Below are 113,769 nucleotides of genomic sequence, written 5' to 3' on the forward strand. Positions count from 1 at the left end.
CGCTCACTTCCACTACGGCGCGGTAACCCTTGCCGTTGACGCTTAGTCTGCCGGGAGCCACGGCGATCAGGCGGTCGACGCTCTTGCCGTTGACAGACACGCCGCTATAGGATCTTTTCACCTCAAGGGGCATTTCCAGGTCGAGAGGCTCGCCGCGGCCGTCGGTCAGGAGGACGCCGGAGCCGTCGATCCTGACGCCATCCACACCCTTGAAGAGGGCGACCCTGACCGTCTCCGGACGCATCGCCGCCACGCTGCCGCCGGCCGCGAGGCAAATTACCAGTATGATCAACGCCCTAAAGAGACTCATATTTTCCGTATACAACAGCTGTTTACCCCACCGTGAAAAGCCTTAGATATAAACCATGGAACTGGCGGCAAAGTCAATAATTTTATCGTTCTAACGAAACGCCCCGGCGCGCGGATTGGCAAGTGAATTGCTTAATTTCTCATTAGAGCGCCGCGGGCGACCCGCCCCGTCAGTTCCACCGTCGTGCCAGGGGCGGCTAAAGCTTCGGACTGGCCCCTCTTTTCGCCCTCCCAGCGGGGCCCCGGAGAGGGAAATAACTGTTGCCAGAATCGCAAAAACAGGCTATATCGCTGAGGAGACAGGTCATTTCGCGTTCAACCAAGAAGTCCGGATATATATGTTCAACTCCTTAAAGATGAAGATCCTTACCTTGGTGGCCCTGATACTGGTGCTTATCATCTCGTCAGTCGCCTATCTCAATTTCCAGCAGCAAAAAGAAATGCTGCACGAGATCGCCAACAGGAACACCTCGGTACTGATCGAAACCATAAAAAGCAGCGTGGCGAACGCGATGCTCTCCGGCCGCTCCGACGAAGTGGGGAGCATCTTCGAGCGGATCAAGTCCAGGGAGTTCGTCAAATCCATCAGGATTGTGGACGCAGAGGGAAAGATCCTCATCTCGGCTGACCGCGCCGAGGTCGGGAGCAAGATCCCCGAGCTGGGCGAGAAGCAATCGCAGTCGCGCAACATGAGCCTTTTCCCTTCTCAAGGGGTCTTCGTCTCCTACGCCCGTATCTTCAACGCCCCCCAGTGCTTCAAATGCCACCCGGCCGGCAAGGAAAGCCTGGGGCTTCTGGAAATCAAGCTCTCCCTCGATTACATGAACGGCTTCATCTCCCGCGAAAGGGACCTGGCCGTCTTCTCCAGCCTGCTCCTGGTCCTTTTGATCGTGGCCACCATCTTCATCTTCCTGGTCATTTACGTCGAGAAGCCGATCCGCAGGCTGATCCGCTGCATGCAGCAGGTGGAGGGGGGCGACTTCCGCCAGGAGATCAACCTCACCTCAAGCCTTGAGATGCAGACTCTCGCCAAGAGCTTCAACCACATGGTAAGGACCATCGCCTCCTTGATGGAATCCACCGTGGCGCATGAACGGGAGCTGGCCCGGGCCCAGGAGAAGCTGGCCTTCCACCGCGAGACCCACCAGTTGAACGGCAGGCTCGAGGAGCAGATCCGCGAAATCGAGAACCTGAACGTGAACCTGGAGGAGCGGATCGAGGAGATCGAGGAGGCAAACTACAAGATCGCGGACCTGGCGGGGGAGCTGGAGGACAAGAACACCAACCTGGAGAAGGCGGTGGCGAAACTCTCCACACTGTACCGGCTCGGGCTCGCCATCAACTCCACCATCGAGGTCGAGGACCTGTACCAGCTGGTGGTGAAGACCACCATGGACACCCTGCAGGCCCAGGTGGGATACATCATCCTTTACGACGCGCTCCACGGCGACCTGAAGGTGATCAACCTGGTCGGGCACAGAAACCCCAACGTCCAGGCGATGCGCGTGCAGATGAAGCCCTCCAGCGTCTCCAGCTGGGTGATCCAGAACTGCAAGCCTTTGCTCATCACCGACATCGCGCAGATGCCCGAATTCGATCCGGTCAGCCCCTTGGGCTTCGAGCGCAAGACCCTGATCTGCGCGCCGCTCATGGTGAAGGACGAGATGATCGGCACCCTCGCCGTGGTCAACAAGCTGAACAACACGGTCTACAACCACGAGGAACTGGAGCTTTTGTCCACCATCGCAGCGCAGGCCTCGATCGCCATCAAAAACGCCATGCTCTACGACGAGCAGCAAAAGACCTACCTGAACACCATCCAGGCGCTGGTTTCCGCCATCGAGGCAAGCGACAGCTACACCCGCGGCCACTCCGAGCGGGTCACCCGCTTCTCGCTCGCCCTGGCGCGCAAGCTCGAACTGCCGCAGAACCGGCTCAAGGTGATCGAGCGTGCCGCCATCCTGCACGACATCGGCAAGATCGGGATCGACCTCTCCCTTTTGCACAAGGAGGCGCTCCTGACCAGCGAGGATGTAGCCGAGCTGCAGCAGCACCCCACTATCGGGATGAAGATCCTGGAACCTATCGAGTTTCTCTACGACGTAAGGCTCTGCATCGGCCAGCACCACGAGCGCTACGACGGCACCGGCTATCCGAACCGGCTGCGCGCCGAGGAGCTCCTTTTGGAGTCGCGCATTCTCGCCATCGCCGACGCCTTCGACGCCATGACCTCCGACCGCCCCTACCGCAAGGCGCTGAAGCTGGAGGTCGCCATTGCGGAGCTGGCGGAAAACAGCGGGTCCCAGTTCGACCCCGCCCTGGTCCCTATCTTCATCAAGCTCCTGAAGACGCCCAACTTCCTGCCCCAGCGCGAAGAAACCCCGGGGTTGAACGTGGTTCCTTTCCCTGGCAAGCCTGCCGGCGGCCCCCTGACCTCCGTTGCCCCTTGACGGCAAGTGGTAGAAAGTTTACTTTTGCCGATGCCGGTTCCCGCGACGCCTGACGGGAAAGCCTGGCTAAGGGAGTGCCTTTGTCGCCATTACTTGAAATAGAAGGGCTCTGCACCGAGTTTGCGCAGAAGTCCGGGGTCCTCAGGGCCGTGCGGGGGGTCGACCTCTCCATGGAACCGGGGGAGACCCTCGCCCTGGTCGGGGAATCCGGCTGCGGCAAGAGCATCACGGCGGCCTCGGTGCTGCGCCTGGTCCCCCCTCCGGGTAGGATCACGGCAGGCTCGATCCGCTTCAAGGGGATCGAGCTTCTGAGTCTTTCCGAAGACCGGATGCGGGAGATCAGAGGAAACCGGATCGCCATGGTGTTCCAGGATCCCATGACCTCGCTGAACCCGGTCTTCACCATCGGCTACCAGGTGGCTGAGGGGCTCCGGGTACACCGCGGGCTGGACAAGAAGCAGGCCGAGCGCGAGGCGGCGGCCATCCTCTCCGAGGTAGGCATTCCCGCCCCAATGGAGCGGATGAAGGACTACCCGCACCAGCTAAGCGGCGGCATGCGGCAACGGGTCATGATCGCCATGGCGCTCGCTTTGAGGCCGGAACTGGTGATCGCCGACGAACCGACCACCGCGCTCGACGTCACCATCCAGGCACAGATCCTCGAGCTTTTGGACCGGCTCATGGCGGAGCACCGGATGGGCATGATCCTCATCACGCACAACCTCGGTATCGTCGCCGAGCGCGCCGACCGGACCGCCATCATGTACGCCGGCGAGATCGTCGAGAGCGCCCCCACCGCTGAGCTCTTCGCCAACCCGCTGCACCCCTACACCCAGGGGCTCTTGGCCTCTCTCCCGGAGTCCGGAAAGCCCGGCGAAAAGCTCGCCACCTTCGCCGGAAGCGTCCCGGACCTAAAGGGCGAGTTCACCGGCTGCCCCTTCAGGGAACGCTGCCCCATCGGCGAGGAGCGCTGCACGAAACACATGATCGAGATGAAGGAGGCAGGCCCGGGCCACTTGGTCCGCTGCCTGAAAGCGCCATGACCGCGCCCCTGTTGCAGGCCGAAAAACTGGTCAAGCGCTTTCCGGTGCGCGGCGGCTTCCTGGCTGAGAAAAGGGAGTTGACCGCAGTAGCCGGCGTCGACCTGGAGATCTTCCCGGGCGAGACGCTCGGGGTCGCCGGCGAATCGGGTTGCGGCAAGTCCACCGTGGCGAGGCTTCTGACCGGGCTCATCCCCCCTAGCGAGGGGTCGGTCCGCTACGGCGGCCGCGAGCTCTTTGCCATGAACGGGGAGGAGCTCGCCCAGTACCGCCGCGAAGTGCAGATGATCTTCCAGGACCCCTTCTCCTCGCTGAACCCCAGGATGCGCGTGGCACAGATCATCGGGGAGCCGCTCGACATCCACGGCATCGGGACCCCTTCCGAACGGCGCGAGCGGGTGGCGCGCCTTATGGAACGGGTGGGGCTTCCCCCGGAGGCGCTGTCGCGCTTCCCGCACCAGTTCTCCGGCGGGCAGCGCCAGCGCATCGGGATAGCGCGCTCGCTCGCGGTTTCGCCCCGGCTCATCATCGCCGACGAGCCCGTTTCTGCGCTCGACCTCTCGATCCAGGCCCAGATCATCAACCTGCTCCAGGAAGTGAAAAAAGACCTGGGGCTGTCGTTTCTCTTCATCACCCACGATCTCTCGGTGTTGAGGCACCTAAGCGATCGAATCGCCATCATGTACCTGGGACGGATCGTGGAGTCCGGGAGCAGGGACGACGTACTGTCGAAGCAGCTGCACCCCTACACGGAGGCGCTGTTAAGCGCCATACCGAGCATCGACCCGCAGAAAAAGAGCAGGCACGTCGTAGCGCGCGGGGAACTCCCCTCCCCGCTCTCCCCCCCCTCAGGGTGCCCCTTCCATACCCGCTGCCCCTATGCGGAGGCGATCTGCAGCGAGGAGCGCCCCGAGCTTTTGGAGAAGGAGCCCGGCCACCGGGCCGCCTGCCACTTCAGCAACAGGATCTACCGCTCCTAGAAGCTTTCCTTGACAAGGCCCATCAGTATATATAGATTAACCCCAGAAGAATCTACCGGAGGATACACGTGGCATTCGACAAGACGAAGGATTATGGCAAGGAAGCGGAAATGCTGAAGGTGCTCGGGCACCCTATCCGCCTCAAAATAGTGGCTGGACTCTGCACGCAGGAGTGCAACGTCAAACACATCTGGGAGTGCCTGGGGCTGCCGCAGGCGACGGTCTCCCAGCATCTGGCGCTTTTGAAGAACAAGGGGATCATAGAGGGTACCCGCGACGGCGTCGAGGTCCGTTACGCCGTAGTGAGCCCGTTCGTGCGCAGGTTGATCGAGATACTGCACCAAGAGCCCTAAGCTTCCCGGCGATTGAAGTAAAAGAAAAGGCCGCACCCTTTACAGGTGCGGCCTTTTCGTGCGTCTTAGCTGCCGCTGATCTCCAGCTCGGCGATCCTGAGCGACGGCGACCCCGCGCCGCCGAAGAAGCGGAGATCGCTTCCCACCTGGTCCACCCCCTTGAACAGATGCATCAGGTTCCCCGCCAGGGCCATACCCTTCACCGGATAGAGAATCTCTCCGCGCTCCAGATAGAAACCCGAGGCCCCCACAGAAAAGTCCCCCGAGATGGTGTTGGCCGTGTGCATCCCCATCACCTCGGTGATCAGCACCCCGCGCTCGACACCGGCCAGAAGCGTTTCCAGGCTCGCCTCACCAGGATCTATCATCAGGTTGTTGGCGCCGCTGCGGGGCGCCCCTTTGATGCCTCCGCGCTGGGCGTTGCCGGTAGAGGATTTTCCAGCCTTTTTCCCCCAGTAGCTGTCGTACAAAAACCCTTGCAGCACCCCGCCCGTCACAAGCGGCGTATCCTGCTGCGGCACACCCTCACCGTCACAGGGGGCGGTTCCCATCCCGTCGAGCAGAAGGCCGTCGTCGTGCAGCGTGACCAGTTCGGAGAATACCTGCTCACCTTCTTTACCCATGAAGAGCGATTTCCCCTTGTGGACCGCCTCCCCGAGGAAGGAAGGGGCCAAGAGTTCGACGATGCCTGCGGCCACGTGGTTGTCGAGGACGACCGGACAGCGCATGCCGGGGATGTTGCGCGCCCCGAGTAAGGCCGTCGCCTTGCTTCCCGCCCCTTTGGCCACCGCCTCGATGTCGATGCCGGAGAAGGAGGGGGAGAAAGCGAAATCCCAGCCGCTTTGCGCATCGTCCCGCTCCTCTGCCACGGCCGAGGCGGAGCAGGTCACGTAGCTGCCGCGGTACCCCTTCTCAAGACCCAGGGAGTTCCTGATGAAGCTGGAGTAGACCGATTCGCCGTAGCTGCACTTTCTCACCCTTTTTACCCGCGGGTCCGCGGCCAGCACCAGCCGCTCCAATTCCAACACGCGCGCCACCTTGAGTTCCTCGTCCACGACGGGAAGTTCCGGGTCGTAAAGCCAGGGGAGTTCAGGGTAGCTGGTCGCCGGCGCGGCAAGGGTGTAGCCGGGATCCTGCGTCTGCATGCGGGCCGCCACCAGGGCGCCGTAGATCATCATGGCGAGAGCAGCAGGCTCCATGCTGGTGGAATAGGAGAAACCGAGCCCGTTGCCGACCTTCAACCGGACCGCCACCCCGAAAGGCTCAGCGGCGCGGAAGGCGTCCACCTGCCCCTGTCTGGCCTCGATAGAAAGGTCCCGCGACTGCGACACGAATATCTCGTACCCGTCCAGGTTGCGCCCCGTGAGGAGCCGTTCGACTGCGTCTGCGTGCTTGGCTAGTTCCATGTTTAACCTCTGAAGGCGGGGCTGGTGGCTAGGGGGGGCTAGCCCCTGCCCCCTAGCCCCTAGCCCCGCCGTTGCCTTTAAAGATCCAGCACCATGGCTATTTCGTCGCAGTCGGGGAACTTGACGCACTTGATGCAGTCCCCCCACACCTTGTGCGGCAGCTCGGACTTGTCGGCGATCTTGAAGCCGAACTTGGCGAAGAAATCGGGCTTGTAGGTGAGGCAGAAGAGCCTTTTGAGGCCGAGCGCGCGCGCCTCGTCGATGCAGGCGCCGACCACCTGGCTGCCGATGCCGCGCCTTCCGGCGCTCTCGGCGACGGCGACGGAACGGACCTCGGCCAGGTCTTCCCATACTATATGCAGGGCGGAGGTTCCCAAAAGCGTCCCCTCCTCCTCGAAGACGTAAAAATCGCGCAACGCCTCGTACAATTCGGAGAGGGAGCGCGAGAGCATTTCGCCGCGGCTGGCGAAGCTGGTAAGAAGCTTCTGGATCTCTTTTACATCGCTTATCTTTGCCTTTCTGATCATCTAACTGCCTCCTGAATCATCTCCCTGGCGTGCTCCAGGGTCTTCTCGGTGACCCGCGCACCCGCCAGCATGCGTGCTATTTCCGCCACCCGCGCCTCGGGGTCGAGGTACTCGACACTGGTGGCGGTCCGCCCCGCGCTCACCTGCTTCTCCACCTTAAGGTGCATATCGGCGAAGGCTGCTACCTGCGGCAGGTGGGTTATGGCCAGCACCTGCTGTGACTGCGCTACCCGCTTCAGCTTCTCGCCTATGAGCGCCGAGGTGGCCCCGCCGATCCCGGTATCGACCTCGTCGAAGATGAGCGTCGGTACCTCGGAGTCGGGGTGAAGCTGCTTCAAGGCGAGCATGAGCCGGGAAAGTTCTCCTCCCGAGGCGATCTTCGCCAGCGACTTCGGGGGCTCGCCGGGGTTGGGGGAGAAGAGGAACTCGCAGCGCTCGAAGCCGTAGTTCCTCGCCTCGGCGCTGCGCTCGAAGGAGGTCTCGAAGAGGGCATTCTTCATGGCGAGCTCCGAGAGCTCCCGTTCCATCCCCGTCTTCAGTCCGGCAGCCCCCTTCTCGCGCGCCTTGGAGAGCTTGCCCCCCAAAAGTTCGAGCTCTCGTTCAAGGACGGCGATCCTCTCCTGCAGCTCGCCTTTGGCCTGCTCCCGGTTCCCCAGGGTCTCAAGCTCGGCGTCCACGCCGCGCTGGTAGACGAGGATCTCGTCGATGGAAGCCCCGTATTTTCGCTGCAAACGGTTGATGGCGTCAAGCCTGTCTTCCAACTGCTCCAGCCTCCCCGGCTCCGCCTCGACCGAAGCGGCGTAGTCGCGCAGGGTGAGCGCCGCGTCTTCCAGCTGGGCGTAAGCCCCCTCCAGCGTCTCGGCAACCGGCGCCAGGGCGTGGTCCAGGGATCCCGCCTCGGCGACGGTCCCGATGATGCGGCGCAGCCCCCCCAGCAGGGCCGCGTCGCCGCCGTAAAGCGTCTCGAACGCCTGCTGGCTCACCGAGAGGAGCTTCCCGCTGTGCGAAAGCCTCAGCCGCTCCTCGGCAAGCTCTTCCTCCTCTCCGGGGTGGAGCTTCGCGTCGCCGATCTCGGCGCTTTGAAAGGTCAGGAGGTCCAGCCGCCGCTCGGCCTCGCGCTCCCCTTCTTCCAGCGCCGCCAGTTCGTTCTTCGCCGCCTGGTAGGCCTCGAAACGGGAGGCGAACTCCTCACGCAGAGAAAGCGACCCGGCGAAGCCGTCCAGAAGGCGCAGGTGGTTCTCTGTCTTCAGCAGGGTCTGCGCGTCATGCTGTCCGTAGATGTTGATCAGGTTGCGGCAGAGGTCCGAGAGGACCGAGGTGGTGGCGAGGCCGCCGCCGATGAAGACGCGGTTCTTCCCCCCCTGCTGCACCACGCGCCGCACCAGGAGCTCGCCGTCGCAATCGATCCCCGCCTCGGAAAGCGTGGCCAGCAAAGCCTCGCGCCCGGCGAGGTCGAAGACCGCCTCGACCGAGGCCTCCCTGGCGCCGGAGCGTATCAGATCGGAGCTGGCGCGCCCGCCGAGGATCAGGTTAACCGCGTCGATGATGATCGATTTGCCCGCGCCGGTCTCGCCGGTGAGGATGTTTAGCCCCGGGGCGAACTCGACGTGCAGCTTCTCGATGATGGCCAGGTTCGTTATCTGCAGTTCTCTCAGCAACGCCTCACCTCTCGCCCCATTTGAGCTTGGTCCTCAGGACCTCGAAGTAGTCCTTGCTGCGGGACTGGATCAGGCGGGTCACATGCGCCGCCTTGGTGATCTGCACCACGTCGCCGGAGAGGAGCTTCATCCCCACCTGCCCGTCGAGGGTGAGAAAGACGGATTCGTCCGGTGCGTACTTGAGCTTGATGGCGATGTGCGCGTCCGCGGCCATCACCAGCGGACGGTTGGTGAGGGTATGCGGGCAGATGGGGGTGAGCGAGATGCACTCGAGTTCCGGGTGCAGGATGGGGCCGTTTGCCGAGAGCGAATAACCGGTGGAGCCGGTCGGGGTGGAGACGATCAGGCCGTCCGCCTTGAAGGTGGTCAGGTAGCGGCCGTTAACCGAGGTCTCCATGTCGATGATCCTCGCCAAGGCCCCCTTGTTGATCACCACGTCGTTCAGCACCCGGTGCAGTTCCACAACCTCCCCGGAGCGCTCCACGCTCGCCATCAGCATCATCCGCTCGCTCACCTCGAAGTCGCCCGCCAGGCAGCGCTCCACCGAGGGGTAGAGTTCGTTCAGGGTGATCTCGGTGAGAAAACCGAGGCTCCCGAGGTTAACCGCCAGGATCGGGACGTCCCGCTCGCCGACCAGCCTCGCCGCGGCGATGAGGGTGCCGTCGCCGCCCAAAACCACCACCAGATCGGCGTCGGCCGCGATTTCCGTGCTCTCGGAACTCTCGGCCAGGGTGGTGCGCCTGAGCCTTTTGGAAAGATGCTCCTCGACGTGCGCGGTCACGCCGCGTGCCGCCAGCCACTCGATCAGCTCCTCCGCAACAGCCAGCGCTCGCGGGTCGTGGACTTTGGCAAAAATGGCGATTTTTTTCATCAGGAGGCCTTTACTTGTAATGTAATTTAGGATTTACTAGCACAGATGTAGTATCATGTCCAACGGAAACTGGCACGGAAAGACACAGCTACAAACACCATTCCCACAGCAAACTACAGGCAAAAGCAGGGTGACTCATGACTGAAGATCAAATGGGCTTGAACGAAACCCTTGACCAGAAGATGCTCATTATCAAATCCTTTCTTGAGCACCTGGAATACACCTTGGGTAAGGACAAGTACTCCGCTACGAAGTACGACAGATTCAATGCTTTGGCCTATGCCGTGCGCGACAAGCTGGTTGAGCGCTGGCTTGACACCCAGCAGGCATATTACAACTCCGACCACAAGCGAGTCTACTATATCTCGATGGAATTCCTGATGGGGAGAACCCTGGGAAACAGTCTCATCAACCTGGGAATGTGGGACGATTTCCAGGAAGCGCTCGACTCGCTGGGCGAGAACTACTTCGAGGAGACCCTCGACGAGGAACAGGACGCGGGGCTCGGCAACGGCGGTCTGGGAAGGCTCGCCGCCTGTTTCCTCGATTCCATGGCCACCATGTCCATACCCGCCTACGGCTACGGCATCCGCTACGAGTACGGCATTTTCCGCCAGCACATAGCGGACGGCGCCCAGATGGAGATCCCCGACAACTGGCTGCGCTACAGAAACCCCTGGGAGCTGGACCGCCAGGAGCACCTGCACACGGTTAAATTCTACGGGCGCGTCATCACCACCTTCGATAAAAACGGCAGGCTCCTGCGCGAATGGGTCGACACCGAAGACGTCATGGCCATGGCCTTCGACACCCCCATCCCCGGCTACCAGACCCACAGCGTCAATACGCTGAGGCTTTGGACCGCCAAGTCCAGCCGTGAGTTCGACCTGAAGTTCTTCAACGAGGGGAACTATATCCGCGCCGTGGAAAAGAAGATGCAGTCGGAGACCATCTCCAAGGTCCTCTACCCTGCGGACAACGTCATCGAGGGAAAAGAACTCCGCTTCAAGCAGGAATACTTCCTCGCCTCGGCCACGGTGCACGACGTGATCTACCGCTTCAAGAAGAAGCACTCGGACATGAAGAAGCTCCCGGAAAAGGTGGCCATCCAGTTGAACGACACCCACCCCACCCTCGCCATTCCCGAGCTGATGCGGGTCCTGATCGACCTGCACAACTTGGAATGGGAGGACGCCTGGGAGATCACCAGGAAAACCTTCGCCTATACCAACCACACCATCCTTCCCGAGGCGCTGGAGCAGTGGCCGGTCTGGTTCTTCGAGCAGATACTCCCCCGGCACCTGCAGATCGTCTACGAGATCAACGAGCATTTCCTGAAGGAGATCCGGGAGCGCTTCCCCGGCGACGCGGAGAGGCTCTCCCGCATGTCCATCGTAGAAGAGCACTGGGAAAGGAAGATCCGCATGGCGCACCTGGCCATCGTCGGGAGCCACTCGGTGAACGGCGTCGCGGCGCTGCACACCGAGATCCTGAAAAACGAACTCTTCCGCGACTTCTACGAGATGTACCCGGAGCGGTTCAACAACAAGACCAACGGGATCACGCAGAGGCGCTGGCTCAAGATGAGCAACCCGCTGCTCTCCTCGCTGATCGACGACTACATCGGCTCCGGGTGGACCAGAAACCTCTACGAGCTGGAGAAGCTGCGCGCCATCGCCTCCGATCCGGAGTTCCTGGAGCGCTGGCAGCAGACGAAGCGGCGCAACAAGGAGAGCCTTTGCCGCTACATCCTGCAGCACAACCAGATCGAGGTGGATCCTGAGTCGCTCTTCGACGTGCAGGTGAAGCGGATCCACGAGTACAAGCGCCAGCTTTTGAACGTGCTGCACATCATCACCCTGTTCAACCGGATCAAGGACAACCCGAAGGCCGACGTGGTGCCGCGCACCTTCATCTTCGCCGGCAAGGCCGCACCGGCCTACGCCACCGCCAAGCTGATCATCCGGCTCATCAACGCGGTCGCCGCCGTGGTGAACCGCGACCCGGACGTGGCGGGAAGGATCAAGGTGGTGTTCCTCGCCAACTACGGCGTCACCCTGGCGGAGAAGATCTTCCCCGCCTCCGACCTCTCCGAGCAGATCTCCACCGCCGGCACCGAGGCGTCCGGGACCGGCAACATGAAGTTCGCCCTGAACGGCGCGCTCACCATCGGGACCCTGGACGGCGCCAACATCGAGATCATGGAGGAGGTGGGGAGGGAGAACATCTTCATCTTCGGCATGACCGCAGCGGAAGTGGCTGAGCTGCGCGCCCGCGGCTACAACCCGCGCGAGTACTACAACAACAACCGCGAACTGCGCCGCGTCTTGGACATGATCGCCTCGGGGTACTTCTCCCCCTGGGCTACCGAACTCTTCACCCCGCTCACCGAGTCGCTTTTGAACCTGGGGGACCACTACATGCTGTTGGCCGACTACGCAGCCTACGTCGCCTGCCAGCAGGAGGTGGGAGAGCTGTTCCGGCGCAAGGACGAGTGGGCCCGGCAGGCCATCCTCAACTGCGCCGGCATGGGCAAGTTCTCCAGCGACCGGACCATAGACCAGTACGCCCGCGAGATCTGGGGGATCAAGCCCGTGGACATCCTTCCCGGTGCCGTAGAGCTGCAGAGGCATTGATGGAGGATCTCTTCAACGGCAACAGGGAAGAGTTCAAGCCTTTGGCAGAGCGGATGCGGCCGCGCAGCATGGCGGAGTACCTGGGGCAGGGGCATCTCGTGGGCGAAGGAAAGATGCTGCGCCGGCTGATCGAGAGCGACCGCCTCACCTCGCTCATCTTCTGGGGCCCGCCCGGCAGCGGCAAGACCACGCTGGCCCGCATCATAGCCAACGCCACCAGCTCCCACTTCATCTTCTTCTCCGCCATCATGAGCGGCATCAAGGAGATCCGCGAGGTGGTCAAGGAGGCCGAGGAAACCCTGAAGTACCAGGGAAAGCGGACCATCCTCTTCGTGGACGAGATCCACCGCTTCAACAAAAGCCAGCAGGACGCCTTTCTCCCCCACGTCGAGCGCGGCACCTTCACCATCATCGGCGCCACCACGGAAAACCCCTCCTTCGAGGTAATCGCACCGCTACTCTCCCGCTGCAAGGTCCTGGTGCTGCAGCCGCTATCCGACGAGGACCTGCTGAAGATCCTGGAAAACGCAGTCGCCGACCGCGAGCGGGGACTGGGGGAGCTGGAGCTATCCGCCACCGCCGAGGCGCTCGCCTTCATGGCGGAGCAGGCCGCAGGAGACGCCCGTGTGGCGCTGAACACGCTGGAGACGGCCTCGCGCCTGGCGCACCAGGGGGAGATTACCCTGGAGAGCGCGCGCGAGGCCGTGCAGAAGAAGCCTCTCCTTTACGACAAGGGTGGGGAGGAGCACTACAACGTCATCTCCGCCTTCATCAAGTCGATGCGCGGCTCCGACCCGGACGCGGCGCTCTATTGGCTCGCCCGCATGCTGGAGGCGGGGGAGGACCCCATCTTCATACTGCGGCGCATGGTGATCTTCGCCTCGGAAGACGTGGGAAACGCCGATCCACGCGGGCTGCAGCTGGCCGTCTCCGCGCTGCAGGCATTCCAACTGGTGGGAATGCCTGAGGGAAGGATCATCCTCGGGCAGGCGGTCACCTACCTCGCCACCGCACCCAAGTCCAACGCCAGTTACAACGGCATCAACGAGGCGCTCGCCGAGGTGAGAAAGAGCGGGGCGCAGCCGGTCCCGATGGAGATCAGGAACGCCCCGACCAAGCTCATGAAGGGCTTGGGCTACGGCAGGGGGTACCTCTACCCCCACGACCACCAGGGGGTGGTCCGGCAGAACTACCTCCCGGAGGCGCTCGCCGGGCGGCGCTTCTACACCCCCAAAGAAAGCGGCTACGAGAAGAGCATCAAGGAGCGGATGGAGTGGATCCGCGGCGCTCGGGAGAAGGGGTGACCCCTCTTCTGGCGGCCTCTGAGTTATTCATTAAAGTCCCGTCCGCTGTTGTAATCGTTTTCCCCCATGATATATTCAACCAGGCTTTCTCTGCGGATAATGAAGAAGCAGAGGTTGGCCCATTAATTCCGAGCGGAGTCACGGATGAAAAAGATAGGGATACTCACCAGCGGCGGGGACTGTTCCGGCATGAACGCGGCCATCAGGGCCGCGACCAGGACCGCCCTGGGGCACGGGGTACAGGTGCTCGGCTTCCGCAAGGGGTACGCGGGGCTGCTGAAGGGGGACTTCCTCGAGATGCAGACCAAAGACGTCGCGGGTATCCTGCACCGCGGGGGTACCTTCCTGCAATCGGCCAGAAGCGAGGAATTCCGGACCGTCCTGGGAAGGGAGAAGGCGGTCCGCCACCTGGAGGAGTTCGGGGTCGAGGGGCTGATCGTCATCGGGGGGGACGGCTCCTTGAACGGCGCGCTGGCGCTGCACCGCATGGGGGTGCCGGTAATCGGCATACCGGCCAGCATCGACAACGATATCCCCTTCACCGACATGGCGCTCGGCGTGGACACGGCGCTCAACAACATCATCTACGCGGTCGACTGCATCAAGGACACGGCGAGCTCGCACGACCGTGCCTTCGTCATCGAGGTGATGGGAAGAAATTCCGGGTATCTCGCCAGCATGGCGGCCATCGCCACCGGCGCCGAGTACGCCATAGTCCCCGAAGTCGAGTGCGACGTAGCCGATCTCTGCAACCAGCTCAGGCACCGCTGGGAGGAAGGGCGCAGCAACGCCATCATCATCCTGGCCGAAGGGGCCGGGCGCGCCCAGAACATAGCCGACAACATCAAGGACGCCATCGGCTTCGAGACCCGGGTCACCGTACTCGGCCACTACCAGAGAGGGGGCGCACCTTCGGTCTTCGACCGGCTCTTGGGAAGCAGGTTCGGGCACGCGGCGGTGGAAAACCTCTTGGCCGGGCAGATGGGAAAGATGGTGGGGCTTTGCTGCAACGCGATCGTGCCGACCCTCTTGGAGACGGTGGTGGTAAGCGAGAAGAGGCAGCAAGACGAGCTGCACGAGATGTCGCTGATCCTCGGCATCTAGCTGCGGTTCGGGAGAGACACAAACGAAAGGGGAGTGCCGGCTGCAAGCGGCGCTCCCCTTTTTCTTTCAGATTCCCCTAGGCTGGCTAGGGGCGGCGGTAGGTGATGGCGGTGATCACCGCCCCCTGCGGATCCTGTATCACGCAAAAGCGCCCCACCCTGGGGATCTCCGTGGGAGGGACCAGCACCTTGCCCCCCAGCTCCTCCGCCTTGGCGGCGGTCGCGTCCACGTCGGTTACCGTCACGTAGGCACCCCAGCCTGCAGGCTTGCGCTGACCGGGGCGCAACGGGGTCATCCCCCCCACCTCGCGGCTCCCCACCTTGATCAGGGCGTAATCCTCCGCTCCGCTCCAAGGCTCGGTCCTCCAGCCGAAGAGACGGCTATAGAAGGCCCGCGACCCGGCTAGGTCCGGCGTGCTCAACTCCAACCAGCTGAACGCCCCCTGCTCCTTGAATTGATCGGCCATCTGGTCACCCCCCTTAAAAGGTCTGTCAGCCGCATCAAAGTATATGGGTGGAGCCTCTCAGCGCAACCCGACCCGCCCCAAGAGGATGCCGATCCACTTGTTGAGCGGGTTGTCGCGCGACAAAAACCTGAGCGGCGGGGGCTTCCTGCTGCCGAGCAGGTTCAAAAGCGCCACGATCTCGGGGCTCCCACCGGACTCCATCCCCTTTCTCAAGGCCGCTATCGCCTCGGGCTTCTGCCCGGCGATCTGGTGCACCCTGGCGAGGTTCAGGTGGTGAGCCGGGTTTTGCGGCTCGATCTCCAGCGAGGCGAGGCAGAGGTCGCGCCCCTTCCTCACCTGCCCCCGTTCTTTGGCGATGCAGTACCCCAGGTACGAGTGCAGCGCCGGGTTGTCCTGCGCCTTGAAGGCCCGCTCCAACAGTGGAAGCGCGGCCTGGGGGTCCCCCGACGACAGCGCCTCCAGCGCGCGCTGGCAAAGTCTCCCCGGATCATCCTGCGGCATAAGCTCCATCGGTCCCACCTCCGGCAACTACAGCAGTAACAGCAGTTCCTGGTGCTTCTCTATCCTGGCCAGCGCGCGCATCCCGCCGCGGTAGGCGACAAACGGGACGCCGGCAGCGTCGGCCGCCTGGCGGTCCACCTCGGAGTCCCCGACGAAGAGCGCCTCTTCAGGGGCGATCCCGAACTGAGCCAGCACCTTCCAAAGCGGCTCCGGGTGGGGTTTCGGGTTTTGCACCTGCGCCGCGGTCATGACGCAGCTGAAATAGGGAGCAAGCCCGAAGGTTTCCAGCAGCATGTCCATGGAGCTTGCCCTGTTGGTGCAGACGGCGAGCTCCACCCTCCCCTTCAGCGCCTCCAGCGTCTCGCGCAGACCCTCCTCCATCACCATCAGGGGGAAAAGCTTCCTGTAGTCGATGCTGGCCGAGAAAGCCCGCACCTCGTCCATCCGCTTTTCCCCGGCGAAGATGTGGGACAGCACGTCCTTGTTGCAGTAGGTGTGCAGAATCCGCATCAGCTCGGCGTCGCCGCGGTCCAGGGGGGCCTTGCCGAAGTGCTCCACCACCTGCCCATAGAAGGCGTAGTTCGCCTCGAAGGAGTCGAACAGCACCCCGTCGCAGTCGTAGATGACCGCCTTGGTCTCTTTTCTCAAGATATTCTCCGCGGGCGAAGCCCGTTCACTGCTGCTTATTCCCGGCAAGCGTCTCCAGGTATTCCTCCCACTCGATGGGGAGCAGGTGCTTCTTCTTGTTGTTGCATTCCTTGCAGGCGGGCACCACGTTGCCGCGGTTCGACTTCCCGCCGCGAATCACCGGCACCACGTGATCCATGGAGAGCTCGGCCGGAGGAAACTTCCCCCCGCACCAGTGGCAGGCGCCGCGGCCCACCCGGTTTTTCCACCACTGGCTGCGACGCAGTTCGCGCGCCTTCTCACGTTCCCTGCGGATCTCCTCCTCGGAGACCTCGATGATGAAGTAGTCCAATGAGCTTCCTTTATCCGGTGCTTGCCGCGCTACCTGCCGCCGCCTGCGCGGTAGCTGTCGATGGCGGCGCGCGCAAGCTCGTCGCAGCGTTCGTTTTCCACGTGGCCGTTGTGGCCGCGCACCCACACCCAGCGGATCTGGTGCACCCGGGAGAGCTCCAGGAGCCGCTCCCAAAGGTCGCGGTTCAGGACCGGCTCCTTCTTCGAGTTCACCCACCCACGCTTGACCCAGCCGGAAAGCCATTCGGTCATCCCCTTGGCAAGGTACTGGGAATCGGTCGTCACCACCACCTGGCAGGGGCGCTTCAGCGCATCGAGCGCGGCGATGGCGGCACTCATCTCCATCCGGTTGTTGGTGGTGTCCCCCTCGGCGCCGGAGATCTCCTTCACCGTATCGCCGCAGCGCAGGATGCTACCGAAACCGCCAACCCCGGGGTTGCCGCTGCAGGCCCCGTCGCAAAAGATCTCAACCTGCATCGACGTTGCCTCCTTCCTGGCGCAAAAGCGTGGCGATCGCCTCCATCACCCTGTCCACGATCAGCTGATGGGTCTCCTTGCAGTCCTCAAGCTGGTAGAGGTCGGAGAAGTCGAGCGGATGCCCGAAGCTCACCCCCCCCCTGGCGCCGAACGCGGGAAACTTCCAGCGGTTCACGCCGGTCAGCGCCGTCGGGATCACCTGGGGCCTCGTGTCGTAGATGATCTTCCCCACACCGCGGTTACCCTTGCCGAGGACGCCGTCCTTGTGCCTTGTACCCTCGGGAAAGAGCATGACCTTCTGGTCGGCTAAAAGCACGTTGATCTGCTTGCCGGCGCGGATGTCCCGGCCGCGGCGCACAGGAAATGCGCCCCAGGAACGATAGACGAGCCCCATGAGGCGGTTTTGGAACAGCTCCTCCTTGGCGGGGGCCCAGAGCATCTGCAGCGGGTTGCGCCGGATGACGGCCCAGGGGAGGAAGATCGTGTCGTAAGCGGAGATATGGTTGGAGGCGACCAGCACCCCTCCCGAGCCGGGAATACGCTCGGCGCCGTAAACTGTGAAGCGGTTGAGCGCGGAGGCGTAGCAGCCGATCACCCATACGGAAAAGGTGACCCAGAGGCGACGCAAAAGTGAAACCTTCAAGGAAGAAACCCCTTCATGCAGTGGATTTTATTGCGGAACGATGATTTATAGCATGAATGGCCGACCGGGGGCAACCGTTTCCAGCCGGGGGTCACCCGTTGACGGTAAAGTAGAAAGTGGCGCCGGCCCCGGGTGTGCCGTCTCCCCAGATCTGGCCGTTGTGCCGGCGGATGATGCGCCGTACCGTGGCGAGCCCAAGGCCGGTACCGGGAAACTCCGAAGCGGAATGCAGGCGCCTGAACGGTTTGAAGAGCTCCTCGGCGCGGGCGTTGTCGAACCCTGCACCGTTGTCTCTCACAAATATCACGAGCTCCCCTTGTTCGCTGCTGAAAGAGCCGAGTTCTATCAGGGGCATAGCCACGTGGGAGGTGTACTTCCAGGCGTTGGACAAAAGGTTCTCCATGGCGATGCGCAACAGCTCCCGGTCCCCCTGGACCACGAGCCGCTCGGGTAGGCGCAGGGTCACCTTGCGCCCGGGATTGTCCAGCTGCAGTTGCGCCGCCAGTTCCTGCACCAGTTCGGCCAGGTCCACCGCAGCGGGCGCCATCTCCATCTCCGTCACATGGCAAAGGATCATCAGCGCCTCGATCATCGACTCCATCTGGACGCAGCCGTCGTTTACGAGCGACACGAAGAAACGGCCGTTTTCGTCCAGCAGATCGCCATAGCGCTGCAGTTCCTGGGCGGAACTGTAGATCCGGGTAAGCGGCGCGCGCAGATCGTGGGCGACCGCCAGGCAGAAGGCCTCCAGTTCACGGTTCACCTGCTTCAGTTCGCTGGCCTGCCGGGTGAGGGCCAGGTTCAACTGGGCCGCCTCGCGCTCTACCAGCCGCTGCGCCGTGACGTCCCGCACCACCTCTATGCCGAGCGCGGGCCTGCCGTCGGCCCCGTTCAGCACCGAGCACGTTATCTCGACGTAGCGGTCGCCGTTGACAGGCTCCGGACTCACCTTGGCGCGGTGCACCTGGCCGTCCGCGAAGGCCGCGGCCAGGTGGCAGCCGGGGCAGATTTTCTTTTCCTGGCGGTACGCCTGGTAGCAGTGCTCGCCGACATGCTGCCCCATCATCTCCACGTGGGCGCGGTTTTGGTAGACGATGGTCATATCCGGCGCCTGTATGGAGATGGCGTCTCCCATCGCCTCGACGATGCCGCGCAGCTTCGCCTTGTCGTCCTGGGACTTGTCCAGCGCTGTCTTCAGCGCCGCTTGAAGTTCAGCCTGCAACCGGTGGGAGTGCCTGCTGTAAAGGAGCAGGCAACAGACCAGAAACACCACCAGGGAAAACTCCGCCGCCTGGTGCCGGTCCGGATGCAGCAGGTATTTGTAGAAGGAGTTCCCGCCGAAAAGGAAATAGTCGATGGCCGCCTGGAGCAGCCAGAAGAGGAAGGTAAGCGCCCCCCCCAGCAGCGCCTGGAGCAGGAAGGATTTTGCGCCGGGCTCGGAAAGCCTGGCCCAGCAGGTAAGGCTAGACTTCAACTCCAAACGCCCTCCACCCCGGCGCCGCAGGCAGGACAGCGCCCCTTAACCAGTAGGTTTTTCTCCACCACGTAACCGTACCTGGCGATGACGAGCGCGCCGCAGCCAGGACAGTAGCTGTTCTCCCCCCCTTCCCCGGGGACGTTACCCTCGTAGACGTAGCGCAGTCCGGCCTCAAGCCCGAAGTCGCGTGCGTTTCTCAAGGTGGCGACGGGGGTGCGGGGCTCGTCCATCAGGCGATAGGTCGGATAGAACTGGCTCACGTGCCATGGGGTGTCCACGCCGACCTCCTCAGCTATGAAGCGCGCGAGGTCGCGCAGCTCCCGGTCCGAGTCGTTGCGGTTGGGTATCACCAGGGTGGTGATCTCGAGCCAGATGCCGAGCCTTTTGTACTCCCTGATGCAGTCGAGCACCTCGTCCAGCGAAGCGCCCACCACGTCGCGGTAGAAGCTCTCGCTGAAGGCCTTCAGGTCTATGTTGGCCGCGTCGAGATACGGCGCTATCGCCTGCAGCGCCTCGCTGGTGATGTAGCCGTTGGTGACGAAGATGTTCTTGAGCCCTGCCGCGCGGGCGAGTTTCGCCGTCTCGAAGGCGTATTCGAAGAAGATGGTGGGCTCGGTGTAGGTGTAGGCGATGGAACGGCAGCCGGAAGCCTGCGCGCGCTCCACGATCTGCTCGGGGGAAAGGGAAAAGCCGGAGCGCTCCACGCTTTGCTCGTCGGGCTGGGAGATACTGTAGTTCTGGCAGTGCAGGCAGCGGAAATTGCAACCGACAGTGGCGACGGAATAGGAGCGGCTCCCCGGAAGCAGGTGGAAAAGGGGCTTTTTCTCGATGGGGTCCACGTGCTCAGCGACGGCGCGGCCATAGACCAGCGAATAGAGCACCCCCTGGCGGTTCTGGCGTACCCTGCAGTGCCCGAACTTGCCGCTGCCGATCAGACAGCGGAAGCGGCACAAGCCGCAGCGAACCCGCTCCCCGTCGAGCTTTTCGTAGAACATCGCTTGCTTCATGGTCACCCCTCCTTGAGCCTCAGCCTCGGGAGAAAAAATTAGCGGCGGCAAACATAGCATCCAAAAAGGAAAAACTCCAGCTGAAAATTGAAAACTTTCAAACAATCCCGCAGTTTGCTCCGAAATTCCCGACAACGCTCCAAACCGTCGTTACAAGTTCGGGGAGGCGAAAAAAGTTTTCCGAGGCACACCACCTTTACGTAAGGATCAACGCCGTTAGCGAAATTAAGCATACCCGTGTTTGATAACGGGTAAAACTAGGGATATCCGATGGTTGCAAAGTTGGAGCAGGAAGTTTTCGGATCCGGAGCCAAAGGTGTTTTAAAATGAAGGCTCGGCAGGAAGCGGGGGAGAGAAAGCTAAACTACTGTTTTAGGTGATTTTTTCGAAAATTTTACGCTTGACCAACACACCCCTTTATATATAGTGTCGAAGTCAAAATTACCCCCATAGGAGAAAAACAAACATGCAATGCCCCCACTGCAGCAGCAAAAAAGGAATCGAGATCGACATGCATTCCGACGGCTACGCCAAGGACCTCCTGGAATGCACTTCCTGCGGCACGGTCTGGCTGGAAAAACAGAGCAAGATCATCATGGTGAACAGAGCGCAGCAAGCAGCCTGATCGGGAATGGGGGCGCCGACGCGCCCCCCTCCGTTTCCTCGCGCAGCACGTCCCCTACCACTACCAGGCAGTAACCTCCGGCACCACACCGTCAACTCCCGCGGCAACCCCTTCCAGAAAGCTGTCGTAAACAGGCGCCAGCTTTTCCCAGTCGTAGCGTTCCACGAAACCGTCCAGCAGCGCACCATCTTCCCGGTCCAGTATCAGCGTTCTCAGCCTGTCCACGAGTGCTTCCTCTTCGCGGTAGAGCACCTTTTCCAGCGCCTGGACAGGCACATGCTCCGGGTAGGCGAGCCGGTCCGGGAAAAGTGGGCGGCAGCCGCAGTAAAGCGCCTGCACCGCGCTGGCACCGAAGAACTCCTGCCGCGAGGTGACCGGCAGGATGTCGGCCCTCCAAAGCCAGGCGGCGTAATCGGAGAAGCGCTCCAGGAATCCCCACTGCACCACGCGGCAGCCTAGCCGTTCGCGCGCCTGCCGGAACACCCCGGGGGCGCGCCCGAAGGACTCCCCCACCACCGCCACCTCGAACTCGACCCCCTCGTCCGCCAGTTGGTACAGCGCCTCGAAAAAGGGTTCCGGCGCCTTGTCGAACTCCCAGCGATGGTTCCAGAGCAAAAGCGGCACCCGTGCCCCCTCGCCCGCCTGCGGGCGGTGCCGGTCCAGCTTGCGCAGGTCGAGCCCCAACGGGAGCACCCGGCTCTTTTCTCCGATGCGCGCTGCAGAATCGGCGTCTACCGCGTCGGGGAACCCCTTCAGAAACGCGGGGAGCGCACCCAGGAAAGAGTCTCGATGGTAGCGGGAGTTGAAAAGGACCGCATCGGCCGCCAGAGCGCTCGCGTAGTTGATGAAGCCGTAGTGCAGGTCCCTTTGCAGGGCCGGGTCCTGGTCGGAAGGGGACCAGGGATAGGTGAGCTGGTTCTCGTGGAAGTAGAGCGCGGTGCGGATGCCGTGGCTCTGGTTGCGGGTGAGCGCCAGGAAGGTGGTGAGGTCGAGCATGTCGGTGGCGAGGATCAGGTCCGGCCGAGGCTGCTCCAAAAAGCGCGAGGCAAGGGTCACTGCGCCGCCGTGCATGCGCCACTTCCAGTTGCGGCCGGGGAGCGTCAGGAGCTCGACCTCGTGGCTGCTGTGCGCCGCGTATTCCCGAGCCCAGGCGGCGTGGGAACCGGTGAAGTAGGGCTCGACCAGGGTGATGCGCATGCTGCAGCTCCTCTAAACCAATTGACAATTGACGACGAAAACCCATAAGCCTGAAAAAATTAAAACATGAAGCGCCGCATGCTGATGTTCAAAAGTATCCCTACTCCGACCATGGAGGTGACCATGGAGGTGCCGCCGTAGGAGAAAAAGGGGAGCGGGACCCCGACCACGGGGAGCAGGCCGATCACCATCCCCATGTTGATCACAATGTGCCAAAAGAGCATCGCGGAGACGCCGACGGCGAGCAGGGAACCGAAACGGTCGTTGCAGCGCTTGGCGATGGAGAGCCCCCAAAGGATGAGGAAGAGGTAGAGGGTCAGCATCAACAGGCAGCCGGCGAACCCCCACTCCTCGGCAAAGACCGAGAAGGCGAAGTCGGTGTGCTGCTCGGGGAGAAAGCGGAGCTGGGACTGGGTCCCCTGCATGAACCCCTTGCCGAAGGTGGCCCCGGAGCCTACCGCGATTTTGCTCTGGATGATGTGGTAGCCGCTCCCCAGGGGGTCGAGGTCGGGGTTCAGGAAGTTGTAGATCCTCTTCTTCTGGTAGTCGTGCAGCCCGAAGGTCCAGGCGCCGTAGACGATGGGGAGTGCGGCGGCGAAGAGGGAGGCAAGCGCGGACCAGCGCACCCCTACGAAAAGGAGCATGGTCCCGCCGATCAGGCTCACCAGCACCGCGGTCCCAAGGTCGGGCTGTTTCATGATGAGCAAGGCCGGCGCCCCGAGGATGAGCAGCGGGTAGACCAGGTCCTTGAGCGTCAGCCCCTTGAAGATCGGGTAGCGGCTGAAGAACCTGGCGAAGGTCATGATGATGACGATCTTCATAGGCTCGGAGGGCTGCATGTTGAAGAAGCCGAGGTGGATCCAGCGGGTCGCCCCCATGCTGGTCTTGCCAGCCACGAGCACCAGCACCAAAAGGACAAGGACGCCGCCGTAGAGCCAGTAGGCGAAGTCCTCCAGCATGTGGTAGTCGAGGCTGCAGACCGTGAGGCAGAGGATGAGACCCGCGAAGATCCAGTAGAGCTGCTTCAGGTAATAGGGGGTGCCGATGTCCCGGTACGAGGACGAGGCGCTGTATATGTTGACGACCCCAAAGGCGGTGATGAGCAGCACCACGCCCAAGAGGGTCCAGTCGAAGTTGGTGAATAGCCGTCGATCGAACATCTGCGTTCCTTTACCCTGGTCCGATGGTGAAATCGGAGCTATCTGTCGGAGTTGCCGGACCTGTTCTCGGTTGCCGGAGTAGCCGGTGGGGCCTGGGGCGCGGCTTGCCCGTCGGGCTCGGCCACAGCTTCCCCCTGTTGCTGCGGCTGGATTTTCGGGACCGGTTTCTTGATGACGCCTTTCCCCTCGAAGTAGGCGCGCAGGACCTTGGCGGTCACCGGCGCCGCCGCGCTGCCGCCGTGCTCGCCGTGTTCCACCACGACGGCGACGGCGATCTCGGGCTTTTCATAGGGGGCGAACGCCACGAAGAGTGCGTGGTCCCGGTACTTGTAGGCCATTCCCGCCTTGCTGTCGCGCACCACCTGGGAAGAACCGGTCTTCCCTGCGACCTTCACCTCCCAGAGCCTCGCCATGCCGCCGGTGCCGCGCGGCTCGTTGACCACGGCGAAGAGCCCTTCCTTCACCAGGCGGTAGGTCTCGGGCTTCAACCCGGTCGTCCCCGCCAACTGGGGTGAGAACTCCTTGAGCACCTTGCCGTCCGCGTCCACCACCCGCTTCACCAACTGGGGGCGGTAGATTTTTCCTTCGTTCGCCACCGTGGCGATCATGGAGGCGAGCTGGACCGGGGTGGTGAGAACATACCCCTGCCCGATCCCGACCGGCAGGGTCTCGCCGGCAAACCATTTCTTGCCGAAGCGCTTGAGCTTCCACTGTTCGGTGGGGATGATCCCCCCCTTCTCGTTTTCAAGGCCGACCCCCATCGGCGCTCCCAGGCCGAAGCGCTTGGCGTAGGCCGCGATGCGGTTCACCCCCAGGCGCTCTGCAAGCTTGTAGTAGAAGACGTCGCAGGATTCCCGCAGCGAGCGCCTCAGGTTCACCGTGCCGTGCCCCTTGTGCTCCCAGCACCTGAAGGTGGCGTTGCCGAACTTGTAGGAGCCGTTGCACTCGACAGTGGTGTTCTCGTTGATCAGCCCCTCTTCCAGTCCCGCTATGGCGGTGATGATCTTGAAGGTGGAACCGGGGGGGTACATCCCCTTGAGCGCCTTGTTTTCCAAGGGGTGCCGCTCGTCTTCGAGATACTGCTTCCAGATGTCGGGGGGCATCCGCCCGGTGAAGAGCGCCGGGTCGTAGTCCGGGTTGGAGCTGAAGGCGAGGATCTCGCCGGTATTCACGTCCATGGCCACGACGGCCCCGGCCATGTCCCCCATGGCCTGCTCGGCCGCCTTCTGCAGGTTCAGGTCCACGGTGAGCATCACGGTGTTGCCGACGCTCGAGCCGGTCTCGGCCACGGTGCGCAGGAAGCGGCCGCGGGCGTCGACCTCGATCTGGCGCCCGCCGTCGGTACCGTGCAGGTACGACTCCCAGGCCCTCTCGATGCCGCTTTTGCCTATGTAGTCCCCGGCGTTGTATTCCAGGTACTTTTCCGAGTTGAGCTCTTCCTCGTTGACCTCGCCCAGGTACCCCAGAAGGTGCGAGGCGAGCGTGCCGTTGGCGTAGGCGCGGATCGGCTTCATCTCGATGTTCACCCCGGACAGGGAGAGCCGGTTCTCCTCGAGGAACTCCATCTGGTCCCGGGTGATGCCGGAGGCGACCACCAGCGGGTAGTACTTGGCCCTCCCCTGCCCCTTGTTCCACTTGGTCTCGATCTCGTTGCGGTCCAGGTTCAGGTAGCGCGCCAGGTTGTCTATCAACTGCTCCTTGTCCTTGACGTCCTGCGGGATGACGGCAACCGAGAAGGAGGGGGTGTTGGTGACCAGCACCTTGCCGTTTCTGTCTAGTATGGCGCCGCGCGGTGCGGCGACCGGGACGAAGCGCAGGCGGTTGTTCTCGGACTGGTTCATCAGGTCGTCGGCATTGACCACCTGCAGGTACCAGAGCCTGGACAAAAGCAGGAAAAAGATGGCGAAGGCGCCTAAGGAGAGACCGATGATGCGGCGGCCCCCCCCGTCGTCGTCGGGAAGTATGTTGTGCTTCATCTAGCCTCCTCCACCGGAAGCCTCACGCCGAAAAAAAGCGAAGCTATCAGCGCGTTCACCAGCGCCTGGGGTATCAGGGCCGGCAGCAGCGAGGCGTAAACCCCTTGTGACACGGAAAAAACGGCAAGCATGAGCAGGTTCAAGGCGGCGCTGAACACGGTGGCCAGAAAGACCACCAGCACGAACAGCAACCGGTTGTCGGTGTAGAGCCGGTCGGCCAGCTCGGACAACAGCAGGTAGATGCAGAGATAGGAAAAGGCGTGCAGCCCGAGGTACATGCCGGAAAAGCTGTCCTGTAGCAGCCCCAGAGCGAAGGCGGCAAGACCTGCCAGGCGGTGCGGCGCCTTGAGCCCCAGGTAGACCACGAGGATGATGAGCAGGTTGGGCTGGAAGGGATCCAGCAGGTACCTGGGGAGAAGCGTCATCTGGAGCAGGCAGGCGGCGAGAACGATTCCCGTTATTTTCAGATAAGCAATCAAAGCTGTGACTCGCTCGTGATGGACACTATTGTTGTTGCTGCCGGACCAGCACCAGCATCTCCTCTAGCTTGCCGATGTTGACCGTGGGACGGACCTCGATGGTCTGGAAGACGCCGTACTCCCCTTTTTTCACCATGGTCACCTCCCCGATGGGAAGCCCCTTGGGAAAGACGCCGCCGATGCCGGAGCTGATCACGCTGTCCCCGACCTTCACGTCCTCGTCCTTGACCGTGAACTCCAGCGAGCAGCGCCCCCCTCCGGCGCCGCGCACCACCCCGCGGGCCCGGGAGCGCTGCACGACGGCGGCGATGGCGCTGGCATGGTCGGTTAAAAGCAGCACCCGGGAGCTTTGCGGAGCCACCTTGACCACCCTCCCTACCACGCCGCCGGCCGCAACCACCGGCATCCCCTCCGCCAGCCCGTCGTCGCTGCCGCGGTCGACCACCAGCGTCTTGAACCAGGCCGAGCTGTCCTCCCCGATCACCGAGACGGCGATGGAGGGGATGGCGACGCTTCCTTTCAGTTCGAGCAGGGCCTTGAGCCTCTGGTTTTCCACGACCGCCTCGTGGTTGGCGACGATCCGCTCGTTCAGGCGCTTTACGCTTCTTCTGAGTTCGATGTTCTCGCGCCTGACCTCGATGAGATCTACGTAGTTGTTCCAGACATCCCCTACGGAGCCGCTTAGGAAGGCGGCCGAGCCCGCAATCGGAGCGGTGAGCGTCATCACGGCGCGCTCCACGGGGTTCGCGTGCTCCTTGTTCCTGAGGTTAAGCGCATAGGTGAGGAAGGCCGCCAGGAGGACACCGGCGGTCAGCAGTAAGCGCTTATAGCGGATTAGAAAGTTTTTCATCGGCCTCAAAATGGTTTAGGGGGCGCTGCGGCCCCCTATCTGTGCGATCAAAAAACAACGGGCGGCGACACCGCTAGTCGATCTGGTAAGGCGAGCCGGCCGCTTCTTCGTGCCGGATCTCGTCCACCGGCTCGCGCTTTCCCTCTCCGGCATAGAGCCGGTTCGGCGCGTTGAAGACGACGCCGTTCTCCGTCCCTACGTTTCGGTAGGCATGAACCACTCCGGGCGGAACTATCATGGCCAGCGGAGCGTCGAGGCCGGCGTAGACCACCTGCCTGACCCCGCGGCTCGGGGAATCGGAGCGCGTGTCCCAAAGGTAGACCTTGAAGTTGGAAGGACCCATGAAGCAGAAGTAGTCGGTCTGGTCGACGTGCTCGTGCGGCCCGCGGGTCACCCCCGGCTGGGTCATCGAGACATAGGTCATGGCGGGAAGCACCGACTGCTCCAGCTCGTCGCTGCGGAAAAGCTCGCAAAGCCACCCCCGCTCGTCCAGGAACTTCCCCAGCGGCTTAAGCACCACGTCGTGGATACGCCCCTTGGTGAAACTGGTTATCTCGCTCATGCTCCCATCCCTCCCCCGCAAAGCGTAGTTTCGTTGTAGACCCGCTGCAGATAGTCCCGATACGAGGAATTGGGGGTGGCATCGATGACCTTGGCCATCGCCGCGCAGTCAAGGTACCCCATCCGGAGCGCTATCTCCTCCAGGCAAGCGATCTTAAGCCCCTGCCGCGCCTCCAGGGTCCCTATGAAGTGGGAGGCCTCGAGAAGGCTTTGGTGGGTGCCGGTATCGAGCCAGGCGATCCCACGGCCGAGCCTTTGCACCGAAAGTTCGCCGCGCCTTAAGTACTCCAGGTTTACATCCGTGATTTCCAGCTCGCCCCGCGGCGAGGGCTTCAACTCCTTGGCGATCTGCACCACCTTGCCGTCGTAGAGGTACAGCCCAGGGACCGCGTAGTTCGACTTGGGATGGGCCGGCTTCTCTTCGATGCTGAGCACCCGGTCTTCCCGGTCGAACTCGACCACGCCGTAGCGCTCCGGATCCTGCACGTAGTAGCCGAAAATCTTGGCTCCGCCGTCAAAACCCGCGATGAGACGGTCCAATTCCATTTTGCCGTAGAAGATGTTGTCGCCCAGGATCAAGCAGACCGGATCGCCGGCGATGAACTCTTCCCCGAAGAGAAAAGCCTGCGCGATCCCCTTGGGCTCTGGCTGCACCGCATAGGAAAGGCGGATCCCCCAGCGCGAGCCGTCGCCCAAAAGCGCCTGGAAGCGGGGAGTATCCTGAGGTGTGGAGATGATCAGCACGTCGGCGATTCCCGCCATCATCAGCGTCGCCAGCGGGTAATAGATCATCGGCTTGTCGTAGACCGGCTGCAGTTGCTTGCTCGCTACCATGGTCAGAGGGTAAAGCCTGCTTCCCGCGCCTCCGGCCAGGAGAATCCCCTTCTTGATACTTTGTGGCATAAATGAACCTTTCAAATCTTCGATCACATTAACAAAAGACTTTTTCTATCACACAGGCGCGTCCTGCGTCAAACCAATAAAGGGTCTGATCACAGGTTGCCATCAAGGGAGAAGCCTCTCCTTTAGCGCCTCGTCGATGAAGCTCTCCTCGATCGCCTCGCGCACCCATGACTCATGGCAGCGGGAGAGGAGAACCGCCACACCCTCGGCGACCGCCGGCACTTCGCTCCAGAGCGCGTTGCGCAGCGAGCGGAGCCTGCGGGGGTCGGGCTTCTTGGAGGCTAAAAGCTCCCGGCACCCTTGGCAGATGAGCGCCAGGTTCGCCTCGGATGGCTCCTGTTCCGGCTGGTACTCCCAAAGGCGGAGCTCCTGGTCGCCGTCGCACCACTCGCAGCGAAACCCCGCTCTCTTGCTGACGCTCTTCCCCAGAAGCTGTACCGCCGCCAGATGGTCCTGATGGTCCTGCCGTCCCTTGGCCATTTCGCCTCCGCCTACCACGTCTCCCGGCTGAAACCGGGGCAACCCAGCCACCGAGTGTAGCAGAATCACCAATGAGATCAATACATTTCTACCTTAAGCGCTCTCCGGGAACGGGGCGTATTTTTCTCTGGACAGCACGGGCCGCCAGCGGGTACCCTTTTTCACCTCATTGTCAAGCGTCCCGGCCCCCCGCTGGGGCGAAGGAGCAAGCATGAAACTGCCGCAGCCGCTTTTCCAGGGGACCCTGATCCGGCGCTACCAGCGCTTTTTAGCGGACGTCGAGCTGGAGGACGGGACCGTGGTCACCGCCCACACCCCCAACACCGGGAGCATGATGGGGTGCGCCTGCCCCGGCAACCTGGTCCTCCTCTCCAAAAGCGCGAGCCTCACCAGAAAATACCCGCACAGCTGGGAGCTGGTGCAGGCCGACGGGACCTGGGTCGGGATCAACACCCAGCTCCCCAACCTCCTCGCCAGGGAGGCGATCCTGGACGGGACCATTTCAGAGCTCTCCGGGTACCAGCAGATCCGCGGCGAGGTCCCCTATGGCAGCGGCAGCCGGATCGACCTTCTGCTCTCCGGGGAGCAGGGGCTTTGCTACGTGGAGACCAAGAACGTCACCCTGGTCGAGGACGGCGTCGCCCTCTTCCCCGACGCGGTGAGCGCCCGGGGGCAAAAGCACCTGCGGGAGCTCATGGAGATGGTGCGCCAGGGACACCGCGCCGTTAACCTCTTCATCGTGCAGCGCGCAGACGGCGCGGCCCTTGCCCCTGCCGACGCCATCGACCCCGTCTACGGGCGGCTCTTGAGAGAGGCGGCGCAAAACGGGGTCGAAATTCTCGCCTATCGCGCCGAGGTGACCCGGACCGAGGTGCGCCTGGAACGCGCGCTGCCGGTATTGCTCTAAACGGTTGACATCCCTGGAGAGGACGCTAGAGTTATAAGCGCTGTCCCGGGGGTCCAATGAGAATTCCAAGGTTTACCATATACGCCAAGGAGACCGGCGTGGAGATATCGCCCTGCGAGAAAAAGCAGCAGGGAAAGCCCGAGGAAGGGAGGGTTGCTTTCCGCTTCTTCAGGCTCGCAGCCGGCGCGGCGCAGATCAGGTTCGTGGCGGAGCCGTGGGAGGCCTTCGAGATATCCAGGAGGATGAACGCGGTGCAGGCGGAGGGGGGGAAGGAAACCTTCACCCACCGTTTTGAGAGCGCCGACGGCGAGACGGTCACCAAGCTGAGCGTCGAGTGCTACCAAAGAAACGGCAAAAAGGGTTTCGCCTTCTCGGTCCAGCGCGGCGATGACGGCATCAACGTCGCTGCGCCGATGGGGGAATTCCTCTTCGCCGCGGAGTTTCTGAAACAGCTTTCGGTGGCGCAGTCCTGGGTGGAGCAGGCAGCGCACAAGCAGGGAAACGGGACAGCGTGATAATCAAACCGAGCAAAACCCTATACCTCAGCATCGAGAGCAGGCTTGCCGACGTGGCCCTGGTGGGACATGCGGTACGCGGCGTCTGCGCCTGCTCGCCCCTCAAGGAAGAAGCCTACGGCGAGATGGAGGTCTGCGTCGTCGAGGCCCTCAACAACGCCATCACCCATGCCTACCGCAAAGAGGAAGGGTACCGGGTCGACACCGCCATCACCCTGCACCACGACCGCATCTCCTTCGCCATCTCCGACTGCGGCAAGGCGATCGAACAGTACGCCCCGAGGAGCCTGGAATTCGATCCCGAAGTCATCGGTTCCATTCCCGAAAACGGCATGGGGCTCTTCATCATCGAGACCATCATGGACGAGGTGAGCTACAGCTCCAATAACGGCAGGAACACCCTCTCCTTCTGCAGATACTTCACCCAACCCCAGGCCTAGCGCCTCCCCTGCATTTCCCTACCCCAGCAGGTATTCGAAGTCCTCGCGGCTGATGGCGTTGCCCCCCTCGTGCTCTGCCTCCTCCAGAAGGGCCCGGTACAGCTTCAACTTCCTTTTCTTGAGCTCCATCATCTTCTCCTCGATGCTGTGCCGCATCAAAAGCCTGGTGATGGTCACCTGCCGCTGCTGCCCGATCCGGTGCGCGCGGTCGGAAGCCTGGCTCTCCACCGCAGGGTTCCACCAGGGGTCCAGGTGGAAGACGTAGGAGGCGCGGGTCAGGTTGAGGCCGCGACCACCCGCCTTCAGGCTCAACAGGAACACCCCGGGCTCTGCCGACTCCTGGAACCTCTGCACCATCTCTTTTCTGCGCGAGACCGGGGTCGAGCCGTCCAACCTGGAAAAGCCGATGCCGTGCTGGGAAAGCCCCTGCTCCACGATGTCCAAAAACGAGGTGAACTGCGAGAAGACCAGGACGCTGTGCCCCTCGGCGAAGAGCTCCATCAGCTGGTCCACCAGGAAGTCGATCTTTGGGGAACGGTCCGGTGCCTGCGGCAGGATGAGCTTCGAGCTCAAACAGATCTGGCGCAGCTTCAAGATGGCGGTGAGGGCGATGATGCGCGCCTGCCCGGGGCTTTTCGAACTGTAGGCCAGCGCCACCGTTTCCCGCACCTGGGCGACGGTGCGGGCGTAGAGCGCCTTTTGCCTCGTGCTCATCTCCAGGTAGATGTCGGTCTCCACCTTTGGGGGGAGCTCGTCGGCGATCATGTCCTTCGACCGTCTCAAGATGAAAGGGTGGGTGCGCCGGATCAGCTTCTCCATGAAGTCACCCCCTTCCCGCCCCATTTCCTTGCGGAACTGCTCGTAGGGACCTAAAAGCCCGGGAAGCGCCAGGTCCATGACCGAGAAGTATTCCCCTAGGTGGTTCTCGACCGGAGTGCCGGTAAGGGTGAGCTTGAACCTTCCGGAGAGCCTGCGCACGGCGCCGGTGGTCTCCGCGTGTATGTTCTTCACCGACTGCGCCTCGTCGAAGACGATCACGTTGAACGGGATCTCCCTGAGCTGTTCGATGTCGCGCTGCACCACGCCGTAGCTGGTAAGCACCAGGTCCAGCCCGGCAAACTCGGCGCTGCGCCCCTGCCCGCGGTAGACCCCGACCTTGAGCGCGGGGTAAAAGCGCTGCAGCTCGTTCTCCCAGTTGAAGATGAGGGTCGGCGGGACCACCACCAGGTGCGGCGTCCCGGCCGGAAGCTCGCAGGGGATATCCCCCTCGGCTATCCCCGCCAGAAGGGCGATGGCCTGGATGGTCTTTCCGAGCCCCATGTCATCGGCGAGGCAGGCCCCGAAACGGTGCTCGTAGAGAAAGGCGAGCCAGCTGTACCCTTCCAGCTGATAGTTCCTGAGCGTCGCCAAAAGCCTCGCCGGAGCCTGGCGCCTGGGGATGCTCTCGAAACGGGTCAGGCTCTCGAAGATCCGCTCGTCCTCCGGGGAAAGAAGGATCCGGACCCCGCTGCGCCTGAGCGTGATCCAGTCTAGGATCTGCAGGCGCGGCACGCGGACCACCTCCCTCTTCGTCGCCGCGCCGAAGAGCGAAAGGGTGCTGCTGCTCAACTCGTCCAGGATCACCATCTCGTTGCCGCGCCGGAAGATCCCGCCCCCCTGGAGGGCGCGGATGAGCTCGGCGTCCTCGACCGTCTCGCCGTCGCAACTGATCTCCGGCCGCAGCTCGAACCAGTCGATGCTGGAGCGGGTGGCGTCCAGCGTGAAAGACCAGGAAACGGTCTGCAGTTCCTCCCCTCCTATGGCAAGCGAGAACCCCTCCGCAGAGAGGGCGTCGCAGAAGCGGGAGAGATTTTTCATCAGCTCCTTTCTCGCAAGCGTCATCTCCCCCGGCCGCTCCGCCTGCCAAAAGATCTCGCAGCCGAAGAAGTCGCAGGCGATCTGCAAAAGCCGCCCCTGCAGTCTCCCGTCCACCTCGACGGCCAGCCACTCCCCTTGCTGCGACAATTGCAGCACCACGCCATGGGCAAGGGCCGCCTCGCAGAAGGAGGTAACAGCGGCGCGCGCCTCGGAACGGACCCCCCGCTTGAAAAATTCCGGCGTGTCCAGCGCCTGCCTGACCACCCTCTCGCGTTCGGCCGTGCTCCCCGCGGAAAGAGCGGCGAAACAGGCCCTGATTACGGAGATCACCCGTTTTTTCGCCTTGAGGGTCTGAGGCAACGCAGCGCGCCCCCGGGTACTGAAGAATTTGAAGCTAACCGGGGACAAACCGAACACTACGCCGTCGGCCACACCTTGGGCTACGACCGGCACCGGGTCGGCAAGCTCAACGATATCCAGGCGGTAGCGCGGCTGGACCAGCCTGGGCTGCGCCGGGACCCCCGAGATCGACAGGGCGGCGCCCCCCTTCCCCTGCTGCGACTCGCCCAGATCCAGCTGCAGCGAGTTGAAGAGCGGGGCGGGGAAGCGGAATCCGCTCCCGTGGCGCGCCGGCGCCCCCCCCATGGCCTCTTCGACCCGCGCAAAGAGGGAGTGGTAGAAAACGAGGCCGGCGTCGTCCACCCGCTGCACCAGCCTGCGGCTGAGGTCGAAATAGTATCCCTGGTGCACGAAGGAATCTGGGTCCGGCGCGGAGCCGTCCTCAAGCGAGACGCTCGCGGCGATCTCGTCTCCTTCCAGATCCAGTTGCAGCAAAACGGCACGATCGCTTAAATGGTCGAACTGGAGGGGGACCACCCCTGCAGCGGAGGCGTAAAGAATGGGGAACCTGCCGCGGAAACGGGTGATGAACTCTTCGATGCAACGGCCGCGCAGGGCGGAGGATTGCATCAGCCTCAGGAACTCCCGGATCGAGGGAGGAAGCGCGGCATCGAAAAGGGCTGCGGGAATCAGGTCATGGGTCAGGCGCAGGCGGGGAGAGTCGAGTTCCAGGTCGAGGACCAGCGCGTAGCGCGCCTCCCCCGACTGGCGCTGGTGCAGTTCGTCCATCCGCAGCGCAGGGACGCCGAGCAGCTGGTTGCGGATCTGATCCAGGTAGTCCTGCGGGAGCTGCAGCATGGGGAACGAGGCGGGCGCCAGCGCCTTTTTCACGGTGGCGAGTGAGGCGACCAGGTGGGGACAGCGCCCTCCGGGGCTCCAGGTGCCGCAGTTGCAGACGCTGGAAAATTCTCCCAGGGCCAAGGTCAACGACACCAGATAGCTCCCGCCATCCGAGACCTCCACGGTGAGGACGGAGCCGTCCCCGCTCCAGGTGACCCGGGTAACCGGCCTCCTCTTGCACAGCTCGAAGCCGTTGAAGAGGTGCACCTTGTCCGCCAGTGCGTATATGCCTGAGGCCGGCATCTGGGAAAGATGCCGCAGCAGGGGGTTAGCCATAAGTTCCATCAGATCCGCTCTCCCGCCAGGGGCTGCTTAACGAACCGTTTAAGTTAGCAGAAAGCGCGCTCCAATACAACAACACCATGAGAGATGAAAGCAAACGGGGTTAATGTGCGGGCGGATCGAGGGAAGCGGCAGGTTTTACAAGGGGGGAAAGGCAATGCGGAGAAAAAAAATGGGGGATGGCGCCAACCACCCCCCGAAAAAGGAGACCCTGGGCTGTTTACTCCGGGGTACTAATAAAAAGCTATCGGATCGGTTCAATAAAACTTTAATGATTTTTTCAAGCACCCGCTCCTAACGCAAAACGGTCGATGATGAAGCGCGCGATGCTGCGGTTGGGGGGGAGCGAATCGGGCATGCGATCCCGGCTGAACCACCCCCCCTCCTCTAGCTCGTCGCCGTCGATTTTCAGGTCGCCGGACTTGTAGCTTGCGACGAAGCCCGCCATCAACTGGCTGGGAAAAGGCCAGTTCTGACTGCCGATGTAGCGGATGTCCCCCACGGTAAGGCCCGTTTCCTCCTGCACCTCCCTGACCACGCACTCCTCGAGCGATTCGCCGAAGTCGACGAAACCGGCAACCAGGCTGAAGCGCCCGGCGGCCCACTCGGGTTTGCGCACCAAGAGAAACTCGTCGCCGCGCTTAACGAGGACGATGACGCAGGGGTGGATGTGGGGGTAGTGCTCATGGCCGCAGCCGGAGCAGCGCTTGCCCCAGGTGGGAAAGATGCGTTCCATGTCGCTAGAGCCGCAGCGAGAGCAGTGGCGGCTGAGCTTTTCCCAGTAGAGGATCTGGCGGGCGAGGCCGTAGAGCGTGGCGAGATCGTCGGGAAGCGCGTTCCAGTGCACCGCGTGGAGCCCGGCCGGGAGCGCCTGAGACTTGGGCAGGGTGTAAACCCGGACGGGATCCCCGTCCCAGGTGCCGAAGAGAAGCGGCGCCCCGTCGGCGGCGAGGCTAATGGGAAGCTCCCCGCGGAAGAGCCCCTCCCCCTCCAGGACAAGGGTCTCCCCCTGCAGCAGCACCAGATGCCCGTGGCCGGCCTCGGCTGCGCCGCTCGGCTTTATCTGCGTGAATCTCGACTTGATGATTTCGGCGTTGAAAGGAAGGTTGATCGTTTCCGGATAGGACATGTGGCAACTCCTGGAACAGTAGGTCTCATTGCAGTGACAGGCATAATACAGGAACGGCCAGTGGAAGCAACGGGTTTCATTAGGTTGCGCCCCCTTTTGGCTTGCATTGGCTTCACCCGGTATGCTAGTTTTTCATGGCTTGCGGTCACCGGGTAACCGCGTTGATTAACAGCAATTTTTTCTTCGGGAGCAGAGATTGGAAGACACCAGAAGATTGCCGGCAGAATGGGAACCGCAGGACGGGGTGCTCCTCGCCTGGCCGCACGAAAACAGCGACTGGGCGCCGTACCTGGATGCGGTGGAGCCGGTTTTCGCAGAGATAGTGACGCAGATAAGCCGTTTCGAGACCGCCGTCGTTGCGGCCGCCGGCCCCGACCTGGTACGGGAAAAGCTCGCCGCCTGCGGCGCGAACCTGGAAAGGGTCCGGATCCACCAGCTGGACACCAACGACACCTGGGCGCGGGACTTCGGCCCGATCACCGTCGAGGATCATGGCGCGCTCAGACTGCTCAACTTCGGCTTCAACGGCTGGGGCCTCAAGTTCCCCTCCGACCTGGACAACAGGATCAACAAGCGGCTCCAGGGGCTTGGGGTTTGGGGCGCGCCGCTCGACACGGTCGGGCTCATCCTCGAAGGGGGGAGCATCGAGAGCGACGGCCAAGGCACCATCCTCAGCACCGAAGAGTGCCTGATGAACGACAACCGGAACCCGCACTTGACCCGCATCGAACTGGAGGAGGAACTGCACGGGCTTTTCGGCAGCAACCGTTTCCTCTGGCTCGCCAACGGCTACCTGGCCGGCGACGATACAGATTCGCACGTGGACACGCTGGCCCGGCTCTGCCCGGACGACACCATCGCCTACGTACGCTGCGACGACCCGGATGACGAGCACTACCCCGCGCTCACGGCGATGGAGCAGGAAATACTCTCCTTCCGCACCCGCGACGGCCGGCCGTACCGCGTCATCCCCCTCCCCTGGCCGTCCGCCAGGTTCGATGAAGGCGGCGAGCGCCTTCCGGCAACCTACGCCAACTTCCTGGTGGTAAACGGCGCCGTGCTGGTGCCGACCTACCGGGATGAAAAAGACGCCGCCGCGCTTGCCGCCGTCGGGGTAGCGTTCCCCGGGCGCGAGATCGTCGGCATAGACTGCCTGCCGCTCATACTGCAGCACGGCTCGCTGCACTGCGTCACCATGCAGCTCCCCAAGGGAACCCTGAAATAGATAGAGGGAGATTCACATGCAGAAACTGAAAGTCGCGTTGGTCCAGCAGGCGCTTCGCCCGGACCGCGAGGAGATGATAGCCGCGACCTCCGCCCAGATCCGCGAGGCCGCAGCCCAAGGGGCCAAACTGGTCCTCCTGCAGGAACTCCACACCGGCAGTTATTTCTGCCAGACCGAGGACACCGCCTGCTTCGACCTGGCCGAGTCCATACCCGGCCCCTCCACCGACCATTTCGGGGCCTTGGCCCGCGAGCTTGACGTGGTGATCGTCACCTCCCTGTTCGAAAAACGCGCCCCCGGGCTTTACCACAACACCGCAGTCGTGATCGAGAAGGACGGGAGCATCGCCGGGAAGTACCGCAAGATGCACATCCCCGACGACCCGGCGTTCTACGAGAAGTTCTACTTCACCCCCGGCGATCTCGGCTTCGAGCCCGTCCAGACCTCGGTGGGCAAGCTCGGCGTCTTGGTCTGCTGGGACCAGTGGTACCCCGAAGCGGCGAGGCTCATGGCCTTAGCCGGCGCGGATCTCCTTATCTACCCCACCGCCATCGGCTGGGACCCGAGGGACGAAGAAGCCGAGCAGCAGCGGCAGCTCGACGCCTGGGTCACCATCCAGCGCTCCCATGCCGTCGCCAACGGCATTCCGGTGGTCAGCGTGAACCGGGTCGGTTTCGAGGACGACCCGAGCGGCGCCGGCGCCGGCATCAAGTTCTGGGGCTCCAGCTTCGCCGCCGGCCCTCAAGGAGAACTGCTCGCGCGCGGCGGCGAGGAGGAAGAGCTCCTGGTCGTAGACCTGGATCTGCGCCGCAGCGAAGACGTGCGCCGCATCTGGCCCTTCCTGCGCGACAGGAGGATCGACGCCTACCAGGACCTGGTCAAGCGCTACCGGGATTAACGGAGCTAAGAACCCAAAAAGCACTCACCACAGAGGTACACAGAGGAAAAACAAATCTTTGAACAGCCAAGGCATTTAACAGGGATAAAAATCCCCTTCATCCCTGTTGCATGATTTTAGGTTTTGGTTCTCCTCTGTGTTCCTCTGTGTCCTCTGTGGTGAGTGCCTTTGACTTCATTACAGGAGCGACCTTGCCCTCTCCCGCCAAGCTGAGCGAAAAACTTCTCGACACCTTCTTTTCCTGCACACCTGAGGAAAGGACGCTTTTGCAACTCCTTTCCGTACTCTACGCTCCCCTGTCCAAGAACGTCCTCCTCAACGTGGTCCGGCGCCTGGGCGCTCCCACCCCCGGCGGTCGCTCCTACACCGGGTTGCTGCTGTCGGAAATGCTGGAAAAGCTCGCCAGCCAAAAACTGGTGGTGCAGGGTAAAGACGGCATCCGCTGCGACATGCATATCGCGCACGTCGCTACCCTGAGCGCCGTCGCCGATGGTGCCTTCCCGCGCATGGTCTCCGCCATCCACGCTGAGATACCGATGGAGACCGACTGGGGGAGCAGCTATTACCGCACCCAACTGCACGCCCTGCGCGACGTCCGCATCGCCTTCTACGCCAAGGACGAAAAGCTCGCTTTCGAGACGGAGACACGCTTCAAACGGCAGTTCCCCTACGACCTGATGCGCTGCCACCCCTTCGTCACCATCTGCACCGCCCCCTTCGACCTCGAATGGTTCCGGTCGCTCCCCATAAAGCTGCAGGGGGCAGCGTTGAAGGAGATCCTCGCCTACGCCGGTCAGCACCTGCTTCCCGCACAACCCCCCTTTGTCGTCCTCGCCGAACTCGCTGCGGCAAAGGGGGTCACCCAGGACCTCTACGACGTCCTCTGCATGGAACTACTGCTGCGCGGGGAAATCGACGCCGCCGCGAAGGCTTCCAGCGAAGGGGCCAGTTCCACCGAGGCCGCGGTCCTCGCTTCGACCCAGACGCTGCGTGGCGCCTACCTGGAGTCGGTGGCGGCGTTCGAGGGGGCGCTCGCGCTACTGAAGAAGGAAACCGGCAAAAGGAAGATTTTCTTCGACAACATCACCGGCCCCTTGTACATCCTGGCCCTCATAGCCGCGGGGGACGAGCGCTCGCTGGCCCAGGCGGGAGAGTTCTGCGCTTTCGTGCTCGCGAAGAAGGAGTGGCCCCACCGGGACATCTACCTGATCCTCAAACAGGTCGCCGCGGAGAGAAGCGGAGAGCGGGGGGCCTCGCACTACCTGGAAGCGCTCGCCTCCGCCCCAGCCTTCGACACCTCCCCCTTCTACGCCCTTTTCAGCGTCATGGCCCTGCAGTGGTGCGGGTCCGAAAAGGCGCAGAAGAAGGGTGAAAAGCTGATCCCGCTGGCGGGCAAGGCGCGCGAGGCCGGCTACCTCTGGCTCGCCGACGAGCTTGAATGGACCGCGCTCGAATGCGGCGCAGCGCCTGCTCCCGCTCCTCCCAGCGCAAAGCGGGAAAAACAAAAGGGACTCGTGCCCCTGATCCATGCCATAGCCAAAGTCGAGTTCTGGGAGACGGCCCTCCAAGCGCTGATCCGACTGAACCGCGAAGAGGAAGAGCAAAAGCCGGTGTCGCAATCCCGCCTCATCTGGCACTTCGACGAAAAGCGCGGCTATTTCGAGATCCAGCCGCGCGAGCAAAAGCAGGCGCCGAACGGCAAATGGAGCTCGGGGCGGAACATCTCCCTCAAACGCCTCGCCGAAGACGCCGCAGGGATTGACTACCTCACCGAACAGGACCGACTCGTTTGCGCCTGCATCAAGTTGGAGCGCGGCCACGGCTATTACGGCCGGGACTCCTACGAACTGAACCAGGACCTGGCCCTGCCGCTCATGATCGGGCATCCCCAGCTCTACCTCGATCCGGCGGGCACGGCGCACCTGGAGCTGGTGCGCGGCGAGCCCGAAATCCAGCTCAGCACCGAAGGCGACACCCTGACGCTGCAGATCACCCCCCAGTTCGCGCCGGAGCAAAAGACCCATCTGCAAAAGGAGACCCCGACCCGGCTCAAGGTGTACCAGGTGAAGGAGGAATACCGACGCATCGCGACCATCGTCGGCAGCGGCCTGAAGCTCCCCGCGCAGGCCAAAAATCAGGCGCTTGCGGCGATCCATTCCCTCTCCTCGCTGGTCACGGTGCACTCGGACATCGGGGACGCGACGACCGAGCAGGTTCCCAGCGACAGCACCCCCTGCTTCCATCTCCTCCCCTACCAGGCCGGATTGAGGCTGGAGCTGCTGGTCTGCCCCCTGTCCGAAAGCGGCCCCTGTTTCCGCCCCGGCGCCGGTGGCGAAACCCTCATGGCCGTCCTCGAAGGAAAAAAGGTGCAGGCCAAGCGGGACCTGCAACTGGAAGTCACCCGCGCGGCCGAAGCGATCGCCGCCCTCCCCGTCCTTTCCGAAAGCGAGGAATGGGAGGGGGAATGGCTGATCCCCTCCACGGAGAAGTCGCTGGAACTGCTGCTTCAGTTCCAGGCGCTCGCAGAAACGGTGCGCGTCTCCTGGCCGGAGGGGGCGCGCTTCAAGATCAAGCAGATCGCCACCCCCGGGCACTGCCGGCTGGTCATCAAGCAGGCGAAAGACTGGTTCGAACTGGAGGGGGAAGTGAAGCTGAACGAGGGGCTTTCGCTCGACCTGCGGCAACTGGTCGAACTCGCCAAGGATTCCCCCGGCCGCTTCATCCGCTTGGCCGACGGCGACTTCCTGGCACTCTCCGCCCAGCTCAAAAAGCACCTGGACGACCTGGCAGCCTGCGCTGATCCCCACGGCAGCAACGCCTTCCGCTTCCATCCCTTAGCCTCCCCCGTCTTCGAGGAATTCGCCGGGCAGGCCGGGACCTTCGAGGCCGATCAGCAGTGGCAGCGCCAAATGAAAAGGCTGCACGAGGCCGAGGCCTTCCGCCCCCAGCTCCCCGCCACGCTGCAGGCGGAGCTGCGAGGCTACCAGGAAGAAGGGTTCAACTGGCTGAACCGCCTCGCCCACTGGGGGGTCGGAGCCTGCCTGGCCGACGACATGGGACTGGGGAAGACGGTCCAGGCGCTGGCGCAGATAATCTCCATGGCGGAGGGGGGGCCGTCGCTGGTGGTCGCCCCCACCTCGGTCTGCCTCAACTGGGAGAGCGAAACCCTGAAGTTCGCGCCCACCCTGAACCCCATCGTCTTCGGGGGGCAAAACCGCGCCAAGCGCCTCCAGGAACTGAAGCCCTTCGACCTGGTCATTTGCAGCTACGGCCTTTTGCAGCAGGAGGGAGAACTTTTGGCCGCCGTGCCGTGGCAGGCAATCGTCCTGGATGAGGCGCAGGCGATCAAGAACATGGCGACCAAGAGAAGCCAGGCAGCCATGGAGCTTAAGGGCGCCTTCAAGATGGTGGCCACCGGCACCCCCATCGAGAACCACCTGGGGGAACTCTGGAACGTGTTCCGGTTCATCAACCCGGGGCTTCTGGGGAGCCTGAAGCAGTTCAACGTCAAGTTCGCCGCCCCCATCGAGAAGAGCCAGGACAAGAAGGCCCGGGCCCGCCTCAAGAAGCTGATCCAGCCCTTCATCCTGCGCCGCACCAAGAACCAGGTGCTGGAGGAGCTCCCGCCGCGCACCGAGATCGTCATGAAGGTGGAGATGAGCGAGGAAGAGGCGTCGCTGTATGAGGCGATCAGGAAGAGCGCGCTCGACAACCTGGCCGGCGTCGGCAAGGTCGAGGGAAAGGGAGAGCTGCACCTGAAGATCCTTGCCGAGATCATGAGGCTGCGCCGTGCCTGCTGCAACCCGCGCCTGGTCCTTCCAGACACCCCCATTCCGAGCACCAAGCTTGCCGCCTTCGGCGAGATCGTCGAGGAGCTGCGGGAAAACCGCCACAAGGCGCTGGTCTTCAGCCAGTTCGTCGGGCACCTGGAGCTGATCAGGCAGTACGTCGAGAAGAACGGGATCCCGTACCAGTACCTCGACGGCAGCACGCCCCCGCAAGAGCGCAAGAAGCGAGTCGACGCCTTCCAAAGCGGCAGCGGCGACCTGTTCCTGATCAGCCTCAAGGCGGGAGGCGTCGGCCTCAACCTGACCGCTGCCGACTACGTGATCCACATGGATCCCTGGTGGAACCCCGCCGTCGAGGACCAGGCCTCCGACCGTGCCCACCGGATCGGTCAGCAGCGCCCCGTCACCATCTACCGTCTCGTTACCAGGGGGACCATAGAAGAGAAGATCGTCGGCCTGCACCAGCAAAAGCGCGGCCTTGCCGACAGTCTCCTCGACGAAAGCGACCTGAGCGGCAGGATCAGCGCAGAAGAGCTGCTGGCGCTATTGCGGAAATAATTGACAATAAAAGTAGCCGTCCCCTTTTTTGTCCCGGCAAAGTTGACTAAAATTAGCATTTACTCTATATTTCTCCGATTCGGCGCCTGCACAAATCTCTCCCGAAGGAGCATCAATGAAGAAAATAGCAGTCAAAACCCTTTCTGCTGCAATGATTGTCACACTCACCGGCTGCGCCAGCATCGTCAGTAAGTCGAGCTGGCCGGTTAGTATTCAATCCAACCCCGCAGGCGCTAAATGCGTAGTCACAAACAACAAGGGTGTAGCGATTCAATCCGGTGAGACTCCCATGATGGTGACAGTAGATTCTGGGAGCGGGTTCTTCTCTAAGGGAAGATACTCTGTCTCGTGCAATAAGGATGGATTTGATCCAGGGCGCAGCGAGCTTTCCGCGCACATGAACGGCTGGTACTGGGGCAATATCTTGTTAGGGGGGGTGATAGGGCTGCTGATAGTCGACCCGGCCACGGGCGCGATGTGGAAAATGGACGACACCCTCATGGTCCCACTTTCTCCGACTGTTGTGGCAAAGCCGCCAGCTCCTGCCGCAGCAGGCGCCAAAGAACCTGAAGTCAAGACGGCCGGGATCAGACTGGTCACCCTGTAACAACAGCGAAGATGAACAACAGGAGGGACGATAAATGAAGATAATCGCGATCAACGGCAGCCCGAGGAAAAAGTGGAACACGGCGACCTTGTTGGAGAAGGCCCTGGAAGGGGCGGCTTCGGCCGGCGCCGAGACGGAACTGATTCATCTGTACGACTTGAACTACAAGGGATGCATCAGCTGCTTCGCCTGCAAGCTCAAGGGTGGCAAGAGCTACGGCAAGTGCGCCATGCGGGACGAGCTTACCCCTGTGCTGGAGAAAATCGCCGCTGCCGACGCCTTCGTCCTCGGCTCCCCGGTGTACTTCGGAACGGTGACCGGAGAGATGCACTCGTTCATGGAGCGGCTCCTCTTCCAGTACCTGGTGTACAGCAACCCGCCGACGACGCTCTTTCCCCGCCGCATCCGCACTGGGTTCATCTACACCATGAACGTCTCCGAAGAGATCATGAAGCAATACTCCTACCCGGTCCACATCGGCCTCAACGAGGGGGTCCTCGCCCGTAACTTCGGCGCCTGCGAATCGCTCTGCGCCAACGAGACGCTGCAGTTCGAGGATTACGACAAGGTGGTCTTCAACTACTTTGATCCGGCGCAAAGGCGCGAACGGTACCAGAGGGAGTTTCCCGAAGACTGCAAGAAGGCTTTCGCGCTCGGCGCGCGGCTGGTGCAACCATGAGCCCGGCAACCGAGAACGACGCAGAGAACGCCATCTGCCTGATCCTGGTCGACCTGCAAAACGATTACTTCCCTGGCGGCAGCATGGAACTCGTAGGGATGGTGGAAGCCACCGCCAACGCGAAGCTCCTACTGGAGCAGGCGAGAAAGAGCGGGACCCCGGTCATCCATATCCAGCACATCGCCGCGCGCCCGGGTGCGGCCTTCTTCGTGCCCGGCACCGACGGCGCCGAGATCAACCCGGTGGCGGAGCCTGTCGCCGGCGAATCGATCGTGGTCAAGAACTTCCCCAACAGCTTCCGCGGTACTTCGCTTCTGGAGCTGCTCGCGGCCCGGCAGGTGAAGGATCTGGTCATCTGCGGGGCGATGAGCCACATGTGCATAGACGCAACGACCAGGGCGGCGTTCGATCTGGGCTTTAACTGCACCGTCGTCGCGGACGCCTGCGCTACCAGGGACCTGCAGTTCCAGGAACGGACGGTCAAGGCTGCCGATGTGCACGCATCCTTTATGGCTGCGCTTGCGATTCCTTATGCGAAGATAGTCACCACACAGGAGATAGTGCATCAAATCTAATTGACTTCCCGGCGTTATGGAGTGTATTAGAACTGGTTCTGAAGCCTGTCCTAAGCCAAGACAGGGCAATCAAAGAGTAAAAACAGAGCCGCCTGTTTCAGCAAAGCTGATGGGCGGCTTTTTTTACTGTGACAACAACGGGAGTTGCGGATGACATCCAGTGAAGAGAGCACGAAAGTGGCAATTCGGCAGGTATTCGGCTTGCCGGTGATAGTGGCGGCCCTCGGGTATTTCGTCGACATATATGACCTGGTACTGTTCAGCATCGTCAGGGTCCCAAGCCTCAAGGGAATCGGGCTCTCCGGGCAGGAGCTGATCGACAAGGGGGTGTTCCTGCTCAACATGCAGATGGCGGGCATGCTGCTGGGCGGCATCCTCTGGGGGGTCCTCGGCGACAGAAAGGGTCGCCTCAAGATCATGTTCGGCTCCATCTTCATCTACTCGTTAGCTAACCTCGCCAACGGCATGACCAACTCCATCGAGGCCTACGCCTTTCTCCGTTTCATGGCTGGGGTGGGACTCGCCGGCGAACTCGGCGCCGGCATCACCCTGGTGAGCGAGGTGCTGCACCGCTCCATCAGGGGTTACGGCACCATGATCGTAGCGACAGTCGGGGTATCAGGAGCCATCCTCGCCAACATCGTCGCTAAGGAGTTCGATTGGCGCACCGCATTCGTCATCGGGGGCATCCTGGGGCTCATGCTCCTGCTGCTGCGGGTCGCCGTCGCGGAATCCGGCATGTTCAAGGGGATGGAAACAAAGGAAGTCGCCAAGGGGAATTTCTTCGCCCTCTTCACCTCGCGCGACCGCTTCGGCCGCTTCATGAACTCCATCCTGATCGGCCTCCCCTCCTGGTTCGTGGTGGGGGTCCTGATCACCTTCTCCCCCGAATTCGCAAGAGCCCTCGCGGTCCAGGGACCGGTTAACGCAGGCAACGCCGTCATGTACTGCTACATGGGGCTCGTGGCCGGAGATCTCGTGAGCGGGCTCTTGAGCCAACTGCTGAAAAGCCGCAAGAAAGTGGTGCTCCTTTTCCTGCTGCTCACGGTCGCGGCAGTGGCCGGATACTTCAGCGCCGCCGGGGTTACAGCCGGCTCCTTCTACCTCATCTGCGGACTCCTTGGCTTCGGTATCGGGTACTGGGCCATCTTCGTCACCGTGGCGGCCGAGCAGTTCGGAACCAACCTGAGGGCCACCGTCGCCACCACCGTCCCCAACTTCGTGCGCGGCATGACCATCCCCATCACCATGCTGTTCCAGGCGGCAAGAAAGGTCCTCGGGCTGGAAATGGGCGCCTTGGCCGTGGGGGCGCTTTGCCTCGTCATCGCGCTGATAAGCCTTTCCCTACTGCAGGAGACTTTCCACAAGGACCTCGACTATTTCGAGGAGTACCTTTGAAGCTGTAGTTTAGCTTCGGACAAACACCCACCATAAGGAGACCGCTAGCTATGGACCCACTTTCTCTTTTTGTTCTGATACTGCTCGCCCTGATCGTCCTCACTGTGCTGTACGCGATCTCCAGCTACAACGCGCTGGTAAAGCTGCGCAACCAGTTCAAAAACGCTTTCTCCCAGATCGACGTGCAGTTGAAAAGGCGCTACGACCTGATCCCGAACCTGGTAGAGACGGCGAAGGCGTACATGACCCACGAGCGGGAAACACTGGAGGCTGTCATCACAGCCCGCAACCAAGCGGCGGCGTCGGTAAAACAGGCGGCGGCAGCCCCCGGGGAAGCGCGCGCAATGGCGCAGCTGGCAGGCGCCGAGAATGTACTCTCCGGGGCCCTGGGCAGGCTGTTTGCGCTCGCCGAGGCCTACCCCGACCTCAAGGCAAACCAGAACATGATGCAACTGAGCGAAGAGATCACCTCGACAGAGAATCGTGTCGCCTTCGCCCGCCAGGCCTTCAATGACTCCGTCACCGGCTACAACACCTCCTGCGAACTCTTTCCTGCCTCCATCATCGCCGGCTACTTCGGATTCAAGCAGGCGAGCCTTTTGGATATAAAAGAGGCCGAGCGCGAGGCGCCGCGCGTTTCCTTCGCCAAAGGCTAAGAAGCGATGAACGATTTCTTCGCCAGACAGGAGAACGCCCGCCGCAATACCGGCCGGCTGCTCTTTCTCTTCGCCATGGCCGTTATCGCGGTGGTATTGGGCGTCTACCTGGTGGTCGCCTTGTCCCTTTGGTTCCACGAGTTCAAGCACGGGCGGAGTGCGAGCCTCTGGCACGCGCACGCGTTTTTCTGGAGCTCTGCTGTGTCGCTCTTCTTTATCGCGGCCATCTCCATCTGGAAGATGATGGAGTTGCGCGAAGGGGGCGCGGCCCTGGCCAAGGCCTTGGGCGCGCGGCTGGTCCCTCCTCAGACAAACGAGCCGCGCGAGCGCTTGCTTCGTAACGTGATGGAGGAAATGGCCATCGCCTCGGGGATACCTGTCCCCGACCTCTACCTCATGGAGCATGAGCGGGGGATCAACGCCTTTGCCGCAGGTTTCGGAACCAGCGACGCGGTGATCTGCGTGACGCATGGCGCGGTTGAACTGCTCAGCCGCGACGAGTTGCAGGGGGTCATGGCCCACGAGTTCAGCCACATCCTCAACGGGGATATCCTTTTGAACCTCCGCCTGCTGTGCTGGCTGGGGGGGATTCAGGCGGTGGGACAAACCGGGAGGGCGATGCTGGAGGGGACGCGCCACACCAGGGGACGCGGCGGCGGGGCGATCCTCCTCGCCGGTTTCGCCCTCTACACCATCGGCTATCTGGGGCATTTTCTGGCGCAGATGATCAAAAGCGCCGTGTCGCGGCAGCGCGAGTACCTGGCCGACGCCTCTGCGGTGCAGTTCACCAGGAACACGGGCGGTTTGGCAGGAGCGCTGAAAAAGATAGGAGGGCTTGCTACCGGCTCGCACCTGGTACATCCCCGCAGCGGCGAGATGAGCCACATGTTTTTCAGCAACGGCATCAGCGACGCCTGGCTTGCGGCACTAGACACCCATCCCCCTTTGAAAGAGCGGATACGGCTCCTCGAACCCCGCTTCAACGGGATTTATCCCAAGGTCACTCCCCTCCCCGTGCCAGTGGAAGAGGCGAAGCATCTGCTTAAGCGGGCTCCTCAGCCCAAACCGGTTCAGGAGTACTCGGGAGCAGCCGTCAACGCACTGCTGAACAGCGTCGGGGAGCCGATGCAGCAGCACCTCGACCTGGCAGGCCAGCTGCTTTCGGAGCTCCCTGCGCCGCTTCTCGCCGCAACGCACGATTCCGTCGCGGCACGTGCCGTCATTTACGGCCTATTGCTGAACTCCGACCAGGAAACGCGAAAGCGGCAGATGGAAGCGGTCGCGACACTGGAAGGCGATCACCTGGCCCGGGAAGTCACCCGGATCGCCCCGGACCTGCAGTTCCTTCCCCCACAGGCCCGTCTGCCGCTTCTCGACCTCTCGCTTCCGGCGCTGCGCCGCCTTAACGCCGAGGAGTTCGCGCGGCTCAAAAAGACCGCCGATGCGCTTGCCGCTGCAGACTGGCGGCTGAGCGTCTTCGAACTGGCCTTGCGCCACCTGATGCTGCGCCACCTGCAACCGCACTTTTTCCCCTCCCCTTTGCGCACGGTCCAGGTCTACGGCGTCCGCGGCGTGCAAAAGGATTGTTCCTGCATCCTCTCCACCATGGCGCGCGTCGGCAACAAGGACGAGGGCGCTGCGGCAGAGGCCTTCGCCAAGGGGGTCTGCCTCCTGAACGAGCCGAAGGCGGAGTTCTCCTTCCTGTCGGGAACAGAGTGCAGCTCGAAAGCGTTGACGGCCGCCCTGTCGGCCCTCGACGGCGCCAGTCCGCTGATCAAGCGAAAACTTCTCGGGGCTTGCCTTGAGTGCATGGTGCACGACCAGGTGGTGAACGTGGACGAGGTCGAGCTCTTCAGGGCCGTAGCCGACGCCATCGGCTGCCCGGTCCCCCCCTGGCTCAACTTCCCCGTGCCGCCTGCCGGGACAGCGCTCCAAGCGCCGTTGGCGCCTGGAGCTGAACATCGCTCAGATTCCGCGGCGGGTGAGCCGTGAAGGTCCAGACGGGCAACGCCTGCGACGCCGAGACCAACGGCACAGGCTGGTTTCTCGGTTTCAGCGACTGGACGCTGAACGACCCGTCGGGCCTGCTGCACGTCCCCAAGGGGGAGGCGCTCACCGGGCTCTGCGCCAAGTGGTACGATCACCCTTCCGGCGATGACAGCGGCGGCTCGAAACCGGTCAGTGAGGGGAGGACCATCTCCATACTGGTCAGCGAGGGCTCAGCCTTCCGGATCCAATTCTCGCCGTCCCCCGGCTTCCCGCCGGCAGAGACGCATACCGTACTGCTGGAGCGGCCGGGCGCCTTCGCCGCCTGGGGCGAAGGCGTGTATCACCGGTGGCACTGCCTTTCCCGGGCCACCATATTCACCATCAGATGGACACCCGCAACTGCTGCGGCAAAGGACGAGACATCTTTATGACTAAAGCCACCTCACCTCTCGTAGCCAAACTCCACTACGGCTGGATCATCGTCGCCACCAGCGCACTTGGGCTTTTTTCCTGCTTCGGGCTGGCCCGCTACGCCTACTCCATGCTCATCCCCGGCATGCAGGCGGGCCTTAACCTCAGCTACGACCGGATGGGCTTCATCGGCACCGCCAATTTCGTCGGCTACCTTGCCTCGGTCCTGGCTGCGCCAAAGTTGCTGGGGCGGCTGGCTCCCCGGTGGATGGCGGCTTCGGCCCTCCTCGTCATCGGCCTCGGCATGATCGGCATCGGCCTTTGCACCTCGTTTCTCCCCATCCTCGCCCTGTACGCGCTGGTCGGTATGGGAAGCGGATTCACCAACATCCCCCTCATGGCGCTGGTCACCTTCTGGTTCCGCAGCGAGCACCGCGGCAAGGCCGCTGGCCTCGCCATCGCCGGGAACGGGATAGGGATCATCCTCGCCGGGTTCCTGGTTCCCGCACTCAATCGCAGCTTCGGTGCCGACGGCTGGCGCGCCGGCTGGATGGTGCTGGGGGCGATATGCCTCGGCATCGCCCTCGTCACCGCGGCTTTGCTGCGAAACCACCCTTCCGACCTGGGACTTGAGCCGGTGGGAAGGCTCGTGGACGCGTCCCCGGAGCAGTTCATCCACCGCGAGCACAAGGGTGACGGCTCCGTCCTTTTCCGGCTGGGCATTCTCTACCTCATCTTCGGCGCCACCTTCATGGTGTACGGCACCTTCATCGTCACCACCATGGTGCGGGAGTACGGGCTCAGCGAGGCGCGCGCCGGGCTCTACTGGTCCTGGGTCGGCTTCTTCAGCTTTTTCTCCGGCATCGGATTCGGCACCCTGTCCGACCGCATCGGCAGGCGCCGGGGGCTGGCCCTGGTCTTCACCGTTCAGACCGCCGCCTACCTGCTGGCGGGCCTCAAGGCCGGGATGTCGGGCCTCACCATATCGCTCGTGCTGTACGGCTGCGCGGTGTTTGCCATCCCCGCCATCATGGCCGCTGCGGTCGGCGACTATCTCGGGCTGAACCGGGCTTCCGCAGCCTTCGGCACCATCACCATCTTCTTCGGATTGGGGCAGGTGATCGGCCCCGCTGGAGCCGGGATGATCGCCAAGTCCACCGGCGCCTTCACCGCCCCCTACCTCATAGCCGGAATGCTCACCACCTGCGCCGCCGTGCTGGCTTTCCTGCTGCCTGAACCTGCGGGGAAAAGAACGCAATGATCTGGGTGCGCGGGGGTTAGTTCCCTCCCCCGGGGGGAGGAGAGTTGGACGAGGCGGCGCGGCGTGCTGCTCCATAGGTGCCGATTCAGAAAGGTTATTGCTGCAGCATCTTCTCAACTTCGGCAAGCGTGGGGAGCGCGGCCCGCCCTCCGAGCGCGCGCGTGTTGAGGGCGGCAACGGCGCTGGCAAACCTTGCCGACTCTTCCAGCGCAAAGCCGCGGGCAAGGCCGTAGAGAAAGGCGCCGTGATAGGCATCGCCCGCCCCGGTGGTGTCGACCACACGATCGACACGGAAAGCAGGCTGGTGAAAATCGCCACCCTCTTGCGAAAAGACCCGGCTCCCCGCCGCTCCCTGCGTGACGACGACAATGCTCGGGCCTGCTGACAGCAACGCCTTTGCGGCCTGGGCGACGTCTTCGGTGCCGGCAAAGGCGGCGGCGTAGTTGTGGGCTGCGATGCAGATGTCTACTTGTGGAAGGATGCCGCGGTGTTGAGGGTCGTAGCGGTGGGCACCGCCATCGAAGGAAACGAGAACGCCTGCATCCTTGGCAAGCCTTGCGGCGTGGAGGCAGGCGTCCCAATGACGGCCGTTCAGGTGCAGTATTTTGGAGGCGCGGATGATGTCGGCCCGGACGCCGCCGGGGGTAAGCTCGGGTGCGTCGCCGGGGGAGAAGGTTATGGCGCGGGCGCCGTCCTCCTTTCGCACCAGTATCGATGCCTTGGAGGTGGTCCGTCCCGGGGCTACGACCAGCCCGCCGGTATCTACCCCCTCGGCGGCGAATTCACTCCGTATGAAGCTCCCGAAGAAGTCGCTCCCGATGCTGTCCAGCATGGCAGTGGCGGCGCCCAGCCTCGCCAGTGTCACCATCGCGGTCGCTACCGGTCCGCCTCCCGCTATCACGCACTCTCCCGCCCTTTGCACCATCTCGCTGCCGGGAAGCTGATCCACGGTGAAGATGAGATCGACAGTAGATACTCCGAGCCCCACGACGTCAAATCGCATGTGCCGCCAACCTCCGCCGGGGGATCAGATGCAGAAGTCCAGTACGCCGCGCTGCCCCTGCTCGGCGGTGTCGATCTTCTCCAGCACGTCGGCAAGGGTGGTCCCGTCCAAGATCACCGCCATCGCATCCCGCACGTCTTTCATCACCAGCCTGATGCCGCAGGTAAGCTCGTTCTCGCACTCGGTGCACTTGGCGTAGGCGGTCTCGCTGACGCAGGGGACAGGCGCCAGCGGCCCTTCCATCACCCTTATCGCCTGCCCGAAGGTGATCTTGCCGGGATGCCTGCCTAAGAAGTAGCCTCCCCCCTTACCTTTCCGGCTTTGCAGGATGCCGTTGTTCTTCAGGGACAACAGTATGTTCTCGAGGAACTTCTTGGGAAGGTTTTCGTCGCGCGCGAGGTCTGCGATAAGGATGGGACCTTTGTCATAGTGGCGGGCCAGGTAGATAAGTGCCTTCAACCCGTACTTGGTCTTCTTTGAAATCATGGTTTATCCTCAAAGGGAATTGAATCCAACGCACCTCCTGCTTATACAGTTTTTCGGTGGCATGTGCCACGCTAAATTTTCAAACCTATCAAGGGCCAGACAAAGAGCACAGACGCCATGAACAACAACCACGAGATAAACATGATCACGCAGCCTGAGACAATGATGTCGCGGCTCTTGAGATAACCCGAGGCATAGGCGATGGCGGTTGCCGGCGTTCCCATCGGCAGGCAGTAGGCAAGACCCGCCGGGAGCGCGATGGAAAGGGTCATCACCTTAGGATCCATCCCGGTGCTGTGGCAAAGCCCCATGCCGACCGGCATCAGGATGGCCACCACGGCCGCATGGCTGATGCACTCGGTAAGGATGATGGCGACCAAGGAAACGACGGCGATGATGGCCAGCGGCGAGTGCTCCGTGTTTCCCAGCCCCTTGTTCACCAGCCAGACCGCCGCACCGGTCTTCTCCAGGGCGGAGGCGAGCGCGATGGTCCCGCCGTACATGAGGATGATCCCCCAGTTGACGTACTCCTCGATCTTCTGCCAGGTGACGACTTTGAAGGTGAAGAGCGCCGCGGCTCCCAGTATGGCGATTGCGGCCAGGCCGGTTTTCTCGCCGAGCGTCATCCAGCAGACGACGGTGACGACCATGACCAGCGCGGTCAGCATCTCGTCGTACCCCATCTTCCCGGTCTCCAGGCGCTTGCCGTTCAGGAACTTCCGGCCCACTTCCACGTCCAGGATGTCCGGGGGGAAGAACTTCACCAGCACGAAGTAACCGATGAACAAGAGCGGGAAAACGATCAGGCACGCGGCGGAGCTCCACTCTAGGAAGGTGAAATGAAGACCGGTCGACTCCTTCAAGAGCCCGACCGCAAGCGGCGCGCGAGCACCGCCAAGGAAGGTGGCGATGCCGCCGATGATGCAGCCCCAGGCCATGGACATGAAGAGGAGCTGCCCGAACCTGCTTTTCCCCTTCTCCAGGTTAAGCGCCACCGTTATCTCGGTGATCACCGGGAACAGCATGGCGGCGACCGCGTGTTCGCTCATGACGAAGGAGAGAAAGGCCGAGAGCAGGAACACGGTGAGCGCGAGGCTTTTTGGGGTCCTGCCGAACTTGGCGAGCATGGCGCGGGCAAGGCGGGTGGAAATCCCGGTCCCGGTCATCGCCGCAGCCAGGATGAAGGCGCCCAGGATGAAGAACACCGCCTCGTTGCCGAACATGGAGTAGGTCTTCTTGGCGTCCATGATGCCCAGAAGCGGCAGCATCACCATGGAGAGGAGCGCGGTCACCGCGATGGGGAGGAGCCCCGAAACCCAGAAGAATATGGTGCCGCCGAAGAGAACCAGCGAGCGGTACCCTTCGACCGAAAGGCCGTCGGGCGGGGAAAGGCGGATCAGGAGGCCTACCACCAGCACCACCGTCGCCATGACCTGGTAGCGGACGGTGCGGTCCAGCAGGATCAGCCACATGGGGCGGTTGTCGATCTTCAGCGGTTTTTGGAGGAAATCGTCGTTGTTCATTTCAGTTGGCCGCCCTCTCTACTCAATTCGAATCAAATACGCTACAGCCCTGCGGAATCGAAGGACTCCGCGGCTTCCTTCACCCTGAGTACCCGCCTCAGGTCGGAGGCGGCCAAGAGGCGCCGGTCCTCGATGCTGTCGATGAAACCTCGCAACATGTTGCGGGGCGCCGCGGGAACCAGCGGGGTGGAGAGATGAATCAGCGGCAACAAGGGCTTGAGGACACATCTGTGCTTGCGCCAGCCCGACTGCAGGTGGGTGAAGATCCTGGCGATCTCGTCCTCCGGGTGACGCACCGCCCCCCCTGACAGGACCACCAGCGGGACGATCTCGGCAGCGAGGAGGGCGTCGATACCTGAAATGGTCACCGCAGGAGACTCCTCACCGGCCACAATAGTCGAGGCAACCGACCAGCGCGGGAATACCGAACGGGCTACGTTGAGGGCCTGGAGCCGCTCTTTGGCCTGGCCCTCCCCCTCCCCCGCTCCAGTACCGGGAGCCGGCAAAGGGATTTCGATGATGTCGACGCCGGCGGCATAGGCCCGCTCGATGAGGCGGGAGGAGGCGGGAAAATCGAGCCTCCCCACGAGGTGCACGTTGAAGTTTTTCTTGATGACCCGGGCCAGCGCCTCGCCGTTGGGAAACCGGTCGATGGCCCCGAAGGTGAGGTGGAACAGAGCAGCGTTGCTTTGATAGTGGCTGTCGTAGAGGGTTTCCAGAGTCTGGCGTTCCGGAAGATTGCCGCCCACCAGGAACACGTTGTCTTCGCGCCTGAGCTGGTCCGGAGACGGGGAGAAAGCCGGTGCCGAAAGCAGTTCCCGTAGTTTCTTCTGGTCGATCTTCAAATTGCCTCCCTCTCCAGATGCTGCAACATGTGATGCCGGGGGACAAATACCCCACTTCCATGCGAGTTTTAGACAAGGTACAAAATAAAATCAAATCAGTCAAGAAAAGAATATACATTGTCTACCATGATGGTGGGTTTATCGTTAATTCCATTTACAATATGAAGTTCTCAATATACCTTCAGCCGCATCTCGAAGCTGTGGCAGAACGGGAACAGGCATCCAGCGCGGGTTGCCATTCCTCCTAAAGCCAGCTATCATATGCGCATAACCCCTGCGCATAGGAGACCTACATGCAGAATGCTTTCTTCGACGCGACAGCCCCCAAGAAGTCGACAAATCTGAGTATAAACAGCGATCTGCTGCGCCTTGCGAAAGAGCGGCACATAAACCTCTCCCAGGCGTTGGAATCGCGGCTTGCGGAAATGCTGCGGAAGGAGACCAGCCGCAGCTGGCAGGAAGAAAACCGTGAAGCTATCGAAGAGTACAACAGCCGCGTGCAAAGCGATGGGACCTTCAGTGACGATTTGAGGCATTTCTGATGGCTCAATTCGACGTTTACCGGAACGGGAATCCCAGGACCAGGGATAAGATCCCCTATCTGCTGGACGTGCAGGCGGAGCTCTTGGCTTCCCTCGCTACACGGGTCGTCGTTCCTCTATTCACCGTCTCGGCAATGGGGAAGCCGGTCAGGCACCTAACGCCGAGGTTCAGCATCGAGAACAGAGATGTGGTCATGTCCACAGCGCAATTAGCCGGCATCGACCAGCAGGTCCTGGGAGAAAAGGTGGGCTCCCTCGCGGAACGAAGAGAAGAAATAATCGCAGCACTCGATTTCCTTTTCACCGGATTCTAGGAAGAGACACGTCATTATGACAATGCCTGCAGCCTCCCCCCTCACCATAAACGAACAGGTCGCGCGTGAACTGGAGCGGCTGAAGAAGCGCCTTATCAACGCCGACCGCGCCGGCGCCGACCGCTCGCGCCGGATTTCCTTCGTCTACCGCGCCGCGGAGAGCTTCAGCCGCCGGGTCTTCGGCAGCTCGTTGTGCCGCGCCGAGAGCGAAGGCGCCGGCTGCAAGACCGGCCAGTGCTGCAAGTGCAGCCCGGACGTCTTCGCCTGCGAAAAGGAGGTCCTCGACCTCCTCCCCAAGCGCTCCGACGACAGCGGCTTTTGCCCCTTTTTCAACCTGCAAAAGCGCAACTGCGGCATCTACGGCGTCCGCCCCTTCGCCTGCCGGATCTATTACAACTTCGCCCCCTCAAGCTACTACTGCAAAAACCCCAACGACCTCACCCTTCAGCTCTTCGACGGCGTGAGACGCCACCTTGAGCAGATCCTGGGGCCCTATTGCGGGGGGTACCGGCCATGAGCAGCATGAACAAGACCCCGCGCCACCTGGCGGAAACCGTCTGCTCCGAGCTGAAGAAGCGCCGGACCGCGGTCCCGGACGAGAAGATCATCGTCGACCTGATGGAGACGATGTACTACTCAAGCCTTCGGACCGAGGAATCGGAGCCGGTGATCTTCCACATGGTCTACCTGGACCCAGTGCAGCCCGACCCCAAGCCGCCGCGCAACCCGGTCCGGGACCGCTGGAGCTACATCCCCTTCGCCGAGCCGATCCCTTTTTCGGTTTCCAACGTGGTGAAGATCGCCAAGTCCACCGACCTGCGCACCTCTTCCTTCGTGATCTGGCCCGACAAGGAGGACCAGCTTTTCATCTGGGGACTGGTGGACCAGCAAAACCCCTTCCACAAATTCCTGAACCGCAGCGCCGAGATAGAGCCGGAGCGTCCCGGGATCTTCCAGGCCAGCGTAGAGGGGATCGGCAACATCGTGGTCTACATGCGTTACGAGAAGGTGGCCGAGCTCAGGGTAAACGAGCTGATCCGCTTCTCTATCGACATCTTCCGCGAAGGCCCCATACGCGACCTTCTGGCGCCGGGGATCAAACGCTACCTGCAAGAAGTGCGCAGCCACCTCCCCGACGACATCTACATGACCGATGCCGGCATGGACGAATTCCACACCCAGCAGTGGATCTCTGCGCTTTGCCGCATTCTGCTTCGGATTCAGAAGATAAAAAAAGGCGGCGCCATCCTTATAACGCCTTACATCGACCCCGCTGATCTCAACGTCAAATACGGCATCAACTACGACCGGCTCCCCACCTCGCTGCAATCCAACGCCGTCACCAAGATAAAGTCGGACTACCTGGAGGCGCATCTGCTGGGGCTCACCGAATCTAAGCCGAAGGAGATCCTTTCCAGCCAGTATTTCCAGTTGAGGCGCATGGAGAAGGACCTGAGGGCTAACAAGAACGAGATCGACGGCGTGATCTGGTTCATCGCCCTTCTGACCCGGGTGGACGGCCTGGTGGCGATGGACCCGGACCTGGTGGTCAAGGGATATGGCGTGGAAATCAAGAACTGGCAGGAGCCGGACAACCTCTTCATAGCCTCTGACCGTCTGGCGACCCCGGCGAAGCTGCGCCCGGCTGCCTACAATCACTTCGGCACCAGGCATCGCTCCATGATGAGGTACTGCTCCCAGAACCCGGGGAGCGTCGGCTTCGTCGTTTCCCAGGACGGGGAAGTGCGGGTGATGACCATGATGGAAGAGCGGCTGGTTATGTGGGAGAACATCCGGCTCAAGTACTACAGCTACGCGGCGAAGAAAAAACCGGCTTAAAACCAATCACATCGGCTCGTTGCCACCGAGGTCCTCAATGAAAACTCTAACAATCTGCTCCTGCCTCATCCTCGTCCTTTGCTCCCCTTTTGCCACTTCGGCCCAGACCACCAACCTTGAAGCCAGATCCGCGATCCAGTCCGTCACCGTCTTCTCGGACCGGGCCCAGGTGACCCGAAGGGCGACGCTGTCGCTGAAAGCGGGAACCAACCTGGTCAGCTTCGACAACCTCCCCCAGGTGCTGGACGAGGACTCGCTTCGTGCCGTGGGAAAAGGGGCGGCGCCTGCCCGCATCGCTGGTATTACGGTGAAAAGGGTTTTCCTGGACCGGGCGCGGGACCAGCGGGTGCGCGAGCTGGAGGATGAGATCGCCGCCCTCACCCGCCAGGTGGAAAGCATCGAAGCCAAGCGCAAGGCGCTCGCCTCCCAGAGGGCCTTCATCGATTCCATCCGCGTCGGCTGGTCCGAGCGGATCTCAAAGGAGCTTTCCGCAGGCAAGCCCACCGCTGCGGAGCTGGGAGAGGCGGTGCGCTTCGTGGGTGACAGCGTGGGCAAAGTGGAGCAGCAGCTCTACGAAGCCGAAGCCGCCAAGAAGCCCCTCAACGAGAAGATCGCGGCGCTCAGGAAAGAGCTGGAGCAAAACCTCGCCAACCGGCACAGGGAAGTGAAGTCGGCGCAGGTGGCCATAGAGGCACAGCAGGACCTCAAGTTCGACCTGGACCTCTCCTACCTGGTGAGCCAGGCCACCTGGGAGCCCCTCTACGACGTGCGCCTCGGCGCCGACGGCAAGGAGGCGGAACTCGTCTACCGTGCCCAGGTGGCGCAGAAAACCGGGGAGAACTGGCCCGGCGTGAAGCTTTCCCTTTCCACGGCTGCCCCCGAGGTCGGCGGAGGCGCGCCGGAGCTCTCCCCCTGGCATATCTCCTTCTACGAGCCCCCCCGGCCCATGGCCTACGCCGGCCGCGCCATGAAGGAGATGGCTGCCCCGGCTCCCGCGCCGATGGCTGCCGACGCCTACCCGATGGAAGCGCGGGAAGACCGGGTCGAGGAAGCGCAGCCTCTGACCTCGGACGTGGCACAGGGGCAGACCTCGGTGCTTTTCCAGGTGGTGCAGCCGGTGGACGTACCGTCCGACGGCACCCGTGCAGGGAGCATCATCGCCAGCGAAAAGGTGCCGATCAGCGCCGAGTACCTGACCGTCCCGAAACTTTCCCCGCGCGTCTATCTCAAGTCGAAGGTCCGGAACAAGACACCCTACCCGCTTCTGGCCGGGGAGGTGAACATCTTCAACGACGCCACCTTCGTCGGCAAAAGCCGATTAAAAACGATCAGCTCCGGCGAAGAGTTCGACCTTTACTTCGGATCCGACGACCAGGTGAAGGTGAAGCGGGAAGCGGCCAGGGTGGCGAAAAAGGCGGGGCTCATCAGCGGCAACAACGTGACCTACCATGTAGTGATCGAACTGGAGAACTTCAAGAAGAGGGGGGTGGCGCTGACCCTACTCGACCAGCAGCCGCTTCCCTCCAACGCGGAGATCAAGGTAAAACTCGAAGACGCAGATCCACGCCCCTCCGGCATCAAGGAAGACGGGACGCTGGAATGGAAGCTGAACCTAGCCCCGGGAGAGAGAAAGAAGGTCTCCTACGACATCGTCATCGAATACCCCAAGGGGCGCGAACTGGCGGGAATGGAATAGGGACACGAACCTGAACGAAAGGAAGCCATGAGAACTTTATTTATTGCGGTAACGCTTGTGCTATGCACTGTTTCCCTTTCGCTGGCAGCGAAATTCGACACCTCCTTCAGCTACTCGACCATCGAGACCGAGCACTTCTCCATCCATTACCACCAGGGACTGGAACCGGCCGCCCGAAAGGTCGCGGCCATAGCCGAAGAGACGCATCCCCTGCTGGTCCAGGAGTTCCGCTGGCAACCGGCCGGTAAAACCCAGGTGGTGCTCATCGACAGCAGCGACTTCATCAACGGGCTCGCCGTCACCATCCCTTACAACGCCGTGTACCTGCAGGTGGTCCCCCCCACGGTCGCCTCCACCCTGGGCGAATACGACGACTGGCTCAGGGTCCTCTTCACCCACGAGTACGCCCACATACTCTCCTCCGACCCCGCCCGCGGCTACTCCAGGGTGACCCGGGCCATTTTCGGCAAGCCCTGGCCCGCGCTCGACCCGCTGTCGGTCCTCTTCTTCTTCGCCACCGCGCCCCCCAACACCTTCCTGCCGCGCTGGTGGCACGAGGGGATGGCGACCTGGGCGGAGACGAAGTACACGGGGGTCGGCCGCGGCAAGGGGAGCTACTACGACATGGTGTTCCGCGCCGCCGTCGCGGACGACAACCTCCCCTCGGTGGACCAGATCAACGGCGACGTCGCCTATTGGCCCTCGGGCCACTTAGCCTACATGTACGGCTACCGCCTGCAGCGCTACATCGCCGACACCTATGGCCCCGACGCAGCCGGAAAGCTCGCCATCGCGCACTCAGGGCGCCTTCCTTACCTGATCGGCAGGCCGCCTGAGGACCTTTTCCACGGCAAGGATTACAGCGATATCTACCGCGACATGATCGTCGCCCTGAAGCTGGAGCAGACGGCGCACATCAAGGAGCTTTCCCGCGCCCCCTTCACGCCGCTCACCAGCGTGAACGATCAGGGCGAGAACCTCACCAACCCGCGCTTTTCGCCGGACGGCAGCCGCATCGCCTTCACCAGGCGCGACCCCAACGAGCACACCTCAGGCGTCGTGACCGACGCCTCCGGAAAAAAGGTGCTGGCGCAGTTCCGGCGCCAGTCTTCCGATGGAAGCCTCAGCTGGTCCCCCGACGGCAAGAGCGTCTACTTCACCCAGGCCGAGATCGACCGCGGCTTCAACACGTACCAGGACCTCTACGTCCACGACTTGGACCGCGGCGAAACAAGGAGGATCACCAAGGGAGAACGCCTCGGGGACGCGCAGGTAGCGCCCGACGGCAAGACGGTAGCCGCCGTAATCAGTTCGCGCGGCAGCCAGAACTTGGCGCTTTTGGACCTGAGCCAGGGAGAAAAGCCGCAGCCGCGCCAGGTTACAAGCTACTCGCTGGAACGGGTAGCGTCCCCCAACTTCTCGCCCGACGGCCGCAGCATCTGCTATGTCCTCACCGACAACACCGGCATGAGCGCGCTCCGTATCTACGACACGGTCGATAAAACCGACCGCGCCCTTTTCAGGGCCAGCCACACCTTCGCCTTCCCGGTCTTCGGGCCGGACGGCTCGACCATCTACTACATCTCCAACGAGACCGGGGTGTTCAACCTCTTCGCATACGACCTGAAGGGAGGCGCCAGCTACCAGGTGAGCCACCTTCTTACCGGAGCGATTCAACCCGCCCCAGCCCCGGACGGCTCCTCCATGCTGCTCTCCAGCTACAGCTCCAAGGGGTTCAAGATCGCCCGCATGGAACTCGACCGCTCACGGTGGAGCATCGCGCGCGGTCCGTCGCTTCCCTCGGCACGAACCGCCCCCCTCGCTGCACCGACCGAGACGGAGCAGGCCACGGCGCCCCCCTCTTCGCGTTACAGCGCAGCAAAGACCCTGCTGCCGCGCTTCTGGCTGCCTAAGATCTACGGGGACGGCTCGGACCAGGCGGTAATCGGGGCCTTCACCGCCGGCGCCGACGTCTTGGGGTACAACTCCTACGCCGTCAGTGCGGCCTACAGCGATGGGAGAAAGCGCGGCTATTTCAGCTTTACCTACCTGAACGATTACTTCTACCCGACCCTGTCGCTTCGGGCGCACAACGAACCTTTGGTCTACAGCGACCTGTACCAGAAAGGGTATGACTATTGGGAGGTGAACCGCGGGGCCGAGCTGGCAGCGTCCGTACCTGTCAACTTCCTGGAGTCGGCCTACCGCATCAAAGGGGGGTACGAGCTTCTGGACCAGAAGGCGTTGAGCCGCCTGAACAGCAACGGCACGTTCGGCGGGATACCCGTCTTCCAGGGGCGCAGAAACAACCTCTTCGCGGGGATCAGCTACGAGAGCGCCCTCAAATACCCCTACTCCATCAGCTCGGAAGATGGCTGCGACCTGGCATTTCTGTACCGTTACTTCGGCCGCGATATCGGCAGCGATCAAAACCTCTCCGAGTACAGCGCCAGTTTCGAGCAGTACCTGCGCCTGTCGAAGACACGGCTCCCGCACCAGGTGCTCTACCTGCGTCTTTCCGGAGCCCTCGCCGACGGAGACCTGCAGTACGGGCAGCAGGCGTTCCAGATCGGCGGGGCCCCCTCGGAATACAACCAATACCCGCTGCGCGGCTACCCCGCCCGTTCCATGACCGGGAAGTACGTCGCCACCGGCACCCTGGAGTACCGCGCGCCGCTCGCCTACCCTTTCAGCGGCCCCGGGACGGCTCCGGCTTTCCTGGAGAAGGTGCACGGCGCGCTCTTCACCGACGCGGGCCAGGTCTGGGACGACAACAGGAGTTTTCACGCCAACGAAACCAGGGTCGGTGCCGGAGCGGAACTCAGAGCGGACCTGACCATCGGCTACTGGGCCAGGGTCACCCCCGCCGTCGGCTTTGCCCACGGCTTCAACCGCGGCGGAGAAAACCAAGTATACTTCACCCTGTACCTCGGCCTGTAGGGGGGCGCCAGTCGCCCCTGCAGCGGCTCGGGGGCCATAAAAAAGCGCCAATACGGGAGGTCTCTTTATGCGAATCATCGTCGTCGGAGCAACCGGAACTATAGGAAAAGCCGTGGCCAAACTGTTGTCCACGGAGCATGAAGTGGCGAGGGTCGCCTTCAGTAGCGGCGACTTGCGGGTGGACATGTCACGGAAGGATTCCATAGAGTCGATGTTCAAGGAGATCGGGGAATTCGATGCGCTGGTCTGTGCGGCGGGAGTCGCGAGGTTCGGCTCCCTGGCTGAATTGACCGACGAGGACTTCCAGACCGGGCTCTCCGGGAAGCTGATGGGCCAGGTCAACCTGGTCCGGGTGGGGATGCACTACATCCGGGATAACGGTTCCTTCACGCTGACCAGCGGGGTCTTGAGCCACCAGCCCATGCCCGGGAGTTCCTCCATCAGCATGATCAACGCAGGGCTGGAAGGGTTTGTCCGCGCCGCCGCGCTCGAATTGCCGCGCGGGATCCGGATCAATGTGGTGAGCCCCCCTTGGGTGAAGGAGACCCTTGAGGCGCTGGATATGGACAGCTCGGGGGGAATGCCGGCGCAGGACGTGGCGCAGGCCTACTGGGCCAGCATACACGGCGCCCGCAGCGGCCTCGTCATCAACGCCCGGGACTTCGCCTGAGACAGAAGCAGGAAACGGCAGGAATTAAAAAGGGGAGCGCCACTAACAGGCGCTCCCCTTTTCTCGTCCCAGGGAATCCGGAATCACCTCTCCAGCACTTCCCTCACCTTGCGCAGCAGTTGGGCCGGCTGCACCGGCTTCATGATCAGTTCGACCCCGTCTTCCATGCCGCGGCTCTGGATGAAATCGGAGGTGTAGCCGCTGGTGAAGAGGACCTTCGCCTCCGGCTGCAGCTTCTTGATCTCCGCGAACGCCTCGATGCCGTTTTTGCGCGGCATGATGATGTCCATCAGGATCAACCCGATGTCGCTTGAGTGGGCGGTAAAGCGCTCGACCACCTCCTGCCCGTTCTCAGCCAGGATCACCTGATAGCCATGCTTGGTCAGCACCATCTCCACCAGGTTGCGCACGCTCGGGTCGTCTTCGGCGACGAGGATGGTCTCGGTCCCCAGTTCCAGCTCCTGGTCGACCGCCGGCTCCTGGTACATTTCGGCGCCGTCTGCGGCAAGCGGCAGGTAGATGCTGAAGACGGTGCCGTCCCCGGGTTTGCTGTCGACGGTGATGTATCCCCTGTGCTGCCGCACGATACCGTAGACGATGGCCATGCCGAGCCCCGTCCCCTTCCCCACCTCCTTGGTGGTGAAGAAAGGCTCGAAGATCCGCTTGCTAATCTCGGCGGGCATCCCCTTGCCGTTGTCGGACACGATGATCACGGCATAGCTCCCTGCCGGGCCGCAGAAGGCGGAAAGCGAGCCGTCCGCTTCGAAGAGGCCGGTCGCGATGGTGAAGATCCCTCCGTTTTCCATGGCGTCGCGCGCGTTGGCAGCCAGGTTGATGAGCACCTGCTCGATCTGCCCCATGTCCACCCAGACCGGCAGAGAGTCAGGGAGCAGATGCGTCTTCAGCTGGATGTCCTCTCCTATCACCCGCGCGAGGAAGGTCTCCACGCGCTGCACGATCTCCCCCAGGTCCAGCTTCTGAGGCGCCATCGGCTGCTTCCGGCTGAAAGCCAGTAGCCCCTTGGTCAGTTCGGCAGCCCTCTCGGTGGCGGTGGCGATCTGTTCGGCCAGCCTCACTTCGTTCCCAAGAGCTGGGAGGTCCATCTTGAGCATGTTGGCGTAGCCTGCGATCACGGTGAGGATGTTGTTGAAGTCGTGCGCGACACCTCCAGCAAGCTGCCCTACCGCCTCCATCTTCTGCGACTGCCGGAGCTGCTCCTCCATGAGCTGCCGCTCGGTGACATCGGAAAGGGCTCCGGAGAGGCGAACGGCCGCCCCCAGGCTGTCCCACTCCGCCTGTCCGCGGACCCGAAAGCGGAGGTACCCTCCCTCGCGATTCCTAAGCCTGAGCTCCACGTCCAGGGACGTTTTCCCGGACAGGTGCGATTCGAGCGCCTCCTGGGCCACGGCTGCATCGTCCGGATGCAGTCGCGAATAGAAAGTATCGGCATGGTTCTCCAGTTCGTCGTCGGCAAAGCCCAAGAGTTCCTTCCAGCGCGGGGAAAAATAGCACTCGCCGGTCACCATGTTCCAGTCCCATAGCCCGTCCGTCGTCCCCCGTACCGCCCGGGAGTAGCGGGCCTCGTTCTCGGCAAGGCGGGCCAGGTTCTCCGTCAGCACCTGGTTCATGAGCAAAAGTTCCGAGGTCCGCTTCTGCACCAGAGCCTCCAGGCTGTCCCGCTCGAGGCGCAGCGCGTCCTCGGAACGCTTGATCCGCACCATCGCCCTGATCTGGGCCACAAGTTCAGCCTCGTCGATGGGCTTGGAGAGGAACGCGTCGGCGCCGCACTCGAGCCCCCGCACCTTGCCGGAGGGATCGGTGCGATGCGCAGTGACCAGGATGATCGGGATGTGCTGGGTGGAGGGGTTTCCCTTGAGCCTGCGGGTCGCCTCGTACCCGTCCATGCCCGGCATCTGGATATCCAAAAGGATGGTGTCGGGCGCCTCCATCAGCGCCCTGCGGATGCCGTCCTGGGCCGAGGCGGAGGTGATGAGGCTTGCCTCGGGCATGAAAATCTTCAGCAACGCCTGCAGCGTGAGGAGATTGTCGTGGTTGTCGTCTATGGCGAGAATTTTCATTTAACGGTTTCCTCTGCTGCAAAAAGGGGGGCCGGTTTTACTTCCCGTTTGGCGCACTCCCCGCTGCGACGAATTTGGCGACCAGTTGCTGCAACTCTTCCGGCTGGTACGGCTTGGAGACGTAGGCCACGCAACCCGCCTCCATCAGCATCTCCCGGTCCCCCGCCATGGCGCTCGCGGTGAGGGCCACCACAGGGATGAGAGCCGTGGCATCATCCTTTTTCAGGCGCCTTAGTACGGCGAGGCCGTCCATGCCGGGGAGATGCATGTCCAAAAGGATCAGCGAAGGGGACCCAGTCTGCGCCAGGAGAAGCCCGGACTCGCCGTCGGTCGCCTCGACCAGGCGGTACTCCCCCCCAAAAACGGCCCGAAGCGTTACCAGGTTGTCGGGGTTGTCCTCGACCACCAGCACCGACCCGTCACCCTGCCAGCCCTCGGGGCAAAGCGCGGCGCCCGGCTTGAACAGGGAGACCGCCCCGAGCATCTCGTAGACTCTCCGCAGCAGTTCATGCTGCTCCACGTCTCCTTTTTGCACCAGGTGGTTCACCTCGAGCAGGCGCAGCCGGTAGTGCTCGCCCGGCGAAAGGGTCTTGGCCGTCATCACCATGACCGGCACCTTTTCGGTCAACCGCGAGGCGCGCACCGCTTTCAACACGTCGAAGCCGTCCACCTCCGGCATCATCAGGTCGAGGATGATGCCGTCGGGCACATGGGTCTTCAGATAGGAAAGAGCATGCCTGCCGCCTGAGACCGCGTCGACGCAGAACCCGGCGCTTTCCAGCGCGAAGCGGAGCTGTATGGTGGCCGCCTCGCTGTCCTCGACGATGAGGATCCTCGCCCCGTTTGCGCTTTGCTCGCAGGGAAGGCGCCAGCCGATCCGCTCCAGGCTGTGCACCAATTCGTCCAGCACCACCTCGCGCTCGAGCCCCCCCTTGGAAAGGATGGCGCTCACCCCGGAGGAGAGGCGCTCAAGCTCAGCCGAGTTCAGATCCTTGGAAGTGATCACCACCACCGGAATTGCCGCGGTGGACTGGTTGGACCTGAGCTTGTCCAACACGGCCGCGCCGTCCATCCCGGGCATCAGCAGGTCGAGAGTGATCAGGTCGGGCTGGTCGGCTGCGGCGATTTCCATGGCCTGCGCGCCGTTCTCGGCCAAGAGCACGTCCATCCCCATCTCCTTGAAGAGCGAGGCGATGAAGAACCGGTCGTATTCGCTGTCGTCGACCACCAGCACCAGCCGGCATCCCGCGCCGGCGAGCTTGGTGAAGGTCTCCATGAGCTGTTCCCTGCTCACCGGTTTGGCTATCACCCCGACCGCGCCGAGGGCGATTCCCGTAGCGCGGTCGTCCGACAGCGACACGATCACCACGGGGATGTCGGCCGTTTCGCGCTGGTCCTTCAGCTCGCGCATCACCTCCCAACCGTCCATGTCCGGCATCATGATGTCGAGCGTGATGGCGAAGGGCTTCTTGGCGCGTGCGAGCCTCAGGGCGTCGGCGCCGTTTAGCGCGGTAAGCGTCTCGAAACCCGCGTTGGAGAGATGCGACGCGATCAGCGACACGGCCTCGGGGTCGTCGTCCACCACCAGGACCGACCTACCCTGCATCGGAGCCTGCGCCCGCTCTGCGGGGAAAGCGGCGTTACCCGAAGCCTGCGGGCGCTGCACGCTCCCGGTGCCATCGCAAGGAAGCCGCAGGGTGAAGACGGACCCCTTGCCGAGCTCGCTGCGCACCGACACGTCCCCTCCCAAAAGGCGCGCCGTCTTCTTCACGATGGCAAGCCCAAGCCCCGTCCCCTCGAAGGAGCGGGAGGTGCTGCCGTCGGCCTGGCGGAATTCGTGGAAAATGGTTTCCAGGAACTGCGGCGCGATGCCGATGCCCGTATCCTCCACCTCGACCAGGAACTCTTCCCCCTCGGCGCCTAGTCTCACCGCCACAGCCCCCTCGGCGGTGAACTTCACCGCGTTGCCGATCAGGTTCTGCAGCATCTGGCGCAGCCTTTTCACGTCGATCACTGCGGCGGGAAGCGCTTCGGGCGCCTCCAGCGAGACCGTAATCCCCTTTTCGCGGGCCAGCACCGAAAGCCCGTCCACCACTTCGGCTGCGACCTTTTGCAGGGAAACCGTCTCCAGGTAAACCTCCTGGCGGCCGGACTCGATCTTGGCCAGGTCGAGGATGTCGTTGATCAGGGACAAAAGGTGCTTGCCGTTTCTCTCGATGATGGAAAGGTACCCCTTCTCGTCCTCGGTGAGGCGCGAGCTCCCCTGCACTGCCAGCACCCGGGAGAGCGCAAGCACCGAGTTGAGCGGCGTCCTTAACTCGTGGCTCATGTTGGAGAGGAATTCGCTCTTGAGCCGGGTCGCCTCTTCCAATTGCTGCTTTTGCAGGTCCAGCACCTGGTTGTGGCGGGAAAGCTCCTCCGACTGGTGGGCCAGCTCGGTGGACTGCTGCACCAGTTCCTCGGACTGCTGGGTCAGCTCCTGGTTTTTAAGCGCCAGTTCGTTCGCCAGCAACCGGACATCCTCGCCGGAGAGTATCCTGGCGAAGGCCGCCCCCAGCGGCATCTGCACCAGCTCCAGGATCTCGTGCACCTTCGGCGGGAAGAGGCGCTCCGAGGCGATGGAAACGAAAGCGCGGATCTCGGCGTCGACCGAGATCGGGACGGTGGCTATCTCGGCGGGAACGATCTCGCCGAAGCTGGTGGCAAAGCGCAACGGGCTCCCTTCCTGCGGCGTATAGCAGGACACGGTGCCGCTGGCGAGGATCACCCCCAGCTCTCCCTCCAGATGCCTGCGCTGGAACCGGCGCAGCAGGGAAGAATCGAGGCCTATGGCATGCATGGGCGCGAACTCCCCTGTCTGCCGCTCCTCCACGTAGGCGACCGCCATCCTGGCGCCGGTGATCTCCAAAAAGACCGGGAGGAGCTTGCTGAAAAAGTCGTCCATCCCCTCGGCCACGACCAGGTTCTGGGAGAGCCGCGACATCCCCTGCTGGGCCGCCATCTTCGTCTGCAGCGTCCGGGCCATGCTGTTGAAACTTCGCGCCAGGGCCTTCTGCTCGTCGGTACCCTCCGGGACGGCCCGGGCGTCGAAATCCCCGTCTTCCAGCTCCTTCGCGCTGGCAGCCAGGTTCACCAGCGGATCGGCTATGGATCGCGCCAGCCTGAAGGCGAGCGCGCAGGCAAAAACCGAAATGAGCGCAGCGAGGCCATAGGTTATGAAGAGGAGGCTCCGTATCGGCGCCAGGATCTCGCGGCTGTCCTGCTTGCAGACAAGCCCCCAGCCGGTGCGGGGTATGTGGACAAAGGCGGACAGCACATCCACTCCGCGATAGTCGGTGGTCTGCGCGATGCCGCTTTCTCCCCGTGCCGCCATCTGCGCCGGTTTCCCCTTGAGCGGCACCTTCAGTATCCCCTGGGACAAGGCCCGCAGCTCGTTGAGAGGCATCGCCTCCCGGTTCACCAGCACCGTCTCGCCGGTATCCCCCATGCCGGTGCGGTTGGCTGTGATGTCGTAGAGCAGGGTGTGCAGGTTGTAGCGCGCTACCAGAAGGGCTCCGACGCGGAATTTGGTCCCCGCCCCGATAGGGACGGCTACGTCGATGCTGGGGATGCCGTCGCTCCCCAGGTAGGCGTCTCCGAAGGTCGGCGCCAGATCCTGCAGCGCGTTGCCCACCATCTCGGGCCGCGCCACGCGCGTCCCGATCCTGCTGTCACTGGTGCAAAGCACGACGGTGCCGTCGTGTGAAACTATGGAGACGTCGGTTACGGAGGCGTTGCTGCTCTTATACCCCCGAAGCAGGGTCAGGCTCTCGCGGGAGATGCGCCCCCCGCCGGCCCCGCTCAGAAGCTGCTCTGCCGTTTCCAGCATCGAGTGGTCGGAGGCGATGGTGGAGGCGTCCACGATCATGTTGTCGAGGATGCTGCCGATCTGCTGCTGGCGCAGCGAGGTCACCGCGTTCAGCTTGTCGAACATCAGCGACCGCGCCAACTTGACCCGCTGCATGTAGATGATGGTGGTGATCAGGAACAACGGCACGAGGCAGATCGCCGTGAACCAGAAGGCAAGCCGCGCCCTGAGCGTCGGCAATTCAATCAATTTCTTCATCTTGTTCCATCCGTTTCGGTATTGCCGCGGTAGTCGAACCCTCTCAGGGCGTACCTGTCGGAGTCAGCCATGACCTCCCGCAGCATCGCTAGATTTATGGAGCCGCGCACCTTGGCCCAGGAGGCGGTCTCCGGCCTGGAGCAGCCGCAAAGGACCAAAGCGGCGAATAGTACCATGATGAGGTGCAGTGGCGTTATCATAAGCTTCTCCTCACCATCTGTCTTTTGCGGAACAGGTTGCCGCAATCGAACATCCGCTCCAGGTACGGTTCGTACCGGTCGGGTACCGTTTCCGCCTTTCCCAAGAGCAGCACCCCGTCCGGGTTCAAGGCACGGAAAAGGTTGTCGAATACCCGCAGATACCCTGGCGGGTCCAGGTACATGAGGAAGTTCCGGCAGGAGACCAGGTCGAACCCCCCGAAAAGCGACTCAGGCGGGGCGTAGGTGTTCGGATCGAGCAGGTCGTGCCGCGAGTAGGTGATCATCTCCTTGATCCGGGGCGAGATCTGGTATCCGGTCCGGTCGTAGATGAAGTACTTGTTGAGCCGCTTCAGCGTCACCCCGGCGACGGCGGCCGTGCTGTACCTGCCGTATTCGGCCTCGGCCAGCGCGTCTTCGGCGATGTCGGTGGCGAAGATCTGCACCCGCGTTTTCAGGCCGAGAAGCTGCATCGCCTCGTCGATGATGATGGCAAGCGTGCACGCCTCCTCCCCCCCGGCGCAGGCAGCCGACCAGGCGCGGAAAAAACCGTTGGTGTTTCCCGGCAGCATGGAGGGAATAATGACCGAGCCCAGGAGCTCGAACTGGAGCGTATCGCGGAAGAAACTGCTGAAACGGATGCGCAGCATGCGCGCAAGAAAGGAGGGTTCTGAAGGGTTGTCGTTCAAATACCGGTAGTACGCGGCGACCTCGGGCAAACGAAGTTGGACCACCCGTTCCGCAATTCTCTTTGCCGCAAGGGTCAGCGAATAGTGTTGGAAGTCTTCGCCAAAATGCTCCGTCAGTAAACGCAGAATCTCGGCAACTGTCTCACTCAACGTGGCCTCCGGAACACCGCTTTCAAGCGAAGCAGTTCACTGTCATTGCACAGCTACATTCAGTGGTGGAGCAGCATTCGACAACAATTAAAATCATCCAACAAGAACAGCCACTGACAAAAAGTTCCGGCCTCTTCAGAAAGATCCAATGATCTTCTCGGTTGCTTGGTGAGAGAACTTAAGAAATGTTTTTTCAATTACACTTTTCACTATGATAAGTCAATTAGAATTGACTACTGGTTTTGTAACCAAATGTTTACACAGCAGGTTAGAGTTATGAGGAGGTGCAGCGGAGAGATCGAAAGCACCTGTGAGAGCTCCCAGAGGAGGGAAGCGTTATAACGCAGAGATTAGGTGGAAATTTCTCAGTGATCTTAAAACAATTGCCCCCTCTCCCTCTGGGAGAGGGTTAGGGGGAGGGTATAAAGGAGGGGTTAGGGGGGTGGGAAGCTGCCAAGGGAGAGGACGACTATTGCCCGGAGGAGCCATTTAAGGGGTGGAGGTATCCCGGTCGTCATCGCAGCGGGCAAAGCGGGGCACGAAGGCCCCGTCCACCTGCACCTGCTCCAGGAACATGGGCTCCGGCCGCACCCAAAGCCCCCCTTCCCCGTAGAGCGGCCGGTAGACGACCAGCATCTCGTCCGTTTCGCTGTGGCGCGCGGTGCCGATCACCTGGTAGAAATTCCCCTTGTAATGCCGGTAGCGTCCTGGTTCTACGGCCATGATGTTCCCTCCTTGGCTGTCGCCGCGCTCACAGGGACGTGTGCTCGGTCCTGGCTATGATCTCGTTTTGCAGCTCCTCGGAGAGGTCGCAGAAGTAATCGCTGTAGCCGGCCACCCTGACAATCAGGTCACGGTACTGCCGGGGATCGGCCTGCGCCCTTTTCAGCGTTTCCACGTCCACCACGTTGAACTGGACGTGATGGCCGTCCATCCTGAAGTAGCTGCGCACCAGCGCCGCCAGTCCGTCGACGCCCCCCTCCCCGGCTAAAAGCGTCGGTGAGAACTTCAGGTTCAAAAGCGTGCCGCCGCTTCGTATGTGATCCATCTTCCCGGCGGACCGGATCACCGCGGTAGGCCCCTGGCGGTCCGCCCCCTGCACCGGCGAGATCCCCTCGGAAAGGGGAGCGCCCCGGCGCCTGCCGTCGGGCATTGCCCCGGTGACCGAACCGAAATAGACGTGGCAGGTGGTCGGGAGCATCTCGATGCGGTACACGCCCCCTTTGGTGTTGGGCCTGCCGTCCACCTGCAGGAAGAAGGCCTCGAAGACCTGCCGCATCAGGTCGTCGGCGAAGTCGTCGTCGTTGCCGTACTTGCGGGTCCGGTTCCAAAGTCGCTGCCTGAGCGGCTCGCTGGAGGCGAAGTCAGCATCGAGCTTGGCCACCAGGTCGGGGAGCGAGACCGCCTTCTCTTGAAAGACGTGCTCCTTGATCGCGGAGAGCGAATCGGTGATGCTCCCTATCCCCACCCCCTGGATGAAGCTGTTGTTGTACCTCGCTCCCCCCGCGTTGTAATCCATCCCGCGGCTGATGCAGTCGTCGGTCAGTACCGACAGAAACGGAGCGGGCATGAGGCCTGCGTAGATCATCTCGATGAGACGGTTGCCGCGGATCTTGATATCGATGAAATGGGCGAGCTGCTTGGTGAAGGCGGCGAAGACGTCGTCGAAGCAGGCGAAGCTCTCCGCTTTGCCGGTAGCGGGCCCTAGCTGGGCGCCGGTTGCCGGATCGACGCCGTCGTGCAGCGCCAGTTCCAGCATCTTCACCAGGTTGAAGTAGCCGGTGAGGATGTAGGCCTCCTTGCCGAACGCCCCGACCTCGACGCAGCCGCTGCACCCGCCTGCGCGGGCGTCCGCGAGCGTCTTTCCCTGGCGCAGCTGTTCCTCGACCACGGAGTCCGCGTTGAAGATGGAGGGAAAGCCATACCCCTTGCGCACCACCCTCAAGGTGTGCTTCAGGAAGCGGTCGGGAGACTTGCGCGAGAGCTGGATGTTGCTGGAGGGCTGCAACAGGTGCATCTCGTCGATGATGTCCAGAAGCAGATGCGACACCTCGTTGGAACCGTCGGAGCCGTCCGGGAGAAGCCCCCCCAGGTTGATGTTGGCGAAGTCGGTGTAGGTGCCGCTCTCGGCCGCGGTCACCCCCACCTTGGGGGGCGAGGGGTGGTTGTTGAACTTGACGAAGAAGCATTCGAGGAGCTCGCGCGCCTCCTCCTTTTTCAGGGTGCCGGCGGCGAGCCCGTCCCGGTAGAAAGGGTAGAGGTGCTGGTCCAGGTGCCCGGGGCTGAAGGCGTCCCAGCCGTTCAGCTCCGTGATGACCGCCAGGTGGCAGAACCAGTAGGACTGCAACGCCTCGAAGAAATCGGTAGGGGCGTGCGCCGGGACCCAGCGGCAGTTGGCGGCGATCTTCATAAGCTCTTGCTTGCGGACGGCATCGGCGCACGCCGCGGCCATGCTCTCGGCGAGTTTGGCGTGGCGTTCGGCGAAGAGGATGACGGCGTCGCAGGAGATATCCATCGCCTTCAGCTCCTCCCGCTTGGACCAGGCATCCGGGTCGCTGCCGAAATCGAGTGCGGCGATGGTGTCCGCTATCTCCTTCTTGAAATCGAGGAGCCCCTTACTGTAGATCTTGTCGTCCAGCACCGTGTGCCCAGGGGCGCGCTGCTCCATGAACTCGGTGAAGATGCCGCTTTGATAGGCCTCGTGCCATTCCTCGGGGAGTTCCCGGAAGATCTTGTCCCGAAGCGACCTCGTGCTCCAGTAGGGGATTACCGTCTCCACGTAGGCCTTGAGGCAGGCGTCGTCGACGCGGTAGCTGGTCTTCTCGCGCGAGTTCAGGATGCGCAGGTCCTTAAGCGAGTGGCAGGTAAGCTCGGGGTAGGTCGGAACCAGCTTGGGAGCAGGCCCCCTCTCCCCCACCACCAGCTCCCCTTCGCCGAGATAGATGGTCTTCTTCTCGCAGAGGTAGTAAAAGGACTTGGCCCGCAGCACCGGGATGGACCAGCGCCCCTCGTTCTCGCGGTAAAACTCGGTGAGGAGCAGCGCGCGCTCCGCCGAGATCGCCGCCTCGGCGCCAAGGCTCTCCTGCCGCAGACGTTCAGTTCTTCCGGTCATCTAAGCTCCCCCTATACGCGTATCCAGCCCTTTGTCCCTAAACAGTCGGGCGTAATGTTCCAAACTCTCCTGCGAGGGCGCCATGGCCTCTTTCGCCGGGGGGGCCGCGTCCCGCCCGAAGCGCGCGGGCTTGGCGCCCCAGCTTCCGTGATAGGGGAGTAGCCAAACCTGGCGCACCCCATGTACCCGCGCGGCAAGCGCCGCCAGGGCCTCCATCTCCTTAACCGAATCGTTGAACCCCGGGACCACCGGGATCCTGATCCAGATCCGTGCCTGCGCCCGGCCGAGGCGCTCCAGGTTCTCCAGTATCGCCGCATGGTCCGCGCCGGTCCCCTCACGATGCCTCTCGGGGGCAGCGCACTTCAGGTCGAAGAGGAAGAGGTCCGTAAGCGGGGCGATGTCGAGGAGCGTTTCGGGGGCGCAGATCCCGGCCGTGTCGACGGCGGTGTGGATCTCCTCTTCGCGGCAGGCGGCGAGGAGCGCTTTGAGAAACTGCGGTTGTGAGAGCGGCTCCCCTCCCGAGAAAGTGACCCCGCCGCCGGAATCCTCATAGAAGAAGCGGTCTTTCAGGACGCTTCCCATCACCTCCTCAACCGACATCACCCGTCCCACCAGTTCGCGCGCGCCGGTCGGGCAGGCGTCGGCGCAGGCCCCGCAACCGCTGCAGAATTCACGGGAGAGGAGATTGGGGCAGACCGGGCGGCAGGCGCCGCAAGCGATGCAGAGGTTTTGAGAGGAGGCGATTTCCGGGAGGGGGGACTGGCTTTCCGGGTTGTGGCACCACCAGCAGCGCGCCGGGCACCCTTTCAGGAACACCGTAGTCCTGATGCCGGGGCCGTCGTGCAGCGAGTAGCGTTGCAGGTTGAAAACCGTACCGTTGATCATAAAACCTTTCACCACAGAGAACACGGAGAAAAACCAAAGCAAAAAGCATTTAGCACAGAGGACACAGAGGCACACAGAGGAAAAACAGAAGCAGGAAAATTCTCTGTGTACCCCTGTGGTGAGTTCCGCCTTTAGAGGTGTCAGTAATGCGGCGGGGGCTCTTCTTCGGAAGGAAGCCTCGTATCGGAGGCGGCCAATCCGCGCAGGTGTTCCTTGATCAGTTTCAGTTCCCGGGTGAGGTGGTCAATCATGGTCTGCTGCCCGGTAACTACGTCGTTCAATTGATCTATGATGCGACCCTGATGCATGATCAGCATCTCCATCTCAGTCAGACGCTGTTCCATGTGTGTCTCCTTTTATGACCTCGGCCGCCCGTATGGAAGCTGTTAGAACTTCCCCGATCGGCGGCTGGTTTATTTTTGGCTGGCAAAGTTTAACGCGATTCCCTTTTGCAGCCAAGATAAAAAACTTCAAAAAGCGGACGGATTCTGATAATTTCCAGCTGCCCTTTTGAGCCGGCCAAGGCTCCTCGGGCTACGGAGGGAAAAGATGTCGGATACGCCGAAATCGAGCAGCGAAAAACATATCGAAACCATCATGGAGCATCTGCAACCGGGAACGGAACGCTATGAGGTGCTGGACCGGGCCAAGCGTTTCAAGTCGTCCTGGGTCGAATTGGGCGAGAAGCTTTTGGACGTGAGCAAGAGGGCGCACTTCCGGGAGTGGGGCTACGGTAGTTTCGAGGAGTACTGCGTGCAGGAGATCCGCATCAAGCGGGGGACCGCGGAGAAGCTCACCATGGCCTACCGCTTCATGGAAAAGGAGGAACCCCAGTTGATCGACCGGCGCGAGGAGCTGAAGCCGCTTCCCGACTACCGCTCCATCGACCTTTTGCGCCAGGCCAAGGAAGAGAAGGGTTTTACCGAAGAGGAGTACGGCGACCTGAGAAAGCGCGTGGTCGAAGAGGACCGCAGCCACCCGACCGTGCTGAAGAAATTCAAGGAAGTGGCGGCCTTAAGGGAAGAGGTGAACCCGCTGGCGCCGCTCAAGGCAGGCATCTCCGCGGCCAGGAGGCTCGACTCCGCCCTGCGCGCCATGGAGCGCGCGCCCGCCGTCTACCTGGAGCAGGTGAGCGAGATGATCGCGCACCTGGAACAGGAGCTCGAAGCATCGAGCGTAGCAAGCGAAGACGAAGCCGGCAGCATCCGCGCGATTTAAACCTCCAAACTGTTAAAAAGCATTACCACAGAGGACACAGAGGTTCACAGGGGGTCACTGAGGAACTACTAAAGGCTTTAAGGTTTAACCCCATAGTTTTTGGTTTTTCTCTGTGACCTCCGTGTACCTCAGAGACCTCTGTGTTCCGCCGTAAGTCTTAAGCTTTACCGCAGGTAGTTGTCCCAGAAAAGCTCCGCCGTTACCGCCAGCACCGAGCAGATGAAAACCGGCCGCACGAACCGGGTCCCCTTCCTGATCACGAGCCTCGCCCCTACCCTCGCCCCAACGGCCTGCCCCACCCCCATCACCAGCCCCGCCAGGAGCAGCACCTCTCCCCCCGCCAGAAACACCGCCAGCGACACGATGTTGCTGACGAAGTTGAAGACCTTGGTATAGCCGGTCCCCTTGCGCATGTCGAAACCGAGCCCGAGCATCAGGGCCATGACCCAGAAGGAGCCGGTGCCCGGGCCGAGAAAGCCGTCGTAGAAACCGAGCACCAGCCCGGCTACCGCATAGAAGACTCCCGTGGGAAGCCGGGGGTGAACCTCCTCGGCGCCTAACCTGGGGGTAAAGATGGTGTAACAGAGGATGGCCAGAAGCAGAAAGGGTATCCCCTGCTTCAGGAAGCCGGGATCCAACTGCTGCACCGTATAGGAGCCGAGGATGGCGCCGGCGGCAGTCCAGGCCGCCCCGGCAGCGGCGTCCGATAGATTTACCGTCCCAGCCTGGACAAAGTGGACCATGGCGCTGAAGGAGCCGAAACTACCCTGCAGCTTGTTGGTCCCCAGCGCGGCCTGCGGCGGAAGCCCCAGCCCCAGCAGCACCGGGACCGTGATCAGCCCACCTCCTCCGGCTATGGAATCGATGAGCCCAGCGGCTGCTCCGGTTACGAAAAGCACAGGGAGGTATATAGGGGCAATCGAGGTCACTTAGAGCCTTTCCCCTTCCCTGTCTCTTTCCCCCCAGCGCCCTTCGCGCGGTACTGCTCCACCGTCCGGCGCGCCACCGCCGACATCAGCGGGATCTCCTTGAGCGCCAGGGTGCGATCGGCAGCAGCCTGCGCGACATGGTACATCCGCTGCCAGTTGAGCGGCGCGTTCCGGGCCTGGCGCAGCCAAAGCGTATCGACGACCAGCCGGTCCAGCCACGCGTCGCGCCTTGGCTCCATCAGGTTCGACAGTACGCGCTCAATAGCCTGGGCATCCGCCCCCCTCCCCCTCCCCTTCTTTGCCGCCTCGACTTCACGCCCTACGGCATCTCCGGCCTCGGCCCAGCTGCCGAAAACGGCGGGAAAGGCCACCGGCCACCCTCCCGACTCCTCAAGCGACGCAAGATACTCGCTCTCCTCCAGCAGCGCCGGGTTGAGGGAGTCGATCTCGTCGCGCAGCAGGAGCAATTCGCTGCCCGCATCGAGTGGGGTCCCCTTCCAGCGGTCGCGCCCGAGCAGCTCGGCAATTCTCACAAACCAGTGGTTGGGGGCGACGCCGCTCGAGACGCCGTCAGCCAGCGCCTGGCATACGCGCAGGTCGAGATACTGCGGGGACGATTGTTCCAGGTAGGAGGAGCCGCCGGTGAGGCCGGCGATAAATCTGTCTTTTCCCGCTCGCGATTTGAAGCGGTTGACGGAACTGTCGGCGACGCCCCTCCCCTCCTGCAGCATCATGGAGCAGGAGCTGAAAGCAGTGCCTTCCTTGAGCAGCACCTGGAACCTTTGTGCGCCGGAGCCGTCGATGCCGGAGGCGTACACGACAAGAGCCGGAGGCTTGGGTAGCGGCGCGCACTCTACCCGCGCCTTGCGGGCGTTAGTTATGGCCTGGTCCACGTTGCGCCGTATCTCGATGGGGAACCAGTTGCGGGCTATGATCAGCCGCCTCAAGGTCTCCGGGCTGATCCGCCCCCTCTCGATGGATACGAGCAGCCGGGACACCTCCAGGGCGTGCGCGGGGTCGGGGTGGAAGAGCATCAGCGCCGCGATCTCCCGCAGGAAAGGGTCGTCCGCCGTCATCAGCTCGGAGATCACCGGCGCGCGGAGCTCGGGGTCGCTCGCCGCGAAGAGCTTCAGTATCTCGTCCGCCCCCTCGAACGGTGAGGACACCCCCATCGCCTTCAAGCTGCGGGCGATGCCGGTCAAGAGATCCTCCGCTTCAGCTCCCTGCAGGTCGGTGCGGCCGGACCCCGCGCCCAGGATCCTCTTTTCCGCGTCCCGCAGCTCGGCAATCGGTTCGACCCTGCTCTCCGACAGGATGCGGGCCACCGCCAGCGAGAGGTCGACGTCCTGGCTCTCCATCATCACGCGCCGCACCAGCGCCCCCTGGAGCCTTTCCATCTGCCGCCTGGCGCCACCCCTCCCCCCCTCGATCTCCACCTGGTAAAAATCGAGCATGTCGCGGAGCAGCCTGAGCGCGGCGTCGATCTTCTCGTCGTCCTGGGGCGAGCATCTGCACAATGGAGGGAGGAGGGCTGCAAGCTCCTCCCCGGCGAAGGGATCGGTCAGAAGGTGCCGCCGCAGTTCTTCCTGGACGGCTAAAAGAGCACCCACCGGCCCGGCTTGGGCCTTGGCGTAGAGGTCGACGAAGCGCTGCATCCCGGTGGCTGAGCCGGCGTCGGGTTTCGTGTCGGGGGCGCCTCCCCTTCCCGGTTCGAGGCCGCTTTCAGGCGGCTTGGCCGCAGGGTGAGAAGGCGTCGCGCCGGGGCGGCCGTGTTTCAGCGACTCCTCCAGCACTGCCTCTAGTCCCGGAGGGGGCGTCAACTGGTACGGGATGTCTCCCGGCTTGGGGAAAGGCTTCCCTGCGTAGGGCTTTTTGTCTGCGAGTTCGCGCACCTTCTGGTAGCGGCGCTGGATGCGCTGCAGCCATTCGGGGCGGGCGTTGAGCATGTCGGTGAAGGCCTGTGCGAGATCTGCGGCGTAGGGAGACTGGTAGCTGGCGGGATCTAGGTAGGGGCCGGTGAAGGCGCCGGCGGCATCGAGGCTGAAGCGGATGTTCGCCTTGGGGCGGGACTTTTCGTTAACGGCCGAGATCAGGAGTTGGCGGCAGTCGTCGCCAGGGTCGGTGCAGTACTGTTCGAAGAAGCGGTAGTTCCCCTTCGGGATGCGGCCGGTCTTGCGCGGAATTTCCAAGGTAGTGAACTGCGGGTCCGCCTCGGGGAATATCTCGTGATAAGGCTTCATGGAAAACCTTTCAAACCACAAACCTAAAACATGTGAAAAACTAAACCATTAGCCACGGAGTGAGAAAGGCAAAAACGAATGGGTAAAAGGATTTAAGACTCTAAGATTCTCTCAGGTTTTGGTTTTCCTCAGGAGTCCTCAGATTTTCTCCTCGTTAATGGTTTGGAACCTTCTCATGTTTTTCGAGGATGGCATCTACCGCCGCCCCCAAGTCTACGTACGACTCTACCCCCGCAGGCAGGCGCGACACGTCTTTGCTGCCGTACCCGGTCAAGACCAACAAGGAGGTGCAACCCGCGTTCAACCCCGCCTGCACGTCCCCCAGCTTGTCGCCTATCATGTATGAACGGGAAAGGTCGATGTCGAGGTCCGCTGCGGCCTGCTCCAGCATCCCGGGAAGGGGCTTGCGGCAGGCGCATTCCCTGCGGTAGTCGCCGGTGGCGTGCTCGGGGTGATGCGGACAGAAGTAGCAGGCGTCGATGCTGATCCCGTACTGCGCGAGTTCCTCGTGCATGTGGTCGTGGATGTCGTGGAGCGCCGCCTCGTCGTAAAGCCCGCGCCCTATCCCGGACTGGTTGGTCACCACCACCAGGAGGAACCCTGCCTCCTTCAACCGCTTGAGCGCAAAGGGAACACCGGGGATGAGCTCAAACTCCTCCACCTTGCTCAGATACTGCACCTCGACGTTGATGGTCCCGTCGCGGTCGAGAAAAACCGCCCTGTGCTTCGCCATGGTTCCCTCGCGCCCTATTTGCCCTTCAGGAAAAGCTCCCGCTCTACCAGGTCGCAGATGATGTGGATGATGGTTATGTGCCCTTCCTGGATGCGGGGGGTGTCGTTGCTGGGGACGATGAGGGGGAGTTCGGCCACCGACTTGATGCTCCCCCCGTCTTTGCCGAGGAGCGCTATGGTGCGGCACCCTTTCTCGCGGGCGAGTTCCAGGGCAAGCTGGACATTGGGGGAGTTGCCGGAGGTGGAGATCCCCACCACGACGTCGCCCGCCGCGGCGTGAGCCTCGACCTGACGGGAGAAGATCCGGTCAAAGCCGTAGTCGTTGCCGATGGCGGTAAGGATGGAGGTGTCGGTGTGAAGCGCGATGGCGGGAAGCGCGCGTCGCTCCAGCTTGAAGCGGCCGACCATCTCTGCTACGAAATGCTGGGCGTCGGCGGCAGACCCGCCGTTTCCCATGACCAGGAGCTTGTTCCCCGCCTTGTAGGCGTCTACCACAAGCGAAACGGCGCTCTCTATTGCGGGTGACAACTCCCCCTGAAGCGCCGTCATGACTTCGCAATGGGCCTTAAGCTGGGCCTTTATCTCAACAAGCATCCACTACCCTCCTGCATTGGATATTCAAGCCTCAGCGAGACCGCGACTACTGGTAGCGGGCCTTGATCCTCTCGCAAAGCTCGGAGAAGGACAGGTACCGCTCGCTCCAGGGGAAGGGTATTCCATCCACTGCGGTGACCGGGGTGATCCCCGGTTTCTGGGACGCGATCTTGTCGAAGAGGCGCTTTTTCATGCCGTCCCAGGCAAGCCTCGGGAGCGGCACCAATGTGACGTGCTCGTGCAGCTTCCCGAGCCCCGCCTGCTGGGCTGCCTGGTTCAAGGACGCCGGCAGCAGCACGGTATAGCTGTCGTCGCGCCGCGCCCCCTTTACCAGCCACTGCAGCTTTTCGCCCAAAAGCTCGACTTCGACCCCCTTGGGTACATGAAGGATGTAGCTCCCTCCCACGCCCCAGCGCTCCCTGAAAAGCGCGATGCTCCGCTGCTGCGTTTCGCGCCGCCTTTGCTCGGAACCGAGCCGGGCTTCTTCCTGGTGGTGCACCACCGGGGTCGGCACCTGCACCGTGATAAACCCCTTGGCGTTGGCGCGCCGGGTGTAGTCCTTGAGGCACCACACGCCGCCGTCCATCCCCTCGTCGAGACCTCCGATCTGGCGATAGAGTTCCCTGGTGATCACCATGGCGCCGAAGGAGCCCCGTTCCAGTTCGGTCGGGACATCGCACTCCTCGCCCGGATCGAGACAAGGAAGCAGAATCCCCGCCTCGGGATGCTCCTGGGCGTAGGCTAGCAGCGGCTCAAGCCACCGCGCGCTCACCAGGCTGGTGTTGCGCACCAAAGCGAAGTACGGCGCCTCGGAGCTTTCAAAACCGCGGTTTGCAGCAGGCACGAAACCTATGTTGCTGTCATCGCGCATCAACAACGCGCGGTCGTCCAGGCTGTCGGCAAGTTCCTGCAGGAGCCTTTCGGTATCCCGCTCGGACCCGCAGTCCACCATGATGAATCGGGCGCCGGGTGTGTGGTTGATCAGGGTGACCAGGCAGTTCCGGGTCTCGTCGGGCCTGTTCCAAACGGGTATGATGACGTCTATGATGGCGTCGGTCATGACAATCCCCCAGGCTGACAAGCAGGTTGTGAAAGAAAAGGGCGCCTAAGAGCTGACTGCGACGTTGCGAAGCAGCGCCAGCTCGTCGAGTACCTTGCCGGAGCCGAGCACGACGCAGGAAAGCGGGTCTTCGGCGGTAACGACCGGAAGGCCGGTTTCCTCGCGCAGCAGCACGTCGAGGTTGCGCAAGAGCGCGCCGCCGCCGGCCAGCACGATACCCTTGTCCACGAGATCCGCAGCAAGCTCGGGCGGGGTACGCTCCAGGCAGTTGCGCACCGCGTCCACGATGGCGGTCACCGGCTCGCTGAGCGCCTCGCGGATCTCGTTGGAGTCGATCTCGGTGGTCTTGGGAATGCCGGAGACCAGATCGCGCCCCTTGACTTCCATGTGCAAAAGCTGGGTGCCGGGGTACGCCTCGCCGATCTCTATCTTGATGAGCTCGGCCATGCGGTCGCCGATCAGCAGGTTGTACTTGCGCTTGATGTACTGAACGATCGCCTCGTCCATCTTGTCGCCGCCGACGCGCACGCTCTTCGTGTACACGATGCCGGCCAGTGAGATCACAGCGACCTCGGTGGTGCCCCCCCCGATGTCGACGATCATGTTGCCGGAAGCTTCGGTGATGGGAAGCCCCGCCCCGATTGCGGCCGCCATCGGCTCCTCGATCAGGTAAACCTCGCGGGCCCCCGCGCTTTCGGCGCTTTCCTTGACGGCGCGTTTTTCCACCTGGGTGATCCCGGAGGGAACGCAGATGACGATCCTCGGGCGAACCAAGGTCTTTCTGTTGTGCACCTTGTGGATGAAGTAGCGCAGCATCTCCTCGGTGATGTCGAAGTCGGCGATGACCCCGTCCTTCATGGGACGGATGGCGGTAATGGTCCCGGGGGTACGGCCAAGCATCTTCTTGGCCTCCATACCGACCGCGAGCACCTTCTGCTGGCCGTTTTGCATCTTCTGTACCGCGACCACCGACGGCTCACGCACCACTATCCCCTTCCCTTTGAGGTAGACGAGGGTGTTGGCCGTACCGAGATCTATGGCCAGATCATTAGAAAACATGCCGAAGAGGGCATCGAAAATCTTGATCATGCATTAACTCCTTTGATTATCGCGCTACCGGGACGGCCCGGCGCCAAAATTGGAAATGTAGCAAAAACTCCGCACCCTTGCAACAAAGAAAAGCCACAGCGCCGTCACCGTACGCACAAAGGAGACATCTATACGGCATCATTCTGGTATTGCTTTTGCGATTAAATCATACTATTATTCCCAACTCTTGTGATACATGAGAGACCACTCTATCAGCGCAAAGGAGCCGAACCGGAATGCTAGGCATAATGAGGAAGTACAAGCAATCGATACTAATAAAGATTGTATTCGTCGTGATAGTACTCTCTTTCATAGGGACCATCTTCCTCGTCTGGGGCAGGGGCGGAGATAAATCCGCTAACGGTCCTGCTGGATATGCCGCAATGGTTGACGGCACCAAGATCTCGATGGATGACTTCCAGAAGAACTACTACCGCACCAGGAACCTGTACGAGCAGATCTACGGCCGCTCGCTGACCCCAGAAATGGAAAAGCAGATGGGGCTCAAAAAGGCAACCATAAGCAGCATGATTGACAACGTCCTCACGCTCAAAGAAGCCAAGAAGATGGGCATCAAGGTGGATAAGGACGAGGTGGCCGCGGAGATCGCCAAGATCCCCTCCTTCCAGAACAACGGCGCTTTCGACTTCAACCTTTACCAGAACACCCTCAAGGCCAACCGGGTCACACCTAAGGAGTTCGAGGAAACCCAGGAACAGGACATCCTGGTGCAAAAGGCGCGCAACAAGGTGAAGGAGAAGGCGACCGTCACCGAAGCTGACCTGATGCAGGAGTTCAAGAAGCAAAACGACAAGGTCAACCTTCAGTACGTCTCCTTCTCCCCCGCCGACGTAAAGGGGAGCATCAAGCTGACGGACGCCGAGCTGAACGTCTACCTCCAGGACCACCAGGCGCAGTTCAAGACGCCGGAGCAGGTATCGATCGCCTACACGGTGGTGGGCCCGGCAGCCCTTGCCGCCAAGGTGAGCGTCACCCCCGAAGAAGCTCAGAACTACTACCAGAAGAACATCGACCGCTACCAGGGCAAAGGGGGCATCCTCCCGTTCGCCGAGGTTAAGGATCAGGCGACCGCCGACGCGCAGAAGGCCAAGGCAGCCAAGGAAGCCTACGAGAAGGCGGCCGAGACGGCCAACAAGTTCCGCGGCCAGGGCAACCTCGATGCCGCCGCCCAAGCGCTCGGTGGCAAGGTCGAGAAGACCCCGCTCTTCACCGCGCAGGCGCCTGCCGCTGCCATCGCAGGGGAGACCGAGCTCGTCACCCGCGCCTTCGCGCTGAAGCAAAACGAGCTGGGGGGACCGGTGGAGACCGCCAAGGGGATCTACCTGCTGAAGGTCCTCGACAAGAAGCCGTCCGTCGTGCCGCCGCTGGCGCAGGTAAGGGCGCAGGTCGAGAAGAAGCTTTTGGAAGTGAAAGGGGCCGAGGTAGCCAAGAAGAAGGCTGAAGAAGCGCTGCAGCAGCTCTCCAAATCCGGCGCGGCCACCAAGGAGACCGGCAACTTCGGCTATTCCCCGGCCGGCGCCCTCCCCACCGTCGGGACCTCCCCCGAGCTGATGGAAGCCGCTTTCGCGCTTACCCCTGCCAACCCGGTCGCCAAGCAGCCGGTCAAGGTGGGCGAGCGCTGGTACGCGGTGAAACTGAAGAACAGGGCGGAAGCGCCCACCACCGACTTCGCCAAGGCCTCCGCAACCATCAAACAGACCCTGCTCCCCAAAAAGCAGCAGGAAGAACTGGACAAGTGGTTGAAAGGGCTGAGGGATAAGGCTAAAATCGACATCAACCCGTCGATCAAGGACTAACTAAAGCAACGACGCGGCAAATCGACAGCTATTCAAGTGCGAGGTGGAGGGTGCAGGTGCACACTTCACCTTTCACTTTTAACGCTCGAAGCGCGAACCATAAAAGGAGAATGGACAAATGACTACACCGGTACTCAACACTGATTTCCCCGGTCTGAAGCTCGCCGCCCGCGGCAAGGTGCGCGATATCTACGACCTGGGAGAGACGCTGCTCATCGTCACCACCGACAGGATCTCTGCTTTCGACGTGATCATGAACGAGGGCATCCCGCACAAGGGGTACGTGCTGACCCAGATCTCCGCCTACTGGTTCCGTCAAATGGAAGACATCATCAAGAACCACATCATCTCCACCAACGTCGCCGATTTCCCGAAAGAGTGCCAGCCGTACGCCGACATCCTGGCCGGGCGCTCCATGTGGGTGAAGAAGGCGCAGCCTTTGGCGGCCGAGTGCATCGTGCGCGGCTACATCTCCGGCTCCGGCTGGAAGGACTACCAAAAGACCGGCGCCATCTGCGGCATCAAGCTTCCGGATGGGCTCAAGGAGTCGGACCGCCTCCCCCAGCCGATCTTCACCCCCTCCACCAAGGCGGAACTGGGAACCCACGACGAGAACATCTCCTTCGAGGAGATGTGCCGGATCTGCGGCACCGAGATCTCCACCAAGGTGCGCGACGTAACCCTCGCCATCTACGAGAAGGCCCGCGACCTGGCCGACCAGAAAGGGATCATCATCGCCGACACCAAGTTCGAGTACGGCATCTACGACGGCGAGCTGATCATCATCGACGAGTGCATGACACCTGACTCCAGCCGTTTCTGGCCCAAGGAGAGCTACAAGCCGGGCGGCCCCCAGCCCTCCTTCGACAAGCAGTTCCTGCGTGACTACCTGGAGACGCTCGACTGGGGCAAGACGGCGCCTGCGCCGCCGCTTCCCGAAGAGATCGTCAGAAAAACCGGCGAGAAGTACATGGAAGCGCTGGTGAAGCTGACCGGCAAAGGGATCTAGGGATTGACCGACGCCCCGCCCCCTCACCGGGGGCGGGGCTTTTTTTGTGCCGGCAAAGGAAAAAGACGATGCTGAAGCAGACCTTGGCCCTGCTGTTTCTTCTGGCCCTATCATCCTCCGTCTCGGGCGCTGCCGCTGAGATCCCCCTGGCCCATTTCAGTAAGTCCGACCTCTCCGGCTGGAGCGACAAGGCCTTCAAGGGGAAGACCGACTACAGCTTCGCCGACGGCGCGCTTAAGGCTCACAGCGTGAAAGGGGCCAGCGGGAAGATCAAGAAGGTCTCCATAGATACGCGCAACTACCCGAAGCTCTCCTGGAGCTGGCGCATCGACCACACGTTGCGGCACGAGGACGCCACCCGCAAAAGCGGCGACGACTTCGCGGCAAGGGTCTACGTGATCTTCCCGCGCACCTTCTTCTGGCGCATGCGGGCCATCAACTACGTCTGGTCCGGGAAACTCCCCGTAGGTAGCCACACCCCCAGCCCGCATACGGCTAATGCGGTATCGATAGCGGTGGAAAGCGGGGACGCGAAGGCGGGAACCTGGGTGTTCGAGGAGCGCAACGTCTACGAGGATTACAAGAAGATATTCGGGGAGGATCCCCCCCTTATGGGGGGGATCGCTGTCATGACCGATACGGACGACACCAAGGAGGAGGTCACCGCCTGGTACGGCGACATCACCCTCAGCTCGGAGTGAGCTGCTAGCCGATCAGCTTGGCCAGCCTCGACCTCTGTTTCACCAGGCGCGCCTCGCCATCCTCAAGCGCCTTCAGCACGCTTTTCTTGGCGCCGTAGGCCATGTCCTTGCCGCGGTCGAGGATCTCCGAGGCCCGCTCGCCGACAGACTCGGCCATTTCAGCCACCTGCTCGGTGAAATCCTCCACCGCCTCCAGGGCGTCTTCCCCCTTGCGGCGTGCTTTCTTGGCGTAGCGCCCCATCTCCTTGCGGGTCTTCTCGCCGCTTTGCGGCGCGTACATGAGCGCGATGCCGGCGCCTATGATGCCTCCAGCCAAGAGCATGAGCGCCCCAACCATCAGGTTGTTTTGCTTGTCTTCCATAACGGTCCTCCTTTGCTTCCCATGGTAAGATTTCAGCTGCCCAATATAGTACCCGAAGCGTCCCGTTTGCCAAGGCCCAGTTCTCATTATTACTTTGAAGCAGAGGGGTGTGCGTGTATAGTTAACACGTTACGCTCACTACAAATACGCATCACCAGAGGTAGATCATGGATGAAAAATATGACGTACTGATAGTAGGAGGCGGCCCAGGGGGAGTCGCCGCCGCCTACATCTGCCATAAGCTTGGCCTGTCCCACCTGCTGATTGAATCGGGCAAGGCTATCTTCCAGGGCATTGCCAATACCTACCCGGAAGGAAAGAACGTCTACCCCTCCAAGCCCAAGGAGAACCCTGAGCCCTTCCTGGTAGAGGAACTGCGCCCGCCCGACAAACCGGTGACGGTGGAAAAATACATCCAGTACGTGCAGCACTTCGTACAGCACGAGGGGCTGAACGTACTCACCGACACTCAGTTCGAGAACATCGAAGACGGCAGGGAGTACCTCAAGGTGCTCACCTCCCGGGGGACTTTCCCGGCCAAAAGGGTCCTGCTTGCCTTCGGCAGTTCGATACCGAAGGAGCTCTCCGTGTACGGAGACGCGAAGATGGTCGCTAAGGGGCTGGACGACCCGAAGAAATACATCGGGGTGCGCACGCTTGTCATCGGCGGCGGCAACAGCGCGGCCGACGTCATCATCTCCATCCTCAAGGAAAAGCGCAACGCCAACGACACCGAGCCGGTGTACTGGGCGCACGTCGCTGAGACCTTCGACGTGAACAAGGAGACAGCGCAAAGGCTGGGCGAGGAGATCCTCCTGGGGGGAAACATCCGGCTTTTGCCCGGCGCGACCCCGAGGATCGGCGAGGTCGACGACGAAGGGGTGGACCGCCTGGTGATCCGGGTAAGCGAGGACAAGATCCCCGGGGGGATCGAGCGCTACCACGCCATGAGCTTTCCCATGAAGAACGTGATCGCCTGCATCGGAAGCCAGGGCCCCACCTCCATCTACGACCGGATCGGCGTGCAAACCATAGCCTGCGCCGAGGGGGTCTGCCAGGTAGCAAAGGAAGGGGACCGGCTGCTCCTCTTAACCTCCGACTTCGAGTCGACCCGCAAAGGGGTCTACGTGATCGGGGGGGCCATCTCCCCCTCCTACATGCGGATCAACAAGGGCGCCATCCAGGAGGAGCGGCACCCGAACCTGATCTACACCGCGGTTAACGACGCCCACCACGTGATCGACGCCATAGCCGCGAAGCTCAAAAAATAGCGGGTTAGCTGGGAATTAACCGCCGCGCCCGCTCGGCCTCTCGCCGCTCTCCTCCCCCTTTCCTGACCCTCCCCCTCCGGGGGCGGGAAACAGTCACCACCCTAAATAAAAAAAGGGGAGCCAACCGGCTCCCCTTTTTCCATTCATTACAGATTATTTCACTGCTGCGGCTATTGCCCGCGCATCTCTTCCTTCAACCCTTCCACCACAGCCTTCACTTCGGCAATCATCTCGCGGGCCTGCGGGGAGTGCTCCCTGGCCAGGTAGCTCTCGAAGTACTTGATCGCTTCCTGGGTGCGGTCCTGGTCGATGCAGATGTTTCCAAGCGTCAGGTAGCTCATGGTGAAATCGGGGTCGAGGCGGACCGCTTCCAGCGTCTCGCGCTCGGCCGACTCGAGATCGTCCATATCGTAGTAGAGCTCCCCCAGGTTGAAGCGTGCGGTGGCGTCCGCAGGATCGATCTCGATTCCCTTGTGGTAGGCCTCGATCGCCTTCTCATTCTCCCCGAGACCGTAGTAAAGGTCCCCCATGGCGTTCAGGGCGAAGACGTTTTTGGGATCGAGTTCAAGCGCCTTCTGGAAGGACTTCAGCGCATCGTCGGTCCGTTCCATCGCGTTGTACACAAGGCCCATGCTGACGTAGCCGTCGCACTCCTTGGGCTGCAGCTCGGTCACCTTGCGGTAACAGCCGAGCGCATCCTTGTGCTTGCCCGACTCGAAATAAACGTCGCCCAGGGCCGTGATCCCGTCGAGGTCTTCAGGCGCAAGCTCCAGCCCCTTCTTGAGCGCAGCGATGGCATCGTCGGCCTTCCCCTGCTCCGAGTACGCCTCGCCCAAGTAGAAATAACCCTCGGCGTTCTCCGGCTCAAGCGAGATGCACCCCTTGAAGGCTTCGACGGCCTGGACATACTCTCCCGACTCCATCAGGGCTATCCCGTCTGCCAGTTTCTCGTCAAAAGTCGTTCCCATTGCCACCTCCGCGTCTGCAACTGATTTCATTGGCGCACACTATAACAGAGATAACGAGGCTTTGCCATCTTAAACGCCCGTTAAAATAGCATTAAAATACTTCACATATCATTTTTCTCATTTATACTGCCCCGAGAACGCCACAAAGGGGATGAGAATGCCGGAGGAGACAGGGGAACAACTGGGACTGAGGACACTGGAGGACATCAGCATGCTGATCCTTCACTCCCACGATCTGCAGGAGACCCTGGATAACATAGTCAACCTCGTTGCTAAGAGAATGTCCTCCGACGTCTGTTCCATCTACCTTCTGGAGGAGGACGGCGAGACCCTGAGGCTGCACGCGACCCGCGGTCTCTCCAGGCTCTCCGTCGGCATCACCATGAAGACCTCGGAAGGCCTCACCGGCCTCGCCATCGAGCAGCGCGGCGTAGTGGCGACGGACAACGCGCCGCGGCACCCGCGCTACAAGTACTTCAGGCAGACCAAGGAGGAGAAGGTCCTCTCCTTCTTAGGCGTCCCCTTCTTCGAACGCAACAACCCCATCGGCGTCCTGGTCATACAAAACCGCGACGCGCGCACCTTCACCTCCCAGGAAATCAGCGCCGTCTCCACCATCGCCTGGCAGATCTCCAGCATCGTTTCCAACGCAAAACTCCTCGACTCCGTCAGGAAGAAGGAAGAGGAGCGGGCTTTTTACGCAGCCGAGGTGGACCGGCTCCGCAAAACCGGGGTACTCAAGGACACCGGCCGCGCGAGCCGCAAGAGCCAGGGATCGGGCGTATTGACCGGGATTGGGATCTCCCCCGGTTTCGCTCTGGGAAGGATTTCGGTACTGCACCGCGGTGCGAGCGAAGAGGCGGTCCTGGAGCAGGCGCGGCCGCGCGCCGAGGAACAGACCCGCTTCCTGCACGCGCTGGAAAAGGCGCGCATCCAGACCATCTATATGGAGAAGCGGGTGGGCCAGATCCTCTCCGAGGCCGACGCCGCCATATTCCACAGCCACCTGATGATACTGGAGGACCGCGGCTTCATCGGGAAGATCGGCGCGCTGATCGACGAGGGGCTGGGAGCCCATACCGCGGTAAGCCAGGTGGTGGACAGCTACGTGGCGGCCTTCGCCCGGATGCAGGACCCCTACCTGCGCGAGCGCAGCGCCGACATGGAAGACATCGGGCGCAGGATCTGCGACGCGCTGAACGGCAGCAACCACAGGCACAGGGAACGCCTGCGCGACCCGCGGATCATCATCGCCCGGGAACTGCTCCCCTCCGACCTCGCCATCATGGACCACGGCAAGGTAACCGGCATCGCCACCGAGAAGGGGAACCAGAACGCACACGCGGCGATCATGGCCCGGGCGCTCGGCATTCCGGCCGTCTTCGGGGTAGAGGGGCTGTTGAAAAAGGTCGGGGCCCGCTGCGAGGTGGTCGTTGACGGCAACTCCGGCTGCGTCTACGTAAACCCGGACCAGCGCATCAAGAAGGAATACCAGCGGCTGCAGGGGGAGTTCGACCAGAAGCAGCGCGAGCTGGAAGGGATCCGGGATCTCCCCGCCGTGACCACCGACGGCTGCACCGTGTCTCTTCTGGCCAACATCGGACTTTTGAGCGATTTGAGGGTAGCGCAGGCGCACGGCGCCGAGGGGGTCGGGCTGTACCGGACCGAGTTCCCGTTCATGAGCCGCAATTCGTTCCCCGGGCGCTTCGAGCAGGCCGCCATCTACCGCAAGGTGCTGGAAGGGTTCCCAGGGCTCCCGGTCACCATCAGAACCCTCGACATAGGCGGAGACAAGGAGCTTTCGTACTTCCCCCACCCAAAGGAAGACAACCCCTTCCTGGGGTGGCGCTCCATGCGCATCTCACTCGACCGCGAGGACATCTTCCGCGAGCAGTTGGCTGCGGTGCTTTTGGCGTCCGCCAGCGGCAGGTGCAACATAATGTTCCCCATGATCTCCGGCGTGGACGAGGTGCGCCGCATCAAAGGGATACTGGAGCAGGTGAAAGAAGAGCTGAGAAAAGAGGGAAAGGAATTCGCCCAGGATATCGGGCTCGGGGTCATGGTAGAGCTGCCGGCGGCGGTGCTGGTAGCGGAGATGCTGGCCCGCGAGGTCGATTACCTGAGCATCGGGACCAACGACCTGATCCAGTACACCCTTGCCTGCGACAGGAACAATCCGCGGGTGAAGAAGTGGTACGACCCGTACCATCCTGCGGTCCTGCACTCGATCAAGAAGGTGGCGCAAGCAGCCGCGGTTGCGGGAAAGCCGGCGTCTTTGTGCGGCGAGATGGCGGGAGAACCGATCAACGCGGTCCTTTTACTGGGGCTTGGGATACGCTGCTTCAGCCTTTCCGCGCCGAACATACCGCGCGTTAAAGAGGCCATACGCGCCATTTCCCTGGGGCAGGCGGAACAGATAGCCGGCCAGGTGCTGCGGATGGAAAGTGCCCTCTCCATCAAGAGCTACCTGGAATCGGTACAGCGCGAGCTAGGGCTGTAAGGCACAAGAGACAGCAGCCGGGGGCCGGATAACAGATCCCGGTCCCCGGCCATGTATCTCCAACAAGGGAGGGTCGATCTTTCGCTGTCAATTGTCAATTATCAATTGTCAATTGAGTTTAGATCCAGCAGTCCCCGCCGTCGTAGTTGAGGTCGTTGTTGGCCCCTTTCCCTTTTTTCACGCACCCCTTCAGCTTGTTGAGTGCCTCTTCCTTCGCCTCACCCAGCTTCTCGCGAACCTCGCGGCCGGTCTTGGGAGTAAAGAGGAGTGCGGCGCCTGCAGCCACAGCGGCCCCAGCCAGGAAGGCCAGCAGTGCGGCCTGTTCGCTTTTTTTGGACATGACGTATCGCTCCTTTGGTTCTGGAAGTTAACCACCCGGAAATTTTGCAATTATTCTTACCACATTCGGCGACGCAATAAAACCCCCAACGTTTACGTCTGCAGTTATTTTCTGCTTAGCATTCACAGTGGTTAAATGATACTATCGCCGGCATAAAAAAAATCTGAAGGAGATATGCATGTTTTCGTTGAAGAAAAAGCACCTTTTAGTGATCGCCTCGCTGCTGACGGCCATGCTGCTCCCGGCCGGTTCCTTCGCGGAAGAATCCGCCGCCCCCCCTCAAGAAAAACCAGCCGGCCAGCCAGCCGCGAAAAAGGCGGCCGACGAGCCGGCAGCCAAGCCGGCGGTGGCGCAGAAAAGCCCGGCCGTGCTCCGGGTTAACGGCACGCCCATCACCAGGCTGGACGTCGAGCGCGCGGTCAAGGTGATGCTCGCGCAAAACAAGGTAGACCAGCCGATTCCACCGGAGCTGCAAAAGCAGGCGGAGAGCGCCGCGCTGGAGCAGTTGACCACCGCCGAACTCCTCTACCAGGAAGCCTCGAAGAGCAAGATCCCCGATTTGGACAAGATGATTGAACAGAAGGTGTCGCAGAACCGGCAGAGGTTTACGACCGAAGCGGAACTGGTCGAGGCGCTGAGCGCGCTGGAAATGACCCTACCGGATCTGGAGGAGTTCACCCGCAAGGAGATCGTCCTCAGTACCTACATCGCCGAACATTTCCAGAACAAGGCTAGTGTCAGCGACGAAGAGGTAAAAAAGTTCTACGACGACAACCTGAACCAGTATTTCAAGAAGCCGGAATCGGTGAAAGCGAGCCACATCCTGGTCGGGACCGATGAGAAGTCAACGCCGGAGGACAAGAAAAAAGCGAAGGAGAAGGCCGAGGCGCTCCTGAAGCGGCTGCAGGCGGGCGAGGATTTCGCAGCGGTTGCCAAGGGTGAGTCGACCTGCCCGAGCGCGAGCGAGGGAGGCGACCTGGGTGAATTCGGTCGCGGGCAAATGGTCCCCGAATTCGAAGAGGCAGCGTTCAAGCTTAAGCCGGGCGAGATGAGCGGCGTGGTCGAGACCAAGTTCGGCTACCATATCATCAAGGTGACCGGAAAGCAGGAAGCGGCAGCGGAGAAGCTGGAAAACGTGAAAGAGACGATCGTCGAATTCCTGAAAAAACAGAAGGAGCAGCAGGAGCTCTCCAGCTTCGTCGATGAGTTGAAGAAAAAGGCGAAGATAGAGAAGGTCGAGCTGTAACCACACCAAAAGGGGACACACTAAAAAGGGGACAGGCTACTTTTTGATTTCAAAAAGTAGCCTGTCCCCCTTTCTTTTTTGTGGTCCCCTCCCCTCCCCTGTCGTCAGGGAGCAGCCGTTGTGGGAGGCGGTACGAATACCCTTGCCGCCAGCTCCGTGTCCAGCATCAGCAGGCCCTGCCCGTTGTCCCCTATCAGCTTCAGCTTGCCGATAATATCCCTGTCGTTTTCCTCCTCCTCGATCTGCTCGGTGACGAACCACTGCAGGAAGATCACGGTTGCGTGATCCTTCTCGGTTTGCGCCAGGTCGGTCAGCTCGTTTATCGACGAGGTGATGAACTGCTCGTGCGCCAGGGTCTGCTCGAACATATCGAGGAGGTTCTTGAATTTGGTGGGTGGCGCCGCTATGGCCGCAAGCTCGGTATGCTCCCCGCGGCTATTTATATAGTTGTAAAACTTCATTGCGTGGACCATCTCCTCCTGGTACTGCACCATGAACCAGTTTGCGCTTCCCTTCAGCCCTATGGAGGCAGCATACGAGGACATGGAGAGGTAGAGATAGGCAGAGTAGAGTTCGTTGTTGAGTTGTTTGTTCAAGGCGTTGCACAGTTTCTTGCTAAGCATGGTCAATCCCCCTTTTATTGCATTTCAAACAGTGTCAGTACTGACAACAATGATATCTCTTCAGAGCACCGATTCAAATATGTATACGACATCGAGAGAGTTCGGGTCACAGCCGTCAATCGCTCTTCTTCCCCGCGTCCATGCGATCCATGAAGATCTTGATCAGATCGATGGGGACCGGGAAGATGGTAGTCGAGTTCTTCTCGGCAGCTATCTCTGTGAGCGTCTGTAGATAACGCAGTTGCAGCGACATCGGCTGCTCCACCATCACCTGCGCCGCCTGGGCCAGCTTTTCCGAGGCCTGCAGCTCGCCCTCGGCGTGGATCACCTTGGCGCGGCGCTCCCTTTCCGCCTCCGCCTGCTTCGCGATGGCGCGCTGCATCTCCTGCGGCAAATCGATGTTCTTCACCTCGACGGTCGAGACCTTTACCCCCCAAGGCTCAGTCTGCCGGTCGAGGATCTCCTGCAGCTCGCGGTTGATCTTTTCCCGGTTTGCCAGAAGCTCGTCCAGGTCCACCTGCCCCAGCACGCTGCGCAAGGTAGTCTGCGAGAGCTGGCTCGTAGCGTAGAGGTAGTTCTCCATCTCCACCACCGCGCGCACAGCATCCACCACCCGAAAGTAGATCACCGCCGACACCTTCACCGTCACGTTGTCATGGGTAATGACGTCCTGCGACGGGACGTCCATCGCAACTATCCTGAGCGACACGCGCACCAGCCGGTCGATACCCGGGATGATGAGCACGATGCCGGGGCCGCGGACCTTCTTCACCCTACCCAGTCTGAAGAGGACCCCCCTCTCATATTCGGGGAGTATGCGAATGGCATTGGCGAGGAAAGCTACTATCAGGACAAGAACGAACAATACCGGGAACAGGTCGAACACGTTCATGATCCCCTCCGGGAAATAGTTGTGGTCCGCAAAGGCCCGCCAAAGTATAACTAAGCAACAGTCTCAGTCAATTGCCGGCTTGCCAAAACTCTTCATCCATGTTATTGAAGAAACCTCTAACAATGGGAACTGGCGCATGAAACAGAACATCAAGATACTGGTTATTGAAGACGACGACAGCAGCCGCGAGGCGCTGCTCATCCTTTTGAAGTCGATCGGCTTCACGGTCAAGGGATGCAGCAGCGGTCAGGACGGTTTGGGCGTCCTGTCGGGCGAGCCGTTCGACATCGTCATCACCGACCTTTTTCTCCCCGATCTGAACGGGATCGACATCCTGACCCGGGTAAAGGCGAGTTCCCCCCGCACCGAGGTCATCCTGGTCACCGGGTACGGCTCCGCCGAGACCGCGGTGCAGGCGATGAAGAAAGGCGCCTACGACTACATCACCAAGCCACTTAACATAGAAGAACTCCGCATCATCATCGACAAGGCCCTTGAGAAGGGGCAGCTCGTCAGTGAAAACGTCTACCTGAAAAAGCAGCTCAGGGATAAGTACGAGTTCGCCAACATCATCGGCAATTCCCAGGCGATGCAGCAGCTCTTCTCCAGGATGAAGCGGATCATCAAGACCGACTCCACCGTCCTCATCCTGGGCGAGTCGGGAACCGGCAAGGAGCTCGTCGCCAAGGCGATCCACTTCAACGGCAACCGCAAGGACAAGCCGTTCATAGCCGTCAACTGCTCCGCCATACCCGAAAACCTCCTGGAGAGCGAGCTCTTCGGGCACGTCAAGGGTGCCTTCACCGGCGCCGTAAAGGAGAAGGTGGGCAAATTCGAGGCAGCCAACTACGGCACCATCTTTCTCGACGAGATCGGCACCCTCCCCATGCACCTGCAGACAAAGCTTTTGCGCGTGCTGCAGGAGCAGGAACTGGAGCGGGTCGGCTCCAACAAGCAGATCAAGCTCGACGTTCGCGTAGTCTCCGCCACCAACGTGAACCTTGAGGAAGAAGTCGCGCGCGGCAATTTCCGCGAGGATCTATTTTACCGGCTCAACGTCATCCCCATCCTGATCCCCCCCCTGCGGGAGCGGATCGAGGACATACTTCCCCTCACCAAGCACTTCCTGGATAAGAACTGCCGTTCCATGCAGCGTCCCATCATGCACATAGACAAGGAGGCGTTGGAAGCGCTGGAGGCGTATCCCTGGAACGGGAACGTGCGCGAGCTTGAGAACATCATCGAGCGGATTGTGGCGCTGACCGAGGGAGACGTGATCACCTTGCGGGACCTGCCGGCGAACATAGTGAAGAGCTACGTAGAAGGGACCCCCACCAGCGTCACCCCCGCCGGCATAGACATGGTAGCCGCCATCAACGAGATAGAAAAGCGGATGATAGGCGAGGCGTTGCAGTTAGCCGGCGGAGTGAAAGCCCGCGCCGCCGTCATGCTCAACATAAACAGGACCACCCTCGTGGAGAAGATGCGCAGATTGGGAATACCGCTGTAGCGCGGCGCCCAGCCCAGCCCAGGCGGGCACCCAGACGTTGCGGTCTAACTTCCTTGTTGAGTATGCTCAGGAACGAACTTGATTTCAAGATGACAGCCGACGGCATGAGCGTATTTCTTGAGGGTAGTCAAAGATGGGGCGTGCTTGCCAACTGCTTCCAGTCTTGAGATTGCACTCTTTGTTGTCCCCATGATTTCTGCGACGGCTTCCTGCGAAAGTCCTACTCGCGCCCGGGCGGCAAGCATCTCTTTTGCCAGGGCGTATTCCTCTTCCAAGCTCTCGTATGCCTTTGTGAATTCTTCTCTTTTCTTTGCTTTTTCCAAAAATGCCTTATGGTCATGGGTAACTGGTTGATATTTCAAATCAGCCATTTTGAATCTCCTTCATATGTGGCATGCGCAGATTTGGCCCGAACTCCATCAGTAACTCGATTATTCTCGCATAATCAGCAAGTACGCCATCAGGCCAGGATTCGATCTCGGCAAGAACGCGAGCGTGGAAATATTCAATTGAATAATTCATGCAGGAAGTTAGCATTTTTGCGAACGCATGTCAATTTGGGGGGGAAGGTCATATCGTTTCTATGATTTGATTCTGGTTCATCTACGTGGGGGCGCAGCAGTCGCGTCGCCCCGCTCAACCTCAACCTCAACCGCTATTCCGGAGTCCGGAAGCGTCCTTCCTTAAACGCCCACCCAGGTAAAATCAACCACTTAGGTTCGAATTTTGTAAGGACTTAATTGTCTCCGGACAACCCCACCGCCGCCGCCAACAGCCACCTACTCAGGACGGGTTAAAGTGAAATAGAAGGTCGCTCCCTTGCCCGGTTCCCCCTCGGCCCATATACGCCCGCCGTGGTGATGGATAATCCTCTCTACCGTGGCCAAGCCGATCCCATAGCCTTGGAGTTTTTCGGCACCAGGCAGCCGGTGGAATGGGACAAATAGCTTGTCGGCATCAGCCATGCTAAACCCCGGACCGTTGTCGCGGACGAAATACGTCGCACTCCCGCCAGTTTCCGTCACACCAAACTCGATAACCGCCTCGTCCAGCATACCGGTATACTTCCAGGCATTCCCGAGGAGATTATCGAGGACTACCTGCAGCAGAGTCGGATCCCCGTTGACCATTACATCGCTGATGATTCGGAAGGTGACACGGCGCTCCGGTTCGGACTGTCTAAGTTCCAAGGAGGTCTTTTGCGCCATCAATGAGATGTCGACCATTTCCAGACGTAGTTCGATCTGGGCCATCTGTGAGAATTTCAGCAATGCGGCGATTAGCTTGGTCATGTCAACTACTTTGCCGTAGCCTTTTTCAAGATAGCCTTTGCACTCTTCACTCAGTTCGTCGCTGCACAGCATTTTTATCCCCTGGAAGTAAGTACCGATGCTGTTAAGCGGGTTGCGCAGATCATGTGCAACAGCGGAATTGAATGCTTCCAGGCTCCTGTTTGCTTCCTCCAGCTCGGCGGACCTCGCCGCCAGGCTGGTAATCAGTTTCTCGATCCTGTCTTCCGCGAGCTTTCGCCCGGTGATGTCGCTGAAAAGGATGGCGACGTGCCGGTCCTCGGGTCGTCCGGAACGGAAGGCGTACCCATCAAACCAGCGGTGGAGTGGTTCGGCCGGGTGCTCGAATCGAACCGGCTGGCCCGTCAAAGCAACCTGTGCGTAGGTCTCGACCCAATATTCTTCGATCGGGGCAAGCTCGCGCATCCTCTTGCCCTGGGCATCTGCTATTCCCGACTGCTCCGCAAACGACGGATTGACTTCCAGAAAGAGATAGTCAATCGCCTGGTCATCCTCGTCAAAAATTACCTTTACTATGCAGAAACCTTCATCGATCGACTCAAACAGCGTGCGATAGCGTCTTTCAGATCGTTCCAGTGCCAGCAACTGGTCCCGCACCAGGTATTGGCGGCGCCTGCTCCGCAGGGCCGAGCGAACGACCGCCACCAGTGTATTTACGCGCACAGGGCGTTCTACCAGGGTGATATCGCCGGGAAGCAGCAATGCGTTTCGTGCATTTTCTGTTTCGGGGCCATGGCGTAAAAGCACGATGATCGGCAACTCGGACCAGGAGGGTTGATTGTCGAGTGTTGCGCTCAGGTGCGCCCCGACAGTGGGAGTGAGCTCTTCCTCCTCGATTATGAGAGCACCTGCCCCCTCATCGATTTCGGCGCTGAGATCTCCGTATGTGGCACACATCATCGATGCCACTTCGGCCACTTCCAGCACCCGGGGAATCGACTCGGCATCCCTGCTTTTCGGCAGGAACACGAGCACCCGCTCAGCATGGCCAAGGTATGTCGTATCGCTAACCGACAAGGGTCGGAACTCCTGTCAGAACTCCTTGCATTTTAACCAGGGGCTCGCCGATTGTGATGCCTTCGCTGGACAGGCTGAATTCCCGTATCGTCATTTCGTGCGCCCCCCTCCTCTTCTTGACCACTGACATCGCCCGCTTGATCTCTCCGCGATGCTCGAAAAAACGGAGCAGGAGAATGGCATCGGCGAGATAACTGACATTCGTCCCCGTCGTCTCGTCGCCGAAGATGCCATGCTGCTCTACAGTCAGATACGTCGTCACCTCTTTGTGCGACAGATACATCAAAAGCTGGTGCAGCTGGACAAACAGATGTTTTTCGTCGGACATTGCGTTGAGGTAGCCGCTCAGCGTGTCGATGACGATGGTTCGGACGCCTCGCTCCTCCACTTCTCGGATAAGCATCGCGCTGAACTCTCCGGTGGAAAATTCTGCCACATCGATCTGATGGAGCGTGACCAGACCCTGCTCGATGAAGTCGTCCACCGCCAACCCCAGCCCCTCGGCTCGTTGCTGGAACGAATCCTCCATCTCTTCAAAAAGATACACCGCCGCAGTCTCGCCTCTTTTTGCCGCAGCAATAACGCACTGAGTCGCCAGCGTCGTCTTCCCCGTCCCCGAGGCTCCTATAATCGCGGTAGTGGTGCCCATATCCATACCCCCGCCCAAGAGGAGATCCAGCCGTTTGTTACCGCTGGAAGCAAATGTCCTTTTCTTCTTCTGCCAGTGATGTTCGCCCACAATCAGGGAGGGGAAGACGTTGATCCCCTCCGCCTCGATTCTGAAATCGTGCCAGCCGCTCCGGTAGGATTTGGCCCTCAGTTTCACGACCAGCAGCCTCCGCCGCACCGGACCGTATCCGAGCACAATCTGCTCCAGGCGAATGACCCCGTGGCAAATGGTTTCCAAGTGGGTATCAACTTCGCTCTCGCCAATGTTGTTGGTAAAAACGACCGTGCATTCACCGCCGGTGAACTCCTGCCGCAAGGCCAGCACCAGGCGGCGGAAGCTTGTCAGGTCCTCGGAGAGGAGTCGCAGGTCCGAAAGTGAATCGATCACCAGGCGCTGCGGTTTCACCCGTTTAAGCTCCGCGAGCAGATCCTGCATCGCACCGGAGGGCTCCATTTCCGCCGAATGGAAGATCCTCTGCTCCGGTCCTTTCATGATTTCTCGGCTGATTTCCACGGTATGGAGGATGAAATAATCGGGGTCGAGGAAAATGTCGCCGGCTTTTGCAATGGCGGCGAGATCCGCTCCACCCCCGCCTACGGCAATATAGAGGCAACGTTCGCGCCTTCTGATCCCTTCGGCGACGAACTGCAGTGAAAAGGTAGTTTTCCCAGTCCCCGGGGAGCCTGAAATAAGGTACATTTTCCCGGGGGTCAATCCTCCCAAGAGTATCTCGTCAAGACCGGGGATACCGGTCGGTAGGAGCTCTGAGTGTTTTTTCGTCATACACCCTCCTCGAATTGGCGCTGATTCCAGCGACGGCCCAATTTGAAAGCCCATACTATTTAAAAGTCTTAATACTATCCAGTTTTGTTGAGGGTGCAACAGCACGACTTAAACGCCCAGACATAGATGTCCCACTATGAGCAGCATCTGTCGGCGCATCTTACAACCTATTGAAAGAACGTCGATAAACTTAACATTATGCTGCTGTCTGCACTTGCCCTAACACAGACATTCAAGGCGTTTAAGTGCTTGGCTCCATATTTGCTGCCTACCACTTGTTGTCAAATCCAAAGGAACAGGAGGAAGGCTATGAAGGCTACCAGCAAGATCATCGTCAAATTGTGTCTGTCTGTAGCGCTTTTAGCTGTCGCAGTTCCTGCAGGAGCCGTCCAGATCAACTTTACGGGCGGGACGGTGGTATTGGCCGATGGCTCGACCGGCACCACCAACAACAGCTTGAACTTCAGCAACGTGGCCTACTACGACGAAGGGGCATTCAGGCTGAGGTTCATAGACCAATCCGCCACCTCCTTCAGCTCCTACATCGGTGACTACTATAACGCCGGCAACGACGTCATACACGGTCACTGGGCCACCGGCGATTACGGCACCCTCACGAAGATCCTGGTAACGAAGCTCGACGGTTCCGCTTTCGATTTGAATTACTTCGTACTTACAAGCAATACCGAGGTCGGCGGGTCTTTGGCGACAGGCAACGAGCAGGCGTACATCCACGCCTCTACCGACGGAGTATCCAGCAGCTACGTCGAAACGCTCCCCGCTGAAAACTGGGGCTTCCCCGCTACCCAGGTCTTCCTCGGCCCGCAGTTCGATGACATCAAGGCGTTCTGGTTCACCTCCGGGCCTCGTGTGGACTGCTTCGGCATGGACAACTTCTATATCGACGAAGAAGCTCCGCCGGCCGTGCCCGAGCCGTCTACCATACTTCTGCTAGGCGCAGGGCTCGCGGGGCTGGCTGTGTGGCGCAAGCGCAAGGCAGCATAAGACCCAACCGGCATTTCATAGAAAAAAGGGCCGCGGCATTACGCCACGGCCCTTTTCATTTCAGATCTCGACCCTAACTGTTGCTGCACCGAACATTTCCGACATCTTTTTTACTGTCCAGGTCATGGAATTTCCTACCTACGGCGCGTTCGACAATTTAAGTTTCACAACCGGGGATACTACGCCGCCGATACCGGAACCCTCCACCATCATCCTTCTCGGTGCCGGCCTGGCAGGGCTTGCCTTCGCCAGGCGGAGAGTACGGCAGTAACGCCTCCAGGCAAATCCCGACAGCGGTTTGAGTGAGCTTCCAGAAATGGAAGCCTTCAGTCGTTTGCCCGCTCAAGCTCCGCTTCCCTTCGCGCCGCTGACCTCTTGAACCCATATGTCCCCCCTTGGCCTTCTCGGCATAGTAGGCGGTTCTGCCCGGCAGATTGGGAGCAACTGCTTTTCGGCAAGTACAGCGCTGTATTCAAAAGCAGTGGTGATACCGATCTGCCTGTCGGCGCTGGCAAAGGCAAACCAGCTAAGAACTCCTATTGCTGCTCCGATGCAATAGGAGACCACGATTTTTGTCTCAGTAGATCCATCTTTAGCCTCCTGTCCGTTGACCGAGTACTAACTTAGACACCAACAATCTACCCCGCTTACTTCGTGGCACGGTTACGCGAGGCGGGCGTACGAGCTTCGCAGTCGTGGGTACGAGCTTGGTAGTCGCGGGTACGAGCTTCGTAGTCGCGGGTGCAAGCCTCGCAGTCGCGGGTACGAGCTTTGTAGTCGCGGGTACGAGCTTCGCAGTCGAGGGTACGAGCTTCGTAGTCGCGGGTGCGAGCTTCATAGTCGTGGGTACGAGCTTCGGAGTCGAAGGTACAAGCTTCGGAGTCGAAGGTACGAGCTTTGGAGTCGAAGGTACGAGCTTCGGAGTCGAAGGTACGAGCTTCGGAGCCGCGGGTACGAGTTTTGGAGTCGCGGGTACGAGTTTCGTAGTCGCGGGTACGAGTTTCGTAGTCGCGGGTACGAGTTTCGTCATGGGGGGGATAAGACTCTAACTGCTTTTCACGGCTAAACAAAGTCAGGCTTGGCAAAAGGATAAGAAGGGAAGTACCGACGGAATCGAAGGCAAAAAGATGACTTGATGGGTGGTGGGAATCGGGGGTGCCATGGTGGCACCCCCAGGATGATGTACAGGCGGGTACTTTAGCGAGCGGTTCAGGAGATGGTCGCGCTCATGACAGCAGACCAGGGACCAGGCCCATCCTGTCCATGATGCCTCATTCGAAAGAAGGTGTTTCCAGGTTCAAGGTTGTCCATGACCATGTTCCGTGCATCCGGGAAGATCGCCTTGTGGAACCAGTCTTCCTCCAAGGAGGGGTCCTTCCTGTTCAACTGGATTTCATTGTTGAGCGCGCCGGGCATTGCCGTGGCGCTACCGATTGCCCTCCTCGGGTCCCCTGAGTTGACAACGGTAAAATCAGTCGGAGAGGTCAGGGGTAGCTTTGGCGTCCTACTGTGGGTTCTGCGCTCCTGGGAGATGGTGAATCCGGTGGTCAAAAGGGCATCGGGGTTCCGTACCGATGCTGATTCCAGCAGCGGCGCGACCTCATCTAAAAGAGTCATTATCTCCTGCATCAGCCTGTCCCGCTCGCGAATCAGGATCCGATCACCATTACTGGCCAAGCCGTACGACACCGCAATGGCGTCCACCTTCTCGAAAAGCTGCTGCCGGACCGCCACATTGCCCCCCCATACCGAGTCGGGGTAGTTCGGGTTGTCCGTCAGACAGCGCTTCACCTTCTGACAAAATGATAAGAACTTCGCTGGAGTAGTTTTTCTATAATCGCGACTAACCCTTTTAGGCATCTCCACCTCCTTCGCTCCGGTTCTTGCTACTTGAGCCTTTAGACTGGTTAGAATTTTATAATCTGGTAAAGAGTATAGAGCGTCCGAGGCATGTCAAGGCGCGGACATCGATTTTTTCGATACCTGAAAGCACGCTGGCAACTGCGCTGCAGAAGGGGTAATGCGCAAGTAGGTGCGACAAATATGGGAGGGCGGCCATGGTCGATCCTGCGGAAAAAGAAGCTGTTCATACCCTGTTGAATGCATACCAGCGCTCTTCAAAGCGCAAATCCCGCTTCTTCCTGATAGCCAGGATAGGTTCCGGCTACGCCGCTATGGCAGCCTTCACCATGTTGGCGCTCTTTTTTTCGGCGCTCAATCTCTCCGCGATCTACAAGACCGCGCGCGAAATCACCTATACGGACCTCCCCGCCATCAGCGCGCTGATAAAGCTGCGCGCATCGTTGCAAGCGCAGGAGCGTTATGCCGGGAAGTACGCCATCCTCAAAGACCACGCCTTTATCGACCTGTTCCGCACCCCAGAAAGGGAGTTCATCGCCAACTTGAACATCCTGGAGCAAACAGGGCCGGTTCAAGATCTCGCCCAGTTGAAAACGAACTACAGAAATTATCAGGAGGAGGCGCGGGGGCTTTTCGTGGGTAGCCCCGCAGACCCGACATTGCGTCGCGCATCCGCGACTCAACTCCTCGAATCGATAAACAGCGTGTACGTGAAGCGCCAGGCGAAACTGCATACCGTGATAGAGCAAGCCGAACTCCAGCGCAAGTCCGCAATCAAGTGGACCATCATAATTGCCTGCTCCGGCTTCTTGTTGACCGCCTGGATTGCCCCCTGGGTCACCAACCGCATTTTCAGCGCTACCAGGAAGTTGCAGCTGGCAACCCACCGAGCTTTGACTGGTGACTTCTCTTTTCCTCCACAAATACAGGCGAACGAGGAGATTCTCGATCTGGCTGACGATGTCACCACTATGACCAAAAAACTTGCCGAACTCGAAAACCTGAACTTCGGGTCGAAGCAGCATGCCGGAGACCTGGCCACCGAGATATTCATAGAAGAACAGGTGCAAAGGGGAACGGGGTGTGCCTTGTGCGATATAAGAATGAACGCCTTGGAAGTTGTGGTGGCTCAGCATGGATTCCGGAAGGCGGCGGATTTGCTGCACCTGACCGGCAACCTGCTCCGCCGCGCCGCCATCGAGCACGGTTGCGCCGATGGTTTCCTTGGCCATGTCGGAGGTGACAGCTTCATCGTCGCAGTGTCGCCGGACAGGGTTGAAAGCTTTTCCAAAATGGTGATAGAGAGCTTCGAGACCGAGGTGCCGGCGTTGCTGAACCCCGGCGCGGCGGAAGAGGATGCCGACCCATTGAGCCCCCACCGCCCCGCGTCGGTCACCACAATTACCATTTCGACCATACTTTGCGGTTTGGGTCAGGCGCCCGCTGCCGGGGAGATCGCCAGGGCCATGGACAGCTTCAAGGGCAAAAGGTCAGGGAATTCCTTTCGGAGCGGATGGGACATGGTCTCCTATCCTTTTGTCGCAGCCGTGCTGGCCGTGAGTCTGTTAAGCGGCTGCGCCACGATGCAGTACCAGGAGGGAAGGCAGCCGACCATGCCTCAAATGAAAGAATCGACCCAGCAGGCTACCGAGGCATGGTCCTGGAGAAAGATGATGGGGAGGCAGTTGGATCAGGCGGTCAGGGCCATCCAACGCAAAGACACACAAGGCGCCGCCAGGAGGCTTAGAGCCATCGTCAATCAGCGCGACGTTCCAGGAGTGAGCGATGAGGCGCTCTTCCGCCTGGCCCTGCTCTCGATGAATCCGAGCATGGAGAGGCCTGCATCCGAGAGGGGGATTCAGTTGTTGAAACGGCTAAAGCGGGACTTCCCCAGGAGCAGTTGGGCCGTCCAGGCCGAGCTGCTGCTGGAGCTGATAGATGTGGCCGAGAACCTGAAGACCCAGAGCAGGAGCTTGTCGAACGCCAAGGAAGCGGTTGATGCGGAGAACAGGGACCTTGCTACCAAGCTGAAACAGTTGAAGCGGTTGGATATGGAACTAGAGCAGCGCACGCCGTAATAATTACTTCAACTGACTGTCCTTGCTGCCTCTACGATTGTAGAGCGACTCCGCCTTCTGCCTCTTTTCGATTTCCGATTGGCAGCTGACACAATAGCGTACGCCCGGCACAGCCTTGCGACGCGCTTCAGGTATGGCGGCCTCGCATTCCTCGCAATGGGTTAGACTTTCCCCGGCAGGGAGCCGGCTCTTAGCGAGTTGGACTGCGGCTTCCACCGTAGCATCTATTTGTTCCTGCACCGCCCCATCCCGGGACCAACCGACTGCCATGACCTTTATTCCTCTTGCTTGCGAAAATGAACGTTGCCACCTCTCCGGTAGTACTGAGCATACCTGTGAACCAGTATATCCTACGGCTCAAAATGATTGGGTTTATTTCCTTTCATGCTGACAGGCGGCGCAAAAAAACGGGGCACGATTGCCCCGTTTTCTGTGTACGGTCCTGTTCCAGCTCTTTAGTTATGGAGCAACGACTACGTCGTCGATGTACCAGCCTCCATAGCTGTTAGCTATACTGTCAACGGTATCGAGGACAAATTTGATTTTTACAGTGCTTCCTGCATAGGCAGAGAGGCTCACTGCGACTTGGTGCCATAATGAAGTGTTGTCTGCGGACTGGAATATCTTTGTCCAGGTAGCACCATTGTTGGTAGAGATATACACGAGGCGCCTGTCGTAAAAGGTTCCGCCCTCGGTCTGTTCCCAACTCCAAAAGGTCAGCTCGCCCACCTCAGATCGACCTGTCACGGGTGGTGTCGAAATACATCGGGGAGACAGAGAAGAACCTCTCAGCGCTCTTCGACAAGGCGGAGTACAAGGAGTGGATACTTTTCTTCGACGCGGCGGACGCCCTCTTCGGCAAGAGGACCGATGTCCGCGACTCCCATGACCGGTACGCGAACCAGGAGGCGGCAATAATGAGGGAGTACATCAAGGAAGGAAAAGTTGTTTAGGTTTGAGCTCGGGCGGGATCAGATCCTTCGGCTGTCGTAGGCCCAATGCAGCAGGGCTTGGCGCTGTTTCCTGCGGCAGGTCAATACCCCCTCCGGGCAGTTATGCCTGATCTGCGCTATGTGCCGCACCATAGCCTTCCACCTTTTGATCTGCCGCTTGTCGTCGGGGCATCTCCTCCCCATGTAGTACCTGCAGTACCACTGGAACCATCCTCTCGGGTCGTCGCTGTAGATCCACCCCTTCTCCCGCCAGTAGGAAAGCGGCTTCGAGGCGTTGACGCCGAAGAAGTTGTACTCCGGCACGTGCCGCTCGTGGCAGAGCCTCGCGTTTTCCAACCACTCCCTGGGGAATTCACCGGTGCAGTCGGTCATATACTTCCCGCCGAAGATCCCCAGCTCCAGCATCTCTTGCGGGGTCAGATCGGGCTTGAACTCGGGGTCGAAATTCTCCCCCATGGGCTCGGTCAGGTAGTAGACGTAGTTCTTCTGCATCAGGTCGTTCACGCAGACGCGGATCTTCATGCAGCGGTTCCTTTCGGTGGTCGGCGCCCTTAAGGGCGACTAGGTGAGGAAAATCAGGAAAACGATGCCGACGGCGATGCGGTAGATGCCGAACGGGATGAAGGTGTGGCTGGTAATGATCTTCAAGAGCGCCTTGATCCCGATGACGGCGAAGACGAACGAGGTGACGAAGCCGACGGCGATGTTCTGCCAGTCCCCCATGTGGAAGACAGCGTAGTTCTTGTAGATGTCGTAGCAGGTGGCGGCGAGCATGGTGGGGAGCGCGAGCAGGAAGGAGAACTCCGCCGCGTCCTTGCGGTTCATCCCTATGACAAGGCCGCCCATGATGGTGGCGCCTGAGCGCGAGACCCCGGGAACCATGGAAAGGCTCTGAATGAGGCCGATGGTGAAGGCCTGCCGATAGCTCATGTGGTCGAGGCTGGCGGTGGAGGCGGGACGGTTTTTCATCCAGAGTTCGATGAGGATGAAGGCGATCCCCCCGGCGATAAGCGTGTAGCTCACCAGCGAGGGTTGGAAGAACGACTTGACCGCCTTGTAGAGCAGGTAACCGAGGACCCCGGTAGGAAGGAAGGCGAAGCAGACCTTCTTGAGCAGCTCGGGGCGGGCCAGGAGCTGCTTGCGGTAGATCTGCACCACTGCCAGCATCGCGCCCAGTTGGATGGTGACTTCGAAAACCTTGTGCGCCTCGGATTGCTGCAGCTTCATCAGCGCCGAGGCGAGGATCAGGTGCCCGGTGGAGGAAATAGGGAGGAACTCGCTCAGTCCCTCCACGATGCCAAGAATTATCGCCTCAAATATGCCCACTGCTGCTCCCCTCCCCTACCTATGCGTCGCTTAGAATGAGGCGCATAAAATAACCCATACGGTGAGGCATGTAAAGAGAGGGTTGACCTGGGAAGGTTAGGGGGTTCAAGGGAACAGGTAAGGCAGGCGGGGCGTCGTGCTTCAACTGTCGCGCTGCGACCTCCCGTCTGGAGAATGGAGCGCCGTAAACAACGACAAAGACGCGGCGAGCAGGATGATATGCACTGGAAGCATCGTCCTCTCGCCTGTGGGGAGGTGGAAGGAGATGAGGTCATGGGGGGTGGCCAGGTAGATGGCGACGATGCCGCTGAAATACAGCCCCCCCACCAGCATGCAAAACAAGGCTCCCACCCCGGGGCGGTTCCCCTTGCGGAGATTCCAGACCAGTGACAGGAGCAAAATACCGAGGCTAAGGTTTACGTTGTTCACTACGTAGAGGTACTTCAAAATCACGCCGAGCGACCCATCTGACAAGCGCTGCTGCACCATATCCAGCGATTGCAGACCCAGATTCAGATCGTTTTTCAGCTTGAAAAGGTGTTTTTTCCTTTCCCACAGCCCCCAGCCGGAAAAGGCAAAGGCAACGAGTACGAGGCCTTCGCGCACCTCCCCCCACTGCAAACGCGGCCCTGCTTGTCTCCCCTCGCCCTTTGGGAGAGGGGCGGGGGTGAGGGAGGTGGTATCTCCCGCACCCGGCCTGCCGTCACGCCGTGACCGTTTCAGCAAGAGGAAGAAGGTCGCCACGGCAGCGACGATGGGGACGTACAGCATCCCCTCGTTTTTCAGTTGAAGCACGATGACGCAGGCCACCAAGCCGGTGACCAGGTCTAGCCGGTCGAAGCGCTCCAGCCACCTGCCGAGGTAGAAGGCGGCAAGGCCGGCATAAAGGGCAAGGTAGCCGTCCATGTAGCCGTTCTTAAGCCACGGCCAGGTAAACAACAACGGGATGGCGATTAAGAGAAGGCGCCGCCATTTCCCCCAAAACAAGGAGAGCAGGAGCAGTAGCGCGGGCAATAGAAGCGCGACCAGGCTGAGCTTTGGCAGGTATTCGTTCCAGTAGCCGGCCAGCAGAGCGACCTGGGCAGCAATTATGGGAACGAGATTGGGATAGTCGAGATGGGAAAAGCTAAGCGACGGGACCAGCCAATTCTTGCCGGCGTCGACCGAGCCGCTATAAAAGATCATCTTGCCATGTAAGAACCAGATGGAACGGGCATCCCACCCGGACACCGGCTCGCCCAGCACGACGTAAAGGCAGGCGATATAAAACGCGGCGCATAGCGCCAACCGTTGCGCGCTGCAGAGCTGCCTGACGGTCCCGGGGTGTCTCAGCAAAAGGAAGAGAAATGCGCCGCAGGACAAAAAGCATCCCGTAATGAGCGAAATCTTCAGGTCGGAGAGGAGCAGCACCAGGAAGTGGTTCAGCCCGATGCCGAAAATGAGGCAGCAGGCAAGGCGCTGAAGCGCGACGGCGTCCCCGCTGCCCCCCACCTGCTCCCTGATGCTGCCGCAGAGCAGGGCCAGCAAGGCTCCCAGTCCGAAGAGGTAGGGAAAAATCAGGCTAACGGCAAGCGGCAATGCTGATCCTCCCAGCGCCCCTTACCGGCTTGCACCCCTCGGGCAGGGGTTCGCCCGCGTAGGAAACGTAGACCGCCCCCCTTTCCAGAACCAGCGAAGGGTAGATGCTTTCGGTAATCGGCTGAGTCAGGAACCTGTCCGCAGAGACGGGCTTGGACAGGGCAATGGAGCTAATCCGGTGCTGCCGGACGAAATCCAGGACCAGGAGCGCCTCCGGCGGGAGTACCTCCTGCTCCCCGCAGCGGGGGGTGGAGAGTTTTTGCATCAGCTCGAGGGGGTTGCCGGACCTGTGGCCAGCGACAAGGGCAACTCCCACAATCAGCAGGGCTACCGACATAAGCTTCAAAAATGAAGGATTTTGCTCCATGCGCACCTGCAGGCGAGGCAGGCTCCGGCACCTCGCGCGTCATCTCAAGAGGTTGTATTTCAGGATGCACCTAGGGGCTGAAATACCGGCGAGCAATATAACAGGTTCAAAGACGAAATACATGAAAATATTGCAGTTCATGCCCGGGACGCCGCTTCGAAGGCCCCCTCCCCCACCCCTTGACACACTCCCGCACGGGGAGGGGGAACTAAGAGCGGCTTTCCACGGAATTCCGCGAGAAACCTCCGTTTAGAGCGGGTGCACCTTCTCGTAAGCCGGGTAAAGCGTGCTCTCCTCGCTGCGCAGCCTTCTGGAGAGGATGGAGTACAGCCTGCCGAACGCCTTGGCGAACTCGATGTCGATGGGGGAGTCCGCCGGCGAGTATTTGTCGAAAAAGGCGACGGCATCGGCGGTGATCTCGTGCATGTCCTTGGCGTAGAACTCCACCGAACGCTTCAGCGCCGCGTCGTTTACGGCCTGCCTGTTCAGGACCGGGTAGAGTTGAATGTCTTCTTTCTTCAGGTGGGCCAGGAGTTTCCCCTTGGCCGCGATCAGGATCTTGTGGGCCTCCTGGTTGGTGATCTTGCTGTCCCTCACCTTTGCCAGCATCGCATCGATTTCGATATGGTCCCTTTTCAGCTCGTCTATCAATCTCGCCATCTGCCCCTCTCCTCATAGCTTTCGTTCCACACGTGCACCCGGCGCTTCCCGCAGTGGACATGCGGTGTTTGTTTCTATGAATGAACTATAGGCGCAGCCGTGTTTTGAGGACTTGATGCAGGTCAAGTAAACGATGTCTGAGGACAAGCGCAGAGGCATCGATCATCCGGAGCTGGGGGGAGCAGAGGAGTTTAGCGGGTGGAGCGCGCCTAGATGCGGTTTTTCTTGAGTTCCTGCAGAGGATAGAAGGTGCCGCGCCAGTAGATCCCCCCCTGCCAGAGGTTCAGCAGCATGGTGCGCATCAGGATGTAGACGAAGAGCGCGGAGGTGATCGGATAGGCGATGGCGTACCAGGGGTGGGAGCGGTGGAACCGGGCGCTGTCGGCGACGGTCGCGAGCGTAACGAGCACGGTGGCGAGGTACAGAGCCTGCACAGCGCCGCCGGTGACGAAGATGGCCAGGAAAGGCCAGATGCCGCAGACACTCTGCCCGAAAACCCCGGTCAGCACCAGAGGGACGCTGTAATCGGTGCCGGCGAAGGCGTTTTTCTCCAACCCCCGCACCACCTCCCCCACCGAGGCGTACCACTCGACGAAAAGGTACTCCGGCGCATAGGCCGCTTCCTGCCGCAGCCCCGCCGTTTTTATCAGCTTGCCGAGCTTGATGTCGTCGTCCGGCCGCAGGCGAATCGCCTCGTGCCCGCCGATGCTGCGGTAGGCGTCGGCGCGCAGCATGTTGAAGGCGCCGATGCCGATATGGCAACGGCTTTTGGGGTCGCGCGCCTTCCAGGGACGGGAAAAAAGGGAAAAGAAGATGATGAAGGAAGCGCCGAACATGTCGAGGAAAAGGCTCGGCATCCGCAGCGAGGGGGTAGCCGCCAGGTGGTCCAGGCTCTGCTTTCGCATGAAGATCACCCCCCTCGTCAGCACCGTCGGCTCCATCACGATGTCGGCGTCGGTGAAGAGGAGGTATTCGCCGCGGGCCTGACGGCTTCCCACCCAGAGGGCGTGGTTCTTGCCGAGCCATCCCTGCGGCAGGTGTTCGACGCGGATCACGCGAAGCCGCTCCCGCTCCCGGGACATCTCTTCCAGGATGGCGCCGGTGCCGTCCTCGGAGCGGTCGTCGACGACGATCAGTTCGTAATCGGGGTAGTCGAGGTCGAGAAGCGATTGCAGCGCCTCGCCGATGTTGCGCTCTTCGTTGCGGGCGGCAACGACGATGGAGACGGGCGGCAGCTTCGTCGCCGTGCCGGGATCCGTCTCCCGCAAGGCCCTGACCCGGCGGGCTCCGGTGACGACCTCAAGCCCCGCCAGGCAGACGAGGATGAGGGTCGCAACGGCAATGAGGAAAAGTATGTTCATGGCAATAAGGGCGCTGTCATGGGAGCTATTGGTCGGAGCGGAAGAAGATTCCGTCCACTTGGTAGGTTCTCCCCGTGGCGTCGTCGGAGAAGCAGGGGTTCAAGTCGTGGAGGGCGAATCCCAGGGCCTCGACTGCGCCCATCACCTCGCGAAACAGAGGTTCCCCTTCATACAACGGGTGTAGGGAGAGTTCGAGTTGCAGCCCTTCCAGAAGCGGAATGATCCCCTCTGCCCCGCGCAGAACCTGCAGTTCGTATCCCTGGACATCGACCTTCAAAAAGACCCGGTTGCCGGGCGACAGATGTCCGGCAGCAGCCAAGTCCAGCCGGTTGAGAGGCACCGACTCGACCGCCACCGGTTTCACCCTTGGCTCGGCCTTCAGGTGCGCCTCGTTCACCCGCAAAATGGAACTGCTCTCGGAATTGGCGGAGACGTTTATGGCGGCCTCCCCGGTCGCATCCCCCAGCGCCTGCCGGGGGGCAACCGTTATGCCGGGGTCGCTTTCGGCAAGGCGGGTCAAGGCGGCATGGGCTGCCGGGAGAGGCTCGAAGCAGACGATCCTTCCTCTATATCCTATGGAGCGCAGGTGCCTGGCGTACTGCCCAGTATTGGCGCCGACATCCAAGACCGTGTCTATCTTGTGGCATGACAACATCCGCGCGAGACGCGCGGCCTCGGAGCGCGCCGGGCGGTAGGCGCGCACGTCGACCCCCAGCTTCCTGGCGAACCGTTTGATCAAGAACTGAAGCTCCACATTGTCTCCTTTGCGGCGGAATCAGGAGGTTCGTCCCTCACCGCCCGCCTCGGCGCCCTAGGCCTCAGCTGTGGTTCAAGCCAGCCGACGGTAAATCGCAGCTGTTTCCAAAGCGCAGCGATCCCAGGAAAACTGTTTCAACCTCTGCCGTCCCCGCTCGGCCAGCGCTTCCAGCAGTGCGCTCGTGTGCACGGTAGATTCGATGATGTCACTCATCTCCTCCATGTTCAGCGGGTTGAAATATTTTCCAGCGTCGCCGACGATCTCGGGGATGGACCCCGCGCTGCTGCAGATGACGGGACAGCCGAAGCACATCGCCTCCAGCGGCGGGATGCCGAATCCTTCGTAAAGCGATGGGTAAACGAGGGCGATGGCTGAGCGGTACAGGCTCGCCAGAACGTCGTCATCTCCCGCCACCTGGAACACGGTGCCGGGATCCAGTTCCAGCCTGGCCATGGCGTCCCGCTCTGCCGGGGTGAACTTCCCCCCGCCGAAACAGACCAAGTGGCATTCCCTGCGCAGCCGCTTCGACGCGGCGTAGGCGCTGAGCAGCCCGGAGAAGTTTTTGTAGCCGCCGCGGGGGCCGACGTAGAGCAGGAAGGGGAGCTTCGGAGTCGAGGCAGAGCCAGCCGTCGCTTCACCTTTGGCCATCAATCCGAACCCGTGGTGGACGACGCTGATTTTTCCAGGTTCTATGCCCCTGAGCTCCATCAGGTCGCGCCTGGTCTGTTCGGAGACGCAGATTATGTGGTCCGCACGCTCAGCGGCCATACGCTTGAACTTCGGCGTCCTGTCGGTCGCCGCGAAAAACGACGGCAGCTTCTCGTGGATCATGTCATGGATGGTGACGACCCTGCGGGCGCGGCGCGGCCCGGTCCGGTACGGGAAATAGTAGGTCTCGTGGATGAGGTCCGGGTTGATCCCCCGCAGCATCACGTCCCCCATCAGCATCCCTGCCGCCCGCACCGACAGGGGAAGCCGGGCCGCACCGGGCAGGCGGAACCCTGAGACGAGCCCGGCAGGGAGGCTCTCCAAGTAGGCGTTTATGTGCATGGGGGCCGTGATGGAGACCTCCATCGCGTCGAGGCGGCTGATGCGGGCGGCAAGCTCGCAGACGTAGCGAGAAACCCCGCCGTAGGCCTGCTCATGGAATATCTGCGCGTCGTAGGATACCTTCATCGCTCCCCTGCGCCCGGGGCCCGGGCTATTCCGAGCATAAGCTCCTGGTCGCTTACCGTTTTCGACCCCAGACGGAACCGGATGTACCGCGAGGCGATAGGAGCGAACCAGCCGGTGACCATGCGCAGCAGGCTCTCGTCCACAGGCGTGCGCGAGAAGAGGTGCAGCCTGTTGGCCGTCGCGAAATGAAGACCGAGCCTTGCGGCGATCTGCTCCAGGGTACGGCGCTGGTAGAAGGAGACGTGTTGCCCCGTGGCAAAGGCGTAATAGTTCCAGGCCTCGGGTGGAGGAGGCTCCCCCTGGTACAGCTCCGTACTGAACAGCAGGTAATCAGAACCGAAGCGGGAGAAGGCCTCCTCGATGAAGGGAACCGGGTCGGTGAGGTGTTCCAGGACCTCGAAGGCGGTGACGGCTCTGCACTCCCCCATCCCCTCCCGGTACTCGAAGCCGGGGGTGAGGATGTTCTCGCAATACTTGTCCGCCCAGTAAAAGTCTAAGCCCAGGTCCCGCATCATGCGGGTCAGGAGCCCGTAGCCGCCGGCGAGATCGACAAAGCGTCCCTTCCCCCGTTCCCCGGCAAGCCAGAAGAGCGCCCCCGCGACCTTGGGCGCCAGGTCGATGTTCCTCATCACCAGCCCGGTGTCCGCCGAAGCGATAGCCTTGGCGTAGGCCTCCTCTAGCCAGTGCGGATCCCGCACCGCCAGAAAGCCGCAGCGGCCGCAGAGCTCATAGCCGGCTTCGTGCTTGCCCAGCACGGTGGCCGAGAAGCAGGGTTGCATGGCAGTGGTACAAATCGGACAGCTGTTCATCGGCGGTCGCTCCCGGGGTATGAGCGGGCTAAGAGCCTGCCGAAGAGGGATTTCATTTTGTCCAGGTTGGACGAGCGGTGCCGGCTTCGCGCATCCGCATCCTCGTTTCTCAGCACCTCTCGGGGATGCCTGAGCGGGAACTCCATCGCTTGGCTGCGCAGATTGGAGAGCGCACCGGCGACTTTGGTGTGGGTCGCGCAGGCGTCGAACCCTACGTTACTGACCAGGTTCACCGAGGGTAGAACGCAGAGGCGCCTTTTAAGCCAGTTGGCAAAGACCCACTGGTAATCCCAGGTGTCCAGCCTGCCGCTTTGGACCAGGTCGAAGTTCTTGCGCCACTCGCGTATCTCCCCGGCGTCTTCGAGAAGACCCGAAAACCATGGCTCTTCCTTTACCTCCGGCCACTTCCCCAACGCCACGTCGTAGCTTCCCTGCCAGCGATCCCTCCAGGTCGCCCACCCCCAGATGTGGAAGTACCTGGAGAAGTAATAGCTGTCGCCGGTCGTGGTGGGTCCGAACTGGAAATTGTCCCCGCTGATCATCCCGACGCGGGGATCGTCGCGGTACCGGTCGAGGAGTTCCTGGCAGAACCGGAAGAAAGTCGGGTGCGGCAGGCAATCGTCCTCAAGGATGATCGCCTCCTCTACCTGTTCGAAGATCCAGTCGATACCGGTCGCGACCCTCCGCCTGCACCCCAGGTTCACCTCGGAGAACTCGTGCTGCACCCGGCAGGGCCAGTCCACCTCCGACACGATCCGCCGCACCTCGGCGCAAAGCTCCGCCTCGCCGGCACGACCCGGTCTGGGACCGTCGGCCACCACCAACAGGCGCGAGGGGCGCTCCTTCCTGATGGCCGCGAAGACGCGCACGGTGGCCTCTGGCCTGTTGAAGACCAGCAGCGCGACTGGAGTGGCGAGGGGGGCGTCAGTCATGTTTTATCCCTTCCGGCGGCACGGGTTTACCAGTGAGCGAGCGGTACAAAGAGAGGAGTTTTTCTTCCTGCCGCGCCTGTGAGAAATGCTGTTGCACCCGCTCGCGCCCTCTTTGCCCCATCTCCTCGCGCAGCGCCGGGTCGCTCAGCAACTGGAGAATGCGTGCTGCGAAGCCGGCCGTATCGTCGGCGGCGCAGACGAAGCCGGTTTCCCCCCCGACGACCGACTCGGGGAGCCCGCCGGTGTCGGCCACCACGCAGGGCAATGCGGAAGACATCGCCTCCAGCACCGCTATGCCGTGGCTTTCCCTGAGGCTCGGCTGGAAGTAGAGCTGGGCACGGGCAAGCCATGGGGAGATGTCGGGTACGAAGCCGGGCAACAGGATCCGGTCTTGGAGCCGCAACGCCGCCACCCGCCGCCGCAACGCCTCCAGAAGTTCCCCGTCCCCAAGCCAGACAAAGGTCGCCCCCTCATGTTGCCGCACCACCTGGACAGCCGCGTCCAGCCATAAAAGCGGGTTCTTGTACGGTACGACGTGACCGGCTGTGACCACCAAGGGATCGGCGCTGGCACAGCCCCCCCCCACAACAGCAGAGGAGTTGTGCAGCAGTGCGATCTTCTCCAGCGGGAAGCCCATGGTGGCCGCAATGGCCTGAGCGGCAGCCCTGGACACCGTCGCCACCCGGTTTCTGAACATGGCGCCCACCCGGAGGTAGAGTCTGGGCAGCAACCGGAAGCTATGCTCCGGTACGCTGTGCAGGACGTAGAGCGCCGGGACAGGGAGGTACAGGGCGACCGACATCCTGCCGGGGTCGCTGGTCGACACCAGCACCAGGTCGGGGCGCCAAGTGCGTAGCGTGGGCCAGACAAATTCCAGGTCGTAGAACGGGGTCAGGTACGGAGGGGTCTCAGGCCGGGTGCGGTTCACCGCGCTGAACACAGGGACCCGGTAACGCCCGGCCAATAAGCGCAGCGCATCGTCGATCAGGTGCTCCGGCGTCAGCAGGGCCGACTCGAATCGGTGCCTCTGGTGGATTACCAGCAGGCGCTCCAGAAAGCGCGCGGCGCCGCCGTAAATGAGGCGCTCGGGGACTATGATGAGGACCCTTGCCCGACTCACCGCTTCCTCGCCACCAGGTAGCGCATATCCACGCAGCGGCCGCGCCAGCGGGACCAGACCGGGGGCGGGTCCTGCAGTTCCCTGCAGACCAGGTAATCCTCACCGGCGACGATGTCGCAGGAGAACTCCAGTCGTCTCCTGATTTCGGGCCAGTCGATGTGGTCCTCTGGGGTGACATGGATATCGCCATCGTCCGCCACCGGCTTGAGCCTTAGCCTGAGGGCAGCCGCGAGGTATCTCAGTCCCCCTTTGCGCCTCAAGATCCCCAGCAGGTATTTCCATGACGGCACCGCATGGTTTTGCTCCGACTCCTTTAGTTCCCGCAAGTATTGCTGGTAGGCACTGCCGCGGGCCCAGTAGGAAGGGCAGACTTCATGGTCGATATAGATAAGCCCGCCGGACTTCGCCACCCTGGCGAACTCGTCGACGACGCGGAGGTAGTCGGGGACGTGGTGCAGCACGGAATAGGTCGCCACTAGGTCGAACCGGTCGGAGTCGATGCCGTCAAGGTCACGACCGTTGAGCCTCATGGTCTGCAGCCGGTCGCCACTGCCGGTTACCGCCTGCAGCTCCTTCAGGCTCCCCGGCGATACGTCTGCGGCCAAGACTGCTGCCCCGAGTCCGAGCAACTGTCGGGTGAGGTTTCCGGTCCCGGAACCGAAATCCAGAGCCTGCAGCGTGCCGGCGGCCTGCAGGAGTTCCAGGAGGTACTGCAGCAATTCCCTGATGCGTCGCTGCTCCACCGGGTTGTAAATCTCCCGGTGGCGCGCCTGGTAGAGCGGCGCGAGGAGGTCGTGCAGCTCCCGGTTGTGCTGTACCAGCTCTGCGGCGCAAGGTCTATCGGCTGCCGTGGTCATGGACGGTATCCCCCGCAGGGAAAGAAGAGGGACGTGGCGCGACGGCGTAGCGCGGTGCAAAGAAACCGCCCTTTCAGGAGCCACAGCTTGAGAAGGAGCCTGAAGTTGGCCAGGATGATCCGGTCCGCCTCTCGCTCAACCGTC

General features: G+C 61.4%; 107 protein-coding genes (2 of these 107 cut by a window edge). 41 read left to right on the plus strand and 66 right to left on the minus strand.

The features are described 5' to 3' along the window. On the minus strand, window positions 1-310 hold the start of the coding sequence (locus K419_RS0103380; protein WP_026840338.1) for a SpoIID/LytB domain-containing protein. The gene continues 800 nt to the left of window position 1, outside the view; only the first 310 of its 1,110 coding nucleotides appear in the window; it begins with the start codon at window positions 308-310; the stop codon falls past the left edge of the window. Between the two features lie 337 nt (window positions 311-647). On the opposite strand from K419_RS0103380, the gene K419_RS0103385 reads away from it, so the two are divergent. The 4 genes from K419_RS0103385 (at window position 648) to K419_RS0103400 (ending at window position 5,132) form a co-directional block, all read left to right on the plus strand. Then, window positions 648-2,759: an HD domain-containing phosphohydrolase gene (locus K419_RS0103385; RefSeq protein WP_026840339.1), complete on the plus strand. Its 2,112-nt coding sequence runs from the start codon at window positions 648-650 to the stop codon at window positions 2,757-2,759. Between the two features lie 80 nt (window positions 2,760-2,839). Beyond that, window positions 2,840-3,802 (plus strand): ABC transporter ATP-binding protein, encoded by a 963-nt coding sequence (locus K419_RS0103390; RefSeq protein ID WP_026840340.1) that lies wholly within the window; start codon window positions 2,840-2,842, stop codon window positions 3,800-3,802. Continuing rightward, window positions 3,799-4,779 (plus strand): ABC transporter ATP-binding protein, encoded by a 981-nt coding sequence (locus K419_RS0103395; RefSeq protein ID WP_026840341.1) that lies wholly within the window; start codon window positions 3,799-3,801, stop codon window positions 4,777-4,779. Before K419_RS0103390 ends, K419_RS0103395 begins: the two co-directional genes overlap by 4 nt. 68 nt (window positions 4,780-4,847) lie before the next feature. Continuing rightward, a complete protein-coding gene (locus tag K419_RS0103400) occupies window positions 4,848-5,132 on the plus strand; it encodes an ArsR/SmtB family transcription factor (RefSeq protein WP_012530872.1) in 285 nt (94 codons plus the stop codon). A 65-nt stretch (window positions 5,133-5,197) separates the two neighbouring features. On the opposite strand, the gene K419_RS0103405 is transcribed toward K419_RS0103400, so the two are convergent. The 4 genes from K419_RS0103405 to K419_RS0103420 all read right to left on the minus strand — a co-directional run bounded on the left by K419_RS0103405 (window position 5,198) and on the right by K419_RS0103420 (window position 9,594). Beyond that, entirely contained in the window at window positions 5,198-6,538 is a 1,341-nt protein-coding gene (locus K419_RS0103405; protein ID WP_026840342.1) for a TldD/PmbA family protein, read from the minus strand. A gap of 77 nt (window positions 6,539-6,615) precedes the next feature. Next, window positions 6,616-7,065, minus strand: coding sequence for an N-acetyltransferase (locus K419_RS0103410; protein ID WP_026840343.1), 450 nt, complete (start codon window positions 7,063-7,065; stop codon window positions 6,616-6,618). Continuing rightward, window positions 7,062-8,723, minus strand: a complete 1,662-nt coding sequence (gene recN, locus K419_RS0103415) for a DNA repair protein RecN (protein ID WP_026840344.1) — start codon at window positions 8,721-8,723, stop codon at window positions 7,062-7,064. The genes K419_RS0103410 and recN overlap by 4 nt, the downstream gene beginning before the upstream one ends. A gap of 4 nt (window positions 8,724-8,727) precedes the next feature. Then, on the minus strand, window positions 8,728-9,594 hold the full coding sequence (locus K419_RS0103420) for an NAD(+)/NADH kinase (protein ID WP_012530876.1): 867 nt from the start codon (window positions 9,592-9,594) through the stop codon (window positions 8,728-8,730). A 137-nt stretch (window positions 9,595-9,731) separates the two neighbouring features. Here K419_RS0103420 and K419_RS0103425 point away from each other — a divergent pair, with 137 nt between their 5' ends. The 3 genes from K419_RS0103425 (at window position 9,732) to pfkA (ending at window position 14,638) form a co-directional block, all read left to right on the plus strand. Next, window positions 9,732-12,230 (plus strand): glycogen/starch/alpha-glucan phosphorylase, encoded by a 2,499-nt coding sequence (locus tag K419_RS0103425; RefSeq protein ID WP_026840345.1) that lies wholly within the window; start codon window positions 9,732-9,734, stop codon window positions 12,228-12,230. After that, complete coding sequence (locus K419_RS0103430; RefSeq protein WP_026840346.1) at window positions 12,230-13,534, plus strand: replication-associated recombination protein A; 1,305 nt, start codon at window positions 12,230-12,232, stop codon at window positions 13,532-13,534. Before K419_RS0103425 ends, K419_RS0103430 begins: the two co-directional genes overlap by 1 nt. Window positions 13,535-13,678: 144 nt before the next feature. Continuing rightward, entirely contained in the window at window positions 13,679-14,638 is a 960-nt protein-coding gene (pfkA, locus tag K419_RS0103435) for a 6-phosphofructokinase (RefSeq protein ID WP_012530879.1), read from the plus strand. A gap of 85 nt (window positions 14,639-14,723) precedes the next feature. On the opposite strand, the gene K419_RS0103440 is transcribed toward pfkA, so the two are convergent. From K419_RS0103440 to amrS, 8 genes are all read right to left on the minus strand, one after another. Next, window positions 14,724-15,104: a VOC family protein gene (locus tag K419_RS0103440; RefSeq protein ID WP_026840347.1), complete on the minus strand. Its 381-nt coding sequence runs from the start codon at window positions 15,102-15,104 to the stop codon at window positions 14,724-14,726. 57 nt (window positions 15,105-15,161) lie between these two features. Further along, window positions 15,162-15,614: a tetratricopeptide repeat protein gene (locus K419_RS0103445; protein WP_026840348.1), complete on the minus strand. Its 453-nt coding sequence runs from the start codon at window positions 15,612-15,614 to the stop codon at window positions 15,162-15,164. A gap of 18 nt (window positions 15,615-15,632) precedes the next feature. Next, window positions 15,633-16,253, minus strand: coding sequence for an HAD family hydrolase (locus tag K419_RS0103450; RefSeq protein WP_026840349.1), 621 nt, complete (start codon window positions 16,251-16,253; stop codon window positions 15,633-15,635). Between the two features lie 25 nt (window positions 16,254-16,278). Beyond that, window positions 16,279-16,584, minus strand: a complete 306-nt coding sequence (locus K419_RS0103455; protein ID WP_026840350.1) for an HNH endonuclease — start codon at window positions 16,582-16,584, stop codon at window positions 16,279-16,281. 29 nt (window positions 16,585-16,613) lie between these two features. Next, a complete protein-coding gene (gene rnhA, locus K419_RS0103460; protein WP_026840351.1) occupies window positions 16,614-17,060 on the minus strand; it encodes a ribonuclease HI in 447 nt (148 codons plus the stop codon). After that, window positions 17,050-17,703 carry a lysophospholipid acyltransferase family protein gene (locus K419_RS0103465; RefSeq protein ID WP_026840352.1) on the minus strand — a complete coding sequence of 218 codons (654 nt, stop codon included), beginning with the start codon at window positions 17,701-17,703 and terminating at the stop codon, window positions 17,050-17,052. Before K419_RS0103465 ends, rnhA begins: the two co-directional genes overlap by 11 nt. A 91-nt stretch (window positions 17,704-17,794) precedes the next feature. Beyond that, window positions 17,795-19,183: a PAS domain-containing sensor histidine kinase gene (locus K419_RS0103470; RefSeq protein ID WP_026840353.1), complete on the minus strand. Its 1,389-nt coding sequence runs from the start codon at window positions 19,181-19,183 to the stop codon at window positions 17,795-17,797. Further along, window positions 19,174-20,187 carry an AmmeMemoRadiSam system radical SAM enzyme gene (gene amrS / locus K419_RS0103475; RefSeq protein WP_026840354.1) on the minus strand — a complete coding sequence of 338 codons (1,014 nt, stop codon included), beginning with the start codon at window positions 20,185-20,187 and terminating at the stop codon, window positions 19,174-19,176. The genes K419_RS0103470 and amrS overlap by 10 nt, the downstream gene beginning before the upstream one ends. Before the next feature lie 466 nt (window positions 20,188-20,653). Between amrS and K419_RS23800 the strand changes: the two genes are divergently transcribed. After that, complete coding sequence (locus K419_RS23800; RefSeq protein WP_198013087.1) at window positions 20,654-20,812, plus strand: TFIIB-type zinc ribbon-containing protein; 159 nt, start codon at window positions 20,654-20,656, stop codon at window positions 20,810-20,812. A 60-nt stretch (window positions 20,813-20,872) separates the two neighbouring features. Here the strand turns inward: K419_RS23800 and K419_RS0103485 are convergent, their stop codons facing one another. From K419_RS0103485 to K419_RS0103520, 8 genes are all read right to left on the minus strand, one after another. Next, the gene (locus tag K419_RS0103485) at window positions 20,873-22,009 is read right to left on the minus strand and encodes a tRNA-queuosine alpha-mannosyltransferase domain-containing protein (protein ID WP_026840355.1); all 1,137 of its coding nucleotides are present in this window, start codon (window positions 22,007-22,009) and stop codon (window positions 20,873-20,875) included. 59 nt (window positions 22,010-22,068) lie between these two features. Beyond that, the gene (gene rodA, locus K419_RS0103490; RefSeq protein WP_026840356.1) at window positions 22,069-23,169 is read right to left on the minus strand and encodes a rod shape-determining protein RodA; all 1,101 of its coding nucleotides are present in this window, start codon (window positions 23,167-23,169) and stop codon (window positions 22,069-22,071) included. Between the two features lie 38 nt (window positions 23,170-23,207). Then, window positions 23,208-25,145 carry a penicillin-binding protein 2 gene (gene mrdA, locus K419_RS0103495; protein ID WP_026840357.1) on the minus strand — a complete coding sequence of 646 codons (1,938 nt, stop codon included), beginning with the start codon at window positions 25,143-25,145 and terminating at the stop codon, window positions 23,208-23,210. Further along, window positions 25,142-25,624, minus strand: a complete 483-nt coding sequence (mreD, locus tag K419_RS0103500; RefSeq protein WP_026840358.1) for a rod shape-determining protein MreD — start codon at window positions 25,622-25,624, stop codon at window positions 25,142-25,144. Before mreD ends, mrdA begins: the two co-directional genes overlap by 4 nt. A 25-nt stretch (window positions 25,625-25,649) precedes the next feature. After that, window positions 25,650-26,474 carry a rod shape-determining protein MreC gene (gene mreC, locus K419_RS0103505; protein WP_026840359.1) on the minus strand — a complete coding sequence of 275 codons (825 nt, stop codon included), beginning with the start codon at window positions 26,472-26,474 and terminating at the stop codon, window positions 25,650-25,652. 73 nt (window positions 26,475-26,547) lie between these two features. After that, a complete protein-coding gene (locus tag K419_RS0103510; protein ID WP_026840360.1) occupies window positions 26,548-27,036 on the minus strand; it encodes a dTDP-4-dehydrorhamnose 3,5-epimerase family protein in 489 nt (162 codons plus the stop codon). Further along, window positions 27,033-27,938: a glucose-1-phosphate thymidylyltransferase RfbA gene (rfbA, locus tag K419_RS0103515; protein ID WP_026840361.1), complete on the minus strand. Its 906-nt coding sequence runs from the start codon at window positions 27,936-27,938 to the stop codon at window positions 27,033-27,035. Before rfbA ends, K419_RS0103510 begins: the two co-directional genes overlap by 4 nt. Before the next feature lie 102 nt (window positions 27,939-28,040). Next, window positions 28,041-28,418 carry a hypothetical protein gene (locus K419_RS0103520; RefSeq protein WP_026840362.1) on the minus strand — a complete coding sequence of 126 codons (378 nt, stop codon included), beginning with the start codon at window positions 28,416-28,418 and terminating at the stop codon, window positions 28,041-28,043. A gap of 211 nt (window positions 28,419-28,629) precedes the next feature. On the opposite strand from K419_RS0103520, the gene sfsA reads away from it, so the two are divergent. Genes sfsA through K419_RS0103535 form a run of 3 tightly spaced genes read left to right on the plus strand, consistent with a single transcriptional unit; the run spans window position 28,630 to window position 30,280 of the window. Then, the gene (gene sfsA, locus K419_RS0103525; protein WP_026840363.1) at window positions 28,630-29,325 is read left to right on the plus strand and encodes a DNA/RNA nuclease SfsA; all 696 of its coding nucleotides are present in this window, start codon (window positions 28,630-28,632) and stop codon (window positions 29,323-29,325) included. Window positions 29,326-29,381: 56 nt separating this feature from the next. Next, window positions 29,382-29,840, plus strand: coding sequence for a hypothetical protein (locus K419_RS0103530; RefSeq protein WP_012530898.1), 459 nt, complete (start codon window positions 29,382-29,384; stop codon window positions 29,838-29,840). Next, the gene (locus K419_RS0103535) at window positions 29,837-30,280 is read left to right on the plus strand and encodes an ATP-binding protein (RefSeq protein WP_026840364.1); all 444 of its coding nucleotides are present in this window, start codon (window positions 29,837-29,839) and stop codon (window positions 30,278-30,280) included. The genes K419_RS0103530 and K419_RS0103535 overlap by 4 nt, the downstream gene beginning before the upstream one ends. 18 nt (window positions 30,281-30,298) lie before the next feature. Here the strand turns inward: K419_RS0103535 and K419_RS0103540 are convergent, their stop codons facing one another. Next, window positions 30,299-33,661 carry a DEAD/DEAH box helicase gene (locus tag K419_RS0103540; protein ID WP_026840365.1) on the minus strand — a complete coding sequence of 1,121 codons (3,363 nt, stop codon included), beginning with the start codon at window positions 33,659-33,661 and terminating at the stop codon, window positions 30,299-30,301. Window positions 33,662-33,938: 277 nt separating this feature from the next. Next, on the minus strand, window positions 33,939-34,787 hold the full coding sequence (nudC, locus tag K419_RS0103545; RefSeq protein WP_026840366.1) for an NAD(+) diphosphatase: 849 nt from the start codon (window positions 34,785-34,787) through the stop codon (window positions 33,939-33,941). 196 nt (window positions 34,788-34,983) lie between these two features. Between nudC and K419_RS0103550 the strand changes: the two genes are divergently transcribed. The 11 genes from K419_RS0103550 (at window position 34,984) to K419_RS0103600 (ending at window position 48,832) form a co-directional block, all read left to right on the plus strand. After that, window positions 34,984-36,012, plus strand: a complete 1,029-nt coding sequence (locus K419_RS0103550) for an agmatine deiminase family protein (protein ID WP_026840367.1) — start codon at window positions 34,984-34,986, stop codon at window positions 36,010-36,012. Window positions 36,013-36,028: 16 nt separating this feature from the next. Then, on the plus strand, window positions 36,029-36,910 hold the full coding sequence (locus K419_RS0103555) for a carbon-nitrogen hydrolase (protein WP_026840368.1): 882 nt from the start codon (window positions 36,029-36,031) through the stop codon (window positions 36,908-36,910). Between the two features lie 191 nt (window positions 36,911-37,101). Continuing rightward, window positions 37,102-41,256 carry a DEAD/DEAH box helicase gene (locus K419_RS0103560; RefSeq protein ID WP_026840369.1) on the plus strand — a complete coding sequence of 1,385 codons (4,155 nt, stop codon included), beginning with the start codon at window positions 37,102-37,104 and terminating at the stop codon, window positions 41,254-41,256. 115 nt (window positions 41,257-41,371) lie between these two features. Continuing rightward, window positions 41,372-41,863 carry a hypothetical protein gene (locus K419_RS21510; protein WP_051292853.1) on the plus strand — a complete coding sequence of 164 codons (492 nt, stop codon included), beginning with the start codon at window positions 41,372-41,374 and terminating at the stop codon, window positions 41,861-41,863. Window positions 41,864-41,897: 34 nt separating this feature from the next. Further along, entirely contained in the window at window positions 41,898-42,542 is a 645-nt protein-coding gene (locus K419_RS0103570; RefSeq protein WP_026840370.1) for a flavodoxin family protein, read from the plus strand. Then, the gene (locus tag K419_RS0103575; protein WP_026840371.1) at window positions 42,539-43,117 is read left to right on the plus strand and encodes a cysteine hydrolase family protein; all 579 of its coding nucleotides are present in this window, start codon (window positions 42,539-42,541) and stop codon (window positions 43,115-43,117) included. The genes K419_RS0103570 and K419_RS0103575 overlap by 4 nt, the downstream gene beginning before the upstream one ends. Before the next feature lie 150 nt (window positions 43,118-43,267). Further along, the gene (locus tag K419_RS0103580) at window positions 43,268-44,515 is read left to right on the plus strand and encodes an MFS transporter (RefSeq protein ID WP_026840372.1); all 1,248 of its coding nucleotides are present in this window, start codon (window positions 43,268-43,270) and stop codon (window positions 44,513-44,515) included. A gap of 50 nt (window positions 44,516-44,565) precedes the next feature. Continuing rightward, window positions 44,566-45,171 carry a LemA family protein gene (locus K419_RS0103585; protein ID WP_026840373.1) on the plus strand — a complete coding sequence of 202 codons (606 nt, stop codon included), beginning with the start codon at window positions 44,566-44,568 and terminating at the stop codon, window positions 45,169-45,171. A 6-nt stretch (window positions 45,172-45,177) separates the two neighbouring features. Beyond that, window positions 45,178-47,163, plus strand: coding sequence for a M48 family metallopeptidase (locus K419_RS0103590; RefSeq protein ID WP_026840374.1), 1,986 nt, complete (start codon window positions 45,178-45,180; stop codon window positions 47,161-47,163). After that, window positions 47,160-47,591, plus strand: a complete 432-nt coding sequence (locus tag K419_RS0103595; protein WP_026840375.1) for a hypothetical protein — start codon at window positions 47,160-47,162, stop codon at window positions 47,589-47,591. The genes K419_RS0103590 and K419_RS0103595 overlap by 4 nt, the downstream gene beginning before the upstream one ends. Continuing rightward, window positions 47,588-48,832 (plus strand): YbfB/YjiJ family MFS transporter, encoded by a 1,245-nt coding sequence (locus K419_RS0103600; RefSeq protein ID WP_026840376.1) that lies wholly within the window; start codon window positions 47,588-47,590, stop codon window positions 48,830-48,832. Before K419_RS0103595 ends, K419_RS0103600 begins: the two co-directional genes overlap by 4 nt. Before the next feature lie 94 nt (window positions 48,833-48,926). On the opposite strand, the gene K419_RS0103605 is transcribed toward K419_RS0103600, so the two are convergent. The 4 genes from K419_RS0103605 to K419_RS0103620 form a co-directional block, all read right to left on the minus strand. Then, on the minus strand, window positions 48,927-49,835 hold the full coding sequence (locus K419_RS0103605; RefSeq protein WP_026840377.1) for a carbohydrate kinase family protein: 909 nt from the start codon (window positions 49,833-49,835) through the stop codon (window positions 48,927-48,929). Window positions 49,836-49,859: 24 nt separating this feature from the next. Beyond that, a complete protein-coding gene (locus K419_RS0103610) occupies window positions 49,860-50,321 on the minus strand; it encodes an RrF2 family transcriptional regulator (protein ID WP_026840378.1) in 462 nt (153 codons plus the stop codon). Window positions 50,322-50,392: 71 nt separating this feature from the next. Next, window positions 50,393-51,844 (minus strand): DASS family sodium-coupled anion symporter, encoded by a 1,452-nt coding sequence (locus tag K419_RS0103615; protein WP_026840379.1) that lies wholly within the window; start codon window positions 51,842-51,844, stop codon window positions 50,393-50,395. Window positions 51,845-51,885: 41 nt separating this feature from the next. Next, complete coding sequence (locus K419_RS0103620) at window positions 51,886-52,689, minus strand: hypothetical protein (protein WP_026840380.1); 804 nt, start codon at window positions 52,687-52,689, stop codon at window positions 51,886-51,888. Between the two features lie 293 nt (window positions 52,690-52,982). Between K419_RS0103620 and K419_RS0103625 the strand changes: the two genes are divergently transcribed. The 7 genes from K419_RS0103625 to K419_RS0103655 all read left to right on the plus strand — a co-directional run bounded on the left by K419_RS0103625 (window position 52,983) and on the right by K419_RS0103655 (window position 60,690). Further along, window positions 52,983-53,231, plus strand: coding sequence for a type II toxin-antitoxin system CcdA family antitoxin (locus K419_RS0103625; RefSeq protein ID WP_012530918.1), 249 nt, complete (start codon window positions 52,983-52,985; stop codon window positions 53,229-53,231). Further along, on the plus strand, window positions 53,231-53,545 hold the full coding sequence (locus K419_RS0103630; RefSeq protein ID WP_026840381.1) for a CcdB family protein: 315 nt from the start codon (window positions 53,231-53,233) through the stop codon (window positions 53,543-53,545). Before K419_RS0103625 ends, K419_RS0103630 begins: the two co-directional genes overlap by 1 nt. Window positions 53,546-53,561: 16 nt before the next feature. Continuing rightward, window positions 53,562-54,062: a YkgJ family cysteine cluster protein gene (locus tag K419_RS0103635; RefSeq protein ID WP_026840382.1), complete on the plus strand. Its 501-nt coding sequence runs from the start codon at window positions 53,562-53,564 to the stop codon at window positions 54,060-54,062. Then, a complete protein-coding gene (locus K419_RS0103640; protein WP_026840383.1) occupies window positions 54,059-55,384 on the plus strand; it encodes a putative sensor domain DACNV-containing protein in 1,326 nt (441 codons plus the stop codon). Before K419_RS0103635 ends, K419_RS0103640 begins: the two co-directional genes overlap by 4 nt. Before the next feature lie 37 nt (window positions 55,385-55,421). Next, the gene (locus K419_RS0103645; RefSeq protein WP_026840384.1) at window positions 55,422-57,080 is read left to right on the plus strand and encodes a mucoidy inhibitor MuiA family protein; all 1,659 of its coding nucleotides are present in this window, start codon (window positions 55,422-55,424) and stop codon (window positions 57,078-57,080) included. Window positions 57,081-57,107: 27 nt separating this feature from the next. Then, a complete protein-coding gene (locus tag K419_RS0103650) occupies window positions 57,108-60,020 on the plus strand; it encodes a BamA/TamA family outer membrane protein (protein WP_026840385.1) in 2,913 nt (970 codons plus the stop codon). 67 nt (window positions 60,021-60,087) lie between these two features. After that, on the plus strand, window positions 60,088-60,690 hold the full coding sequence (locus tag K419_RS0103655; RefSeq protein WP_026840386.1) for a short chain dehydrogenase: 603 nt from the start codon (window positions 60,088-60,090) through the stop codon (window positions 60,688-60,690). 83 nt (window positions 60,691-60,773) lie between these two features. On the opposite strand, the gene K419_RS0103660 is transcribed toward K419_RS0103655, so the two are convergent. The 8 genes from K419_RS0103660 to K419_RS0103695 form a co-directional block, all read right to left on the minus strand. Continuing rightward, window positions 60,774-62,768, minus strand: a complete 1,995-nt coding sequence (locus K419_RS0103660) for a response regulator (RefSeq protein ID WP_026840387.1) — start codon at window positions 62,766-62,768, stop codon at window positions 60,774-60,776. Window positions 62,769-62,805: 37 nt separating this feature from the next. Next, window positions 62,806-66,873: a response regulator gene (locus tag K419_RS0103665; RefSeq protein WP_026840388.1), complete on the minus strand. Its 4,068-nt coding sequence runs from the start codon at window positions 66,871-66,873 to the stop codon at window positions 62,806-62,808. Further along, the gene (locus K419_RS0103670; protein WP_026840389.1) at window positions 66,870-67,073 is read right to left on the minus strand and encodes a hypothetical protein; all 204 of its coding nucleotides are present in this window, start codon (window positions 67,071-67,073) and stop codon (window positions 66,870-66,872) included. Before K419_RS0103670 ends, K419_RS0103665 begins: the two co-directional genes overlap by 4 nt. Continuing rightward, window positions 67,070-67,909, minus strand: a complete 840-nt coding sequence (locus tag K419_RS0103675; RefSeq protein ID WP_026840390.1) for a CheR family methyltransferase — start codon at window positions 67,907-67,909, stop codon at window positions 67,070-67,072. Before K419_RS0103675 ends, K419_RS0103670 begins: the two co-directional genes overlap by 4 nt. A gap of 489 nt (window positions 67,910-68,398) precedes the next feature. Then, window positions 68,399-68,632 carry a DUF1653 domain-containing protein gene (locus tag K419_RS0103680; protein ID WP_026840391.1) on the minus strand — a complete coding sequence of 78 codons (234 nt, stop codon included), beginning with the start codon at window positions 68,630-68,632 and terminating at the stop codon, window positions 68,399-68,401. A 28-nt stretch (window positions 68,633-68,660) separates the two neighbouring features. Next, window positions 68,661-71,021, minus strand: coding sequence for a trans-4-hydroxy-L-proline dehydratase (gene hypD / locus K419_RS0103685; RefSeq protein ID WP_026840392.1), 2,361 nt, complete (start codon window positions 71,019-71,021; stop codon window positions 68,661-68,663). Beyond that, window positions 71,022-71,906 carry a glycyl-radical enzyme activating protein gene (locus K419_RS0103690; RefSeq protein WP_026840393.1) on the minus strand — a complete coding sequence of 295 codons (885 nt, stop codon included), beginning with the start codon at window positions 71,904-71,906 and terminating at the stop codon, window positions 71,022-71,024. A 140-nt stretch (window positions 71,907-72,046) separates the two neighbouring features. After that, window positions 72,047-72,250 (minus strand): SlyX family protein, encoded by a 204-nt coding sequence (locus K419_RS0103695; RefSeq protein ID WP_026840394.1) that lies wholly within the window; start codon window positions 72,248-72,250, stop codon window positions 72,047-72,049. Between the two features lie 205 nt (window positions 72,251-72,455). Here K419_RS0103695 and K419_RS0103700 point away from each other — a divergent pair, with 205 nt between their 5' ends. Further along, window positions 72,456-73,124, plus strand: a complete 669-nt coding sequence (locus tag K419_RS0103700) for a hypothetical protein (RefSeq protein WP_026840395.1) — start codon at window positions 72,456-72,458, stop codon at window positions 73,122-73,124. A gap of 164 nt (window positions 73,125-73,288) precedes the next feature. On the opposite strand, the gene K419_RS0103705 is transcribed toward K419_RS0103700, so the two are convergent. The 6 genes from K419_RS0103705 to K419_RS0103730 all read right to left on the minus strand — a co-directional run bounded on the left by K419_RS0103705 (window position 73,289) and on the right by K419_RS0103730 (window position 79,768). After that, the gene (locus tag K419_RS0103705; protein WP_026840396.1) at window positions 73,289-74,053 is read right to left on the minus strand and encodes a TSUP family transporter; all 765 of its coding nucleotides are present in this window, start codon (window positions 74,051-74,053) and stop codon (window positions 73,289-73,291) included. Next, a complete protein-coding gene (locus K419_RS0103710) occupies window positions 74,050-76,293 on the minus strand; it encodes a hypothetical protein (RefSeq protein WP_026840397.1) in 2,244 nt (747 codons plus the stop codon). Before K419_RS0103710 ends, K419_RS0103705 begins: the two co-directional genes overlap by 4 nt. 154 nt (window positions 76,294-76,447) lie before the next feature. Next, window positions 76,448-77,026: a D-glycero-beta-D-manno-heptose 1,7-bisphosphate 7-phosphatase gene (gmhB, locus tag K419_RS0103715; protein ID WP_026840398.1), complete on the minus strand. Its 579-nt coding sequence runs from the start codon at window positions 77,024-77,026 to the stop codon at window positions 76,448-76,450. A gap of 14 nt (window positions 77,027-77,040) precedes the next feature. After that, window positions 77,041-77,619: a D-sedoheptulose 7-phosphate isomerase gene (gmhA, locus tag K419_RS0103720; RefSeq protein WP_026840399.1), complete on the minus strand. Its 579-nt coding sequence runs from the start codon at window positions 77,617-77,619 to the stop codon at window positions 77,041-77,043. 46 nt (window positions 77,620-77,665) lie between these two features. Continuing rightward, window positions 77,666-78,679, minus strand: coding sequence for a glycosyltransferase family 2 protein (locus K419_RS0103725; RefSeq protein WP_026840400.1), 1,014 nt, complete (start codon window positions 78,677-78,679; stop codon window positions 77,666-77,668). A gap of 45 nt (window positions 78,680-78,724) precedes the next feature. Further along, a complete protein-coding gene (locus K419_RS0103730; RefSeq protein ID WP_012530940.1) occupies window positions 78,725-79,768 on the minus strand; it encodes a rod shape-determining protein in 1,044 nt (347 codons plus the stop codon). Window positions 79,769-80,004: 236 nt separating this feature from the next. On the opposite strand from K419_RS0103730, the gene K419_RS0103735 reads away from it, so the two are divergent. The 3 genes from K419_RS0103735 to K419_RS0103745 all read left to right on the plus strand — a co-directional run bounded on the left by K419_RS0103735 (window position 80,005) and on the right by K419_RS0103745 (window position 83,295). Further along, window positions 80,005-81,585 (plus strand): peptidylprolyl isomerase, encoded by a 1,581-nt coding sequence (locus tag K419_RS0103735; protein WP_026840401.1) that lies wholly within the window; start codon window positions 80,005-80,007, stop codon window positions 81,583-81,585. 118 nt (window positions 81,586-81,703) lie between these two features. Next, window positions 81,704-82,594: a phosphoribosylaminoimidazolesuccinocarboxamide synthase gene (locus K419_RS0103740; protein ID WP_026840402.1), complete on the plus strand. Its 891-nt coding sequence runs from the start codon at window positions 81,704-81,706 to the stop codon at window positions 82,592-82,594. A gap of 68 nt (window positions 82,595-82,662) precedes the next feature. Further along, the gene (locus K419_RS0103745; protein WP_026840403.1) at window positions 82,663-83,295 is read left to right on the plus strand and encodes a DUF3047 domain-containing protein; all 633 of its coding nucleotides are present in this window, start codon (window positions 82,663-82,665) and stop codon (window positions 83,293-83,295) included. 4 nt (window positions 83,296-83,299) lie between these two features. On the opposite strand, the gene K419_RS0103750 is transcribed toward K419_RS0103745, so the two are convergent. Next, complete coding sequence (locus tag K419_RS0103750; protein ID WP_026840404.1) at window positions 83,300-83,656, minus strand: YtxH domain-containing protein; 357 nt, start codon at window positions 83,654-83,656, stop codon at window positions 83,300-83,302. Between the two features lie 167 nt (window positions 83,657-83,823). On the opposite strand from K419_RS0103750, the gene K419_RS0103755 reads away from it, so the two are divergent. Continuing rightward, entirely contained in the window at window positions 83,824-84,927 is a 1,104-nt protein-coding gene (locus K419_RS0103755; protein ID WP_026840405.1) for an NAD(P)-binding domain-containing protein, read from the plus strand. A 170-nt stretch (window positions 84,928-85,097) separates the two neighbouring features. On the opposite strand, the gene K419_RS0103760 is transcribed toward K419_RS0103755, so the two are convergent. Continuing rightward, the gene (locus tag K419_RS0103760; protein WP_026840406.1) at window positions 85,098-85,895 is read right to left on the minus strand and encodes a tetratricopeptide repeat protein; all 798 of its coding nucleotides are present in this window, start codon (window positions 85,893-85,895) and stop codon (window positions 85,098-85,100) included. Between the two features lie 157 nt (window positions 85,896-86,052). Between K419_RS0103760 and ptsP the strand changes: the two genes are divergently transcribed. Then, window positions 86,053-88,395 (plus strand): phosphoenolpyruvate--protein phosphotransferase, encoded by a 2,343-nt coding sequence (gene ptsP, locus K419_RS0103765; RefSeq protein WP_026840407.1) that lies wholly within the window; start codon window positions 86,053-86,055, stop codon window positions 88,393-88,395. A gap of 118 nt (window positions 88,396-88,513) precedes the next feature. On the opposite strand, the gene K419_RS0103770 is transcribed toward ptsP, so the two are convergent. After that, window positions 88,514-88,735 (minus strand): YtxH domain-containing protein, encoded by a 222-nt coding sequence (locus tag K419_RS0103770; RefSeq protein ID WP_012530948.1) that lies wholly within the window; start codon window positions 88,733-88,735, stop codon window positions 88,514-88,516. 178 nt (window positions 88,736-88,913) lie between these two features. On the opposite strand from K419_RS0103770, the gene K419_RS0103775 reads away from it, so the two are divergent. After that, window positions 88,914-89,981: a peptidylprolyl isomerase gene (locus K419_RS0103775; protein ID WP_026840408.1), complete on the plus strand. Its 1,068-nt coding sequence runs from the start codon at window positions 88,914-88,916 to the stop codon at window positions 89,979-89,981. Between the two features lie 104 nt (window positions 89,982-90,085). On the opposite strand, the gene K419_RS0103780 is transcribed toward K419_RS0103775, so the two are convergent. Both K419_RS0103780 and K419_RS0103785 read right to left on the minus strand, forming a co-directional pair. After that, window positions 90,086-90,604: a ferritin gene (locus K419_RS0103780; RefSeq protein WP_026840409.1), complete on the minus strand. Its 519-nt coding sequence runs from the start codon at window positions 90,602-90,604 to the stop codon at window positions 90,086-90,088. A 115-nt stretch (window positions 90,605-90,719) separates the two neighbouring features. After that, entirely contained in the window at window positions 90,720-91,496 is a 777-nt protein-coding gene (locus tag K419_RS0103785) for a slipin family protein (RefSeq protein ID WP_198013088.1), read from the minus strand. Window positions 91,497-91,632: 136 nt separating this feature from the next. Here K419_RS0103785 and K419_RS0103790 point away from each other — a divergent pair, with 136 nt between their 5' ends. Next, complete coding sequence (locus tag K419_RS0103790) at window positions 91,633-93,006, plus strand: sigma-54-dependent transcriptional regulator (RefSeq protein WP_026840411.1); 1,374 nt, start codon at window positions 91,633-91,635, stop codon at window positions 93,004-93,006. Between the two features lie 44 nt (window positions 93,007-93,050). Here the strand turns inward: K419_RS0103790 and K419_RS0103795 are convergent, their stop codons facing one another. From K419_RS0103795 to K419_RS0103805, 3 genes are all read right to left on the minus strand, one after another. Further along, window positions 93,051-93,377: a helix-turn-helix domain-containing protein gene (locus K419_RS0103795; RefSeq protein ID WP_026840412.1), complete on the minus strand. Its 327-nt coding sequence runs from the start codon at window positions 93,375-93,377 to the stop codon at window positions 93,051-93,053. 408 nt (window positions 93,378-93,785) lie between these two features. Next, window positions 93,786-95,333 (minus strand): sensor histidine kinase, encoded by a 1,548-nt coding sequence (locus K419_RS22705; protein ID WP_051292855.1) that lies wholly within the window; start codon window positions 95,331-95,333, stop codon window positions 93,786-93,788. Then, window positions 95,323-96,786 (minus strand): ATPase domain-containing protein, encoded by a 1,464-nt coding sequence (locus tag K419_RS0103805; protein ID WP_026840413.1) that lies wholly within the window; start codon window positions 96,784-96,786, stop codon window positions 95,323-95,325. The genes K419_RS22705 and K419_RS0103805 overlap by 11 nt, the downstream gene beginning before the upstream one ends. A 309-nt stretch (window positions 96,787-97,095) precedes the next feature. Between K419_RS0103805 and K419_RS24020 the strand changes: the two genes are divergently transcribed. Beyond that, on the plus strand, window positions 97,096-97,791 hold the full coding sequence (locus tag K419_RS24020; protein WP_026840414.1) for a PEP-CTERM sorting domain-containing protein: 696 nt from the start codon (window positions 97,096-97,098) through the stop codon (window positions 97,789-97,791). Window positions 97,792-97,915: 124 nt separating this feature from the next. Further along, on the plus strand, window positions 97,916-98,062 hold the full coding sequence (locus tag K419_RS24400; protein WP_084154103.1) for a PEP-CTERM sorting domain-containing protein: 147 nt from the start codon (window positions 97,916-97,918) through the stop codon (window positions 98,060-98,062). Between the two features lie 376 nt (window positions 98,063-98,438). Here the strand turns inward: K419_RS24400 and K419_RS23440 are convergent, their stop codons facing one another. Beyond that, window positions 98,439-98,861: a hypothetical protein gene (locus K419_RS23440; protein ID WP_156912171.1), complete on the minus strand. Its 423-nt coding sequence runs from the start codon at window positions 98,859-98,861 to the stop codon at window positions 98,439-98,441. Between the two features lie 139 nt (window positions 98,862-99,000). Beyond that, window positions 99,001-99,651: a hypothetical protein gene (locus K419_RS0103820; RefSeq protein ID WP_026840416.1), complete on the minus strand. Its 651-nt coding sequence runs from the start codon at window positions 99,649-99,651 to the stop codon at window positions 99,001-99,003. Between the two features lie 197 nt (window positions 99,652-99,848). Between K419_RS0103820 and K419_RS0103825 the strand changes: the two genes are divergently transcribed. Beyond that, window positions 99,849-101,729: a hypothetical protein gene (locus K419_RS0103825; RefSeq protein ID WP_026840417.1), complete on the plus strand. Its 1,881-nt coding sequence runs from the start codon at window positions 99,849-99,851 to the stop codon at window positions 101,727-101,729. 3 nt (window positions 101,730-101,732) lie between these two features. On the opposite strand, the gene K419_RS0103830 is transcribed toward K419_RS0103825, so the two are convergent. Together K419_RS0103830 and K419_RS24405 are read right to left on the minus strand one after the other, a co-directional pair. Then, complete coding sequence (locus tag K419_RS0103830) at window positions 101,733-101,999, minus strand: DksA/TraR family C4-type zinc finger protein (protein WP_026840418.1); 267 nt, start codon at window positions 101,997-101,999, stop codon at window positions 101,733-101,735. A 189-nt stretch (window positions 102,000-102,188) separates the two neighbouring features. Further along, a complete protein-coding gene (locus K419_RS24405) occupies window positions 102,189-102,476 on the minus strand; it encodes a choice-of-anchor J domain-containing protein (protein ID WP_226377616.1) in 288 nt (95 codons plus the stop codon). On the opposite strand from K419_RS24405, the gene K419_RS0103835 reads away from it, so the two are divergent. Beyond that, entirely contained in the window at window positions 102,470-102,682 is a 213-nt protein-coding gene (locus tag K419_RS0103835; RefSeq protein WP_226377620.1) for an AAA family ATPase, read from the plus strand. The genes K419_RS24405 and K419_RS0103835 overlap by 7 nt on opposite strands. Before the next feature lie 18 nt (window positions 102,683-102,700). Here the strand turns inward: K419_RS0103835 and K419_RS0103840 are convergent, their stop codons facing one another. From K419_RS0103840 to K419_RS0103900, 13 genes are all read right to left on the minus strand, one after another. Further along, window positions 102,701-103,204, minus strand: coding sequence for a hypothetical protein (locus K419_RS0103840; RefSeq protein WP_026840420.1), 504 nt, complete (start codon window positions 103,202-103,204; stop codon window positions 102,701-102,703). A gap of 39 nt (window positions 103,205-103,243) precedes the next feature. Further along, on the minus strand, window positions 103,244-104,008 hold the full coding sequence (locus K419_RS0103845; protein ID WP_026840421.1) for an undecaprenyl-diphosphate phosphatase: 765 nt from the start codon (window positions 104,006-104,008) through the stop codon (window positions 103,244-103,246). 141 nt (window positions 104,009-104,149) lie between these two features. Continuing rightward, window positions 104,150-105,586, minus strand: a complete 1,437-nt coding sequence (locus tag K419_RS21520; RefSeq protein ID WP_035496839.1) for a hypothetical protein — start codon at window positions 105,584-105,586, stop codon at window positions 104,150-104,152. Then, complete coding sequence (locus K419_RS0103855; protein WP_026840422.1) at window positions 105,570-105,953, minus strand: hypothetical protein; 384 nt, start codon at window positions 105,951-105,953, stop codon at window positions 105,570-105,572. The genes K419_RS21520 and K419_RS0103855 overlap by 17 nt, the downstream gene beginning before the upstream one ends. Before the next feature lie 249 nt (window positions 105,954-106,202). Beyond that, a complete protein-coding gene (locus tag K419_RS0103860; RefSeq protein WP_026840423.1) occupies window positions 106,203-106,613 on the minus strand; it encodes a hemerythrin domain-containing protein in 411 nt (136 codons plus the stop codon). Between the two features lie 209 nt (window positions 106,614-106,822). After that, window positions 106,823-107,974: a glycosyltransferase gene (locus K419_RS0103865; protein ID WP_026840424.1), complete on the minus strand. Its 1,152-nt coding sequence runs from the start codon at window positions 107,972-107,974 to the stop codon at window positions 106,823-106,825. A gap of 25 nt (window positions 107,975-107,999) precedes the next feature. Then, window positions 108,000-108,728 carry an FkbM family methyltransferase gene (locus K419_RS0103870; RefSeq protein WP_026840425.1) on the minus strand — a complete coding sequence of 243 codons (729 nt, stop codon included), beginning with the start codon at window positions 108,726-108,728 and terminating at the stop codon, window positions 108,000-108,002. Between the two features lie 75 nt (window positions 108,729-108,803). Beyond that, complete coding sequence (locus K419_RS0103875; RefSeq protein WP_026840426.1) at window positions 108,804-109,907, minus strand: glycosyltransferase family 4 protein; 1,104 nt, start codon at window positions 109,905-109,907, stop codon at window positions 108,804-108,806. After that, window positions 109,904-110,716, minus strand: a complete 813-nt coding sequence (locus tag K419_RS21525) for a class I SAM-dependent methyltransferase (protein ID WP_051292858.1) — start codon at window positions 110,714-110,716, stop codon at window positions 109,904-109,906. Before K419_RS21525 ends, K419_RS0103875 begins: the two co-directional genes overlap by 4 nt. Then, window positions 110,713-111,648, minus strand: a complete 936-nt coding sequence (locus K419_RS0103885) for a hemolytic protein HlpA (protein ID WP_026840427.1) — start codon at window positions 111,646-111,648, stop codon at window positions 110,713-110,715. The genes K419_RS21525 and K419_RS0103885 overlap by 4 nt, the downstream gene beginning before the upstream one ends. Then, complete coding sequence (locus tag K419_RS22710) at window positions 111,641-112,768, minus strand: glycosyltransferase family 4 protein (protein ID WP_051292860.1); 1,128 nt, start codon at window positions 112,766-112,768, stop codon at window positions 111,641-111,643. Before K419_RS22710 ends, K419_RS0103885 begins: the two co-directional genes overlap by 8 nt. Then, complete coding sequence (locus tag K419_RS22715; protein WP_026840428.1) at window positions 112,765-113,625, minus strand: class I SAM-dependent methyltransferase; 861 nt, start codon at window positions 113,623-113,625, stop codon at window positions 112,765-112,767. The genes K419_RS22710 and K419_RS22715 overlap by 4 nt, the downstream gene beginning before the upstream one ends. Then, window positions 113,622-113,769, minus strand: the 3' end of a protein-coding gene (locus K419_RS0103900; RefSeq protein ID WP_026840429.1) for a glycosyltransferase. The gene runs 614 nt beyond the window's last position; the window shows 148 of its 762 coding nt (coding positions 615-762); its start codon lies off the right edge, out of view; its stop codon occupies window positions 113,622-113,624. The genes K419_RS22715 and K419_RS0103900 overlap by 4 nt, the downstream gene beginning before the upstream one ends.

It is taken from the genome of Citrifermentans bremense R1 (assembly GCF_000426865.1).
In the GTDB taxonomy this organism is placed as follows: Bacteria; Desulfobacterota; Desulfuromonadia; order Geobacterales; family Geobacteraceae; genus Geomonas; species Geomonas bremensis.

What these genes read in the sequence shown, in the direction of transcription:
- K419_RS0103790 (WP_026840411.1), top strand. Translation starts at nt 91,633, where the DNA reads ATGAAACAGAACATCAAGATACTGGTTATTGAAGACGACGACAGCAGC.
- K419_RS0103885 (WP_026840427.1), bottom strand. Translation starts at nt 111,648, where the DNA reads ATGACTGACGCCCCCCTCGCCACTCCAGTCGCGCTGCTGGTCTTCAAC.
- K419_RS23800 (WP_198013087.1), top strand. Translation starts at nt 20,654, where the DNA reads ATGCAATGCCCCCACTGCAGCAGCAAAAAAGGAATCGAGATCGACATG.
- K419_RS0103695 (WP_026840394.1), bottom strand. Translation starts at nt 72,250, where the DNA reads ATGGAACAGCGTCTGACTGAGATGGAGATGCTGATCATGCATCAGGGT.
- amrS (WP_026840354.1), bottom strand. Translation starts at nt 20,187, where the DNA reads ATGAAGCAAGCGATGTTCTACGAAAAGCTCGACGGGGAGCGGGTTCGC.
- K419_RS0103865 (WP_026840424.1), bottom strand. Translation starts at nt 107,974, where the DNA reads ATGAACATACTTTTCCTCATTGCCGTTGCGACCCTCATCCTCGTCTGC.
- mrdA (WP_026840357.1), bottom strand. Translation starts at nt 25,145, where the DNA reads ATGAAGCACAACATACTTCCCGACGACGACGGGGGGGGCCGCCGCATC.
- K419_RS0103555 (WP_026840368.1), top strand. Translation starts at nt 36,029, where the DNA reads ATGCAGAAACTGAAAGTCGCGTTGGTCCAGCAGGCGCTTCGCCCGGAC.
- K419_RS0103775 (WP_026840408.1), top strand. Translation starts at nt 88,914, where the DNA reads ATGTTTTCGTTGAAGAAAAAGCACCTTTTAGTGATCGCCTCGCTGCTG.
- K419_RS0103785 (WP_198013088.1), bottom strand. Translation starts at nt 91,496, where the DNA reads ATGAACGTGTTCGACCTGTTCCCGGTATTGTTCGTTCTTGTCCTGATA.
- K419_RS0103680 (WP_026840391.1), bottom strand. Translation starts at nt 68,632, where the DNA reads ATGGCCGTAGAACCAGGACGCTACCGGCATTACAAGGGGAATTTCTAC.
- K419_RS0103825 (WP_026840417.1), top strand. Translation starts at nt 99,849, where the DNA reads ATGGTCGATCCTGCGGAAAAAGAAGCTGTTCATACCCTGTTGAATGCA.
- K419_RS0103660 (WP_026840387.1), bottom strand. Translation starts at nt 62,768, where the DNA reads ATGAAAATTCTCGCCATAGACGACAACCACGACAATCTCCTCACGCTG.
- K419_RS0103420 (WP_012530876.1), bottom strand. Translation starts at nt 9,594, where the DNA reads ATGAAAAAAATCGCCATTTTTGCCAAAGTCCACGACCCGCGAGCGCTG.
- K419_RS24400 (WP_084154103.1), top strand. Translation starts at nt 97,916, where the DNA reads ATGGAATTTCCTACCTACGGCGCGTTCGACAATTTAAGTTTCACAACC.
- ptsP (WP_026840407.1), top strand. Translation starts at nt 86,053, where the DNA reads ATGCCGGAGGAGACAGGGGAACAACTGGGACTGAGGACACTGGAGGAC.
- K419_RS22715 (WP_026840428.1), bottom strand. Translation starts at nt 113,625, where the DNA reads ATGACCACGGCAGCCGATAGACCTTGCGCCGCAGAGCTGGTACAGCAC.
- K419_RS0103635 (WP_026840382.1), top strand. Translation starts at nt 53,562, where the DNA reads ATGACAATGCCTGCAGCCTCCCCCCTCACCATAAACGAACAGGTCGCG.
- K419_RS24020 (WP_026840414.1), top strand. Translation starts at nt 97,096, where the DNA reads ATGAAGGCTACCAGCAAGATCATCGTCAAATTGTGTCTGTCTGTAGCG.
- K419_RS0103875 (WP_026840426.1), bottom strand. Translation starts at nt 109,907, where the DNA reads ATGAAGGTATCCTACGACGCGCAGATATTCCATGAGCAGGCCTACGGC.
- K419_RS0103690 (WP_026840393.1), bottom strand. Translation starts at nt 71,906, where the DNA reads ATGATCAACGGTACGGTTTTCAACCTGCAACGCTACTCGCTGCACGAC.
- K419_RS0103760 (WP_026840406.1), bottom strand. Translation starts at nt 85,895, where the DNA reads ATGGGAACGACTTTTGACGAGAAACTGGCAGACGGGATAGCCCTGATG.
- K419_RS0103665 (WP_026840388.1), bottom strand. Translation starts at nt 66,873, where the DNA reads ATGAAGAAATTGATTGAATTGCCGACGCTCAGGGCGCGGCTTGCCTTC.
- rodA (WP_026840356.1), bottom strand. Translation starts at nt 23,169, where the DNA reads ATGTTCGATCGACGGCTATTCACCAACTTCGACTGGACCCTCTTGGGC.
- K419_RS0103730 (WP_012530940.1), bottom strand. Translation starts at nt 79,768, where the DNA reads ATGATCAAGATTTTCGATGCCCTCTTCGGCATGTTTTCTAATGATCTG.
- K419_RS0103830 (WP_026840418.1), bottom strand. Translation starts at nt 101,999, where the DNA reads ATGGCAGTCGGTTGGTCCCGGGATGGGGCGGTGCAGGAACAAATAGAT.
- gmhA (WP_026840399.1), bottom strand. Translation starts at nt 77,619, where the DNA reads ATGCTTGTTGAGATAAAGGCCCAGCTTAAGGCCCATTGCGAAGTCATG.
- K419_RS0103410 (WP_026840343.1), bottom strand. Translation starts at nt 7,065, where the DNA reads ATGATCAGAAAGGCAAAGATAAGCGATGTAAAAGAGATCCAGAAGCTT.
- K419_RS0103820 (WP_026840416.1), bottom strand. Translation starts at nt 99,651, where the DNA reads ATGCCTAAAAGGGTTAGTCGCGATTATAGAAAAACTACTCCAGCGAAG.
- K419_RS0103425 (WP_026840345.1), top strand. Translation starts at nt 9,732, where the DNA reads ATGACTGAAGATCAAATGGGCTTGAACGAAACCCTTGACCAGAAGATG.
- K419_RS0103780 (WP_026840409.1), bottom strand. Translation starts at nt 90,604, where the DNA reads ATGCTTAGCAAGAAACTGTGCAACGCCTTGAACAAACAACTCAACAAC.
- K419_RS0103510 (WP_026840360.1), bottom strand. Translation starts at nt 27,036, where the DNA reads ATGAGCGAGATAACCAGTTTCACCAAGGGGCGTATCCACGACGTGGTG.
- K419_RS0103605 (WP_026840377.1), bottom strand. Translation starts at nt 49,835, where the DNA reads ATGCGATTTGACGTCGTGGGGCTCGGAGTATCTACTGTCGATCTCATC.
- hypD (WP_026840392.1), bottom strand. Translation starts at nt 71,021, where the DNA reads ATGACCGGAAGAACTGAACGTCTGCGGCAGGAGAGCCTTGGCGCCGAG.
- K419_RS0103655 (WP_026840386.1), top strand. Translation starts at nt 60,088, where the DNA reads ATGCGAATCATCGTCGTCGGAGCAACCGGAACTATAGGAAAAGCCGTG.
- nudC (WP_026840366.1), bottom strand. Translation starts at nt 34,787, where the DNA reads ATGTCCTATCCGGAAACGATCAACCTTCCTTTCAACGCCGAAATCATC.
- K419_RS0103700 (WP_026840395.1), top strand. Translation starts at nt 72,456, where the DNA reads ATGTCGGATACGCCGAAATCGAGCAGCGAAAAACATATCGAAACCATC.
- K419_RS0103600 (WP_026840376.1), top strand. Translation starts at nt 47,588, where the DNA reads ATGACTAAAGCCACCTCACCTCTCGTAGCCAAACTCCACTACGGCTGG.
- K419_RS0103770 (WP_012530948.1), bottom strand. Translation starts at nt 88,735, where the DNA reads ATGTCCAAAAAAAGCGAACAGGCCGCACTGCTGGCCTTCCTGGCTGGG.
- K419_RS21510 (WP_051292853.1), top strand. Translation starts at nt 41,372, where the DNA reads ATGAAGAAAATAGCAGTCAAAACCCTTTCTGCTGCAATGATTGTCACA.
- K419_RS0103625 (WP_012530918.1), top strand. Translation starts at nt 52,983, where the DNA reads ATGCAGAATGCTTTCTTCGACGCGACAGCCCCCAAGAAGTCGACAAAT.
- K419_RS0103520 (WP_026840362.1), bottom strand. Translation starts at nt 28,418, where the DNA reads ATGGCCAAGGGACGGCAGGACCATCAGGACCATCTGGCGGCGGTACAG.
- K419_RS21525 (WP_051292858.1), bottom strand. Translation starts at nt 110,716, where the DNA reads ATGAACAGCTGTCCGATTTGTACCACTGCCATGCAACCCTGCTTCTCG.
- gmhB (WP_026840398.1), bottom strand. Translation starts at nt 77,026, where the DNA reads ATGGCGAAGCACAGGGCGGTTTTTCTCGACCGCGACGGGACCATCAAC.
- K419_RS0103445 (WP_026840348.1), bottom strand. Translation starts at nt 15,614, where the DNA reads ATGGAGCTTATGCCGCAGGATGATCCGGGGAGACTTTGCCAGCGCGCG.
- K419_RS0103585 (WP_026840373.1), top strand. Translation starts at nt 44,566, where the DNA reads ATGGACCCACTTTCTCTTTTTGTTCTGATACTGCTCGCCCTGATCGTC.
- K419_RS0103645 (WP_026840384.1), top strand. Translation starts at nt 55,422, where the DNA reads ATGAAAACTCTAACAATCTGCTCCTGCCTCATCCTCGTCCTTTGCTCC.
- K419_RS0103795 (WP_026840412.1), bottom strand. Translation starts at nt 93,377, where the DNA reads ATGGCTGATTTGAAATATCAACCAGTTACCCATGACCATAAGGCATTT.
- K419_RS0103805 (WP_026840413.1), bottom strand. Translation starts at nt 96,786, where the DNA reads ATGACGAAAAAACACTCAGAGCTCCTACCGACCGGTATCCCCGGTCTT.
- sfsA (WP_026840363.1), top strand. Translation starts at nt 28,630, where the DNA reads ATGAAACTGCCGCAGCCGCTTTTCCAGGGGACCCTGATCCGGCGCTAC.
- K419_RS0103710 (WP_026840397.1), bottom strand. Translation starts at nt 76,293, where the DNA reads ATGAAGCCTTATCACGAGATATTCCCCGAGGCGGACCCGCAGTTCACT.
- K419_RS0103570 (WP_026840370.1), top strand. Translation starts at nt 41,898, where the DNA reads ATGAAGATAATCGCGATCAACGGCAGCCCGAGGAAAAAGTGGAACACG.
- K419_RS0103725 (WP_026840400.1), bottom strand. Translation starts at nt 78,679, where the DNA reads ATGACCGACGCCATCATAGACGTCATCATACCCGTTTGGAACAGGCCC.
- K419_RS0103440 (WP_026840347.1), bottom strand. Translation starts at nt 15,104, where the DNA reads ATGGCCGATCAATTCAAGGAGCAGGGGGCGTTCAGCTGGTTGGAGTTG.
- K419_RS0103590 (WP_026840374.1), top strand. Translation starts at nt 45,178, where the DNA reads ATGAACGATTTCTTCGCCAGACAGGAGAACGCCCGCCGCAATACCGGC.
- pfkA (WP_012530879.1), top strand. Translation starts at nt 13,679, where the DNA reads ATGAAAAAGATAGGGATACTCACCAGCGGCGGGGACTGTTCCGGCATG.
- K419_RS0103395 (WP_026840341.1), top strand. Translation starts at nt 3,799, where the DNA reads ATGACCGCGCCCCTGTTGCAGGCCGAAAAACTGGTCAAGCGCTTTCCG.
- K419_RS0103430 (WP_026840346.1), top strand. Translation starts at nt 12,230, where the DNA reads ATGGAGGATCTCTTCAACGGCAACAGGGAAGAGTTCAAGCCTTTGGCA.
- K419_RS0103575 (WP_026840371.1), top strand. Translation starts at nt 42,539, where the DNA reads ATGAGCCCGGCAACCGAGAACGACGCAGAGAACGCCATCTGCCTGATC.
- K419_RS0103840 (WP_026840420.1), bottom strand. Translation starts at nt 103,204, where the DNA reads ATGAAGATCCGCGTCTGCGTGAACGACCTGATGCAGAAGAACTACGTC.
- K419_RS0103755 (WP_026840405.1), top strand. Translation starts at nt 83,824, where the DNA reads ATGGATGAAAAATATGACGTACTGATAGTAGGAGGCGGCCCAGGGGGA.
- K419_RS0103670 (WP_026840389.1), bottom strand. Translation starts at nt 67,073, where the DNA reads ATGATAACGCCACTGCACCTCATCATGGTACTATTCGCCGCTTTGGTC.
- K419_RS0103860 (WP_026840423.1), bottom strand. Translation starts at nt 106,613, where the DNA reads ATGGCGAGATTGATAGACGAGCTGAAAAGGGACCATATCGAAATCGAT.
- K419_RS0103405 (WP_026840342.1), bottom strand. Translation starts at nt 6,538, where the DNA reads ATGGAACTAGCCAAGCACGCAGACGCAGTCGAACGGCTCCTCACGGGG.
- K419_RS0103610 (WP_026840378.1), bottom strand. Translation starts at nt 50,321, where the DNA reads ATGATTTCAAAGAAGACCAAGTACGGGTTGAAGGCACTTATCTACCTG.
- K419_RS0103485 (WP_026840355.1), bottom strand. Translation starts at nt 22,009, where the DNA reads ATGCGCATCACCCTGGTCGAGCCCTACTTCACCGGTTCCCACGCCGCC.
- K419_RS0103650 (WP_026840385.1), top strand. Translation starts at nt 57,108, where the DNA reads ATGAGAACTTTATTTATTGCGGTAACGCTTGTGCTATGCACTGTTTCC.
- K419_RS0103540 (WP_026840365.1), bottom strand. Translation starts at nt 33,661, where the DNA reads ATGGAACTTATGGCTAACCCCCTGCTGCGGCATCTTTCCCAGATGCCG.
- K419_RS0103735 (WP_026840401.1), top strand. Translation starts at nt 80,005, where the DNA reads ATGCTAGGCATAATGAGGAAGTACAAGCAATCGATACTAATAAAGATT.
- rnhA (WP_026840351.1), bottom strand. Translation starts at nt 17,060, where the DNA reads ATGCAGGTTGAGATCTTTTGCGACGGGGCCTGCAGCGGCAACCCCGGG.
- K419_RS0103740 (WP_026840402.1), top strand. Translation starts at nt 81,704, where the DNA reads ATGACTACACCGGTACTCAACACTGATTTCCCCGGTCTGAAGCTCGCC.
- K419_RS0103630 (WP_026840381.1), top strand. Translation starts at nt 53,231, where the DNA reads ATGGCTCAATTCGACGTTTACCGGAACGGGAATCCCAGGACCAGGGAT.
- K419_RS0103530 (WP_012530898.1), top strand. Translation starts at nt 29,382, where the DNA reads ATGAGAATTCCAAGGTTTACCATATACGCCAAGGAGACCGGCGTGGAG.
- K419_RS0103750 (WP_026840404.1), bottom strand. Translation starts at nt 83,656, where the DNA reads ATGGAAGACAAGCAAAACAACCTGATGGTTGGGGCGCTCATGCTCTTG.
- K419_RS0103855 (WP_026840422.1), bottom strand. Translation starts at nt 105,953, where the DNA reads ATGGAGCAAAATCCTTCATTTTTGAAGCTTATGTCGGTAGCCCTGCTG.
- K419_RS0103745 (WP_026840403.1), top strand. Translation starts at nt 82,663, where the DNA reads ATGCTGAAGCAGACCTTGGCCCTGCTGTTTCTTCTGGCCCTATCATCC.
- K419_RS0103385 (WP_026840339.1), top strand. Translation starts at nt 648, where the DNA reads ATGTTCAACTCCTTAAAGATGAAGATCCTTACCTTGGTGGCCCTGATA.
- rfbA (WP_026840361.1), bottom strand. Translation starts at nt 27,938, where the DNA reads ATGCCACAAAGTATCAAGAAGGGGATTCTCCTGGCCGGAGGCGCGGGA.
- mreC (WP_026840359.1), bottom strand. Translation starts at nt 26,474, where the DNA reads ATGAAAAACTTTCTAATCCGCTATAAGCGCTTACTGCTGACCGCCGGT.
- K419_RS0103615 (WP_026840379.1), bottom strand. Translation starts at nt 51,844, where the DNA reads ATGAACAACGACGATTTCCTCCAAAAACCGCTGAAGATCGACAACCGC.
- K419_RS0103580 (WP_026840372.1), top strand. Translation starts at nt 43,268, where the DNA reads ATGACATCCAGTGAAGAGAGCACGAAAGTGGCAATTCGGCAGGTATTC.
- K419_RS0103640 (WP_026840383.1), top strand. Translation starts at nt 54,059, where the DNA reads ATGAGCAGCATGAACAAGACCCCGCGCCACCTGGCGGAAACCGTCTGC.